Genomic DNA, 112,514 nt, shown 5'->3' on the forward strand with positions numbered 1-112,514 from the left:
ACGCGTCCGGCGCGACGGTCGACTGGTACTCGAGCGCCCGCCACGAGCGCCTCGCGGCGTGGCTCGCCGAGGACACGGCGGTCGACGTCGACGCGAGCCTGCGGTGGCAGACCGACGCGTTCGACACCCACGGCCGCGCGCTGCTCGATCGGCTGGCCGACGTGGAGATGACCGGGCCGTGGTGGGCGGAGCTCCAGGCCTGGGACGGCGTCGAGGACGCCGGCTCGCGGGCGGCACTGCTCTTTCAGGTCTGGGTGCGTCGGCACTGGCGGCCGTGGCTGGCCGCGCGCTGCGTGGAGCGCCTCGGGCACGACCCCGCCGCGGCCGGGCGCCTCGTCCGCGACGACGCGCTGTTCTCGGATCTCCGCCCGGACCTGCGGATGCTCGAGGTCGTCGATCCCGCGGCGCTCCCCGACGGCGTCGCCGGCACCCTGCGCGGCGCGCTGGCCGAGATCGAGGGCCTCCTCGGCCCCGACCCCGCGACCTGGTCCTGGGGCGCCCTGCACCGCACCGAGCTGCGCCACCCGGTGCTCCCGGACGCGTCGCTGCCGCCGGTCCCGCGCTCCGGCAGCGGCGACACCGTCGGGCTCGCCGGGCACGACGCCACGTTCAACGCGGTGATGGGCAGCAGCTTCCGGATGGCCCTCGACGTCGGCGACTGGGACCGCAGTCGCGTGCTGAACGCCCCGGGGCAGTCGGGCGACCCGCGCTCGCCCCACTACGCCGACCTGCTCGACCGGTGGGCCGCCGGCGAGGCGTTCCCTCTGGTCTACACCCGCGCGGCGGTCGAGGAGGCCGCCGGGCACCGGCTCACCCTGCGCCCGGCTCCTTCGTGACGTCGTCGATCGTCAGCGTCCCGAGGTCGGTGTTGGCGACATAGACCTCGCGGCGGTCCGGGGACACGGCGAGGACGACGGCGTCGGCGTAGGGCTCCACGAACCACCCGACCTCGCTCGCGAGGTTCTCCGGATCGACCGCGGCGAGGACCGGGGGGTCGCCGGCGAGGGCGAGGAACACGCGCCGGCCGTCCCGCGAGACCGTCAGCGCCGTCACCGGTCCGGGCAGCGGCACCGAGGCCACGACCTCGCCGCGCGCGGGGTCGAGCACGGAGAGGGCGTGGCGCGGCTCGGTGCTGCCGACGTAGAACGCGTCCCCGTCCGGTGCGGCGACGACCACGTGCGCGGGGGCGTCGAGGGGGATCGCCGTCAGCAGGCGGCGCGTGCCGACGTCGATGACGTCGGCGGTCGAGCGGCGCTCGTCCACGGCGAGCAGGCGGGTGCCGTCGGCGCTCACCGCGAGCCCGGTGGCCGTGCGCCCGAGGGCGCCGACGACGCGGCGGCCGCCCAGGTCCACGACGAGGGTGTCGCGGGCCGTCGGGACGAAGGCCGTGGTGTGGCGGGGATCGACGACCGGGGCGCCCGTCGGCGGCTCAGGGAGGGCGATCGCGGCGACCACCGACGCCGTCGTCATGTCGACCACGACCAGCCCCAGGCGGCCCGTGGTCGTCACGACCATCTGCCCGCCCGCGGCGTCGGCGGCCGCCCCGACGGTCCGGCCGCCGAGCGGGATCTGGGCGACCCCGGTGCGCGCGCCGGTGTCGAACACGGAGACGCCCTCGGACCCGGCGTTGGCGAGGTAGGCCTCCCGCCCGTCGGCGGTGAACGCCACGGCGACCGGACTGATCCCGATGGAGATGCCGTCGCCGACGTAGCGACGGGTGGCGACGACACCGCCGACGATCAGCGCGACGGCGAGCGCGGCCACGAGCGTGCGGCGGGCCCACCGGGTCCGGACGAGCGGCGGCGCCCACCGGTGCAGCGCCCGCCCCAGGCCGTCGGCCGGGATCGTGGTGAGGCGGGTGAGCCGGGCGGTCGGCCGGCGGCGCAGCGCCGCGGACGCGGCCGCCGCGAACGCGCCCGCGGACGGCGGCCGCGCCGCCGGGTCCTTCGCCATGCCCTGGGCGACGACCTCGCCGAGCGCGGCCGGGATCGCGTCGTCGACCAGGGTGGGCGGCGAGAGGTACAGGTGCGCGCCGACGAGGGCCGACGGGTCCTCGTCGCCGAACGGCGGCCGGCCCGTGAGGCACTCGTGGAGCAGGCAGGCGAGCGAGTACACGTCGGAGCGCGCGTCGGCGGGCTCGGCGCGCAGCCGTTCGGGCGCCATGTAGGGGAGCGTCCCGATCACCGTGCCGTCGTGGGCCGCCGTCACGGAGCCCGTGGGGCGGGCGATGCCGAAGTCGGCGAGGTAGGCGAAGTCGCCGCGGCCCACCAGGACGTTCGACGGCTTGACGTCGCGGTGCACCAGCCCCGCCGCGTGCGCCGCGTCGAGGGCAGCGGCGACCTGGGTGACCAGGCCGACCGCCCGCGCGGGCGCGAGAGGCCCGTCGCGGAGCAGGGTGTCGAGCCCGACCCCGTCGATGAGGCGCATGTCGAGGAACAGCCGGCCGTCGATCTCGCCGAAGTCGTGCACCGGGACGACGTGGGGCTCGCGCAGGTCGGCCGCCGCCTCGGCCTCGCGCCGGAACCGCTCGCGGTAGGCCGGGTCGTCGCCGAAGCGGGGGTGCAGCAGCTTCAGCGCGACCCAGCGGGAGCGCCGCGTGTCCCAGGCGCGGCGGACCTCGCCCATCCCGCCGCTGCCCAGCGACGGGCCCAGGCGGTAGGGACCCAGCTCCGCGGACACGGCCTCCAGCGTCCCCGAGGACCGGGGCCGGTGCCCAGCCTCAGCCGTGCGCGGCGATCTTCGCGAGCGTGACCACCGCGTCCGGGGTGACGGGGACGCCGGGAGCGGGAAGCCGGGCCGGTGCGGACCCTGCGGATCGTGCCGAACCTGCGCAGCTCGGTCGTGGAGGAGATGCCCGCGACGCAGGCGGCGCTCTTCACCTCGGCGCTCGGCGACGCCGACCCCGCCCTGCTCGCGGACCCGCGCGTGCGCCCCTTCACGTGGCGACGGCTGCTCGCGGCGCTGCGCGACCCCGAGCTCGCGCTGCTCGAGGTCGCCGAGCCGCTGTGGGCGGGGGAGTGGGTCCGGGCCCTGCGCGTCGTGGTGCTGGTCAAGGTGCTGCGCCGCGACGTGGCGGTCGCGACCTACGCGATCGAGAACCTCGACGCCCACGAACGCCTGGGATCCCGGCTGCGCGCGCTCGGTGTCGGGGCCTCCATGCTGACCCTGGACGCCGTGGCGTTCGGGACGTCCGGCGCGGCGGCGAACTACCGGCGGGCGTTCGGGTGGTCGCTGCGCCGTACCGAGCACGCCGTCCTGCCGCCGCGGCTCGGCGCCTGCACGGTGTGCGCGCCGGGCGACGCCGAGCGCGGCCGGACCGTGCTCTTCCTCGGCACGCCGAGCGACCGCAAGGGGTTCGGGGTCCTGACGGAGGCCTGGACGCGGTGCGGGGCGGCGGACCGCGGGTGGCGGCTCGTGGTCGCCGATCCCTCGGGCGCCGGTGACCGGGCGGTCCCGCCCGGGGTGTCGATCACGTCGCCGACCCGCGCCGCCGTGCACGACCTCCTGCGGCGCGCCGCGGTGGTCGCCCTGCCGTCGGTGCGGCGCCCGCGCTGGCGCGAGCAGATCGGGCTGCCGCTGGTGGAAGGGCTGGCGCACGGCTGCCGGGTCGTGACGACGACGGAAACGGGGCTCGCCGACGACCTGCGCGGCCACCCGCTGGTCACCCTCACGACGCCGGGCGACCCGGGGAGCCTCGCCGAAGGCCTGGTGCGGGCCATGGGCAGCGGGTCCCACGACGTCGCCGAGACCTACCCCTCGGGCAGCGCGGGGTACGCGAAGAGCGATGTGGTCGCCTGGTGGCTGCGCACCGCGCGAAGTGACTAGGTGAACGCACCACCCGTCCACTAGGGATGGTCGTGTCCCGACTCCGAGAGGATCGCTCATGACGTCCGTCCCACCGGTGGCCGCGCCGACCGCGCCGACCGTGCTCACCGCCGAGGAACAGCGAGCCGTCTGGTTCCTCGGCGCCCTGGTCCGCGTCCGCACCGGGGGCGAGGCGACCGGCGGCTCGCTGGCCGTCCTCGAGCACCGCGGCGAGCGCGGCTACTCGAGCCCGCTGCACCGCCACACGCGCGACGAGGAGACCTTCCTCGTGCTCGACGGCGAGCTGCGCGTCGAGGTCGACGGTGCCGCGAGCGCGGCCGGCCCCGGCACCGCGGCCGTGCTGCCGCGCAACCTCCCGCACGCCTTCGTCGTGGTCAGCCCCGAGGCCCGCTTCCTGACGATCCACACGCCGGCGGGCTTCGACGCGTTCACGCTCGCGGTCGGCCAGGAGGCCGTCTCCCTGGACGCGCCGCCGGCCGACGCGCCACCCCCGGACCCCGCGGAGCTCACGCGCGTGGCGGCGCGGTTCGGTCTGGAGATCCTGGGCCCGCCGCCGGCACCGTGAGTTCGGCCGTCAGGTCGGCCGCGATCGTGGCGGCGTCCGCGGTGTCGGGCCAGTGCCGGACGAAGCGGCCGTCGGGCCCGACGAGGTAGGTCACGGCGGTGTGCGGCACCGCGTACCCGTCGGGGTCCTCGGGGTCGGGGCGGCGCCGGGCGAACACGCGGAACGCCCGCTTGGCGGCCTCGACCTGCTCGGGGGTGCCGGTGAGTCCGGTGAAGCGCGGGGACGACGCGGCGAGGAACGCCCGCATCACCGCGGGGGTGTCGCGTTCCGGGTCGACGGTGACGTAGAGGGGGCGCAGTCGCGCGTGCTCCCCGAGCTCGTCGAGCGCCGCGCCGAGCTTCGCCAGCGCCCGGGGGCACACCACGCGGCACGAGGTGAACCCGAACTGCACCAGCAGCCAGTCGCCCCGGTAGGAGCCGGCGTCGACGGGCGTGCCGTGGTGGTCGACGAGGTCGAAGGCGGCCTCCGTCGGTGCGCTCACGGCACCAGCTCGAGGTCGTGGGCCGGGCCGGGCGGCACGTCGACCCGCAGCCCCTCGGGCACCGCGCGGACGCCGTCGCCGGACCGCACGACCTCGCCGTCGAGGCGCACCTGCGCGCCGTCGGGCACCCGGTCGAGGACGACGGTGCCGTCGTCGTCGCGGCCCCGGCGGCGCAGCCGGGCGTGCAGGACGCCGTCGACGACCTCGGCCCGGCTGACCTCGACGTCCTGCCCGACCTCGGTCAGGGCGGGCTCGGCGAAGTGCTCGGAGCCCCAGGGTCGCTGGTAGAGCTCGTGGAGCCCGTCGGCGACGTCGAGCCGGGCGTAGCCGAGCAGGACGTTGCCGGTCATGGGCTCGATCTCGGTGCGGTGGCCGTCGCCGTCGGTCTTCGTGTCGTTGCGGGGGTAGTAGAGACCGCCGTCCCGCCAGGTCGGCGCCATGAAGCGGTCGGCGTGGGCGAGGATGCCGTCGAGGGTGGCGCGGTCGCCCATCTCCGCGGCCCACGCGGCGACCCAGCCGAGGTCGCAGGTGTCGTTGACGACGGTCTGGCCCATGACCTCCATGGCCGGCGTCGAGCGGACCGCGACGGTGCCGTCGGGGCCGTGCTCGAGGAAGTCGGCGACCTGGCGCGGGTAGTTCTCGCGCACGAACTCGCGGTTCCAGGTGTTCATCAGCGCGCCGCACCAGGCGTCCACCCACGGCGCCTGCAGCGCGTTCGGCCGTACGACGTGGGAGTCCTCGAGGATCATCTGGTTGTAGTGGCCGGTGTCGTCGAGCCGGCCGAAGTCCGCCCACGCCTTCTCGTAGCCGGCGACCACCTCGGTGGCGCGGTCCCCGCCGGTGATCACGTCGTGGAGCCGGAAGCCGAGGATCGCGGGCTGGTTGCAGATCTGGAAGACGCAGTTGGGCTCGCAGGCGATGCCGAGGTAGCCGTTCTCGACCATCTGCCAGTAGAGGTGCTCGTTGAGCGAGTCGCGGTCGTAGGCGAACCGCTTCGGCTCGCCGCCCCAGAAGAACGACCAGTGCTCGAAGGTGAGCGCCCCGGGCTGGGCGTAGCGGTCGTCGGCGAAGAGGTGGTCGTGCAGCAGGGCGCACGACTGCACGTACGCCGAGTACATGATGTTGTCGCGCACCACCGGGTCCCACTCCTCGTGGTAGCCGTCCGAGAGGTGCGCGTTCATGACCATGCCGCCGCGGGAGACGTCGCGCCAGTAGAGCCAGACGTCGGGCATGAGCAGCTTCTCGATCAGCCGCTGGATCGTCGGCCGGAAGAGCCCGGGTGCCGCGGGGAGACGGTGCCGGTGGGCGAGGGCGAGCCCGTAGATCATGTAGGCGAGCTGGAAGCGGTAGCTGCCGAAGTCGTCCTCGCCGGCACCCTTGCCCTGCATCAGCGACCAGTCGTGGGGCAGCCGGCGGGACAGGTTGTCCCAGTGCCGCAGATGGCCGATCTGGTTCGCGTCCAGCACCGACGGCGTCGTCATGCACCCGGACGCTAGCCAGGTCCGACCCACCCCCGGTAGGCCTCGGCGTCGACGTTGCGCCCGCACACGACGGTGACGACGTGCCGGCCGGCGAAGCGGTCGGGGTCGGTGAGCACCGCCGCGACGCCGAGCGCGGCCGACGGTTCGACGACCAGCCCCGCGTGCTCGGCCAGCATCCGCATCCCGGTGACGATCGCGGTCTCGGGGACGAGGACCGCGTCGTCGGCGACCTGCCGCAGGTCGCCGAGCACAGCGGCGATCGGTCGGCGGCCGGCCACGCCGTCGGCGATCGTGTCGGTCGGGCCGGTGGTGACGACGCGCCCCGCGCGCCAGGAGTACGTCATCGCCGGCGCGCCCCACGGCTGCACGCCGATCACCTCGACCCCGGGCGCGAGCTCGGACAGCACGTGCCCGACGCCCGTGGCGAGCGCGCCGCCGCCGAGGGCGAGCAGGACGGCGTCGATCGTCGACGCCTTCGGGACCAGTTCGAGACCGATCGTCGCCGCGCCCTCGCAGGTCTCGACGTCGAGGCTGTCCTCGACCAGCCGGATGCCGTGGCGCCGGGCGATCGTGGCCGCCCGCTCGCGCGCCGCGTCGAAGTCGCCGTCCACCAGCTCCAGCCGCGCGCCCAGGGCCCGGATGCGGTCGAGCTTCGCGGCCGGCGCGGCGCGGGACGCGACGACGGTGACGTCGAGCCCCCGGCGCCGCCCGGACCAGGCGAGCGCCTGCCCGAGGTTGCCGGCGCTGGCGCAGACGGCGGGTCGGGAGCCGAGCCCGTGCGCGACCACCTCGGCGCCGCGTCCCTTGAAGCTGCCCACCGGGTTGGCCGTCTCGAGCTTGATACCCACCGCGCATCCCAGCGCGGCATCGAGCACGTCGGAGCGCTCGAGCGGGGTGTCGAGGAAGACCGGGTCGATCACCCGCCGGGCCGCGCGGATGCGGTCGGTGTCGAGCCGCGTCGCCGGCACGGGCGGCCCCGCTCAGCGGCCGGAGCGGGGTGTCTCCACCGACACCATCGTCGACTTGATCACCGCGATCGCCAGGTCGCCGACCTTGAGATCCAGCTCCTGCACGGCCTCGGTGCTCATCAGGGAGACGATGCGCGCCGGCCCGCACTGCATCTCGACCTGGGCCATGACCGTGTCGGCGACGACGTCGGTCACCAGCCCGACGAGCCGGTTGCGGGCCGAGCGGTTGACGCCCGACGGGTCCTCGACCTGGTGCGCCCGGCGCTGGGCGAGCTTCGCCAGGACCTCGCCGTCGACGACGCGGCGGCCCGAGGCGTCGAGCGTGGTCACGCCCTCGGCCTCGGCGAGACGCCGCATGGTGTCGTCGCTGATCCCGAGCAGGTTCGCGGCCTCGGCGATCCGGTACGTCGGCACCCTCGACAGGCTAGCGACCCGCCCCTGGTCTCCGGACCGGGCGGCCGCGATGCTGACCGGTGTGGTGCCGGGGGAGACGGTCGACGACCCGCTGCGCTGCGGGGTCCTGGGCGAGGTCGTCCTCGGGGCGGGGTCGCGGAGCGAGCCGGTCGCCGGGCGCCGGACCGCCGAGGTGCTCGCCGCGCTGCTGGTGGACGTCTCGTGCCCGCGGTCGGTCGAGGATCTCGTGGCCGCGGTGTGGGGCGATGACGCCCCACCGACCGCGGCGACGATGGTGCACGGCGCGGTCCGGCGGCTGCGCACCGCGGCCGGCGGAGACCGGGGCCGCTTCGTGGTCTCCCGCGGCGGCCGGTACGCGGTGGCCCCCGAGGTGGCGCTCGACGCCGCGGAGTTCGAGGCGCTGGTGGCCGGGGCCCGGCCCGAGGTGGCGTCGTCGCCCGCCCGGGCGGCCCGGCGGCTGTCCGCGGCGCTCGCGCTGTGGCGCGGTCCGGCCTACGCGGGCGTCGAGCAGCCCTTCGCCCGGGACGAGGCGGCGCGGCTCGACGCGCTGCGCGTCGAGTGCGCCGAGCTGCTGGCGCAGGCCGAGCTCGCCCTCGGCGAGCCCGCCCGCGCGGTGGCGGTGCTCGCCCCTCTCGTCGCCGCCGACCCGTCTCGCGAACGCGCGGCCGGCGTGCTGATGACCGCCCTGGCCGGCGCCGGCCGCACCGCCGAGGCGCTGCGCACCTTCGACCGCGTCCGCGCGGCGCTGGCCGAGGACCTGGGGCTGGAGCCGGGCCCGGCGCTGCGGGAGATCGCGGCCGGGCTCCGCCGCGGGGACGACGTCCCGGACCGGGGATCGGCCCGGGCGCTGCGGGGCCCGCCGCGCCCGCTGGGCTCCTTCGTCGGGCGGGAGGACGACCTCGCCCACCTCGCCGGCCTCCTCGCGGACCACCGGCTGGTCACCGTGACCGGGCCCGGAGGGGCCGGCAAGACCCGGCTCGCCCTCGAGGCCTGCGGTCGCGGGCCGGCGCGGGTGGTGTTCGTCGACCTCGCCCGCGCGGCGTCCGGCGACCGGTTCGAGGACGTGGTCGCCGACGCGACCGGGGTCCGGGCCGATCCCGGCGCGGTCGCGGCCGTCGTCGCCGTCGCCCTCGCCGACGCACCGACACTGCTCGTGCTCGACAACGCCGAGCACGTGCTGGACCGCTGCGCGGCGTTCGTGCGCGCGCTGCTCGAGAGCACCGGCGGCGTCGGTGTGCTGGTGACCAGCCGGGAACGCCTGGGACTGCCCGGCGAGCAGGTGTCGGCGCTCGACCCCCTCCCGCTGCCCCCGCCGCGGGCGGAGCCCGGCGAGATCGGGCGGTCCCCGGCCGTGCAGCTGTTCGTCCGGCGCGCCGCCGCGGCGCGGTCGGGCTTCGCGCTCGCCGCGGACAACGCCGAGGCGGTCGCCGAGATCTGCCGCCGGCTCGACGGTCTGCCGCTCGCGGTCGAGCTCGCGGCGGCGCGGACCGCGGCGCTACCGCTCGCCGAGCTCGAGGCCGGCCTCGGCGACCGGTTCCGGCTCCTGGCCCCGTCCGCCCGCCGCCACGACCCGTCGCGCCGTGCCGGCCTGGCCGCCACGATCGCCTGGAGCCGCGACCTGCTCGACGACGCCGAGCAGCGACTGTTCGCGCGCCTCGGTGTCTTCCCGGCGGGCTTCGACCTCGACGCGGTGCGGGCCGTCACCGGTGACGGGCACGCCGCGGCGACCCTGGGGCGCCTGGTCGACGCGAGCCTGGTGCGTCCCGAGGACACGGCCGGCGACCGCTGGCGCTACCGGATGCTCGAGTCGACCCGGGAGTTCGCCGTCTCGTGCCTCGCCCCCGGCGAGCTCGACGCGCTGCGCCGGCGCCACGCCCACCACTTCCTCGCGGTCGGCCGCGACGCCGCCCCACACCTGCACCGGGCCGGCGCGGGCCCCTGGCTGGACGCGCTGCACGCCGAGCGCGACAACCTGCGCGCCGCGCTCCGCTGGGCCGAGGGCACCGACGACTCCGACGGGGACCCCGAGGTACTGCTTTGGCTGTGCGACGTCCTCTGGCACTACTGGGACGTGCGCGGGTCCCGTGCCGAGGGGCTCGCCCGGCTCACCGCGGCCCTGGCGGTCGTCGGCCCCGACGACCCGCGACGCATGGCGCTGCTCTCCGCCTGCGCGCTGCTGCACCTCGGGCGGGGCGAGTTCGACGACACCGAGCGGGTGGCCGGCGAGCAGCTCCGTCTCGCCCTCGCCGCGGGGGACCGGCGGTGGGAGGGCGACGCGCAGGCCCTGCGCGCCACGGTCGACTGGGCGCGGGGCCGCTTCGACCGCGCCCAGCAGCGCTACGAGGACGGCATCGCCGCCTCGCTGGCCGGGGGCGACGTGTGGCGCGGGGCGATGGCTGAGGCGCAGCTGGCGCGCCTGCACCGCGACCGCGCCGAGCCCGACGCGGCGCGTGCCCTCGCCCGGCGCGCGACGGACCACGCCGACGAGGTGGGCGAGGACCTCGCCCGCGGGCTGGCCCTCGACGTCCTGGCGTCGATCGAGCAGCGGTGGGGCGACCCGGCCGACGCCCGCCGCCTCGTCGAGGCCGCCCTGGAGCACTACCGGCTCGTCGGCTACCGCGAGGGCGAGGCGTCGGCGCTCGCGCTGTCGGCCCGGATCGCGGCCGCGGACGCCGACCTCGCCGGGGCCCGGCGCGGCTTCGACCAGGCCGGGCGCATCTTCCGTCGCATCGGGCACCGGGCGGGCGCCGCGGCCACCGCGGAGGAGCTCGCCGCGCTCGGGTGATCGTGAACTCGGTGACGATCCCGCGCAGATGTGACCGCGTTCGTCACCGGGACGGCGATCGAGACCGCGCCGGGCTGGGTTAGCGGGGGATTAGCGGGCGCTCGAACCGTTGTCCGCCATGAGCACCCTCGACCACGACCCGGCCACCGTCCTGCGCCCCGCCGACGCCGGGTACGACGCCGCCCGGTCCGTCTTCAACGCGATGATCGAGCGGCGGCCCGCGGCGATCGTGCGCTGCCGCGACGCCGGGGACGTCGCCCGCGGCATCGCCCTGGCCCGGGCCCACGACCTCGCGCTGTCGGTGCGCGGCGGCGGGCACAACGTCGCGGGCACCGCCGTCTGCGACGGCGGGGTGATGCTCGACCTGTCCGCGATGCGTGACGTCCGCGTCGACCCGGTGGCCCGCACGGCGGTGGCCGGCCCCGGCTGCCTGCTCGGGGACCTCGACCGCGCCACCGCCGTGCACGGTCTCGCGACCCCGCTCGGCGTCATGTCGGGCACCGGCATCGCCGGGCTCACCCTGGGTGGCGGCCTGGGCTGGCTGAACGGACGCCACGGGCTGGCCTGCGACAACCTCGTCGCCGCCGAGGTCGTCACCGCCGACGGCGCCGTGCGCCATGTCGATGCCGACCACCACCCCGACCTGCTCTGGGGCCTGCGGGGCGGCGGCGGCAACCTCGGGGTCGTCACGGCCTTCACCCACCGGCTCCACCCGATCGACACCGTCCTCGCGGGCGGCCTGTCCTGGCCGTGGGCGGCGGCCCGCGACGTGCTGCGCCGCCACGACGACCTCCTCGCCACCGCCCCCGACGAGCTCGCGACCGCCGTCTCGTTCACCCGGGACCCGGAGGCCGGGCCGGTCGTCTCGATCGCCGTCTGCTGGAGCGGGGACCTCGCGGCCGGCGAGCAGGTGCTCGCGCCGCTGCGCTCGGTCGCCGCCCCGACCGTCGACACCGTCGCGCCGACGTCCTTCGTCGCCTGGCAGAGCGCTCCCGACGCGGGCTACCCCCTCGGGCGGCGCCACTACTGGAAGTCGGGCTACCTGCGCGAGCTCACCGAGGACGCGATCTCGGCGCTCCTCGACCTGGTGCCCGTCATCCCGTCGGCCGCGAGCGGCGTCGGGATGCAGGCCCTGCGGGGCGCGGCGGCCCGCGTGCCGGTCGACGCCACGGCCTTCCCCCACCGCGCCCGGCAGTACGACGTGCTCCTGCTCGGGCAGTGGGACGACCCCGCCGACGACGAGCGCAACGTCGCGTGGGGGCGCCGCTCCTTCGACGCGCTCGCGCCGCACCTCGCCGACGCGGTCTACGTCAACAACCTCGGCGCGGAGGGCCCGGACCGCGTGCGCGCCGCGTACGGCCCCAACCACGCCCGCCTCGCCGAGCTCAAGCGGACCTGGGACCCCGACAACGTCTTCCGGCTCAACCAGAACGTCGCACCGGCGCGGGGCTGAGTGGACCACGGTGCGTGGTCCCGACGGGTCCTGGCGCGCCACCGGGGAGGGCAGGAGTCTGAGAGGTATCTCAGTGGCTCTCGGCACAGGAGTGGATCCATGAAGAAGCTTCTCAACGACCCGGGCGACCTCGTCGCCGAGTCCCTGCGCGGGCTGGACCGCGCGCACCCCGAACTGCGCGTCGACCACGAGAACCGGATCCTCTACCGCGCCGACGCCCCGTTGGCCGGCAAGGTCGGGCTGCTCTCGGGCGGCGGCAGCGGCCACGAGCCCGCGCACGGGGGCTTCATCGGGCCCGGCATGCTCGACGCGGTCTGCGCCGGCGAGGTGTTCACCTCGCCCGTGCCCGACCAGATGGCCGAGGCCACCAAGAACATCGACGGCGGCGTCGGCGTCCTGCACCTCGTCTGGAACTACACCGGCGACGTCATGAACTTCGACATGGCCGCCGAGCTGGCCGCCGCGGAGACCGACACGCGCGTCGAGGCCGTGGTCATGAACGACGACGTGGCGGTCGAGGACAGCCTGTTCACCGCGGGCCGGCGTGGCACCGGCGCCGCCATCGCCGTCGAGAAGATCGTCGGGGCCGCCGCCGAGCAGGGGCGCAACCTCACCGAGCTGGCCGACCTCGCGCGGCGCGTGAACGAGAACAGCCGCAGCATGGGGATGGCGCTCACCTCGTGCACGGTCCCGGCGAAGGGGAGCCCGACGTTCGACCTCCCCGACGACGAGATCGAGATCGGCATCGGGATCCACGGCGAGCCGGGGCGCCGCCGGGTGCCGCTGGCGCCCGCTCACGACATCGCGCAGATGCTCGTCGACCCCGTGCTCGCCGACCGGGACTTCACCGGCGGCGACGGCGTGCTCGTGTTCGTCAACGGCATGGGCGCCACCCCGATGCTCGAGCTGTACCTGATGTACGGCGAGATCGCGGCGCTGCTCGACAAGGCCGGCGTCGTCCCGGTCCGCACCCTCGTGGGGCCGTACGTGACCAGCCTCGACATGGCCGGCTGCTCGGTGTCGATCACGAAGCTCGACGACGACATGATCCGTCTCTGGGACGCACCGGTGGCCACCGCGGGCCTACGGTGGGGCATGTGATGGCGGGAGCCGACGTCGAGACCCTGCAGCGCTGGCTGCGGGGCTTCGCCGCGTCCGTCGCCGAGCAGCGCGACGCCCTCACCGCCCTCGACGCCGCCATCGGCGACGCCGACCACGGCGCGAACATGCACCGCGGGATGACGGCGGTGATCGAGGCGGTGACCGCGGCACCGCCCGCGGACCCGGCGGCGCTGCTCAAGCAGACCGCGACGGTCCTCATCCGCTCGGTCGGCGGGGCGAGCGGCCCGCTGTACGGGACGCTGTTCCTGCGGATGGCCTCGGCCACCGGCGGCGAGGCGGTCCTGGAGCCCGCGACGTTCGCGAAGGCGCTGCGCACGGGGCTCGAGGGCGTGATCGCCCGCGGGAAGGCCGAGCTGGGCGACAAGACGATGGTGGACGCCCTCGCCCCGGCCCTCGACGCGCTCGACGCCTCGCTGGCCGAGGGCGGCTCCCTCGCGACGGCCCTGCACGCCGCGTCCGACGCCGCCGACGCCGGGCGCGACGCCACGACGCCGATGATCGCCAGGAAGGGGCGCGCGAGCTACCTGGGCGACCGGAGCGCGGGGCACCAGGACCCCGGGGCCACGTCCGCCGCCCTGCTGGTGGCCGCCGCGGCGGCCGCCGTGTCGGACGACGGGTGACCGTCGGGATCGTCGTCGTCTCCCACAGCCGGGCCCTCGCCGAGGCGGCGACCGCGCTGGCCGGGGAGATGGTGCACGGCGGCGACCTCACGATGGAGGTCGCCGCCGGGCTCGACGACGGCGGCTTCGGCACCGACGCGGTCGCCATCAGCGAGGCGATCACCGGCGCCGACCGGGGCGACGGGGTCGTCGTCCTCATGGACCTCGGCAGCGCCGTCCTCTCGGCCGAGCTGGCGCTCGAGATGGTCGACGACGACGTCCGCGACCGCGTCGTGCTCTGCCCGGCGCCGCTGGTCGAGGGGCTCGTCGTCGCCGCGGTGAGCGCAGCGGGCGGAGCCTCGGCGGCGGAGGTCGCCGCCGAGGCCGCCGACGCGCTGGAGGCGAAGGCCGGGCACCTCGGCGCAGCGGCGCCCGGGACCGCGGAACCCGTCGCGGCGAGCGGCGACGAGCGGCGGGCGACCTTCACGGTGTCGATGCCCCACGGCCTGCACGCCCGGCCCGCCGCCGCGCTCGTCGCGGCGATCCGCGGTCTCGACGCGGAGGTCCGGCTGCGCAACGTCACCCTCGACGGGCCCGAGGTCTCCGCGGCGAGCCTGTCGAAGGTCGCCACCCTCGGGGCGCTGCAGGGACACGAGGTCGCGGTCCGGGCGGTCGGCGGCGACGCCGCCGAGGCGGTCCGCCGGGTCGTCGGGCTCGCGGACGAACGGTTCGGGGAGGCCGCCGCGACACCGGCGACCCCGTCCCCGTCGGCGGCTGCCGCCGGCACCCACGGACCGGTCCCCGCCGCGCCGGGCATCGGGATCGGACCCGTCCGCGTCGCGGCGCCCGCGGCCGTCGCGGTCCCCGCCGCGCGTCCCGGTGACCCCGACGAGCAGCAGGCGCGCCTGGACGCGGCGCGCGCCGAGGCCCGCGCGCGCCTGACGGCCGTCCGCGACACCGCGGCCCGCGAGATCGGCGGGGCCGAGGCCGCGATCTTCGACGCCCAGCTGCTGCTGCTCGACGACCCCGACCTGCTCGCCGACGTCGTCGCGCGCGTCGACGCCCACGCCGATGCGGCGCGCGCCTGGGCGGACGCCCTCGACGCGGTCGAGCGCGACTTCGCCGACGCCGCGGACGAGTACCTGCGCGCCCGCGCCGCCGACGTCCGCGCCGTCCGGGACCTGGTGCTGCGCGCCCTGGGCGGTGTCGCCGAGGAGGCTGCGGCGGCGGACGGCATCCTCGTCGCCGACGACCTCACGCCCGCCGAGGCCGCCGCCCTCGACCCCGCCCGCACGCCGGCGGTGGTGCTGGCGGGCAGCAGCCCGACGTCGCACGCCGCGATCCTGCTGCGGGCCCGCGGCGTCCCGGCCGTGGTGGGGGCGGGTGCGGCCCTGGTCGCCCGGGCGGGGGAGGCCGCGCTGCTCGTGGTCGACGGCGCCACCGGCGAGGTCGTCGTCGACCCCGACCCCGCGACGCTGACGGCGTTCCGGGACCGCGCCGCGGCCCTCGACCGGCGTCGCGACGCCGCCGCCCGCCGGGCCCACGAGCCGGCGGTGACCCGGGACGGCACCACCGTGCTCGTCGGCGCCAACGTCGGCTCGGCCGCCGACGCCCGGGCCGCCGTCGGGGCCGACCTCGCCGGCCTGGTCCGCACCGAGTTCGGCTTCCTCGACCGCCGGCAGGCGCCCGACGTCGACGAGCAGGAGGCCGCCTACCGCGCGATCGCCGAGGCCATGGACGAGGACGGCATCGGCCGGCGCATCACGCTGCGCACCCTCGACGTCGGCGGCGACAAACCGCTGGACTACCTGCCGGTCGCGCCCGAGGCGAATCCGTTCCTCGGGGTGCGCGGCATCCGTCTCGCGCTGGCGCGGCCCGAACTGCTCGCCGACCAGCTGCAGGCCATCGTGCGGGTCGCCCACGACCACCCCGTCGACGTCATGTTCCCGATGGTCACCGGGGTGGACGAACTGGCCGCGGCCCGCGCGGCCCTCGACGTCGCGGTCGAGGCCGTCGGCCGCGGACGCCCGGACGGGCTGCGGGTCGGGATCATGGTCGAGGTCCCGGCCGCCGCGCTCAAGGCGGCCGCGTTCGCCCCGCACGTCGACTTCTTCTCGATCGGCACCAACGACCTCACCCAGTATGCGCTGGCCGCGGAGCGCGGGAACGACCGGCTGGCGGCGCTCGCCGACCCCCTCGACCCCGGCGTGCTGGCCCTGATCGCGGCCACGGTCCGCGGCGCGGGCGACGACGTGCTGGTGGCGGTCTGCGGGGAGCTCGCCGGCGACGAGCGGGCGGCCCCGCTGCTGGTCGGGCTGGGGGTGCGCGAGCTCAGCGTCGCCCCGGCGGGCGTCGCGACGATCAAGGAGGCCGTCCGTGCCGTCGACGTCGGCGAGGCCCGGGCCCTCGCCGCGGCGGCCCTGGCGTGCCCGGACGCGGCCGGCGTCCGGGCGCTTCTCGCGCCGCCGACCGGGACCTCACGACCGCCGACCTAGCCTCGCGGCGACCCCTCCAGGAGGACCCGCGCCCCGGTGAAGACCCGCGTCGTTCCCGTGCTCGTCGTCCTGCTCGTGCTCGTCCTCCTCGGCGGCGGCGTGGTGTGGTTCGCCCACAGCCGTGGGCTCACCGCCCAGGCCCTGTGGGAGGCCGTCGATCCGCCGCCCCCGGAGCCGTGCTCCGCGGACGACCCGACCTCGTCGGGGTGCGTGACGCCCTCGACCCTGCGCCTGCACGACGCCACCGTCGCCCGGTTCGGCGAGGCCGGGGCGGGCGGGCCGATCCGGTCGATGACCTGCTGGTCGGAGCACGCCTGGAACCCGTCGAGCGACCACCCGGCGGGGCGTGCCTGCGACGTGTTCCCGGGGCGCTCCGGTGCGTTCCCGGTGGGGGAGGACCTCGCCACCGGCTGGGCGGTGGCGGCCTGGTTCCGCGAGAACGCCGCCGACCTGCGCGTCCGCTACGTGATCTGGCAGGGCCGCATCTGGACCACGGGCGGCGCCGACAGCGACGGGTGGGGCCGCCCGTACACCGGCGGCGGTGTGTACGACCCGCAGGACCCGACCGGTGGGCACTTCGACCACGTCCACGTCAGCGTCCGGACCTGAGCGGGGCCTACGCCAGCCCCCGGACGACGCGGCGCGGGTGCAGCACGATGCGGCGCAGGTTCTCCTCCACCGAGTACAGCGCGAGCAGATCCCGGTGCTCGGGGGTGGTCGTGTCCCAGTAGCGGTCGGCGAGACGGCGGGCCAGGTCCGCGGCGCCGTCGTCGTGCACCGTCACGTCCGCCTCGATCGACACCCAGCCCTCCGGCTCGTCGGGGAGCGTCATCACGACGAACGAGGCCCGGGGGTCGGCCTTCAGGCGGCGCACCTTCAGCGCGTCCGCCATCGAGAACAGCTGCACCGCGCCGTCGGCCGTCGTCTCGAACCACACCGGACGCGGCGCGGGCAGCCGTCGCGGGCCCGGCGGGATCGTGAGCAGCCCGTGCAGGGGACGGTCGAGCAGGGCCCGGTCGGTGGCGGTGATCGTGTCGTCGGCCATGAACCCCAGGCTGCCGCGCGGTGATCGCCGCGCCCATGCGCGCGGCTCCAGCGCACCTGCGCGAGCGTCTACCGTGGCGGGCGTGGCGACGGTCGACGGGCTGCTCGGCGCGCTCCACGTCGGCGACCCGGAGCTCGGCGTCGCGCGGCTCGGGCCCGGCCGGGCGACGGTCCCGGCCGGCGACCGCTGGAGCCTCCTCGCGGTCGCGCGCGGCGAGGTCGACGTCGTCGGCACCACCCTCGGTCCGGGGGACGCCGTCCTGACCCGCGGCCGCGGCGCCCTCGCCGTCCGGGCGGGCGGCGAGGGCGCGACGGTGCTGGTGACCCGGTTCGCCCTGCACGGCGCGGCGCTCCCCCTGGCCCGGCTACCGGAGCCCGCCGTCGTGTACGCCGACTCGGAGTTCTGCCGGCTGCTGATCGAGCGGGTCACCGACGAGGTCTCCGAGGTCGCCGCGAGCGACGTGGTGTCCGCCCGCCTGCTCGACTGGCTGGTCGTGGACACCGTGCGGGACGTGCTCGCGGGGGAGGCGGCGGCGATCGCCGACGCGGACGTCGCGGCCGCGCTGGCCGCCGTCCACGCGGACCCGGCCGCCGCGTGGACCGTCGACGGGCTCGCCCGGTGTGCCGGCGTGGGCCGCGCCGCGTTCGCCCGCCGGTTCCGCGAGGCGGTCGGCACCGCACCGCTGTCCTACGTCCGCGAGCACCGCCTCGACCTCGCCGAGCGGGCGCTGCTGGCCGAGCCCGACGCGACCGTCGCCGCGGTCGCCCGCCGCGTCGGCTACGCCAGCCCGTTCAGCTTCAGCGCCGCCTTCCGCCGCCACCGCGGCGTCGCCCCCAGCGCCCTGCGCCGGCCTGCCGCCCAGCCTCTTCAGTAGCGCAGCCCGGCCTCGCAGGCGGGGTCGAGCTCACCGGCGGCACGCGTGACCCGTTCACGCTCGGTTGAGGCGAACCCGGGCACCCTGGCCGACGAACCCCGGTCACCGGCCCACCGACGGACCGGCGAGGAGGTCGATCGCCGTGACCAGCCCTGTGGTGTCGCCGACGCTGTTCGACGAGCCGTGGTCGGTGCTGCTCGTGGGCACGGGAGTGCTGGTCCTGCCGGCCGGGACCGGTCTGCAGGTCTTCTGGCTGATCGTGGTGGGGCTCGCCGCCGCACTGCTGCGGCTGCGCGGGCACGGCGACTGGGGTCGGGTCACGGGCCCGGCGTCCGACGGCGACGACCGCGACGGCCGCTGAGGAGCGTGGCGCCACGGGAGGAGGCTCGTGACACTCCCGGGAGATCGACGTGGAGAGCCCCTGTGGCGCCGGGTCAGCTCCCGGGTCCGAAGGACACCACCGGCCGGTAGAGCCCCGGGTGGTGGGTCGCGGCGCGCTGGGCCGGTTCGCCGCCGAGCCGGCGAACCGCCGCCTGCATCTCCGGGCGCGCGGCCGCGGCGCGCCAGGCGTCCTCGCTGTCCCAGTGCGCGACGTTCACCAGCTGGAAGCGCGTCTCGCCGGCGAGCGCCTCGTGGAGCTCGGCGTCGCGGAAGCCCGGTGCAGAGGCCATCACAGCAGCCATCTCCCGCCATCCCGCGGTGAAGGCCGCCACGTCCTCCCGCGCGATCTCGAAGACGTTGATGAAGGTGACCGGTGCCGTCATCAGCGCACCACCAGAACGAGACGACCCCGGACGTGGCCCTGCTCGCTGGCGCGGTGGGCGTCGGCGATCCGGTCGAGCGGGAAGGTGCGGTCCACCGGCAGCCAGAACCGTCCTGCCTCGATGAGCTCGCCCACCGTCGCGAGGGCGGCGAAGCCGTGGCCGTCGACGAACCCGTTGCTGAAGTGCACCCCGTGCTCCTCGGCGCCCGCGAAGTCCGCCAGCGTCACGACGTTCTCCGCGCCGCCCGCGAGATCGACGAGCTGGGCCAGGACGCCGCTGCCCGCGACGTCGAGGGCGACGTCGACGCCGTCCCGCGCCAGCGCCCGCACCCGGTCGACCATGCCCTCCCCGTACGTCACGGGTTCGGCGCCGAGCAGGCGCAGGTAGGTGGCGTTGGCGGCGCTCGCGGCGCCGATCACGCGCGCGCCCCGCGCCACCGCCAGCTGGACGGCCGTGCTGCCGATCCCGCCGGTGGCGCCGTTGACGAGCAGGACGGTGCCGTCGCCGACGCCGAGCTGGTCGAGGCCGCGGGACGCCGTCTCGAGCGCGCAGGGCAGTCCGGCGGCGTCGACGAAGCCGAGGGACGCCGGGATGGCGGCGCGGAACGTCAGGAGCGCGAGCTCCGCGGCGCCGGCGCCGTCGTCGGAGATGCCGAACACCCGGTCGCCGACGGCGACGTCGGTGACGCCGTCGCCGAGCTCGTCGACCACCCCGGCGACGTCGCGGCCGGTGGTCTGCGGGAGCTCCGCGCCGAAGCTCAGCTCGCCGCGGCGCAGCTTCGGTTCCGTCGCGTTGATCCCGGCGGCGTGGACGGCGATCCGGACCTGGCCGGGACCCGGGTGCGGATCGGGGAGGTCGACGATGTCCAGGACCTCGGGACCGCCGTACCGGCTGAACTGTGCTGCTCTCATACGAACAGTATTCGTTCAACGAACATTGTTCGCAAGGTCGGCGCGTCGCCGACCGTGGGTGGCCGGCGCGCTCTACCGTGTGACGACGGCGACACGAGTGACGGACGGTGCGGGGGTGACGTGCTGGCCGAGCGACGGCGGGTGATCCTCCGGCAGGTCATCCGTCCGCCGTACGTGTACCGGTGGGCCGGCCTCGCGGTGGCGGGCGCCCTGTTCGTGGGCACCTCGACCGCCGTCCTCGTCGACCCCCGCCCACCCCTCGTCCTCGCCGCGCCGACGTGGGCGTCCTGGAGCGCCCTCCTCCCGGGTGCGACCGAGGACGCCGGTCCGCCGCCCGACCGGCGGCACCGGTTCGGCGACGCGCGCCCGCACGTCGGCCCGGGGCTCCTGTCGACGGTCGAGAGCGCCCCGCCGGGCTCCCGGACCGTGGCGCTCACGTTCGACGACGGCCCGTGGCCCGAGAGCACCCCGGCCGTCCTGGACGTCCTCGACCGCGAACGGGTCCCTGCGGTCTTCTGCATGATCGGCCAGCAGGCGAGCGCGCACCCGGACCTCGTCCGGCGCGTGGTCGCCGAGGGCCACCGCCTGTGCGACCACACGCTCACCCACGACCCGACCGTCGCCACCCGGCCCGCGCCGGAGATGGACGCCCTGCTCGCCCACAGCCGCGACACCCTGCTCGCCGCCGCGGGACCCGGCGCGACCGTCGACTGGTTCCGCGCGCCGGAGGGCCGCTGGACGCCCGCCCTGCGCGACGCCGTCGCGCGGGCCGGGATGCGCCCCCTCGGCTGGTCGGTCGACCCGCTCGACTGGACCCGGCCCGGCACCCTGGCCATCGAGCGACGCGTGACGGCGGGCGCGCATCCGGGGGCGGTCGTCCTGATGCACGACGGCGGCGGGCCGCGCGAGCAGACGGAGTCCGCCCTCGCCGACGTGATCGCCGACCTCCGCGACGAGGGCTACACGTTCGTCCTCCCGACCTGAGCCAGGACGTCAGGAGGCGGCGACCGCCTTCGACTGCTCGACCGCGAGCCGGTCGACCAGGTCGTTCATCTCGTCGCCCGAGTGGCCCTTGGTCCAGCGGAAGGAGACGTCGCCGCGGTCGTTGACCATCGTGATCAGCGGTTCCCACAGGTCGCGGCTCACCACCGGCTTCTTGGCGCTGGTGACCCACCCGCGCGCGAGCCAGCCCCTCCACCACCCGTCGCGGAAGCAGTTCACGACGTAGGTCGAGTCGCTGACGACGACGAGCGGGCCGTCCAGGGCCCGCACCGCCTCGAGCGCCGCGCGGATCTCCATGCGCTGGTTCGTCGTGCCGGGCTCGCCGCCGCTGTCCTGCCGGCCGTCACGGGTGGCCCACGCCCAGCCGCCGGGACCGGGGTTGCCCGAGCACGCGCCGTCGGTCCACACCTCGAGGGCGCCCTCGGCGGCCGGCATGTCGGGCCGCGGGGCCTTCGCGGGCTTCGTCGCCGCCTTCGTCGCCGCCGTCGTCCCCGCCGTCGACGGGCGCTTCGCCGACGAGCCGCCGGCGGTGTCGGCGCACGCCGCGTGCGCCCAGCGCTCCCCGGCGCGCGCGATGCTCTCGCCCGGCGAGACGGCCGCGGCGCAGACCCCGCAGGTGGTGGCGTACTTCGCGGTCATCGGCACCGGGCCAGGCTAATCGGCGGTCGTCGGCGGTCGTCGCGCCGTCGCACACCTGGACCCTGTCCCCACCCGCTGGTGCGCCCCTACCGTGGGGGCTCCCTCACCGTCGAGGAGCCCCGGGAGGCGCCGTGGAGCGTCCGCTGCTGCGTCCGGCCGCGAGCTACGAGGAGCTCTGGCGCCAGGTCGACTTCGCGACCCTGGCGATCCCGGAGCGGTTCAACCTCGGGGTGGCGTGCGCCGACCGCCAGGACCCGGAGGCCCGGGCGATCACCGTCGTCGAGGTGGACCGCACCTCCCGCGACCACACCTTCGGCGAGCTGACCACGGCGTCGAACCGGCTGGCGAACGCGCTCACCGCGCTCGGGATCGGGCGCGGCGACGTGGTCGGGCTGGTGAGCCCGGCGTCGTTCGAGACCGGCGTCGGCTTCGTGGCGATGTTCCGGATGGGCGCGATCGCGCTGCCCCTGTCGTCGCTGTTCGGGCCGGACGCTTTGCGCTACCGGCTGCGCAACGCCGGCGCGAAGGCCGTGGTGACGGCCGCGGCCAACGCGGAGCGGGTGCGCGAGGCGCTCGACGACGGCGGCGCGCAGGTCCCGCTGCTCGTGATCGATGGGGTGGGCCCGGAGTCCTGGGACGACGCGCTGGCGGCGGCGTCGCCGGAGTTCACGCCGGTGGACACGGCGGCCGAGGACCCGGCGTTCCTGATCTACACCTCGGGCACCACCGGCGACCCGAAGGGCGCGCTGCACGCCCACCGGATCGTGTTCGGCCATCTGCCGGCGTTCGAGGCGATCTACGAGTTCTACCCGCAGGCCGGCGACGTGCTGTGGTCGCCGGCGGACTGGGCCTGGATCGCCGGGATCATGGACATCCTCGTGCCGGCCTGGTTCCACGGCCTGCCGGTGGTGGTCGACCGCCAGCCGGCGTTCACCGCCGAGCGCGCGGTGTGGCTGATGCGCGAGTACGGGGTGACGCTGACGCTGCTGCCCGCCACCGCGCTGCGGATGATCCGCGCGGCGGGGATGGAGGGCGGCGGGTTCGCGTTCCGATCGATCGGTTCCGGCGGCGAGGCGCTGGGCGCGGACCTGCTGAAGTGGAGCGAGGAGTTCTTCGGCGCCACGGTGAACGAGGGCTACGGACAGACCGAGCTCAACGCGTGCATCGGCAACTGCTCGTCGGTCTACCCGATCCGGCCCGGATCGCTCGGCAAGGGCCTGCCCGGGTTCACAGCGGTCGTGCTCGGCGAGGACGGCGAGCCGGTGCTGGACACCGTCGGGGAGCTCGCGCTCGACCGCCGGACGCCGTCCACGATGCTCGAGTACTGGCGCAACCCCGAGGCGACCGCGGAGAAGTTCCACGGGAACTGGCTGCTCACCGGCGACCTCGCCCGCCAGGACGTCGACGGCTACGTCTGGTTCGAGTCCCGCAAGGACGACGTCATCAACTCCGCCGGCTACCGGATCGGCCCCGGCGAGATCGAGCAGAGCCTCGGCGGGCACGACGCGGTCGCGATGGCGGCGGTGATCGGCGTCCCGGACGAACGGCGGGGACAGGTGCCCAAGGCGTTCGTCGTCCTGCGCCCCGGCGTCACCGCGTCCGACGACCTCGCCGACGAGCTGCGCGCCCACGTCCGGGCGCGGCTGGCCGCCCACGAGGTCCCGGCCGCGATCGCCTTCCTCGACGAGCTGCCCCGCACCACCACGGGCAAGATCCTGCGCCGGGCGCTCCGGGAGGACTGACGATCCCCGCCGGAGCGCCCGACCACGGCGCGATCAGCGCTCGGTCGCCCGGATCGCCTCACGGATGACGTCGGCGGACTCCTTGGGGTGCGACAGCATCACCACGTGCGAGGAGTCGATCTCGACGGTCGTTGCGCCGGCCCGCTGGTAGCCGAACCGCTCGACGTCGGGGTTGATCGAGTGGTCCGATGTGGACACGATCCCCCAGGACGGCTTCGTCTTCCACGCGGCGGCCGAGGCGGGCTCGCCGAACGCGACGGCCGCGAGCGGACGCTGCGAGACCGCCATGACCTTGGTGGTCTCCGTGTCGAGATCCTGGGCGAAGACGTCGTGGACCTTGGCGGGGTCGACCGAGAGCTCGACACCGGTCGTGCCGTCGGGCAGGGGGTAGTTGCCCTGCACGAGCGCGGTCGCGAGCGGGGAGTCGGGGAAGCCGCCCTGGAGCTCGCCGAGGCTCTCGCCCTCCTGCAGCGCGTAGCCGGCGAGGTAGACCAGGGCGCGGACGTTGTCCTCGACCCCGGCCACGGTGATCACGGCACCGCCGTAGGAGTGCCCGACGAGGATCACGTCGCCCTCGATCTGGCGGACCACCGACGCGATGTAGGCGGCGTCGCCGGAGAGCGAGCGGTTGGGGTTGGCCGGGGCGACGACGGGGATGCCGTCGGCGAGCAGCTCGGGGATCAGGGTGCGGAAGCTGGAGGCGTCGGCGAAGGCGCCGTGGACGAGGACGACGGTCGGGGTGGCCATGGTCAGTTCTCCTGGGTGCTCAGCGCGTCGGACAGGAACTCGCCGCCCATGCGGACGGCTCCGCGGGCGGCGTGGGTGTCGCGCATGGCGTCGACCATCACGAAGTCGTGGATGATCCCGCCGAAGCGCACGGCGGTGGTCGGGACGCCGGCGGCCCGCAGCTTGGCCGCGTAGGCCTCGCCCTCGTCACGGAGGACGTCGGCCTCGGCGACGATCACCAGGGCCGGCGGCAGGCCGGCGAGGTCGTCGAGGGTGGCGCGCAGGGGGGACGCGGTGATCTCGGCGCGCTGCGCGGGGTCGGTCGTGTACTGGTCCCAGAACCAGTGCATGCCCTCGCGGGACAGGAAGTAGCCGGTCGCGAACTGCTCGTAGGACGCCGTGTCGAAGCCCGCGTCGGTGACCGGGTAGTACAGCAGCTGTGCCGCGATCGACGGGCCGCCGCGCTGCTTGGCCATCAGGGTGATCGCCGCGGTCATGTTCCCGCCGACCGAGTCGCCCGCCACCGCGATGCGGGTGCCGTCGATGCCCTGCTCGGTGCCGTTCGCCGCGATCCACTGCAGGACGGTGTAGACCTGCTCGATCGCCGTGGGGTAGCGCGCCTCGGGGGAGAGGTCGTAGTTCGTGAAGACGACGGCGGCGCCCGCGCGGACGGCGAGCTCGCGGACCAGGCGGTCGTGGGTGTGGGCGTTGCCGAACACCCAGCCGGCCCCGTGCGTGTAGAGCAGGGCGGGCAGCGTGCCGGTGGACCCGGCCGGCTTGACGATGCGGATCGAGACCTCGCCGGTCGGGCCGCCGGGGACGGTGAGGTCGGTGATCTCGGCGTCGGGGCGTTCGACGCCCGCGCCGTTCTGGACGTCGTCGACGGCCTTGCGGCCCTCGACGGGTCCGAGGTCGTAGAGGAAGGGCGGCTTCGCGGTGGCGTCGGCGAAGTCCTGGGCTGCCTGCTCGAGCACAGGCGTCGGTCGATCGGGCATCGGGTCCCTCTCGCGCGGGGGTGACGGAACGCGACCAGCGTGCGGGCGTGTGTCCCCCGTTCGGTATCGGTCGATCGACCGGTCTTCGCGCTCTGTGTCACTTGATCCGGGATCCGTCGACCGACCGATGCGCCCGGGACGTCCGACGACCGAGGCTGGACGCATGACCGAGCTCTTCCCCACGCTCCCGTACGAGGAGTGGCTCCCGACCCGCGAGACGCTGCACCGCTTCGCTCAGATCGTCGGGAAGGTCCGGCTCGCGGCCAGCCCGCGCCGCAACCACTGGTGGAACGTCCCGCTGCACCTGTCGGGGCGGGGACTCACCACGCGGCCGATGACGGTCGACGGTGCACGGATCTTCTGCCTCGACCTCGACCTCGTCGACCATCGGCTCGACCTGACGACCGCCGACGGCGGACGCTGGTCGTTCTCCCTGCGTGACCGGTCCGTGGCGTCGTTCTCGACCGACCTCACCGCCGGGCTGGCGGCGCTGGACCTGCCCGTGGTGATCGCCGATCCCCGGCCGTTCGACCTCCCCGATCACGAGCGCCCGTTCGCCGCCGACACCGAGCACGCCACGTACGACCCCGGGGCGGTCACGCGCTACTGGCGGATCCTCGGGCAGGTCAACCTGCTCCTCGAGCAGTTCGCCGGTCGCTACAGCGGCAAGACCAGCCCGGTGCACCACTTCTGGCACACCTTCGACATCGCGCTGACCCGGTTCTCCGACCGGGTGATCGGCCACGGACCGGAGACCGATCCGGTCACCCGCGAGGCCTACTCGCGCGAGGTGATCAGCTCCGGGTTCTGGTTCGGCGACCCGACCTTCCCCGAGCCGGCGTTCTACTCCTACACCGCCCCGGAACCCGACGGTCTCGCGTCCGCCGCGCTCTCTCCGCCGTCCGCGAGGTGGCTCGAGAAAGGCGGCGCCCATCTGGCCGTGCTGACGTACGCGGACGCCCGGGCCACCGCCGACCCACGCGCCACGGTGCTCGACTTCTACGAGACCGCCTACGACGCCGGGGCCGTGCGCGCGGGCTGGCCGGCGTCCGACCTCGCGTGTGCCGGCGGTGTCACCGATCCGGTGCTCGCTAGGTCTCGGGCAGCTCGCCCAGGAACTCCCGCAGCTGGTGCCGTCCGCTGACCCCGAGCTTGGGGTAGGCGTTGTGCAGGTGCGAGCCGACCGTGCGGGGCGAGAGGTAGAGCTGCTCGGCGATCTCCCGGTTCCGCAGGCCGCGGGCCGCCAGGATGACGATCTCCCGTTGCTGCGAGGTGAGGGCGGCCAGCGGATCGGTCGGTGGCGACGACGCGCGATCGGCGCCGCCGCTGGCCCGCAGCTCCCCCCGGGCCAGACCGGCCAGGCCGGCGGCGCCGAGTCGGACGAAGGTGTCGTGCGCCGCACCCAGCAGCGGCCTGGCCTCGAGCGGACGACGGCGCCGCCGCAGCCACTGGGCGTACTGCAACCTCGCGAGCGCCCGCTCGAGGGGCCACTGCTCGCCGGCCGGATCGATGACCGCGAGGCGATGGCTGCGTTCGACGGCGGTGTCCGGCGTGTCCTCGTCAGCGAGCAGGGCCTCGGCGCGGTGGAGCAACAGCCGCAGCCGCGTGGTCGGGCGTTCGCCGACCCGGGCGCGCACCGCGGCGACGATCGGCGCGGCGACGTCCTGGGCTCCCACGGCGCGGGCCGCGTCGGCGAGGTCGGCGATCGACCGGGCGGACAGGAAGAAGTGGCGGGGCTCGTCCCGCGGGGCGAAGAGCGACTGCAGGTGACGGAAGGCGGCGTCGCGGTCGCCCGCGGCGGCCGCGGCCAGCCCGGCGGCACGCAGCAGACGCGCATGGGTGGCGCGGTTCTCGTCCAGGTCGACGGCCGTCCACGCGGCGGGATCGACCTCGGCGCCGGGCAGGCCGCGGCGGGCGGCGAGCTCGGTGCGCAACGCGGCGACGTCCGCTTCGGCGTACCGGTGGTGGTGCACCACCGCCAGCTCGCCGATCTCGTCGAGCAGCGTCGTGGCGTCACCCCACCGACCGGTGTCGATCATCGCCGAGGCCATGGCCGGCAGGCACATCACCACCATCCCGAGAGCGCCTTCCGCGCCCAGCGCGGAGCGCGCCCGACGGAAGGCGTCGAGGGCGAGGTCCGGCGCGTCGGCGAACCACGCGGTGCTGCCGAGGCACAGCAGCCGGGCCACGTCCGCGGGACCGTCGAGCGGTCGGTGGACCGCGGCCCCGGGGTCGTCGAGGATCCGGTGCGCGTCCGGGTCGGGATGGAGCTGTGCGCGGATGCTCTCCATCATCGCCGGGTGCGCGGCCGGGGGGAGGAGACCGGAGGCCTCGACCGCAGGGGCGGTCGGCGCGCGGGCGAGCAGGGCGGCGACGCGGCGGCCGTGCTCGGGGAGCCCGGACTGGACGTGGACGGCGGAGAGCACGCCGGTGAGCGTGACCGTGGTGCTCGCCTGCCGCGGCCGCCGTCGCGTGAGGGAGTCCTCGAGGAGCGAGAACGCCTCCCGTTGGAGCCCCGACAGGCTCAGACCGTGCCCGGCGGCGGCTGCTGCGGCCCCGAGCAGGTCGGGGTCGTCGGTGAGCCGCAGGAGCTCCTGGTGGAGCTCACGGATCCACGCCGGATCGCCGTAGTCGTCGGCGGCCGCGAGGGCCAGGGTGTAGCGGCGTGCCCGTTCGTGGGTGTCGGGCGTCCGCTCGGCCGCTCGCTGGAGCGCACGAGCGGTGGCGTGGACCCCGCCACGCTGCCGGGCGAGCGTCGCGGTCTCCTCCAGCGCCGCGGCCACGGCCTCGTCCGGCGCGATGGTGGCCTCGGCCAGGTGCCAGGCGCGCCGGGCGGGGTCGTGGACGAGGGCGGCGGCGAGGTCGCGGTGGGCGCGCGATCGCAGGCCGGCCGGTGCGCCCTCGTACGTGGCGGCCCGGACGAGCGGATGCCGGAAGGCCACCGAGTCGCGGCCGACCACCACCAGCCCCGCTTCCTCGGCGGGTGCCCACCCGGACAGGTCCTCGCCCGTCCCGGCGGCGGCCACCGTCGTGGCGAGGTCCTCCTGTGCCGCCGCCGCGGCGTAGACGAGCAGACGGCGGGTGGCTTCGGGGAGACGCGCCAGCCGGTCGGAGAACATGTCCTGGAGCCGGGCGGGGGCTGCGAGACCCGCCCGCGCCAGCCCGCCCTCACGGGCGACGACGCTCGCGAGCTCGACCAGGGCCAGCGGATTGCCGCCCGCCTCGGCCAGGACGTCGAGCCGGGCGCGTCCGGTCGGTGCGTCCGGGAGGCTGTCGAGCAGGCGCGCGGCGTCGACGTCGGGCAGGGGCCCCAGCGAGATCGCCGGGACGCCGGCCTCGATCCCGGCGGGTCGCACCGTCGACCGGGCGGCGATCACCACCGCGATCCGTTCGGTGGTGAGCCGTCGGAGCACGAAGGTGAGGACCTCGCAGGTGTCCCGGTCCACGAGCTGGACGTCGTCGACGACCAGCAGGAGCGGCCGCTGCGTCGCCACCGCCCCGAGGAGCCGCAGCACCCCGGTCCGTACCGCGGCGGCATCCACCGGCTGCTGGTCCGCGACGAGCCCGACGGCGGCCCGCACCGCGCGGGCCGTGCTCGCGGGCAGGACGGAGAGCTGCGGGAGCAGCGGCGCGAGGAGCTGGTCCAGCACCGCGAACGACTGCTCGGCCTCGGCGGCGCACCCCGCGCCCGCCACGACGGTCATGTCCCGCGTCCCCGCTCGCACCGCGGCGGCGTGCAGGAGGGTGGTCTTCCCCGACCCCGCCTCGCCGAGCAGCAGCAGCGTGCGGGGCCCGGACGACGCGCCGTCGACGACCTCGTGCACCGCCCGGGTCTCGTCCTCTCGCCCGACGAGGTCCACGGGTCCTCCTCCGGCGCCGCTCGGTTCGGCCTCCAGTGTCGCCCAGCCGAGGTGTTCCGCGACACCGTCCGACCATGGAAGCGCGTCACACGGGCGCCCTACGCTGATCGCGGAGAGGGGACGGGACGAATGGGATCCGAGGAGGCCGGTCGGAGGCCGGAGCTCGACCCGGTCGTGGCGCGGCTCGTGCGCTCCTCGGCCGGTCCGCCGCACCTGCACGACCTGGGCCCGGACGACGGTCGGCTCGCCCTGTCGGAGTCCCAGGGTTACGCGATGGACGACGCGGCCCGCTTCGCCGTCGCGCCGGTGGGTCCGTCGGGGCTGGTCGGCTTCTGGACGGTCCGCGCCCCGGCCGGGCCGGCGGCTCCCCCGGTCGTCGTCTACCTGCACGGCGGGCGGTGGATGCTCGGTGATGCCCACACCCACGCGCGGTTGATCCGGGACCTCGCGGCCGCCTCCGGTGCCGCTCTCGTCGTCCCCGAGTACACCCGCACCCCCGAGGCGCGCTACCCGGTCGCGGTGGAGGAGACGTCCGCGCTCCTCGCGTGGGTGGTGGAGCACGCCGAGGAGCTGGGCGTCGACGGGCGGCGGGTCGCCGTCGCGGGCGACTGCGCGGGCGCGACGATCGCCACGGCCCTCGCCGTCGTGACCGCGCGTCGCGGGGGCCCGCGCCTGCGTGCCCAGCTGCTCTACTACCCGTTCGTCGACGACAGGTGCGACGCGGCGTCCCACCGCGAGCTGGGCGACGACTATCTGCTCACCCGTCGGGAGGCGCTCTGGTACTGGAGCCAGTACGTCCCGGACCCGACGGATCGCGCCGCCCCCTCGGCCGTCCCCGCCCGCGCCACCACGACCGACCTGGCCTCGATGCCGCCGTCACTCGTGATCACCGCCGAGGCGGACGTGCTGCGCGACGAGGGGGAGCGGTACGCGGACCGTCTGCGTGCCGCCGGCGTCGCGGCCTCCGCGTCGCGCTATGCGGGCACGGTCCACGACTTCGCGTCGCTGCGCCCGCTGGAGGGCATCCCGGCCACCCGTGCGGCGGTCGCCGAGGGCGGCGCCTTCCTGCGTGCGGCCCTCGCCGTCCACGACTGAGCCACCACCGACTCACGCCCGACGAAGGACCGACTCACGCGGCGACGGCCTCGGGCTCGCGCGTCGTGGCCTTGTACGGGTCCGGCGAGAACAGCGCGGTGACGATCGTGATCAGCACCATCGCCGACATGTAGGCCGCGATCCAGCCCCAGCCGCCGATCGCGTCGAGCAGTGCGGTGGCGATGACGGGGGCCAGCCCGCCGGCGAACACGCTCGCCCCCTGCGCGCCGATCGACGCGCCGCTGTAGCGGACCTCCGGCTCGAACAGCTCGGAGAACCACGCGGGCTGCGGCGCGTAGACCGCCGAGTTGCCCACGTTCACGGCGATCACGGTGGCCAGCACGATCCACGGCACCGATCGCGTGTCCAGGGCCCAGAAGTACGGCCAGCTCATGGCCAGCAGCACCAGCGAGCCCCAGAGCACCACCGGCCGGCGCCCGAAGCGGTCGGCGGCCCAGCCGTAGAGCGGGATGCTCGCGAGCCCGATCGCCGACGACACGATCACCGCGAGCAGGAGGTCGCCGCGCGCCATCCCGAGGACGACCGTGCCGTAGGTCAGGACGAACGTGGTGTGGATGTAGAAGGTGCTGTTCTCGGCGAACCGCAGGCCCGCGGCGCGCAGGACGTTCAGCGGCTGGCGGCGCAGCACCGCGAGCACGGGCTGCCGCTCGATCTTCCCGGCGTTCCGCGCCTGCTCGAAGACCGGCGACTCGGCCACCCGCAGGCGGATCACGATGCCGACGACGACGAGCACGATCGAGGCCAGGAACGGTATCCGCCAGCCCCAGGCGAGGAACGCCTCGTTCGAGACGACCGCGGAGATCACGAGCAGCGAGAGGTTCGCGACGAGCATCCCGGCCGGCACACCGGTCTGCGGGAAGCTCCCGAAGAAGCCGCGACGCTGCGGTGGCGCGTACTCGACCGCCATGGTCGCGGCGGCGCCCCACTCGCCGCCGAGACCGATGCCCTGCACGATCCGCAGCAGCACGAGCAGGATCGGCGCGAGGATCCCGATCGTCTGGTACGTCGGCAGCAGCCCGACGAGGAACGTGCCGCCGCCCATCATCACGACCGAGAGCACCAGCATCGACTTGCGGCCGATCCGGTCACCGAAGTGCGCGAAGATCACGCCGCCGAACGGGCGGGCGACGAACCCGACGCCGAAGGTCGCCAGTGCGAGCAGCGTGCCGGTCAGCGGGTTGGAGGAGGGGAAGAACAGCTTCCCGAACACGAGCGCGGCGGCGGCGCCGTAGACGAAGAAGTCGAACCACTCGATCGACGTGCCGATCAGCGTCGCGGCGGCGACCCGGCGGGTCTCCTTCGCGGTCGGTGCTGGGCGTGTGCTGGGCGCACCATCCATCTGGAACCTCCGGCCCCCCGCGAGGCGGACATCGGACACTCGATGTGACGGAGACCATACGGAGCGAAGTACGCAGGACGCCAGAGGTGGCGGACGAGCGACGACCCCGCGGCCCAGAGCCCCCGGGTCGCGGGGTCGTCCTGTCTCGACCCCGGAGAAGGGTCGTCCTGCAGCAGCACGAGGAGTGAACTGCCAGCCTTCGCGACCGAGGGGCGGACGCGAGGCGCGCTATTTGTACACCAAACGCACGAAGGCGCGGTGCGTGGGGTCTACGTGTGGTCGCGCAGGTGTCGACCGAAGGAACCGCGGGTCAGGCGCGCGTCCCGCGCGACGTCCGCGAGGTCGATGACGTTCTGGGTGCGCAGCCAGGCCGACAGGCTCGGGACGCCGACCGGCGGCGTCTCGATGTCGTCTGCGTAGATCGGGCGCGTGGGCTCGGGCACGGGGGGCTCCTCGCGGATCGCGGCCGGGCCCTGCCTCGCACTCGACCATTCGGTGGACTGTTGTGCGCGGAACGTACTCCTCGTTCGTGTGGCGCAACCCACGGGGCTCTCAGGCGGACAAAGCGTCCGTCAGCAGCGCGACGAGCGCGGCGTGCTGCATGTCGGCCGACGACCCGATCTCCTGGTCGGACCCGTCGAGGGCCACCGCGGCCAGGCCCGCCTTGTCGTCGATCAGCGTCGCGATCCGCGCGTCGATCGTCTGGGCGGCGATCATGCGCCACGCGGTGACCGGCTCCGACTGCCCGATGCGGTGGCTGCGGTCGATCGCCTGCGTCTGTTCCGCGGCGGTCCACGGCAGCTCCGCCAGCACGATGTTCGAGGCGACCTGGAGGTTGATGCCGACGCCGGCCGCGGTCAGCGAGCAGACCGCGATCGCGACGTCGGGGTCCTCCACGAACGCGTCGATGTTGCGCTGCCGCACCCCCGGCGTCTGGTCGCCGCGGATCGACGAGAACCGCACGCCCTGCTGGGCGAACGTCTCCTCGGCGGCGTCCATGACGTCGACGTGCTTGGCGAAGAACACCACCTTGCCCGCGCTGCGGGCGAGCTGGGCGGCGTAGTCGGCGGCGAGGGAAGCCTTCGCCTGCCCGATGCGGCGCATCATGCTGAAGACGTTGTCGCCGCTCGACGAGCCGGCCGCGTCCTTCTGCTCCCACGTCGCGACCTTGGCGACGAGCTCGTGGTCGATCCCCTCGACGGGACCCGTGCCGCGGGCGGCCACGGCGTCCTCGTAGCGGCTCACCATCCGGCGGGCGAGGTCGCGCTCGGCCGCCCGGATGGAGCGTCCGGTCGGGCCGTCCAGCTCGACGGGCAGGTCGGCGACGCGGCGCTCGGGGATGTCGGCGGCGACGTCGACCTTGCGGCGCCGCACGATGCCGCGGTCGATGACGGCCTGGCGGGCGGCCGTGGCGAAGCCCCGGTCGGCCGGTGTCAGGCCCGTGTCCGACAGGGCGTCCATGAGGTCGGGGAGCGGCTTCTTCTCGTCGATCCAGCCGAGGAACTCCCAGATCGCGAGGAAGTCCTCGATGTCGTTGATCAGCGGGGTGCCAGTGAGCGCCATGAGCAGCGGCGTCTTCGCGAACGAGCGGATGCGCTCGGCCAGCGACAGGACGTGCTGCGAGCGCTGCGAGCTCTTGTTCTTGATGAAGTGCGCCTCGTCGACGACCATCCCGCGGAACCCGAAGTCGCCGAGCCACCCCGCGTGCCGGTCGAGCACCTCGTAGTTGACCACGACGATGTCGGCGAACCCGTTGACCGAGTCGCCGTTGCCCTGGATCGCGGTGGCCTCGCGCCGCGGCGACCACAGGCCGGCCTCGCGGACCCAGTTCGTCTTGACGACGTTCGGCACGACGACGAGCAGCGGGTACGCCTTCGCCGCCTCGGCGGCCAGCAGCGCCTGGGCGGTCTTGCCCAGCCCCGGCTCGTCGGCGAGCAGGAGCGTGCGGTGCCCCTCGGCGACGGCCGCGACGACGCGGGCCTGGTGCGGCATGAGCTCGCGTCCGCCGGGGGCCTGGCGCGACCCGGGGGCGGGCAGGTCCATGCAGGCCGAGGCGCCGTCGCCGGCGCGCTCGAAGGAGCGCAGCAGCGGGTCGAGCAGCTCCCAGCCGCTCAGCGGCGTGGGGCGCGCGGCGCTCGGGCGCGCGGCCGAGAAGTCGGGGGCGAGGAACGGGTTGGCCATCTGGCGGGAGACGACCGACTGCGGCACGACGCCGGGCTTGGCCGGGGCGGTGGTCGGCTCCTCGTCGGGCGGCTCCTCGTCGGGCACGGTCTCGATGCCCGCCCGGCGCAGCATCTCGCGCTCGAGGGAGCGGGCCTGGTCGGAGACGACGGCGTCCTCGCCGAGCAGCGCGAGCAGCGCCTGATCGCGGACGGCGATCTTCGCGAGCGACGTCGCGAGCTCGTCGAGGCGCTCCAGACGCTCGCCCCGACGGTTGTCACCCAGGTCGGTGCGGGCGCGGACGCGGGCGCGCTCGTCGCGCAGCATCAGCGCGACGGCCTGGAACTTCGTGCGCGTCGACGGGCTCACCCGTCCGCGCTCCAGGGCGGTGCGCAGCTCCCGCACGGCCTGCGAGAGCACGGACATGACGTCCTCGCGCCGGCGGTTGCGCCCGCCCTTGGGATTGCTGCCGTGGCGGTCCCTGTTCTGGGGCCTGCCTCGTCGAGCCATGGACTTCCTTTCCGGGGTGCCCTCCGCCGCGCGGCCGGTGTGTCCGGCGCGGCGGGAACGTGTCGATCGACCTCGCCTGCGGTGCGATCTCGGCGAGATCGCGGGCCACGCTCCGAGCGGTCTCCGCTGGGACGGCGCCATCGACGGGGGATGACGCGGTGCGCGGCGCACCCGACGTGCTCCTCGACGGGAACACGGCGATCCGGGTTCAGATTCCATCATACGCGTCGGCGGGGAACGGGCGACGCGACGCGCCCGGCGTGGGGACGTGGCGCGCCGCCCGAGTGAGCACGAGACGGAGCGAGGGGCGCCCCCGCTGCGTCGGACGCAGCGAAGGCGCCCCTCGCTCCGGGGAAGGATCCGGACGAACGGCACCACGGAGGGTCGGAACGGGCCAGGATGTCGCCCGTGGATCTCATCTGGTGGGTCGTGATCGTCCTGGTCGCCCTCGGCGGCGCCGCCGGTGTGCTGTTCGCGCTGCGGAGCGGCGAGCGCCGCCGCACGGAGGACGACTGAGCGGGGCGACTACGCGGGGACGACGGGCACCAGCAGGTGCGAGGCGTGCTCCCCGCCGACGTGGATCGTGGCCCCGGTCGCGGGCCGGCGGAGGGTCGGGTGGTCGTGGGCCATCATCCCGAGGTCGCCGTCGTCGGCCACCAGCTCGAGGCGGAGCCGCTCGCCCGGGGCGAGCGTGATGCTGGTCGGCCAGATCTCCACCTCGAGCAGCGTGGGTTCGCCCGGGGACAGCGGGACCTCGCGGTCGTGCGGGTGCCACGGGCGGAACGGCTCGGAGCGTTCCGGGTCGGTCTCCCGGTGCGAGGCGCGGAGCCAGCCCATCGCCATCGGCACCGGTCCCCCCTGCGGCCCGACGCCCGGGATCGGGTTCCCGTCGACGTCGAGGTGCTGCACGCGGGCGAGGACGTCGAGGTCGTCCCGGTCGGCCGAGACCCAGAGCCGCAGGGCGACCGGACCGGTCAGCTCGAGGGGCTCCTCGACCGGTGCCGTGTCGAAGGTGGCGGGGTAGCCGACCTCGGCGGCGGCGTCCGGCGCGGTCCAGTCGAGGTCCTTCTCGCCCAGGTGGAGCTCGCGCCACGCGGTGCCGGGCAGCGGGAAGTCCGTGGCCTCGCGCCACACCACGTCACGCCCGTGGCGCACGGCCATCTGCACCGGCGCGACGCCGTCCATGCGGCCGGGCTGGTCCTTGAGGTAGCGGTCGAGGAAGCGGAGCTGCAGCTCCAGCGCCCAGTCCGCGTAGTAGGGGTCGATGTGGGTCCCGGTGTGCACGACGAGCCACTTGTCGCGGGACGCCGCCCGCCGCCAGCCCTCGATGTTGCCGCGCAGGTGCAGGTGCAGGGCGCCCCAGTTCGCGGCGGAGAGCACGGGCACGGTGACGCGGTCGAGGTCGGTGGTGCGCGCGCGGTGGTAGTCGTCGAGCAGCGGGTGCTGCGGCAGCACCTCACGCCAGTCGTCACCCTCCGGGCCGGTGCGCTGCGGCTCGATCTGGCGTGCCCACCAGAACTCCATGAACCCGTGCGTGTAGAGCCCGCCCTGGTAGGCGCACTCGCGGTAGAAATCGGTGGAGCCCTCCCACGCGATCACCGCGGCGAGGTGGGGCGGCTGGAGCGCCGCCACCCGCCAGCCCATCATCGCGAGCCAGGAGATGCCGCTGGAGGCGATCTTGCCGGTGCTCCACGGCTGCTCGGCGGCCCACTCGACGACGTCGTGGAAGTCCTCGGCGTCCTGCGGCCCGTAGAGGTCCAGCCGGCCGGGCGACGCCCCGGTGCCGCGGGTGTCGGCGCGCAGCAGGGCGTAGCCGCGCGCCGTCCACCACGCGGGGTCCGGCGTCTCCCAGACCATGTGCTCGTTCTGGGGCACCACCTCGTAGAGCGGATAGCGCTCCGGCCAGTGCACGTCCTTGCCGTAGGGGCTGATCGACGCGATGACCGGTGCGGGTTCGTCGCCGTCGGGGCGGAAGACGTCGACGGCGATGGTGGAGCCGTCGCGGGTGGGGACCGCGACGTCGCGATCGATCTGCATCGGGTGCTCCCTCTCAAAGTCCAGTCGACTGGCGACAGCAGTGTGCGACGTAGCGAAGCCGAAAAGCAAGTGAGCTTGCGTTAGGGTCGAGGGCGATGAGCGAGACGGAGGTACGGCGACGTCCCGGCGGACGGTCGGCACGCGTCCGCGCGGCGGTCCTCGACGCCGCGCTCGAGCTGCTGCGCTCCCACGGGCTCGAGGGCCTCAAGGTGTCCGAGGTCGCGGAGCGGGCCGGGGTGCACGAGACGTCGATCTACCGGCGCTGGGGCAACCGGGAGAACCTGCTGATCGACGCGCTGCTGGACGCGACCGAGCAGCTGCGCGTCCCCGACACCGGCCGCGTGCGGGACGACCTGATCGCCTACGTGGGCGACCTCGCCGCGTTCCTGGCCTCGCCCACGGGCCACGCGCTGGAGCACACGCTCTCGGCCGCCGGCGACGACCCCGCCATGCGGGAGGCTCGTGATCGCTACTGGGCCGCGCGTTCGGCGGGGTCCCAACAGATGATCACGCGCGCCGTCGGCCGGGGCGAGCTCCCGGACACCGTCGACCCCCGCCTGGCCATCGAGATGCTCGTGAGCCCCGTGCACTTCCGGGTGCTGCTCACCCGCGAGCCGATCGAGCCCGGACTGCCGGCGCGTCTCGTCGACGCCCTGCTGGCGGGGATCGGCCAGGCGGGCTGACGATCCACCGGGACGTCCACACCAGATTCACAACCGTTTGCCCGCACCCCCTTCCCGCCATTGTCGTAATGGATCTGTGATATCAGGAAAATAGTGGCGACATTCGTCGCCGGGCCTTTCCCGAGAGAGCGGTCGACGGGAAGGTGGCCCCCACCGTGCGGGTGGGGGGAGGTCGACGGGATGACGGTTCACGAAGGCCGGCACGTGATGCCGGGCTGGCGCGGCTACCTGCCCGAGAGCGTCGACCGGGCCTCCCGGGGCCGGACCGGACGCCGGCGTTCCCGGCGCGTCGCCGCGGTCGGGGCGCTCGCGGTCTGCGTCGTGGCCGGCGGCGCCGTGATCACGCAGACGCGATCGGTCCCGGATCCCTCGTCCGGTCCGGACGGCGAATCGGACCAGGCGGCCACCGTGACGGCCCGGAGCGCGGCGTGGACCCGGGAGGCGACCCCCGTCCTGAGCGCCGTCGACCACGAGCTCGGCCGCGTCGACACGGTCCGGAAGCGGTGGGAGGCGTCGCCGGCCGCGCAGCGGCTCGGACCGTCGCCGGGCGCGGTCGTGGCCCTGCTCGCGCGGCAGGCGGCGCTGGCCGGGCACCGCACGGCGCTGCGCGACGCGATGGCCGACGTCAGCGCGCACCCGGACTCCGAGTCCGCGCTGGACGGCGCCCGCGGTCAGCTCTGGTCGGCGCAGCAGATGCTCCGGGCCATCGACGCCGGACGCGGTGCGCTCGGGGACCCGATGGAGGCGGCGGTGCTGCGGCTCGCCGACGGCGGCGCGGCCCCGCCCGAGGACCCGCGCGCGGGTCCGGCGACGCCGGGTGCTCCGGTGCAGGCCGCCCGGGTCGAGCTGGCCGCGGCGACGGTCGGCGTCGGCCGTCGGGCCGTGGCACGACCGGCGGACGCGGTGGAGGCCCCGACGGTGCGCGCGGCGGACACGACCGGCACGGCGGGTCCGGTGAGCACGACGGAGGCACCGACCGCCACGCCGACCGCCACGCCGGCCGCGGCGGTGGCGCCCGCGAGCTCGCCGTCGGACGGTGTCGCGGAGCGCTCCGCGCCGGTGGCCGGGACGCCCGCGGTGGCGGAGACGCCCGCGGTGGCGGAGGCGCCCGAGGTCGCGGGGGCCGCGGACGGGGGAGTCAGCGGCGGGTCCGGCCCGACGGAGGAGTCGGAGCCCGCGGCGGCCCCGGCGTCGGCGGGGTCGACCGACGACTCCGGGGAGACACCGGCCGCCGTCGACGCCGACCCCGTGGGGTCGATCCTGACCTTCGAGCGCTCCGGTGCGGTCGACACCACCGGCGCGACGGCCAGCCCTCAGGCGCCGGCGTCCTCGGCGTCCGCCGCGTCCGCCGCGTCCCCCGCGTCCGCCGACGCCGACGTCCCGGACGACGCCGGCGGCACGGGCGCGGTCACCACCTCGTTGCGGGCACCCCGCAGCGGCTGACGCCGACCGGCCTCGTCCCGGGCACGCACCACGACGACGCCCGCCGCCGGCCCCGTCGGGAGTTCCGCGACGAAGCGCCGCCACCCGAAGGGGCCGCCGACGGGCGGGGACAGCTCCGCCGCGATCCACCCGTCGACGTCGTCGGGCGCCGCTGCGACCCCGACCTCCACGCCGACCACCGGCGTCGACCCCCACGCCCACCCGGTCACGCGCAGGACGGAGCCGTCGCGGCGGACCCCGGTGACGAGGCTGTTGACGTCGAGATCGCGGACGGGCTCGAGATCCGCCGTGCCCGGTCGCGGGCGCTGGTAGAGCGTGGTGGTGAACAGGTGCTCCGGGCGGCGGTCGGACACCGTGAGCGACCGCAGCCACTTCACGTTGTTGGTCCCGAAGTAGCCCGGCACGAACAGCCGCACCGGGTGGCCGTGCTCCGCGGTCAGCGGCTCGCCGTTCATCTCGTAGGCGAGGATCCCGCGCTCCCGGACGACGTCCAGCGGGAGATCCTTGAGGTACTCGGTGCAGGGCGTGTCGTCGAAGATCCCGCGGTCGTGCCCCTGCGCGACCAGGACGGACCCGTCGGACGCGCCGGCGAGGTCGAGCACGGCGGCGACCGGCGCGCCGCGCCACACCACGTTCCCGGCCCGGCGGGTCGGCTCGTCGGGCCGCAGCGGGTTGCCGAAGCACTCCAGCACGGCGTGCACGGTGCGGCTCGGCAGCGCCCGCAGGTCGTCGACGCCGAGCTCCAGCGGCCGGTCCACCCGACCGTCCACGCGGAGCCGCCAGCCCTCGGCGGAGACGTGGGCGATGCCGAAGTGCCCGATGACGTAGAGCGCGTCGACGGGGGTGGTCGGCGCGGCCAGCCGCGCGGGCGGGGGCTGCCACTTCGTCGTCGCGGCCGGCGCCATCCGCGGGAGGCCGGTCGGGTCCTGGCGCGGCTCGGCGGTCACGACGGTGCCTCCTCGGAGTCGGCGCCAGGTCTCCTCGAGCAGTATGCGGCGCCCGTCGGTCGCGCAGGAACGCCCGTGACGGCGCCGTCGGTCCTCGCCGGGCACGGACCTACCTGGACGACCGGGTGCGCCTCGGGCACTGTGCGGTCCATGACCGAGCCGGAGGGTTCCCGCGCCGCGGCCGCCAGCGTCGGGACCGACGGCAGCGTCGCCGTCGCGGGCAGCGTGGACACCACCGGGAGCGTGGGCGTCGCGGGCAGCGTGGCGACCGTCAACAGCATCGGCGTGATCCGGAGCGCGGGGACGGCCGGCAGCATCGCGGTGGCGGGGAGCGCGGCGACGGCGGGCAGCGTCGCGGTCGCCGGGAGCGTCGCCACGGCCGGCAGCGTCGCGGTCGCGGGCAGCGCCGGGACAGCCGGCAGCGCCGGGATCGTCGCGAGCGTGCTCACGGTGGTCGGGGTCGGCCTGCGCCGGTGCGTGGCGACGCTGGCCTGCGTCGACTGCACCCGGTGCGTGGCGTGCGTCGGGTGCGTGGACTGCGTCGACTGCATCGGGTGCGTCGGCTGTGTCGGGCTGCGGGGCGCGGTCGGGCAGCGTGGCGTCCACGCCGGATCCGTCACCGCCTGATCCGTCACCGCCTGATCCGTCACCGCCTGATCCGTCACGGCCGGTCCGTCACCGCCGGGGGCAGGCGGGCCACCAGCGGTGCAGCCACCACGGCGCCGGCCACGCGGTCGGGGGCGGCGAGCAGGTCGGCAGGCCGGCGGGCTGCAGCGCGAGCCGCGTGCGCATGAGGTCGACCCCGTAGTCCTGGTACCGGGAGAGCGTGTAGACGACGTCCGGGCCGTCGTTCCACACCGGCGTGATCGCGGGGGCGTAGGCCTCGGGGAAGTCCCGGGTGGTGGCGACGACCTGCGGCGGGCTCCACGGTCCCTTGGGCGACAGCGCGCTGCGCAGCACGATCTCGTGCGTCGGGTCGACGAGGTACATCATCAGCCAGCGTCCGTGGTAGCTGTTGTAGCCGACCGAGAGCTCCCCGACCGGACCCGGCACGACGTCGACGGCGTCCCGTTCGTCCGCCGACCAGCCGTGGGCGCTGCGGTAGCGGTACGCGGAGCGGTCGCCCAGGCGGTCCGCGGGCACCCGGGCCAGCGAGGCCGGCCCGGAGCGGCCGGCCGGGATGCCGTAGACGAGGACCGTGTCGCTGTCCGCGGGTTGCGCGTAGGCGACCTGGGCGAACCGGCTCGAGCCCGACCACACCGCGCCGGGGTCGCGGACCCAGGTCTGCCCGTCGTCGTCGGAGTGCGCCATCCCCGAGTCGTTGGTCGTCCAGTGACCGGCTTCCTCGAACTGCCGCACCGACATGTAGTGCAGCCACATCCGCGAGCCGGTGGAGATCCCGGCCGTGGGGATGACGGTCTCCTCGTCACCGACGACGTGCTTCGAGTACAGGAGCTCCTTGGCGTGGTCGGGACGGTCGGTGACCATGTCGGCCAGCCGCCGGGTGGCGGACGGGGCGGCGGGGGAGTCGAGCCACCCCAGCGTGCTGCCGCGGCGGTCCGGGTGCGGCACGGAGAAGAACGGGTCGGCCGGCGGGTCGCCGTAGGTGTCGCCGAACAGCATCGCCAGGCGCCCGCGGTGCAGGAACACGTGACCCAGGTCCGCGCCCTGCGCCCCGAACCGCCGGGCGGTGTCGGCGGCGATACCGCGACCCATGAGCGTCACGACCGGCGTGGTCGAGGCGGGGTCGACCACCGGTGCCCACGGCCCACCCGGCGACGGGGGGAGTGGTGGGGCCGGCGGCGCGGCGACCGTCGGTCCGGAGCACCCCGCGAGGACCGCGGCGCCCACCGCGACAGCCGCCGCGCCGGACATCAGCGCGCGCCGTCCCTTCGCCACCACGGCGCGGCACCGTAGGCGTCGCCGGCCGCCCCGGCGATCAGGCCCCGGGTGCCCCGCGCCACACGTCCCGGCGGGGCCCGCGGCCGCTATCGCGCATACCGGTCCGGGAGGCCGAGGAGCACGAACCGCTCGACGAGCTCGTCGGTCCAGGGGGTGCGTCCGCCGCGCGCGAGGGCGGCGTAGACGTCGGGCGCGAACCGCTCGCCGGGCGAGGTGTAGCTCAGCAGCGTGGCGTTCTCGAACGCGTACCAGGTGGACGGGAAGGCGTAGGACAGCACGACGTCCCCGTCCTCGTGGCGGACACGGTGGGCGGGGTTCGGACGCAGCAGGCCGAGGGCGTGGGGGCGCCCCGTCGTGGGTCCGTGGTCGGTCAGCAGCGCCGGGTCCGTGCTCGAGACGAGCGTCAGCCACCGGACCCGGGCGAAGGCGCCGGGCGGGCGCGGCGTGGCGAGCTGGGGCCCGAACCCGGCGCGGTCGGTGTCCACCAGGTCGTCCTCGTCGAGCAGCCGCCACGGTGCCCCGCGCAGCAGCGCCACGTAGCCGGCGGGGTCGCGCTCGGCGTCGCCGTCGCGGGGCTCGCAGTTCCGGTTGCCGATGCGGTCGACGACGACGGTGTCGTGGCGCGCGACCCGCCGGAGCTCGTCGAGGGCGCGCTGCTGGTCGCCGAAGTAGTGGAAGGCGTCGGTGCACGTCGAGGCCGAGAACCCGTCGTCGTCGAAGGGCAGCGCGTCGACGCGGTCGGTGCAGACGTAGCTCTGGGTCGGCGCGACGTAGCGCCGCGCCACCCAGAGCTGGAAGAAGTTCCTGTCGACGCCGACCGCCGTCACGGGGCGCTCGCGCGCCGCCAGGTGGTGCAGGGAATGGCCGAACCCGCAGGCCAGGTCGAGGACCGGCGCGCCGGCACCGGGGAGCGCCTGCAGCAGGCACAGCGACGCGAGGTGGCGCGGCTGGCCGAAGCGCAGGAAGAAGTAGGCGTACATCTCGTCGTTGACCCGGCCGGACGAGCGCAGGTAGGCGAGCTCCATCCAGTCCTGGGCGGTGAGCCCGTCCAGGTCGGTGAGTGGTCCTGGACGTCGATGCGGCCCCGACGCGCACGGGTGCGGGCACGGGACGAGCGCACCTTGACCCCGGGTCTCCCTCGGGTCGGGACCACTCGCTGCCCTCCCCGCCGACTGTCGGCCGATGAGATTCACCCGTTCGGCTGCTGTAGCGCTGCGGGCGTTTCGTCGACGGAAGGGCAGGAGACGGCCCGCGCCGTCCCCACGCCCACCGACGAGGAGGACGCCCGATGAGCCCGGACCCGACGCAGCGCGGTCGCCACCGCCGGCCCGGCGGCCGGGGCGCCCGCCGGCGCCACCCGGGGCGCGTCGCCGCCGTCCTGGCCCTGACGGTGACCGCCGGCGGCACGGCCGTGGCCGTCCCGGCCCTGGCCGCGCCGGCGAGCCAGAGTCCGGAGGCGAGCCCGGCCGCGCAGGCCGCGCACGCCGAGGCGCTGGTGCCCGGCACACCCTGCTCGGTCTCCGCGCGGGCGTGCGTCGACCTGGAGTCGCAGCGGGCCTGGCTGATCCGCGACGGCAGGGTCACCCGCGGCCCGATGACGATCGCGTCCGGCGGCGAGGGCCGGGCGACCCCGGTGGGCCACTCGCTGCGGGTCTACCGGAAGGACCGCGACCACACCTCGGGCGAGTCGCGGACCCGGGACGGACGCCCGGCGCCGATGCCCTACTCCGTGTTCTTCGCCGACGGGGGCATCGCCTTCCACGGCGGGGACCCCTCGCGCTCGTCGGCCGGCTGCATCCGGATGGAGATGCCCGACGCGAAGGCCGTCTTCGCCGACCTGCAGGAGGGCGACAAGGTGCAGGTCGTCAACGCCTCCGAGGAGAACGCCGCGCGGGGCGCCGCCGCCTGACCGCCGGCCGCCGGGATCAGGCCAGGCGTCCGGCGAGGACGTCGCGGCCCGGGCCGGCGACCTCGTCGAGGGCGTCGCCGCGGCCCGCCATCACCATCAGCAGCGGTTCGGCGGGCCCCTCGACCACCGGGCCCCGGCCCGACGACCAGCCGACGTCGGTGGCGACGAGGCGCAGGCCCCGGGCCCGGGAGAACGCCCGGATCGGTGGGGCGACCCTGGCGAACGGCAGCGCCGCCGCCAGCCGCTCGGCGGGGACCTCGCGGGTCGCCCCGAGCGCGCGGCGGATGTCCTGGTGGTGGATGAGCCCGTCGACCAGCCCGATCCGGCCGCCGAACCGCGCGGTCAGGCCGGCCGGTCGCAGGTGGTCGGTCAGCTCGGCGAGCAGCTCGTCCGGCGCGAGGTGCGCGTACTCGTCGACGCCGACCTGGTTGGCCTCGTCGGGGTCGAACCGGCCGCGGGCGAGGCGCCCGACGAAGCCGGTGGGGCCGAGATGGTCGTAGCTGATGACGTGGGCGACGACGTCGCGCACGCTCCAGCGGTGGCACAGGGTCGGGGCGTCCCACTGCGCGGGCGTGAGCCCGGCCAGGAAGTCGGCCAGCTCGGCGCGCTCGTCGTGGGCGAGCCGGATCGGGTGCGGGTCGGTCACTGGTTCTCGACCATCTGCGCGTAGGCGGCGAGAAGCGCGACCCAGCCGCCACCACCGTGCTCGATGGCGCCGTGGACGCCGTCGCCGCCGACGAGGCGCTCGAAGTGGCGGTGCTCGACCTCGACGGTGGTCTGCTCGGGCCCGTCGGCGTGGAAGCGGACCTCGATCTCGCTGGCGTGCGCGGGATCGGGGTCGAACTGCCAGTCGCCGCCGATCTGCCAGGTGAACACCACGCGCTCGGGGGGCTCCCAGGCCAGCACCCGGCCCCAGTCGCACTCGCTGCCGTCGATGCCGCGCTCGAACCACCGCCCGCCTTCCCGCGGCTCGAGGACCACGTCGGCGACCTCGGCCGCGCCGATGTGGTACTGCCGGGGCCACCAGGCCCCGAAGTGGCCGGTGAACAGCTCGAACGCGCGGTCGCGCCCGACGTTCACGGTGGTCTTGCCCTCGATCGCCGGGATCGGTGTGGTCACGGCTGCTCCTCGGTCACGTGGTGGGTCGTCTCGTCGGCGACGGTCTGTGCGGCGAACTTGTGGAAGTCGGCCAGGGCGTGCTCCCAGACGCCGTCGAGCCAGCTCCGCAGCGCGGCCACGCCCTGCGGGTCGAGCCGGTAGATGCGACGGGTGCCCTCGGCGTGCGAGACGACCAGCCCGCCGTCTTTCAGGGCCTTGAGGTGCTGGGACACGGCCGGGCGGCTGATCGGGAGCTGCTCGGCGAGCTCGCCGACCGAGCTGGGCCGTCGCGCCAGCGTCTCGAAGATCGCGCGGCGCATGGGGTCGCCGAGCAACCCCAGGCCGGCATCTCGGTAAGCTGACACGAACGGTAAGTCTAGAGCGACCGAGCAGCTCCGCAAGGGTCTCGCCGGAGGGGCGCCAGGCGTCAGGATGGGCCGATGACCGGCACGACACGCGTGATCACCGGCGCGGTGCTGCTCGACCTCGCGGTCAGCCCGCTGTTCGCCTGGGACGTGTTCACCGGTGCCCTGGGCCGCGAGCTCGGGGCGGACGGGACGGCCCTGGCGGCCGTCTTCTCCGTCGGCCTGGCCGCCTTCATGACCGCCGTGGTGGTCGGCGGGCGGCTCGCCGACCGGGTCGCCCCGCGGCGCCTGGCCGTCGTGGCCGCGGTGGGCATGGTCGCCGGCCTGCTCGGCAGCGGCGCCGCGGGCTCGGTCGCGACGATCCTCCTCGCCTTCGGCGTGGTGGTCGGCGGGTCGAGCGGGCTCGGCTACGCGACCGCCGTCCGGGTCGCCGGCACCCTCGCCTCGGGTCGCGGGCTCGCCCTCGGGCTGGTGGTCAGCGCCTACGCCATCGGCACCGCCGCCCTGGCCCCGGTCGCCGCGACCCTCCTGGCCGCCGTGGGTCGACCGGCCACGTTCGCCGTGCTGGCCGGCGCCCTCGGCATCCTGCTGGTCGTCGCCGCGATCCTCGTCCCCGGCAGCCACCCGCACCGGGTCACGACGGCCCCCGCCGACCGGCCCGGACGCCGGCGCGCGCCCGTCGTGGCCCTGTGGTTGGCCTTCGGGCTCGGCAGCGCGCCCGCGCTGGCCGCGTTCGCCCAGGCCGGCAGGCTCGCGGGCCCGACCGCGGCCGTCGCGCTCGCGGTGGCCCTGCTCAACCTCGGCAACTTCGCCGGGCGCCTCGTCGCGGGCCCGCTCTCCGACCGCGTGGGACGCCGCGCGGCGCTGCACGGCGACGCCGCCCTGCTCGTCGTGGCGTGCCTGCCGCTCGCGCTCGGGGCGACGGGCCCCCTGGCCCTCGCCGCCCTGTTCGTCCTCGGGGCGCAGTACGGTGCGCTCTCCGCGCTCACCCCGGCGGCCACCTCCGACGTGGTCGCGCCCGAGCGCTTCGGCACCACCTTCGGGCTCGTCTTCACCGGCTGGGGCCTCGCCGGGCTGACCGCGCCGGTCGCCGCGGCGTCGCTCGCCCCGGGGATCGGCGACGCGGGTGTCTACCTCGCGTTCCTCGGGGTCGCCGCCGTGGCCTGGGGGTGCGTCGGCGTCTTCGGCACTATGACCCGCGCCTGAACCGCGCGCACCCGCGTCCTTGTCGCCGACCGGCCCGCGGACGATGCTGGACAGCGTGGCCCAGGCGAGCACCCAGGACTGGACCGTCGTCGACGAGGGCTGGGGCCGCCGGGCGGCCGACTTCGCGACCCTCTCCGAACCCGCCAACTGCCGCGAGTACGTCGCGATGCACCACCACCTCGGCATCGACGCCGGCGACCGGGTGCTCGACGTCGCGTGCGGCTCCGGGCTCGCGCTCGAGCTCGCCGCCCTGCGCGGCGCGACCTGCGCCGGCATCGACGCCTCGGCGCGGCTCGTCGCCGTCGCCCGCGACCGCAACCCGGACGCCGACGTGCGGGTGGGGGACATGCACGCGCTGCCCTGGGCCGACGGCAGCGCCGACGTCGTCACCAGCTTCCGCGGCATCTGGGGCACGACGCCGGACGCGCTCGCCGAGGTCCACCGGGTGCTCGCGCCGGGCGGCCGGCTCGGGCTGACCGTGTGGGGGCACATCAAGGTCTCGCCGGGGGCGTGGGCGCTCGCGCCGTTCCGGCTGGCCGCCGCGCCGGCCGTCGCCCACCAGGCGGCGATGGTGGCGCTGGGGCGTCCGGGTGCGGGGGAGGAGCTGCTCGCGTCGCACGGGTTCACCGACGTCCGCCGCGTGACGGTGCCCTTCTGGTGGGAGTTCGCCGACCCGGAGGCGTTCGCGCGCGCCCTCGCCGCCACCGGCCCCGCCTACGAGGCGGTCCGGACCGTGGGCGAGGAGGCGTTCCACGACGCCGCCGTCGCGAGCGCGGCGCAGCACGTCCGGGCCGGGCTGCCGTTGCGCGCGGAGATCGACGTGGCCGGCTACCTGGCCCGTCGCGCGGGCTGAGCGGGCCGGTTCAGCCCGGGTCGGGCAGCTCGCTGGCCGCGCCGACCCACTCGACGATCTCCCCCCGGTCGTCGAGGAGGGGGACGGCACGGGACAGCGTCCAGCCGACCGAGCCGTCCCGCCGGAACACCCGATGTCGCAGCTCGAACATCGACTTCGCGGCGACGGCCCGGCGGATCGCGTCCTCCACCACGGAACGGTCCTCGGGCGGGATGTAGTGGTCGACCCAGGTGCTGGTGGGGTCGGCGGTGTCGGCGATGAAGCCGCGGCCGTCGAGGGCGCGCATCTCGGTCCAGTCCGGGCCCATCCTGTAGGCGACGTCCCAACTGGCGTTGACCAGTGCCCGGAAGCGGTCCTCGGCGTGGCGGCGGACCGCGGCGAGCTCGATGTGTGCCCCCAGCCGGGCGATCAGCTCACGACCCGTGAAGGGCTTGACCAGGTAGTCGTCGGCTCCGGCGAGCAGGCCCTCGATCGCGGCGTCCTCGCCCGCCCGCGCCGTGAGCAGGACGACGGGCGTCGTGTCCAGCCCCGGGTCGGCGCGGAGCTGCCGCACCAGGCCCAGGCCGTCGACCTTCGGCATCATCACGTCGGCCAGCACGATGTCGGGACGGTGCTCGCGCGCGGCGCTGAGGGCTTCCGCGCCGTCCGCCACGGTCCGGACGTCCCAGGTCGCGCCGAGCAGCCGCCGCAGATAGCGCCGCAGGTCCGGGTTGTCGTCGGCCACGAGCACGCGCGCGCCCGGCACCCGCGCGTCGAGGGCGGGATCGCCGGGGACACGGGCCTCCTCGGGGAGGAGGATCGTGTCGAGTCGCCGGTCGTCCTGTTCCGGCACCCACGCCGCGGCCTCCTCCGCGAGCGACGCGGCGACGTCGAGGGCGTGGCCCGACGGCTCCGGGGTCGTGTGTTCCATGTCGGGGCGGGACCCCATGGGCAGCCACACGGTGAAGGTGGTGCCGACCTTCTCCTCGCTGCGCACCCGGACGCGTCCACGGTGGCGGCGGACGAGCTCGTGGGTCAGCGACAGGCCGATCCCGGCCCCGTCGTGGGTGCGTCCGGCGGTCGACCGGCCGCGGTGGAACCGCTCGAACACGTGGGGCAGCTCGTCGGCCGGGATCCCCACGCCGGTGTCGCTGACCTGGATCTCCGCGTGGTGGGGCAGCGCACGGACGCGGACGTCGATCGCGCCGTCGAAGGTGAACTTCAGCGCGTTGGAGAGCAGGTTCGACAGGATCTTCTCCCACATCTCCGCGTCGAGCCACACCGGCTCGGGCAGGGGCGCGGCATCGAGGCGCAACGCGATCCCGCAGTGCTCCACGGCGCTGCGGAGGACCGCCACGATGTCCCCGGTGAGCGCCGAGAGGTCCGCCGGCTCGAACCGGGCGCGCAGACGCCCGGCCTGGGCCTGGGAGAAGTCCAGGAGCGTGCCGACCAGCCGGAGCAGGCGACGGGCGTTGCGGCGGACGAGCTCGACGTCCGTGCGCAGGTCCTCGGGGAGGTCGCGCCGCGCGAGGATGTCCTCGATCGGGGCGACCATGAGGGTCAGGGGCGTCCGGAACTCGTGGGACACGTTGGAGAAGAAGGCCGTCTTCGCCCGGTCGAGCGCGTTGAGGCGCTCGATGCGCTCCCGGTCCTTCTCCCGGGTGCGCGCCTCGCCGACCCGCACCGCCACCTCGCCGCTCACCAGGCGCAGGAACTCCTCGTACCGCGCGTCCCACCGCAGCCGGGGCGACAACCCGAGCACGAGGACGCAGCTCTCCGTACCGGGGTGGGTCAGCGGCAGGATCAGTGCCTGATCGCACGGCGGCTCCTCGGCGCGGTCGGACACCCCGAAGCGCGCGCCGACGTCGCCGACCAGGATCTGTTCCCCCGTCGCGACGGCGTGCGCGAGCGGCCAGCCCCAGCGCTCGCCCAGCGGCAGCTGTGGGGGCGCGAAGGTGCTCTCGGGCTCGAGGCCGACCGCCCGGACGAGGCGGGCCACGGCGTGGAGGTGGTCGACCCGGTAACCGAGGGCGAACGGGACGTCCTCGTCGTGCCGGGCGAGGACCTCGAGCGCCCGCTCGAAGGCGGAGAGCCAGGTGGGCGCGCCGGTCGTGCGGTCGGAGAGCTCGTTCAGGGTCCGGAGCCTGCGCGCCGCGAGCACCTCCGCGGTGCGCTCCACGACAGTGCAGAGGATGCCGGGGATCGTTCCGGCCTCGTCCTCGACCGGGATGAAGAAGAGATCGAACCAGGCGTCCTCGAGGGCGCCGTGCCTGCTGGTCGGGTAGAGCGCTTCGCGGACCTCGACGGGCTCCCCGGCCCGGACGCGGCGGTAGATCCCTTCGTTGAGGTGCCACACCTCCGGCCAGCACTCGCGGTTGGGCCGGCCGAGCCCCGCCGGGTGCTTGTTGCCCATGATCACGCGGTAGGCGTCGTTGTAGAGCTGGACGTGGTCGGGTCCCCACAGCAGGCACATGGCGAGCGGCGCCTCGAGCGCCAGACGCAGGGTGGTCCGCAGGACCGGCTCCCACCCGGCCACCGCCCCGAGCGCGGTGGATCCCCAGTCCATGCCGCGGGCGAGACGGGCGACGTCACCGGGGCCGGCGAACACCGACCGCACGGCCTCGAGGTCCGGCAGGGAGGGCGGCAGCCCGAACCCCCGGACGATGTTGCCGATGACGGCGCCGATCTCGTCCACCGGCAGGACCCGGTCCGCGGCGCCGGCGCTCGCGACCGAGCCGGGCATGGCCGGTTGTCCGGCGCTGTCGGCGTCCTGGACCAGCACGGTGCCCCCGGCCGCGCGGACCGCGGTCGCGCCGGCGGTGCCGTCGTTCCCGAGACCGGACAGGACGGCGGCGACGGTGCCGGAGCCGAACGACTCCGCGGCGGAGGTGAGCAGGACGTCGAACCGGTCGTGCCCGACGTGCCCGGCGAGCGGGTGCACGGCGCAGGTCCGGTCCGGGAGCAGCTCCAGCGAACTGCCGGGGGGACAGACCGCGACCCGGTCGTCGCGCAGCGGCTCGCCGTCCTCCGCCCACGCGACGATGCGCCCGACCTGCCGCGAGAGCACGGCGACGAACTTCTCGTGCGGCGCGGAGAGGTGCTGCGCCACCACCACCGGGGTCCGCATCGCGGCGGGGAGGCCGAGCAGGACGCGGATGATCGCGTCGAGGCCGCCCGCCGACGCCACGAGGACAACGACCCGCGCGCGGGACCGATCCGACTCCGTGCCGTCCACCGCACCAGAGTGAGGGTTCCCGACCAGGGGCGCGAGCACCGCGGGCGGGCTCAGGCCGACGGGGTCGTCCCGCTCGAGTCCTCGGCCTGCTCGCGGACACGGCGCGCGTGCTCGCGCTCACGCTCGGCGAAGTCGCGAGCCTCCTGCGCGGCGCCCTGCAGCCGCTCGGCGGCGTGGGGCCGCACCCGCGCGGCCTCCTCGTAGGCCAGTGCCACCTTCTCCTCGGAGTCGGCCACGTCGTCGGCGAGCCGGGCCAGCCGGTCGCTGAGCTCCGCGGCCTGCCGCCACGCGCGCGTCGTCGACGACTCGACCTCGGAGCGGTGGTCCACCTCGGGCGCGGATCCGCCCTCGGGCTCCTGGTTCACGGCGACCTCCCGGCACCCGCGGGGTGAGGACGCGGCGGGCGTCTCGCTACCCTTCCACACACGGCAGACGTCCAGGGGGCGCGACATGAGCGACCGGAGGATCGTCGGCATCGGCGCGTCGGCGGGCGGGGTCGAGGCGCTGTTCGAGGTGGTCGCCGGGCTCGGCGCCGACCTCGAAGCCACGGTCCTGGTCGTGCTGCACCAGGCGGCCGCCGCCCCTTCGGTGCTGGCCGGGCTGCTCGACGGGCGGTGCGCCCTCCCCGTCGCCGCCGCGCGTCACGGGGCACCGCTCGCGCCGGGGCAGGTGCTCGTGGCGCCCCCGAACACGCACCTGCACGTCGCCGACGGCCGGGTCGACCTCACCCGCGGGCCGAAGGAGAACGGCCACCGCCCCGGCATCGACCCGCTGTTCCGGTCGATCGCGCTCGAGGCCGGACCAGGGGCCGTCGGGGTGGTGCTCAGCGGTCTGCTCGACGACGGCGCGGCCGGCCTGCTCGACATCGTGCGTCACGGCGGGACGGCCGTGGTGCAGGACGCGGAGGACGCGCTGTACGAGGCAATGCCCACCGCTGCGCTGGAGCAGGTCCCCGGTGCCCTCGTGCGTCGCGCACGCGACGTCGGGCCGACACTCGACGAGATCCTCGCGAGGCCCCCGCTCGACGTCGCCCGCCCGTCCGCCCAGCTCGTCTACGAGGTGCGGGTCAGCCGGGGCGAGGGGTACGAGATGACCGAGCGGGATCCACCGGGGCGGCCGGTGGGCATGAGCTGCCCCGACTGCTCGGGCCCGATGTTCGACGTGGGCAGCGAGGAGCGTCCGCGGTACCGGTGCCGGACCGGGCACGCGTGGTCGGCGGCGAGTCTCGGGGCGGAGCAGGACGATGCGGTCGAGCGCGCCCTCTATGCTGCGATGCGCGCGCTCGAGGACAAGGTGGCGCTGTCCCGCCGGTTGGCGGCCTCCGCCGAGGCCCGCGGCGCGGCGAGCGTGGCGGAGCGGTCGCAGCGGTCGGCAGAGGAGGCCCTCGGGTCGGCGACCGTGCTGCGCCGGCTGCTCACCGGCAGGGGCGGGACCGAGGGTGACGACGGGAGCGAGCGGTGACCGAGGGAGTCGACGCCGACTTCGAGAGCCTGCTGGAGTTCATCAAGGAGAGCCGTGGATTCGACTTCACCGGCTACAAGCGCTCCAGCGTGCAGCGGCGTGTCGAGCGGCGGATGCAGCAGGTCGAGGTCGAGACCGTCGCCGAGTACCTCGACCGGCTCCAGGTGGACCAGAACGAGTTCACGCAGCTGTTCAACACCATCCTGATCAACGTCACGGGCTTCTTCCGCGATCCCGAGGCGTGGCGCGAGCTGCAGCAGGAGGTGGTGCCCGGCCTGCTCGCCCCCAAGACCCGGGGCGAGAGCATCCGGATCTGGTCGGCGGGCTGCGCCAGCGGCGAGGAGGCCTACGCGCTGGCGATCCTGTTGGCCGAACAGGTCGGGCCCGAGGAGTTCCGGCGCCGGGTGAAGGTCTACGCCACCGACGTGGACGAGGACGCCCTCGCCACCGCCCGGCAGGCGACCTACGGCGAGAAGGACCTCCAGGCCCTGCCCGAGGACCTGCGCGGCAAGTACTTCGAGCGCAACGGCTCCCGCTTCACCTTCCGCGGCGACCTCCGGCACAGCGTGATCTTCGGTCGGAACGACCTCGTCCAGGACGCCCCCATCGGACGCCTCGACCTGCTCGTCTGCCGCAACACCCTGATGTACCTGAACGCCGAGACCCAGGCGCAGGTGCTCCGCCGGTTCCACTTCGCCCTCAACTCGTCCGGCGTGCTGTTCCTCGGCAAGGCCGAGATGCTGCTGAGCCACGCCCGGCTGTTCCTCCCGATCGACCTCAAGCGCCGGTTCTTCCGCAAGGCCGAGCAGGTCGACCCGGGCCAGCGGTTCGCCGTCTCGCACGCGCGTCTCGACGACGGCCGCAACGGGGGCGAGGCGCGGCTCGAGGACGAGACGCTGCTGCACAGCCCGTTGGCGACGATCGTCGTCAACACCGACGGGGTCGTCGCCACGACCAACCAGCGTGCCGAGGCGCAGCTCGGGATGAGCAACCGGGAGATCGGCCGCAACTTCGCCGACCTCGACCTGTGCCAGCGCATCGGGGGGCTGCGCAGCGCCTACGACGACGTCCGCCGCAGCCGCAGCACGATGTGGCTGCACGAGGTGCAGTTCTCGCGCTCGGCCACCGAGACCCTCTACTTCGACGTCCAGCTCGTGCCGCTCGAGGGCGAGGCGAACGGCGGCCCCGCGGTGGCGGCGTTCTTCTCCGACGTCACGCGCTACCAGCGCCTCAACGGCGAGCTGCAGGCCGCGCACCGGCAGGTGGAGACCGCCTACGAGGAGCTGCAGTCGACGGTGGAGGAGCTGGAGACCACCAACGAGGAGCTGCAGTCGACGGTGGAGGAGCTGGAGACCACCAACGAGGAGCTGCAGTCGACGGTGGAGGAGCTCGAGACCACCAACGAGGAGCTGCAGTCGACCAACGACGAGCTCCAGTCCATGAACGACGAGCTGCGGGAGCGCACCGGCCAGCTCGACGAGGCCAACGACTTCCTCGAGTCGGTCCTCGGCAGCCTGCGGACCGCCGTGGTGGTCGTCGACACGGAGCTGATCGTGCGGGCCTGGAACGGGCAGGCGGACGACCTCTGGGGCCTGCGCGCCGACGAGACGATCGGCCAGCACCTGCTCAACCTCGACATCGGGCTGCCCACCGAGCGCCTGCGCCCGCTCGTGCGCGGGGCGCTGAACGGGGACGGTGACGAGTCGCTGCGGGTCGAGGCGATCAACCGCCGGGGTCGGACGGTGCAGCTGGCGCTCACCGCGTCCCCGCTGCGGCTGCGCAACAGCGGCCCGACGGGAGCGATCGTGCTGATGGACCAGTCGGACTCGAGCGACGGGACGGAACCCTCCGAACCCACAGCGACATCGTGAGTCGGTGACATCGGGCTGTCCGGGCCCGTAGAGTCATGCCATGGGCGACACCACTCCGGCGGTGCCCGGGCACGGTTTCAGCGGGTCACAGGCGCGGAGACAGCAGCAGCTCGACGAGCGGGAGGCCCGCGCCGACGAGCGTGACAGGGCCGCCGACGCGCGGGAGATCGACGCCGACCGACGTGAGGCGGACGCCGACCGGCGCGAGCAGACGGCGGACGCGCGGGAGACCCGCGCCGACGAGCGCGAGGCGCAGCTGTGCGAGATGTCGCGGCACGTGGGCATCGTCGGGCCGGGCGCGGCCGAGCGGGCTGAGCGGGCCCTGGACCGCGATCAGCAGGCCATCGAGCGGTCGACCGAACGCCTCGCCCGGTCGCGCGCCGCCCTCCGGCGTTTCCTGGCTCTGGGGGACCGCGAGCAGCTCGAGGTGGATCGTGAGTCCGGCGCGAGCGCCCTCGCGAGCGCGGAGGGCGAGCCCTCGACGGGCTAGCCGGCGCCGTCGGTCGCCGAGGGTCGCCCCAGGAGGAGGGTCAGACGGGCCTCGACCGTGGGCGGGAGGGGGATGCTCTCGGCCCGCGCGTGGTGCAGCAGTGCCTCGATCGACGCATCGGTGGTCGGATCGGCGAGCAGCTGGGCGCGGCGTCTCGCCTCCCGGGCACGGGCGAGCAGGGCGGGAGGGTCCGCCGCCGTTTCCTCGCCGCGCAGGACGTCGCCCGGTGAGCAACCGAAGGCGTTCCGGTACTCGATGGCGAACCGGCCCGGGCTCTTGAACCCCCACCGCTCGGCGATGCCTCCGACGGTGTCCCCTCGGGTCCGGTCGCCGCGCACGAGGTCGCGGTGGGCGCTGTCCATCCGGAACTTCCGCAGGTGGCCCATCGGCGTCTCGTCCCGGTGCCGGCGGAAGGCGTGCTGCAGTCCGCGCACACCGATCCGGGCGGCGCGGGCGATGTCGTCGATGCCGATGGGGCGGTGGGCGTTGGCCTGGATGAACGCGACGGCGCGCCGCACCACGGCGGGACCCGCGTCGAGGTCGGCATCGGCGGCGTCCTCGGAGGTCCTCAGCAGCCCGGCGGCGAACTCGCCGACGCCGCGTCCGCTCTTCGCCGCGAGCTCCCGCAACATCGCCGAGGCGTCGTCGAGATCCTGCTGATAGCGCTCCATCAGCACGCCCGTGGCGACGGCGACGGGGTCCCGCGCGCCGGTCATCCTGGTCTCCTCCCGTCGGGTTGCCTCGATGCGACCCTGGCACAAGGCCGCCCGGCGCGGAACCGGGACGACGGGTCAGGGGATCAGGGCGGGGAGGCCGCCGCCGAGCACGCCGGCCCGGTCGATGGCGACGCGGCCCTCCTTGACCACGGCGAGCACGTGGGCCGGGTCCGCCAGGGCGGCGATGTCGGACAGGGGGTCCGCGTCGGTGACGACGAGGTCGGCGGCCTTCCCGGCCACCAGCGTCCCGGTGACGTCGTCGACCCCGCACAGCTCGGCGGCGTCGCGCGTCCCGGCCGAGATCGCCTCCAGGGGCGTCATCCCGCCGAGGCGGACGAGCAGGTCCAGCTCACCGAGGTTCGTGCCGTGGTCGGGGGTGATCCCGGCGTCGGTGCCGAGGGCGATGCGCACGCCGGCGGCGACCGAGCGCGCCGCCGACTCGTGGGCGACGCGGTGCCAGCGCACGGCCTTCTCGTAGGTGCCCGGCGCACTGCGCGCGGGGTCGGGCTCGGTCATCGTCTCGATCAGGGTGGGCACGAGGAACTGACCGCGCTCGACCATCTCCGCGCGCAGCTCGTCGTCGAGGGCGTAGCCGTGCTCGATGCTGGTCACCCCCGCCCGCACGGCCGCCTCGATGCCCGGGCGTCCCATGGCGTGCACGGCCACGGGCAGCCCGCCGTAGGCGCCGGCCTCCTCGACGGCGGCGTGGATCATCTCCGGGCGCAGGCCCAGCCACTCGGGCTGGTCGTGGGGAGACGTGACGCCGCCGCTCGAGGCCAGCTTGATGCAGTCGGCTCCCGCGGCGACGAGCTCGCGCACCCGCAGGCGCATCGCGTCGACCGAGTCCACGAGGTTCGGCGGGCTGCCGGGGAACGCGACCGCGGCGGCGAGCCCGTCGATGCCCGACGGGGTGGTGAAGTCCCCGTGGCCGCCGCGCTGGCTGAGCATCGCGATCGAGACGAGCAGGCGCGGGCCCGGGACACGGCGCTCGGCGACGGCGCGCCGGAAGCCCGCGTCGAGGCCCAGGAGGTCCCGGGCCGTCGTCACGCCGTTCTCCAGGGTCGTGCGCAGCCGCTGCAGGACCTTGAGCACGCGGTAGGTCGGCGGCTCCTGGAGCCCCTCCAGCGGGCTGCCGTGCGCGCCCGGCAGGGCGAAGTGCACGTGGGCGTCGATGAAGCCCGGGCACACGGTGCGACCCCGCAGGTCGACCCGGCGGACGCCGTCGTGACCGGCCGGGAGCTCGCCGGCGGGGCCGACCCACGACACCTGCGTCCCGTCCACCAGCAGGGCGGCGTCCTCGACCGGGTCGCCGCCACGGCCGTCGATCAGCCGCACGTGCTCGAGCAGCACCTGTTCGTCGGGCACGCGGGACTCCCTCGCTCGTCGCCCTCGTCTTCCGGGTCGACCTTGGTCGAATCCCGCGGCGGGCGACAGGGGACGAAGGTCCCGACGGATCTACGGGGCGTCGGTGACGCCGCAGTGCTCGGCGACCCACGGTGCGGTCCCGGTGGGCCGACCGGCCTGCTCGGCGGCCATGAGCAGCATCCCGGCCGACACGGCGAACAGTCCGCCGGCCCGGCGCGCCTGGACGCCGAACATGTGCGGACCCCGGCCGTAGAGGTTCAGCGCGGCGCGGGGCACGCCATCGACCTCGAGCAGGATCGACAGCATCGAGCGGCAGCCGGCGTCGAGCGCGCGCGCCGAGAACGCCGGCCACCGGTGCCGGTCGCCGCCGGCGAAGTCGTGGACCGCGACGACGCCGTCCGTGGGAGCCCTCGACAGCACGGTCATCGCCGGGCCCTCGCCCAGCTCGGCCTGGAGGGCATCCAGCGGGCCGACGACGGACGGGCAGGCGGAGCGGTAGCGCCCGTCGGCGGGGCTCAGCCCCGCGAAGGCCGCGACCGGCACCGCGACGAGGGCCGCGGCGACGATGCGCACCAGGGCGGGTTCGTGATCACGCACCAGCGTGACGTCGTTGAGGCCGGTGCCGCTGCGGCGCAGGTGGGCGACGAGGTTGTCAACGGTCACGGCGACCGTCTCCGTCCACTGGGAGCGGTGATGGGACGTGCGGGTCCATGGAGTCAGGACGGATACCGAGGAAACTGTCCGAACAGCGACTACGCACTGTCCTCCGTCGATGACGCCCGGGTCAAGGAGCCGGGCCGGGCGCCGCCCCCGGTCAGCGCCGCAGGGCGTCGCTGGGGGAGTACCCGTGGACGCGGCGGTAGTCGACCGCGAACCGGCCCGGGTTGGTGAACCCCCACTTCGCGACGATCGCCCCGACGGTGTCGCCGCGGGTCGGGTCGCCGGCCTGGAGCTCGCGGTGCACGGCGTCCATCCGCACGGTCCGCAGGTACTCGAGCGGCGTCTGGCCGCGGTGGCGGCGGAACGCGTGCTGCAGTCCGCGGGTGCCGATGCGAGCGGCCCCGGCGATCTGGGTGATGTCGATGTCGCGGTGGGCGTTGGCGTCCATGAACTCCACCGCCCGGCGGATCGTCGCCGGTTCAGCGCCGCCCGCCAGGGGACCGCACGGGTCCCCCAGCGTCTCGAGGGCGCTGTTCGGGAAGACCGCCAGCGCTGCGGTGGCGAGCTGGCGGAAGGCCTCGGCGCGGACCAACGGCGCGGCGAGCACCTCGTCGTCGACGAGGACGTGGCGGCGGACGTGCTCGACGGTGCGGGCCCAGTACGACCCGAGCGCCTCGCTGAGGGGGACGCCCAGCTCGACGCGCACCCGCTCCGGCGGCAGTCCGCTCAGCTCCGCGCCCACCGTCTGGAGCGCCCGCAGGTCGAGGACGACCGACTCGATGTCGAGGGGTTCCCACACCGTCGTCCCCGGCCGCCACGGGTCCATCACCGCGAGCTCCCCGGCCTCGCGGGTGACCGAGTGCGGGCCCATGGTCGTCCGGAAGCCGCCTGACCGCACGCGCTGGACGACCAGGCCGCCGTACGGCGCGGTCCCGGCCTCGCCGTGCATCGTGTGCACCAGGTCGTCGATCCGGAACCGGTCGGTGACCAGGGAGGTCACGCGCATCCGGAAGTCCGTGACGTCGCCCGACAGCCTCGGTGTGACCTCGGTGTAGGCATCCGCGATCCACTCGCGGGCCACCTCGGGATCGGTGGTCTCGACCTCGGTCCGGATCATGGACGACACGTCCAGCACGGCAGCCACCCCCTCCGGCACCCCGTGATCCCACCCAGGACGACCAGCCTAGCCACCCACCACGGTCGGCCCAACCCGATCACCGACCGCGGTTGAGCGGACGTCCCGCCCGACTCCACGCGCTCACCTCGCCGATCACGCCGGTGGCCTCGACGGCGACCTCGGCGAGGATGGCCCGCGCGGCGGACAGCCACCCCTCGTCGCCGGCCACGAGCGCGACGCGCAGCCCAACGGCCCGCAGGCGGTGGTGGAGCGGGTCGTCGACGTCGCGCAGGCGCAGCGGGAGGACGGCCAACGCGACCGGCCACGAGCCGGGGATGTGTCCGGCGGCGACGTCCTCGACCGGGCGGACGTCGAGCAGCAGGATCGTGCGGGACTCGAGCCCGATTGCCAGATCGGCGACGGACAGATCGTGCTCTACGCGCATCTCGTCTCGGGAGGTCGACAGCCAGTGCTGGTGGCATGCCCACGGCACGGCGCGCCGAACACTCGGACGGCCGAACCCGTCGTCGCTCGTGCGGTCGTCTCGCCGGGCGTACGGCACGCGCGCGGTCACGTCTCATCCCCGCCGGGTGATGCGGCCGACGCGCGTCGCGGCTTGCCTCGTCGGCGACGAGAGGGAGTGGCCATGTCCGCGGTCGAGGATCTGAGCGAGCTGGTCGAACGCGCGAGCGCGGCGGAGCGGGCCGCGCTCGCGTCGAAGTGGAAGGAGCGCGACGACGTCGACGCGCTGCGTCGTCACGTCCAGCGCCTGATCGACGACCAGCGGGAGGCCGACCGGCTGGCCCCCGCGACGGAGGGGCCCACCGACCCGCCCGCCGAGGGGTACGCCGCGGCGGCACGCGCCGAGGCGGCGGCCGCCGCCTCCGTGACCGCGGCGCGGCGGGCCCTCCTCGACGCGCACCTCGCCGTCCTCGACGCCCGGCTGGCGCTCATCGACGCCGGCGAGACCGACCCCGGGGCGACGGCCGTCGACGGGCGCACGCCGCTGGCCGGGCGCAACGCGGTCACGCGCCACGGGCCCGCGCTGGCCCACGGGCTGAGCGGCGAGATCCGCTACATGCTCTCGCGCAAGCCGCGCTCGATCGTCAAGAGCCTGGCGGTCAGCCTGGCGCTCGGTCTGCTCTACCTCGGCGTCATCCGGCTCTTCCAGTGGGACCGCATGCAGCACTGGCTGCCCTACCTCGGGCTGTGGGCGATCTCGGTCGTCATGGGCGGCGCGGTCGTGCTCAACGCGATGAGCTTCGACGCCATGCGGGTGCGCGCCGCCCTCGACAGCGGCGCGCGGCTGTGGCACCTGCTGGTGACCAAGAACCTGGCGATCGCGTGCATCGTCGCCCCGATCGGCTTCCTGCTCAGCGGGCTGCTGGCCTGGCGGGCCGGCAACCTCGACGCGTTCTTCAAGGCCTGCGCGCTGATGATCTCCTTCATCCTGCTGTGGCTGGGCGTCGGCAACGTGCTGTCGATCCTGTTCCCGATCCGCGACGAACCGATCTGGCACCGGCGCAAGGACGGCACGCTCAAGCAGTTCGCCGTGGTGTTCGCCGTGTCCTACGTGATCGGTTATCTCGTCAACATCATGCTGGTCTGGCGCGTGTTCGCGGCCCAGGAGTGGGCCGAGCGCCTCGGCAGCTCGGTGCTCCCGGCGATCTTCGTGATCATCAGCAGCATCGGGATGTGGATTCTCCTAACCGTCCTCGCGGTCGCGCTGTCCCAGCAGCCCAAGGTCCGCCTGGCCCTCATGCGCGAGCTCGCCGATCACCGCCCGGACGAGGCGCGCGCCGTCGCCGTGTGAGCGATCATCACGCCATGAAATACGGCGTCGTGCTCTTCGTCACCGACGAGACCATCGCCCCGGCGGTGCTCGGACCCGCGCTCGAGGAGCGGGGGTTCGACGCCCTGTTCGTGCCGGAGCACTCGCACATCCCCGCGAGCCGGGAGAGCCCCGCCCCGGGCGGCGGGGATCTGCCGCGGCACTTCTACCGCACCGTCGACGTGTTCGTGACGCTGGCGGTGGTCGCCGCGACCACCTCGCGGCTCGCCCTCGGGACGGGCGTCGCCCTGCCCGCCGAGCGCGACGTGTTCCACACCGCCAAGCAGGTCGCCAGCCTCGACCTGGTCTCGGGCGGGCGCGCACTGTTCGGCGTGGGCGTCGGGTGGAACCGCGAGGAGGCGCGGAACCACGGCATCGACCCCCGGCGGCGCGGCAAGGTGCTCGACGAGAAGCTCGCCGCACTGACGCGCCTCTGGGCCGAGGAGCGCGCCGAGTTCCACGGCGAGCACGTCGACTTCGACCCGGTGTACTCCTGGCCGAAGCCGGTGCAGACGCCGCACCCGCCGATCTACGTCGGCGGTGGCAGCGACGCCGCGCTGGCGCGGCTGCGCGACCACGGCGACGCGTGGCTCCCCGACACCGTCGACGTCGAGGACTACCGGCGGGTGCGGTCCTGGCTGGCCGACCACGGCCGTCCCGACGTCCCGTTCACCGTGTTCGGCGCCGACCCCGACGCCGTCGACGTCACCGGCTTCGACGAGGTCGGTGTCGAGCGGATCGCGTTCTGGGTGGACCCGGCCGGCGAGCGCGACGTGCTGCGGAGCCTCGACACGATCGCGGAACGCTGGCTGCGCTGACGGCGCCCGGGCGCGACCGACTCACCCCGCGAAGTCGGCGGCGCTCATCCCGGCGGCGTGCCCGGCCGGCCACTGGACCAGCTCGATGCGGTGCCCGTCCGGGTCGGTGATCCAGGTCGTGCGGAAGTCCGCCGAGCCGTCCGGCGACGTGGGAGCCTCGGACTCGATGCCGTGGGCGGCCAGCCCGGCGAGAGCGGCGTCCATGGACTCGACGTGGACCACGAAGTGGCTCAGAGCGTCCCCGCGGACCGGGGCGCTCCCGGGCGCGTGGACGAGCTCGACGGCGACGAACTCGTCGCCCGGGAGCGCCAGCATGGTCAGGTCCCCCAGCCCCGTCCCGGGGACGCTGCCGACGACCTCGTAGCCGAGCGCGGTGTAGAACGCGAGCGAGCGGTCGAGATCGGCGACCCGCAGACCGAAGTGCAGGGTCCTCATCGCGCGACCTCCTCAACTCATCGGTTGAGCCCACTTCGTAGCGTTCTAGGACCGATGAGTCAAGAACGAGGACCCCGGCGACGGGATGCCGCGGAGCGCGGGGGCGCCGCGCGCATGTGATCGCGCACGGGTGTCAGGAGGCCGCTGAGGGTCCGGGCGTCGTCGCGCGAGAGCGGCTCGAAGAGCAGGCCGCTCACGACCTCCTCGTGCCCGGGGAGCACTCTCGCGATCAGCGCGCGGCCGGCGTCGGTGATGGTGACGACGACGCTGCGCTCGTCGTCCGGGGAGGGTCCGCGGGTGACGAGACCGGCCTTCTCCAGCAGGCCCACCTGGTAGGTCAGGCCGCTGCGGCTGTAGACGATCGCGTCGGCCAGATCGGTCATGCGGTGGCGGCCCGTCGGGGCCTGGTCGAGCCGCATGAGGACCTGGAAGCGCACGAAAGTGAGATCGCCGTCCTCGCGGAGCTGCTGCTCGATCCCGTGCTGGAGCAGGGCGGACACCTCGACCAGCGCGAAGTACGCGCCCAGCTGGACGGGGTCGACGGCGTGCGGCGGGTCCGGCATCGCCCGAGTCTACTTGCTTCGAATTCGAAGCGAGGTTAGCGTCGTCCGCGAGGTGCTTCGACTTCGAAGCACACGCTGCGACGAAGCGAGGCTCCCCCGATGAAGGCAGTGCGGTTCCACTCCTACGGCGGTCCCGAGGTCCTGCGGTACGAGGACGTGGACAAGCCGGTCCCCGGCGCAGGCCAGGTCCGGCTCCGCGTCGCCGCCTCGGCGTTCAACCTGGTGGACGACGGCATCCGCGGCGGCTACCTGCAGGAACCGTTCCCGGTGGGCCTGCCGCACATCCCGGGGATCGAGGTCAGCGGGACGGTCGACGCCGTCGGCGACGGCGTGACCGGCCTCCGGGTCGGCGACGAGGTGATCGGCTTCCTGCCGATGGTGGCCGACGGCGCGGCCGCGGAGTACGTCGTCGCGCCGGCCGAGGTCCTGGCCGCGGCGCCGCGCACCGTCCCGCTGGCCGACGCCGCCGCGCTCCCGATGGTGGGGCTCACCGCGTGGCAGGCGCTGGTCGACGACGCGAAGGTGGTGGCCGGCCGGCGAGTCCTGATCAACGGCGCGAGCGGTGCCGTCGGCGGCTACGCGGTGCAGCTCGCGAAGCACCTCGGCGCGCACGTCATCGCCACCGGTAGCCCGCGCAGCAGCGAACGCCTCCGGGAACAGGGCGCCGACGAGATCGTCGACCACACCCGCACCGACGTCGCGGCGGCGGTGGTGGAGCCGGTCGACGTCCTGCTCAACCTCGCCCCGATCACGCCCGAGCAGCTCGCCGCGCTCGTCGCTCGGGTCCGTGACGGCGGCGTCGTCGTGAACACCGTGCCGCGGACGCCGGCGCCCGCCGACGAGGCACGTGGTGTGCGCGCCGTCGACGTCTTCGTCCGCTCCGACGCCGACCTGCTGGCGCGGCTGGTGGACATGGTCGACCGCGGCGAGCTGCGCGTCGACGTCGACCGGCGGGTGCCGCTGGCCGACCTGGCATCGGTCCACGCCGAGGCGACGGCCGGCACGCTGCGCGGCAAGGTCGTCGTGCTCGCCCCGGCGGCCTGACCTGTCCGTCCGGCCGCCGAGCGTCCTGGCCCGGGGAGAGGGGCGCGGCTAGCGTCGGTGTGCACGCGACGTCACCACCACGACGTCCTCGGTGGGCGGGGGATGCCATGACCGGCGTGCACGACGACACCGATCTCGCGCGTGAGCTGATCGACGCGGTGTCGATCGTGATGGGGTCCGTGCCGGGCCACCGGGTGACCCACACCAAGGGCGTCGTGCTGCGCGGCACGTTCACGGCGACCCCCCGCGCCCGGGAGCTGACGCGCGCCGCGCACATGCAGGGCGACCCGGTGCCCGTGACGGTCCGGTTCTCCAACGGCGCGGGCGATCCGCGATGCCCCGACGCGGCGCAGAACGACCCGCGGGGGATGGCCGTCAAGTTCTACCTGCCCGACGGGTCACGGACCGACCTGGTCTGCCAGTCGTGGCCGGTCTTCCCGGCCGGCACCCCGGAGGGCTTCCTCGGCCTGATGCGGGCCCAGGGCGCGGGGCCGGTGGCCATCGAGCGGTTCCTGGCGTCGAACCCGGACATCGCCGCCGCACTGGAGAAGATCGCCGCGCTGGGGGACCCGCCGCTCGCCTGGGGCACGATGGCGTTCAACTCGCTGGTCGCCTACCGCCTGGTGGCCGCCGACGGGTCCGGCCGCCACGTCCGCTTCCGGTGCGAGCCCGAGGCCGGCGTCGCCGCCCTGCCGGCCGAGCAGCAGGGCGGCGCCGACAACGACTACCTGATGACCGGCGTGCTCGAGCAGGTGCCGGTGCGCCACCGTGTCCTCGCGCAGCTCGCCGCGGGGGGCGACCAGACCACCGACTCCAGCCAGGAGTGGCCGGCCGACCGCGAATGGGTCGACCTGGGCGTCGTCGAGGTCACCGGGCCCGACACCGAGCGGGAGCGCGACGGCGACGTCCTGGTCTACGACCCGATGCGGGTGACCGACGGGATCGAACCCTCCGACGACCCGATCCTGCACCTGCGTCCGTTGCTCTACGCCGAGTCGGTCCGCCGGCGCACCGCGGCGCGCTGACCGGGACCGGCGTCCGGGACCGCGCAGCACGCCCGCGCGGCCCGCGCACGGGCACAGAGCTGGTGCGCCCGCGCCGTGCTGGCCTCGCACATCGCCCTCAACCTGCGCAGACGGTCCTCGGTGGCGGTCAGGTCGAGGTGGATCACGTCCACGTCGGGCCCCCTCCGGCTACTCGGGAGACGAGGTTCGGCGCCTGCGGTGGACCGTGCGGTCCATGGTGCCTCGCCGCCCCTCCGCGCGAAACCGCGCTCACCGTGGCGCGAGCGCGGTCGCCGCGACCCAGGCGATGGCCCCGTCGACGACGGCGCGGGCCTCGGCGTCGTAGGGGTGGACCTCGAAGCCGTGGACCGCGTGCTCGATGGTGACGACCTCGAGCGCGGCGCCGGCGGCGTCCGCCGCGTCGACGAAGGCGTCCTGGGTCCCGGCGATGAACGGGATCTCGTGCCCGACCCGGACGAGGAGCTTCGGCAGCGCCGGGTGCTCGCCGACGGCCTCGACGGCGTTGAACCGGGGCGCGTCGCCCGGCCAGTCGGGGGGCGGCGCGAGCACGGGGTAGGTCCAGGCGATCCCGCGCAGCCAGGACGGCGGCTCCCGCAGCCAGGCGGCCGCGAGCGGGCTGCCGCCGCAGAAGAACCACAGCACGATCCGGTCCGGGTCGACCTGGCCCAGCGTGCGGGTCCGTGCCACGACGGCGTCGAGCGCCGCGGCCGACCGGGGGTAGTGCTCGTCGGTGTGGAGGGGGTGGTCGAACGTGACGCCGACCAGCCCGGCGTGGGCGGCGAGCGCCCCGTAGCCGCGGAAGAGGGCGGAGTCGCGGGGGCGGGGCGTGTGCGTCTCGGGCACGGGGCCGCCGTGGATGAAGATCACCGCGGGACGACGGCCGGCGTGGTCGGCGCGCACGTGGACGTCGAGCAGGTCCTCGCGCAGCCGCGTCACGGGCTCGACGTCGTGGAAGAACGGCGCGGTCTCCTCGGGCTCTGCGGGCTGGGCCACACCGCCATCGCAGCAGAACCGGGGCGTCAGAACCAGCGGTCGGACGCGAGGCGGGCGCCCTCGGCGAGCGCGGCGAACTTGGCCCACACGACCTGGGGATCGACGGCGGCCTGACCGACCCACGTGCCGTACCCGCAGTCGGTGCCGGCGACGACGTTCTCCGCGCCCACGCGCTCGGCGTAGCGGGCGATGCGCTGCGCCACGAGCTCGGGGTGCTCGATGACGTTGGTCTTGGACTCCAGCACGCCCGGGACCAGGACCGTGCCGTCGGGCACCGCGACGTCGTCGAACACGGTGAACTCGTGGGCGTGGCGCGGGTTGGCGGCCTCGAAGGCGATCGCGGCGGGGCGGGCGCGCAGGACGTCGCGGACGATGGTGGCGAACGGGATGTCGCGGTGGTGGGGGCCGTCGTAGTTGCCCCAGCACACGTGCAGGCGCAGCAGCTCGGGGTCGATGCCGGCGGTGGCGTGGTCGATGGCCTCGAGGTTCTGGCGCAGCCGGGCGAGGAACTCCTCGTCGGTGAGGTCGGCGTAGCGCACGTGGCGCCCCATCGCGAGGTCCGGGCAGTCGAGCTGCACGACGATCCCGGCGGCGGCGATCGCCTCGTACTCCGGGCGCATCGCGTCGGCGATCGCGCGCAGGTAGTCCTCGTAGGAGCCGTGGTGCCGGTCGTCGAAGAACAGCGCGATCAACCCGGGCGACGCGGCGGTGAGGAACCGCCCGGTCGGATCGCCGCCCGCGGCGAGCAGGTTTGCGACGTCGCGGTGCACGGCGTCGTCGCCGGTGGGCGCGATCGGCCCGGTGCAGGCCGGCGTCTTCCGGCGCGACCGTCCCGGGTCGGACATGACCCGCTGCGCCATGGCCGGGAAGTCGTCGAGGTCGCGGTAGGAGAAGGTGACCGATTCGCCGTCGAAGCCGGTGAGCCGGTACTTCGGGTAGGAGGCGTAGCTGGGCTTGCTCATCTCCCCGTCACCGACCAGGTCGATGCCCGCGTCGAGCTGGTGACCGACCACCTCCGCCACCGCGGCGCGGACCCGCTCGGCCAGCGCGGCGCGGTCCACGGGCACGCCCTCCTCCTGGGCGAACATGGTGCGGACGAGGTCGTCGGGCCGGGGGAGGCTCCCGACGTGGGTGGTCAGGAACCGCTCGGTGCTGCGCTGCACGAGGTCAGCCTGTCACCGCCGCCGTCACCACCGCAGGGCGTGCCAGGATCCCGGGTGCCACACCCACGACCGGCGCGGGCGCGACGCGTGGCGGCCGGGGTGCCCCCGCTCGCGGACGCAGACCACCTCCGTGGGGTAGTGGGCGACCCCGCCGAAGGTGTTCCAGCGGCGCCAGAACCAGGCGCGGTCGCCGCAGCGCCGGTCCTCGGGCGCCACCTCGGCGGGCTCGCGGGTCCACTCCTCGACCGCGGCGGCGGGCTCGGGCCGGCGTCGGGGCACGCCGCTACCGCAGGCTGCGGTGGGCGTCGCGGAAGGCCGGCACGGCGTCCGCCCCGCTCACGGCGTCGGCGCTGATCACCTCGTCGACCGGGCGTCCGCGCAGCACCTGCTTGATCGGGCGCTCGAGCTTCTTGCCCGTGAGCGTGCGCGGCACCGCCGGGACCGCGGCGATGAGGTCGGGCACGTGCCGCGGGGACAGGTTGCGGCGCAGGCCGTCGGCGATCCGCTTCCGCAGGTCGTCGTCCAGCTCGGCCCCGGCGGCGAGGGCGACGAACAGCAGCAGCTCGCCCGAGCTGCCCTCGTCGTCCTCGAGGTGCACGACCAGCGAGTCGGCCACCTCCGGCATGTCCTCGACGACGTCGTAGAACTCGGCGGTGCCCAGCCGCACCCCGCCGCGGTTCAGCGTGGCGTCGGAGCGCCCGGTGATCACGCAGCTGCCGCGGTCGGTGAACCGCACCCAGTCGCCGTGGCGCCACACGCCCGGGAAGACGTCGAAGTAGGCCTCGCGATAGCGCTCGCCGTCGGGGTCGTTCCAGAACCCGACCGGCATCGAGGGCATCGGTGCGCGCACGACGAGCTCCCCGAGCTGCTCGATCACGGGGTCGCCGGCCTCGTCGAAGGCGGCGACGTCGTGCCCGAGCCCGGGCCCGGCCATCTCGCCCCGGTACACCGGCAGCCACGGCCCGCCGCCCACGAAGCCGCTGCAGACGTCGGTGCCGCCGCTGAACGGGTTGAGGACGACGTCCGGCCCGAGGTGGGCGTAGACGTAGTCGAACGCCTCCGGCGGCAGCGGCGCCCCGGTCGTGCCCAGCTGGCGCAGCTCCGGCCACCGCGGCGGGACGACGCCCTCCTTGCGGCACGCCGTCAGGTAGCCGGGGCTGGCGCCGAGCAGTGCGACGCCGGTCTCGGCCGCGAGCTGCCACTGCGCCTCGAGGTCGGGCCACAGCGGGTTCCCGTCGAGCAGCACGAGGACGCCACGGTGCAGCAGCACCGAGATCGTGATGTTCCACATCGCCCAGCCGGTGGTGGTGAACCACAGCGTCCGGTCGCCGGGGCGGATGTCGAAGTGCAGGGCGAACAGCCGCAGGTGCTCGAGCAGGATGCCGCCGTGGCCGTGCACGATCGCCTTCGGCAGGCCCGTGGTGCCCGAGGAGAACAGCACGTAGAGCGGGTGGTCGAACGGGAGGTCGGCGAACTCCAGCGGTCCGGGCTCGGCCAGCAGCGCGTCCCACGTCATCGCGTCGGGCACCGGGTGCGGGCCGTAGTCCAGCCCGACGACGTGCTCGACGGTCGGGAGGCCGGCGCGGATGCGCGCCAGCTCCTCGCGCTGGTCGATCTCCTTGGTCCCGTACCGGTACGACGCGACGGCCAGCAGCACCGTCGGCTCGAGCTGGCCGAGCCGGTCGACGACGCTGCGGGCGCCGAACTCCGGTGCGCACGACGCCCAGATCGCGCCCAGGCTCGCCGCGGCCAGGAACACCACGAGCGTCTCCGGCACGTGGGGCAGGTAGCCGACGACGCGGTCGCCCTCGGTCACCCCGAGGCGCTGCAGCCCCGCGCGGGCCCGGGCGACCTGGTCACGCAGCTCGCCGTACGTGAGCTCCCGCGGCCCGCGCGTCTGCGAGCGGGCGATGAGCGCCGTGCGGTCGGTGTCCTCGTCGGTGCCCATCATGTGGGCGGCGTAGTTCACGCGGGCGCCGGGGAACCATCGCGCGCCCGGCATCGCCGACGACCCGAGCACCCGCTCGTAGGTCCCCGGCACCCCGAAGTGGTCCCAGATCGATCCCCAGAACGCCTCGGGCTCGGCCACCGACCAGCCGAAGAGGCCCCAGTAGTCGTCGAACGTCAGCCCGCGGGTCGACGACAGGTGGGCGAGGTAGGCCTCGAGGCCGGTGCCCTCGATCGGACCCGCCGGGCGCATCAGGGCCGGTGCCTCGGGAGCGTCCATGCCCCCGATCGTGCCGTGACCGGCGTCTCCCCGCGAGACCGGTCCGATCAGCCCGAGTCGGGGTGCGCGACCACCGAGAGGAAGCGGATCGGGAGCTCGACCAGCTCGGTCGGCCCGTGGACGCCCTCGCCGTCGAGCTGGAGCGCGTCGCCCGGCCGCATGTCGTAGCTCGCGCCGCCGTGGCCGTAGACCATGTGCCCCTCGAGCATGTAGAGCAGCTCGGTGCCGGGGTGCTGGAAGAGGGGGAACACCTCGCTGCGCTCGGTGAGCGTCACGAGGTGCGCCTCCATGCGGTTGTGCTGGCCGCGCAGCCCGCCGAGCAGGGTGTAGTCGTGCCCGACGCGGGTGCCCCGGGCGACGATGCGCGCCCCGGCCCCGGACCCGGTGTAGACCGCCTCGCGCTCGACGTCGGCGCCCCGGAAGAAGGCGGTCACCGGGATGTCGAGGGCGTCCGCGAGACGCGCCAGCGTCGTGAGGCTGCAGGAGATCTGCGCGTGCTCGATCTTCGAGAGCATCGGCTTGGAGATCCCGGTGCGCACCGCCATCTCGGCCAGCGTGGCGCCCGAGGCTCGGCGCCGCCGGTGGACCTCCGCGCCGATCGCCCGCTCGAGCCTGCCCTCCTGCGAGGCCGGGCGCTCGACCTCCCGCGCCGCGGGGCCGCGGTCGGCGACGTCGGCGACGTCGGTGCCCGGTGGGTCCTCCTGGCTCATCGGGACTCCTCGCGTCGACACCCGTGCCCGCAGGAGTATGCCGTCACCGCATCTGGCCGGCCCCGACGTAGGGGTGCGGGCTGCGCAGCAGCTCGCCCTCGGCGAAGCGCGAGAGCCGGAAGTCCGACTCGGGGATGTCGTCGTCGCTGCTCTTGCCGTCCACGACGAGGTCGGCGACGAGCCGCCCGACCGACGGGGCGATCTTGAACCCGTGCCCGGAGAACCCGGCCGCGACGACGAGGCCCTCGACGTCGGTCTCCGAGACCGCGGGGTTGAAGTCGGGCGTCACGTCGTAGCACCCGGCGTAGGTCGACGCGATCGCGGCGTTCTCCAGCCCCGGGAAACGCGTGCCCACCTTCTCCACCGCGACGTCGAGGAACGTGTGGGTGGCCTGGTTCGAGTAGCGGTCCGGGTCGGCGGGCTCGAGCTCGGCGAGGTCCGAGTTGCCGAAGAGGATCTCCTTGCCGCTCTCCGGGCGGACGTACTGCAGGGACACCAGGTCGGAGAACACCGGGACCGGGCCGAGGTCCTCCCCGGGGTCGATGAGCACGATCTGCTCGCGGTGCACGGTGATCGGCAGGTGGATCCCGTGCGCGGCGAGCAGTGGCACCGACCAGGGGCCCGCGGCGAGCACGACGCGGTCGGTGTGGATCTCCGAGCCGTCGGCCAGCCGCACCCCGGTCACGGCGTCGCCGGCGCTGAGGATGTCGGTGACGGTGGTGCCCTGGCGCAGGCGCACCCCGGCCCGGCGTGCGGCGGCGGCGAAGGCCTGCGCGGTCTGGTACGCGTCGCCGTAGCCGCCCCGGGCCTCCCACGCGAAGGCGGCGAACGGGCTCAGGTCGGCCGCCGGCCAGAGCTTCGCGACCTCGCTCGCGTCGATGTCCTCGGTGCGCACCCCGACCGCGCGCTGGTCGGCCATCGAGGCGTGCAGCGCGCCCACGTTCTGCTCGCCGACGCCGACGACGTAGCCGGTCTGGTGGAAGCCGACGTCGTCGCCGAGGACCTCGCACGCGTTCTCGAAGACGTCGAGGGCCCGGGTCGCCATCGCGGCGAGCGACGAGACGCCGTAGTGGCACCGGACCACGCCGGACGACTTGCCGGTGCCCCCGGAGCCGACGGTGGACCGCTCGACGATGACGACGTCGGTGACGCCGCGCTCGGCGAGCGCCCAGGCGGTGGCGCAGCCCTCGAGGCCGCCGCCGACGATCACTGCTGCGGGCAACCTGGCCTCCCGGAACGGTATCTCCAAGAGAGACTAAGGCATACCGAGGAGAAACTCAGGACGTGTCGACGACCTGGAAGGCCTCGACGTACTGCGCCCCGGCCGGGACGACGTCGGGGTACCGCGCGGCGTTGCGGGCGAGCAGGCCGCTGACCAGGGATTCGAGGTCGTCGCGGTGGGCGGTCTGCGAGCGGTGCGCGCGCAGGGCCGCGAGCTTCGCGGCCAGCGTCGGGCCGACGTCGACGGCGTGGTTCACCCGCTCGGGCGGGCAGCCGGCCACCCACGTCTCGGGCACGGTCCAGGCCTCGAGGCCCTCGTCGGCGAGCAGCTCGGGGTGCGCGAACGGGTTGCGGGCGTCCGGGTAGACCGCGGCGAGGGTGGCCTCGCCCGTGGCCCGGTGGTCGGGGTGGGAGACGCCGAGGCGCTCCCAGAAGTACTCCGGGGACTGCGTGAGCACCCGCTGCGGGCGGACCCGCCGCACGACGCGGCTGATGTCGCGGCGCAGCGCCAGGCTCGGGGTCACCTCGCCGTCGGCGTAGCGGAGGAAGGTCAGGTCCGTGACGCCGAGCTCCGCGGCCGCGGCGCGCTGCTCCTCCTCGCGCAGAGCGGCCATCCGGTCGCGGGGCGTGTCGTCGAACCCGCCGGCGTCGCCCGAGGTCACCAGGCAGTACGACACCGCGGTGCCCGCGGCGGTCCAGGAGGCGACGGTGCCGGCGGCGCCGAAGTCGACGTCGTCGGGGTGCGCGACCACGACCAGGGCGCGGGTGACGTCGGAGCGGACGTCGACGGGGCCGGGCACGGGGCCGGAGCCTAGATCAGCCCCGGCCCGCCGCGCCCTCCGGTGACCCCGTCCCGGATCACGCCTCGGCGACCGCGAGCTGCTCGGCCTGCGTGGCCGCGTCCCAGTCGCCGCTGCAGTAGATCGTCAGGGCGCGGATGCGTCCGGCCGTCAGCTCGAGCCACACGAGGTTCCGCGAGTAGGTGCTCTCGGGCCGGTCGGGACCGGTGACGGTGCGCGCCGCGAACTCGACGACGACGCCGGTCTCGGTGGGGACGGCCCGCTCGGCGACCACCTCGCCGCCGTACGGGAAGGCGTCGCGCAGCAGCCGGGCGAGCTCGTCCGTGCCGTGGCTGCGGACCAGGCCGAACGGCACGTTGAGCTCCACCGCGACGTCGTCGGCGTACCAGGAGCGGTCGAGCCGGCCGGTCCGGACCGCCGCGAGGAAGCCCTGCGCGACGTCGCCGCGGTGGTCGAGCGGCACGTCGAGCAGGTCCAGGTCGGTGAACCCGACACCTCCGGTCGCGAGGGCCGCGATCTCGGCGGCGACCGCGTCGGTCTCGGGGAGCGCCGAGTTCGCCATGGCGCTGTCGTGGTCGTCGAACTCGCAGATCGCGAGGTAGCGGTTCGGCGTGTGGTGGTCGGCGTAGATCGCCTCGCGGCGCAGGGTGTTCCGTCCCCGCGTCGCGGTGAGCCAGCGGGCGTCGGCGGCCCGCAGGGCCTCCGGGTCGTCGGTGGTGACGTCGATGATCTGGACGAAGGTCATGGCTGCTCTCCCTCGGGACGGTCGAGGCCCTCGTGGCCTCGTCCCACCCCTGGAGGCGTGAGGGAGCCCCGCACGATGTGCGGTGGCGGCCTCACAGCAGCCAGCGGCGGGGCTGCTCGGGGGCGTAGACGCAGTAGGTGCCGGTGCGCACCGAGCTGCGCAGGTGCTTGCCGAGCCCCGGGGCGACGGCCTCGATCCGCGTGATCGCGTCGCGGATCCGCCAGGTCACCGCGGTGCGGGCCCGCTCGGCCGAGCGGCCGGCGGGTCGCGCGCGGCCCCCGAGCCCGTAGGCGCGCGAGAGCTCGGCGACGAGGTGGTCGCGCTCGCGCTCGGCGGCGGGGTCGCCGTCCTCGATGCGCTCGTCCAGAGCGGCGATGCGGCGGCGGTAGGCCTGCCGTGCGGTCTCGTCGAGGGTGTCGCCGGTGCCGGGGAGCTCGGCCGCGGGCGGCCGCTCGCCCCCGACGAGGTCGAGCGCGTGGAACTCGCGGTCCGGTGCGGCCACCAGCCGCGCGAGGTCCGTCAGGCCCTTCACGTGGCGCAGCGTCACCCGCTCGCCGGCCTCGCCCACGGTCCACGTCTGGCCGTCGCGACGCAGGACGCCGTCGGCGCCGGCGTCCCGGCCGCCGTCGCCGATCGCCGCGCAGTGGGCGGCGAGGAGCGGGAGGTCCAGGCGCCCGTAGAGCTCCCGTGCCGTGGCGGCGGAGGCAGCGGCGCCCGGCAGACCCGCGCGGGCGCGCACCTCGGCCAGGACCCGGTGGGTGTGCGCCACCGGGAGGGCGGCCCCGGCGCGGGTGTTGCGCTCGAGGGCCTCCGCCAGGTGGGCCTCGGCGTCGGCGCCGCGACCGAGCACGGCCGCCACCATGCCGAGGTGGCGCCGGACCGAGCCCAGCCAGGCGGCGTTGATCCCCTCCACGCCGCACCGGTCGCGGTACGGCGCGAGGAGCTCGTGGACGCGCGCCGCGACGTCCGGGTCCGGCGCGTCGTGGAGCACCTCGGCGGCCGTGCACAGCAGGGGGAGCCACTCGGAGTCCCGCGGCAGGGTCTCGAGTGCGCGCGGCAGGTCGGCCAGGGCCGCCGGGCCGGCGCCCTCCGGGTCGACGCGAGCGAGGTACACCTTCGTCACGGGGCTCCCGTCGCCCCACCCCGCCTCCGGGAGGTCCGCGAGCATCGTGCGGTAGCGGGCCGCCAGGTCGTCGAGCCGCCCGGAGTCGGTCAGCGCGTTGAGCCGCAGGACCTCCGCGAGCATGCGGGCGTTGCGGCTCCCGACACGGTCGCCCTCGGCGGCGGCCTCGTCGGCGTGGTCGAGGGCCTCGGCGAGGCGGCCCTCGCGCAACGCCCGCGATCCCGCCCAGAGGGCCGGGTACCAGGTGTAGATCGGTTGGCGGGTGGGCTCGGCGAGCCGGGAGTACGCGGCGACCTCGGCGTCGAGCGCGCCGGTGTCCCCGAGCTCGGCGACCGCGACCACCCGCAGGCGGCGCCCCAGCAGCTCGCCGGCGACGTCGCCGGACGCGGCCGCGAGGTCGACGATCTCCGACGCCGCGGCGAGCCGCGACTCCGTGTGGTCGGGGCCTGCGTGGGCGTCGGCCCAGGCCACCAGCCCTTGCACAAGCGCCGCGTCGTCCCCGAGTCGCCGGGCCATCGCCAGCGACTCCTCGGCCAGGGCGGCCTGCCGGCCCGGCGCGGCGGTGTAGGTGACCGCCACCGAGAGACGGGCGAGCAGCGCCACCCGCAGGGTCGAGTCGCCGGCCGGCAGCGCGGCGAGTGCCTCGTCGAGGAGGTCGAGCTGTGCGGGGTCGAGCAGGCGGACCTCGAAGCCGCCGAGGCCGGCGGCGTCGCCGAGGGCGGCCCGGGCGAGGAGGTCGCCGCGGCGCAGGCCGCGGGCGCCCTGCGCCGCGGCGGAGAACGCGGTCCGGGCGTCGTCGGCGCCACGCAGCGCCGCGCGCGCCGCACCGAGCGCCAGCAGGGTCTCGACGTGTTCCGCCGACCCCGCCGGCCGCAGACCGGCGGCGCGCGCGAACGCGGCCGCCGCGTCCTCGAACGCCAGGGCCGACGCGGCCCGGCGTCCGGCCGCCTCGACCGCGGCGGCCGCGACCTCCGGCTCGACCACCGGCACGGCGAGGGCCAGGTGGTCGGCGACGACGGCGACGTCGGCGTCGGGGCGGAGGGCACCGGCGACCGCACGATGGGTCTCGGCCCGGATCCCTGCCGAGAGCCCGGCGTCGAGCGTGTCGCGGACCAGGGCGTGCACGAAGGCCCAGGTCGACGGCGGCGTCACCGGTGCGGCGAGTCCGGCCGCCGCCGCTTCCTCGAGCAGGGCGGCGGCACCCGCCCACGACGTCCCGCCGGCGGTGGCGACCACATCGAGGTCGAACTCGACGCCCACGACGGCGGCGACGCCCAGCAGCTCGCGGCACGGGGCGCTGAGCCGGCTCAGCCGCCGGGTCAGGACGGCCCGGATGCCGCCGGGAACGGTGACGCCCAGGCTGGTCCCCGACGACGACAGGGCCGCGAGCTCGCGGACGAAGAGCGGGTTCCCTCCGGTCCGCCGCGTGACGGTGCGGGCGGTCCGCTCGTTGGGGGCCGTGCCGGTCGTCGACGCCATCAGCGCGGCGACCTCGCCGGAGCCCAGGCCGCGCAGCGCGATCAGCTCACCGCGGTCGAGGAGCGGCACGGCCTCGGGGTCCAGCTCGGCGTCGCGGTACGCGGCCACCAGCAGCACGGGATCGGCGGCCACGTGCGCGGCCACGAAAGCCAGGGCACGGACCGAGCCGAGGTCGGCCCAGTGCAGGTCGTCGACGGCGATCAGGAGCGGTCGGTGGCGGGCCTCGGCCGAGATCGCCGCCGCGAGGGCCTCGAACAGCGCGAACCGCGCGTGATCGTTTCCGGGAACGGCGCCGCCGCGCAGGTCGGCGAGCTCACGGCCGCAGGCGCGCACGACCTGGGTCCAGGGCCAGAACGCCGGGACACCGTCGCCGCTCCAGCAGGTCGCGTGGACGGTGGCCATCCCCCGGTCCCGGCAGCGGGCGGCCACCTCGCGGAGCAGGCGCGTCTTGCCCATCCCGGGCTCGCCGGTCACCAGCAGCAGCCGCGACGTCCCCGCGCCGGCGTCACGGGCGGCGGCGAGGACGACACCGAGCACGTCGTCTCGGCCGATCATCGTCGACCCCGAGGGCGCGTCGATCATGACGCCTCCCGTGCTCCGCCGGTCCCGGCGTCAAGCGTGGTGCGCCGTCGGGGTCCTGTCGACCTCGGCGTCGCGGTCGATGTCGATGCCGCGGCGCAGGAGCTTCAGCGTGTAGATGGTGCGGGGCGAGACGAGGTGGCTCAGGCCGGTCGCGAGCACGACGGCGATCATGAGCGGCAGGATCACCGAGTAGTCGCCGGTCAGCTCGAACACGATGAGCACAGCGGTGATCGGCGCGTGCGCCGCGCCGGCGAACACGGCGGCCATGCCGACGAGGCCGAAGGCGCCGGGGGCGAGGTGCAGGCCCGGGAACACCGCGGCGGCCAGCGACCCGAACGCGGTGCCGGCGAGCCCGCCGATGAACAGCGACGGGGCGAACACCCCGCCGGAGCCGCCGATGCCGATCGTCAGGCTGGTCGCGAGCATCTTGCCGACGACGAGCAGCAGCAGGAACCCGACCGCGTACTGGCCGGCCAGGCCGTCCTCGAGCACGGGGTAGCCGACGCCGTAGAGCTGGGGCAGCGCCAGCAGCACCCCGCCGAGCACGACGCCGCCGACGGCCGGGCGCAGCCACTCGGGCCCGCGCCAGACGGCGTCGCAGGCGTCCTCGATCGCGTACAGCACCCGGGCGAAGCCCCAGCCGAGCAGCCCGGCGAGCAGGCCCAGCACGGCGTAGAGCGGCAGCTCCGCGCTGGACCCCAGGGTGTAGTGGGGGAGGTGCAGGATCGTGTCGTCGCCGACCAGCAGCCGGGCGACGACGTTCGCGGTGACCGACGAGATCACCAGCACGCCGAAGCTCTGGGCGGCGAAGGCCCGCAGGATGATCTCCAGACCGAACACGACGCCGGCCATCGGCGCGTTGAAGGTCGCCGAGATCCCGCCGGCCGCGCCGCACGCGACCATGAGCGTGAGCCGGCCCGCGGGGACGCGCAGCGCCTGGCCGATCGACGAGCCGAGCGCCGAGCCGATCTGGACGATCGGTCCCTCGCGCCCCACCGATCCGCCGGTGCCGATGCAGATCCCCGAGGCGAGCGCCTTCACGCCGGCCACCTTCGCGGGGATGCGGCCGCCGCGTTCGGCGACGGCGAGCATCACCTCGGGCACGCCGTGCCCGCGGGCCTCGGGGGCGAAGCGGGAGACCAGCGGGCCGTAGACCAGACCGCCGACGACGGGGGCGAGCAGGAGGAACCACGGCCCGAGGGCCGGGAGGTGGGTGCTGGCGACGCGGCCGGCGTCGGAGTAGTCCTCACGCCCGGTCACCAGCCAGGTGATCCCGATGATCAGGTAGCGGAACACCACGGCGCCGAGGCCGGCGCCCAACCCGATGATCAGGGCCAGCCCGACCAGGCCGGGCCTGCTGTCGGTCAGCCACCGGTGCAGGTGGCGCCCGGCGGGCGCCACCCGGCGCCACGGGCGGATCACGGCGTCACCCGGCCGAGGGCCCACTCCGGTTCGGGCACCTCGCCGGCGGCGTCGGCGAGGGAGCGCAGGCCCTCGACCACCGCGGACCGGCGCGCGGGCGGCACGTCCGCCAGCAGGGTCCGCAGCTCGTCGCGGCGCCGGCGGCTGACGTCGTCGACGAGGTCGCGGCCGGCCGGCGAGAGCGACACGTCGACGGCCCGGCGGTCGTCGGCCGGGCGCTCGCGGACCACCAGACCCTTGGTCTCGAGCCGCCCGCACATCCGCGTGCCCGTCGGTGGCGTGACCGCCAGCGCGGCGGCGAGCTCGGCCGGGCGCATCCGGCCCCGCTGGGCCAGCACCACCAGCGCCCGGTACTGCGGCAGCGTCACGTCCTCGTCGACGGCCGCCAGCGAGCGGACGACCACGGCGAGCAGCGCCCGGCTCGCCGTCATCACCGCGTCGACGAGCTCGTCGCCCGGCTCCTCCGTGGATTGCACAGGGCAATGATTGCTCTGGGCAACGATCGTCGCAACGGGGGATGCGTCACGTCCGCGAGGTGATCGTCAGGCAGTCGTCAGGCGGCGACCGGCATCTCCCCGGGGCGCCGACGGGTTGGTCCTGGTGGAGCTGTGGTCGACGATCGGAGGACGTTCACCATGCAGGACCACGACGGGCCGTCGGGGAGCGAGACCGAGGCGGCGGCGGACCCGGCCTTCGAGCCGCCGGTGCCGTTCGGCACGGCGAGCGGGGTGCCCGCGGGCTATCGGCCCGGCTCGGTGGCGTTCGGGTCCGACGAGCAGGCGGGTCGGACGTGGGGCCGCCGTCGAGGTCCCCGACGCGGGTGCGGGCGGTGACGGATCACCGTCGTGCGTGGGGGGACCGGCGCCGGTGGCCGTGGGCGGTGGCGGCCGTCGTGGTCGGCTTCGCGATCGGCGGCGGGCTCGCGCTCGCTGGGTCCGGCGCGCCGGCGGCGACGACCGTGACGCGGTCCGCGCCCTCGGGATCGCCCTCGGGGGTCGTCTACGAGCTGAGCGGGGACGCGGCGCGGGTGCTGGTCACCTCCGGGCCGGTCGGCGGCGTCGCGCGCGAGAACGGCGTGGGCCTGCCGTGGCGCCGGACGGCGACGCCGGCCCGCGGCCCGGCGACCTACACGCTCACCGCGCAGTCGTCGTCCGAGGGCGCCGGGCAGATCACGTGCCGGATCACGGTCGACGGGCGCGTGGTCGCCGAGCAGACCTCGTCGCTCCCGTACACCGTGGCCTCGTGCGTCGGCCGTGTCCCCGGGGAGTGAGAGCTCGCGATCGGCTGACCTACCCGGAGCCCCGCTCGGCGGCGGCGTCCAGCCCGACCAGGGTGAGCGCCGCGCAGAGCGCGAACGAGTCCGAGCGCATCGTCGCCTCGTGGACGAGACGCGCCTGACGCGCCGGGTCGAACCCGCTGTCCGTGCTGCCGCCGTCCCCGAGCTCCAGCGCGAGCACACCGGTGAGGACGCGCACGTCCTCGATCATCGCGAGCCGCCGGGCGGTGGTGTCCGCGGAGGCCGTGGTGCTCGCCTCCGCCCCGAGGTGGTCCCGGGCGATGATCGCGCTGACGGCGGCCTCGCGCGCCGTCACACCGGTGTCCGGGCAGACCACACCGGAGAGATCGACGAAATCGGGTTCGTCCACCGAGGCGTCCCTCCCGTCGTCGCGGTCGCCGTCCCCCACACAACGCCCGATCGGCGCCTGTCGAAAGGCATCGCGGCTTGCGGTCACCTGACGGTCGGCGGCGGTGCCGGCTCCTGGGTCACCGAGGGCGTCAGGACCACCGGCGTGGTCGGCGGCAACGGCTCCGGATCGCTCTCGGCGTCGACGCCGCAGCCGGCCAGGGTGGCGAGCAGGACCACCAGCACGCCGACAGCGGCCCGCGTCACGGGGTCACCTCGCGCAGCGCGACGACGAAACGGGCGCCGCCGCCCGGCCGGTCCTCGACCCAGACGCGCCCGCCGAGGCCGTGGATGTGCTGGGCGACGAGCGCGAGCCCCAGTCCGGTGCCGCCGGAGTCCGCCCCGTCCCGCCCCGTCCTGGGGCCGCGGGTGAAGCGCTCGAAGACGCGGTCGCGCAGCTCCTCCGGGACCCCGGGCCCTTCGTCGTCGACCTCGATCGCGGCCCACCCGTCACGGCGCCGGACCCCCAGGCGCACGACCCCGCCGCCGTGGTGTCCGGCGTTCTCGCACAGGTTCGCCAGGACCCGGTCCAGTCGCCGCCGGTCGGCCGACACCAGCGGGGCGGGGCGCTCGATCTCGAGGACGCCGCCCGACGTGAGGGTGGCAGGCACGTTCTCGGCGACGACCGCGAGGTCCACGGGCTCCAGATCGTGCCGGTCCGGGGCCTGGATACCGCGGGAGATCTCCAGGAGGTCCTCCACCATGCGATGGAACCGGCGGACATCGGCGACGAGCAGATCCACCGCACGCCGCGCCGCCTCGGGCAGCTCGTCGCGCCGGCGCCGGAGCACCTCGCCCGCATTGATCATGGTGGTCAGCGGCGTCCGGAGCTCGTGGCTCACGTCGCCGGCGAAGCGGGCGTCGCGCTGGACGCGCTCGGCGAGGGCGTCCGCGGTGTCGTTGAACCGCGCGGCGAGCGGGGCGAGGTCCGCCTCGTGGCGCGTCGGGAGCCGGGCGCGCAGGTCGCCCTCGGCCATCCGTGCCGCCGCGTCGGTGAGGTCGGTGAGAGGACGCAGCGCCCGCCGTGCCGTCCCCCAGCCCAGCAGCACCCCGAGCAGCCCGGCGAGCACGGTGCCGGCGACGAGCACGGCGGAGACGTAGCGCAGGGTCCGGTCCAGCTCGGTGAGCGGTGCGAGCCGCACGAAGAGGTCGCCGGTCGGGGTCACCGCGATCGCCACGGCCAGGACCGGTGCCCCCGCGATCCGCAGGCGTTGCCGGGCCGGGGTCCCGGCGGCGGCCGAGCCGAGCAACGCGGCCGGTACCTGGTCGGCGTCCACCGGTTGCCCGGCCATGGTCCACGCGCCGCCGCGTTCGAGGAGCACCGACGTCCCGGGCTCGCCGGTCAGGCCGACGAGCAGGGTGGGGAGGTCGTCGGACCCCCGCTGCAGGCTGTCCGCGACGAGCCGGGCGTCGACGACCGCCTGGCTGGTCGCCCCGCGTTCCCGCTGCTCGAGCATGTAGCTCGACGCGAGCTGCCAGGTCGCGACGGACAGGAGGCCCGCCAGCGCGGTGGTGACGAGCCCGAACGCGAGCGCCACCCGCCAGCGCAGCGACACCGCGCGCCAGCGGCGGATCAGCGCCGTCCTCACCGGGCGGCGCGGTAGCCCGAGCCGCGGACGGTCAGGACCAGCGTCGGCGCGTCGGGGTCGGGTTCGATCTTGCGGCGGAGCCGGCGCACGTGGACGTCGAGCAGGCGGGTGTCGCCGAAGTAGTCGTAGCCCCACACGCGCTGGAGGAGCTGCTCGCGGGTCACGACATCCCCGTCGGCGGACACCAGCTCGGAGAGCAGGCGGAACTCGGTGTGCGTGAGGTGTACCGGGACGCCGTGGCGCTCCACCGCCTGCCGGCCGGGGTGGATCGTCAGCTCGCCGAGGCGTACCTCCGGGGGGCCGGGGGCTCCGTCGTCGGCGTCGGGCGACGCGGTCGGCCGGCGCCGTCGCAGCAGCGCCCGGATGCGCGCGGAGAGCTCACCGGCCACCAGCGGCTTGGTCACGTAGTCGTCGGCACCCGCCTCGAGCCCGGCGATGACGTCGGCGGTGTCGGTGCGGGCGGTCGCGATGATGATCGGCAGGTCGCCCCGCGAGCGCAGCGTCGAGCAGACCTCGATGCCGTCGACGCCGGGCAGCACGAGGTCGAGGAGCACGACGTCGAGGTCGGGGTCGACCACGTCGAGCGCCTCCTCGCCGGTGGCCGTCTCGACGACGTCGTAGCCCTCGTCGGCCAGCGCGAGACCGAGCGCCTGGCGGATGCGCTCGTCGTCCTCGACGAGCAGCACGCGCGTCGCCATCGCAGGTCCTCCCGCCGGTCGGGCGGCGGTCGACGCTACCCGGCCCGGCGGTCCCCGGCTCCGCTCGCCGGCATGCCCCCGGGTGGTCGTCAGCGGATCGTCAGGTCGCCGTCGCGCGCAGGGCGGGGTAGTCGCGCAGCACGACCGACTCGTGCAGCCCGAGGTCGCCGCTGCCCAGGCTGACGAGCCGGCGACCCAGGGCGGTGGGGAGCCGGGCGACGGTGGCGGCGCCGGTGGCCAGGGCCCACCCACCGAGGCGCGAGCCCGGGACGAGTCGGGTCGCCATCGCCTGCGCGAAGGTGCGGCTGCGGACCACGTACTCGCGCATCGCGTCCTCGTAGGCGGGGAAGGCGACGGCCGTGTCGCCCGCGGCCTGCGCGAGCTCGCCGGCGAGGGTGTGGGCGCCGACCACGGCGAGGCTGGTGCTCCCGCCGACGGCGGGGCCGGGGCAGTAGGCGGCGTCGCCGACCAGCGCCACCCGGCCGCGGGTCCAGCGGTCCAGGACCAGCTGGGTGATCGCGTCGAAGTAGAAGGTCGGGCTGCGGTCGACCTCGTCGAGCAGCCCGGGGACCTCGCCGCCGACGTCGCCGAACGCGTCGCGCAGCAGCTGCTTCTGCCGTGGGACGTCGTGGTGGTCGTAGCGCAGCTCGGCGTCGGGACGGAACAGGAAGAACGCGCGGGCGTCGTCGGTGTGCCGCGCGCCGTAGACCCCGACCATCCGCCGGACCCCGAGCACCGTGGTCATGTGGCCCGGGACCCGGCGGTCGGCGGGGATCACGGCGACCGCGATGTGGCCGCCGAGCCAGCGCGTGTACCCGGACTCGGGGCCGAACACGAGCCGGCGGACCCCGGAGTGCAGGCCGTCCGCGCCGACGACGACGTCGAAGCGTCGCGGCGCGGAGCGTTCGAACGTGACGCGGCCGTCGTCGGCGACGGCGGTGACGCTGTCGTCGAAGATCCATTCGACGTCGTCGCAGGCCGCGCACAGGATGCGGCTGAGGTCGTCGCGCATGATCTCGACGTGCCGGCGGGCGACCGCGCCCATGAGGCGGCGCATGTCGACGGTGACCTCCCGGCGCGCCGACTCCCGCCGGATCGTCATCCGCTCGGTCCCGGTGGCGTGGTCGCGGACCGCGTCGAGCACGCCCATCCGCTCGACCACGTCGATGGCGGGGCTGAAGAGGTCGACCGCGTGTCCGCCGCTGGTCCGGGACCGGGGTGAGCGCTCCACGAGCGTGACCCGGTGCCCGGCGCGCCGCAGCCAGTACGCCGTGACGGGCCCGGCCACGCTGGCCCCGGAGACCAGGACGTCGAGCGCGGACGGCGCCATGACCAGGGACTGTAGCGCCGTGTCGCGAGGAACCGGGGGAGATGATGCCCGGGCGGGCGGCATGATCGCCGACCCGGTGACGAACCCACTCGGATGTGAGCGGGGTCGTCACCGGGACGGTGATCGCACGGCGAGGGTGCGGCGCAGGGTCGCCAGGAACGTGTCGGGCTCGCAGGTCAGCTGGTGCCAGTGGGTGCGCAGCACGGCCCAGCCCGCCGCGGCGAGCGCGGACTGCCGCGGCCCGTCGAGCAGGAACGCCCGCTGGCCCCGGTGGTAGGCCCACCCGTCGACCTCCACGACCACCTTCTGCGCGTCGAACACCACGTCGCCCACGGCGCGGCCATAGCCGGGCAGCAGGATCTCGGTGTTCGCGCTCCAGCCCTGGATGCCGCCGGCGCGCATCAGACGGTGCGAGAGCCGCTCCGCCTCCGACCGCGCCCCACCCGCGGCCAGGGCGAGCAGCTTCGCCGCCAGCGGCGCCCCGACCCGCCCGATGGTGCGGTAGTGGACCGCCTGGAGATCGCGGAGGCGCACCCGGCGGCGCAGCAGCGCCCGGTCCATCAGCTGCGCGCCGTCGGCGAGCCCCAGGGACTTCGCCGCGTCGAGCACCGAGCACGCCCGCGTGGTGACCGCCAGGCGGCGGTGCCGGCACCGGTCGACCGCGGCGACGTCGCGGCGGTGCAGGTCGACGCCCTCGCGCGGGCGGACCTGACGATCCCGCCCCAGCGCGATCTCCACCAGTGCCGGGGGCCGTTCGTGCAGGTCCCACCACCAGACCGCCGAGCGTCCGACCAGCACCGCGCCGTCGCCGACCGACAGCATCGCCGCGACCGTCCTCGACTCCGCGGTCTGCTCGTGCTCGGCGACCTGGACGACGCGCACGCCGGCCGGCAGCCATGCGCGGGTGGCCAGGCGGCGGCGGACGGTGGCCTCGCTCAACCCGGCCTCCCGGGCCTGGGCGAGGCTCAGGACACCGTGCTGGGCACGGGCGAGACGGCGGACGGCGGCGTCGGACGATGTGCTCACACCGGGTTCGACGCAGCCGTGGGCTCCGCGGATCCATCGGGCTCCGCGACATGATCGGGGTCTCGGTGACGAACGCCGTCACATCTGACCGGGATCGTCACCAGGACCGTGATCTCGGGCGTTCGCCGGTCGTGAAACCCGGATGCCCTCCCGGGGCCGCGCGCGCCATGGTGTCGGGGCCACGGCGAGCCGGGAGGGAGGGATCGGGATGCTCTGGCTCCGAGGGCGCCGGCACAGCACGCGCCCGCACGTCGACGACCACGTGCGCGCCCTGCGGTCCCGCCTGCACACCACGCCGAGGGACCGGCTGGCGAGCTTCGAGCTCGAACGGCTGCTCGACGCGCTCGACCGCCGGGTGGCGGCCGACGACCGCCCGGACCCGCGGGTCGCCGAGGTGCTGGCCCGCGCCCTGAGCGGTGCCGGGGCGCCGACGGCCGAGCTGGTGCGCGAGCACGTCGCCCGGTTCGGGGAGGTCCTGCCCACCGTGCTGCTGGCCGACGCCGCGCGCTGGTACGTCGCGGCGACCACGGGGCCGGTGGTGGGCTCGCGCGCCGTCGCCGACCGGGTCGTCGTGGCGCTGGCGGAGGCGTTCCGTCAGGGCGACGCGACCATGCGGGCGGTGATCGCGACGGGCTTCCTGGACACGTTGCCGCGGCCGGGCGAGTTGGGCCACGACGTCGTGGGCCGGCTGCCCCGCCGCCTGGCCCGCGAGCTGGCGGTCATGCAGCACGCGTGACGGCGCGACTCACCGGCGGAAGCCGCCCGCGACGTGGGTCTCGGAGTTCCGGGCTGTCCGTCCGGACGTGCGCAACAGCGCCATCGGGAGCCGCCCACAACTCTCAGCCACGACAGCTCTCGTGTCGGTCAGCACCGGGGTCAGACGTCCCCCGATGACCCCGACCAGGCCTCGGTGCCGTGCTCATCGGTACTCGGGCGCGACGTTGATGCTGATCCGCGGCCCGGCCGGCGTGGACTGCTTGGGCACCGCGTGGCGCCAGTCGCGCTGGGCGCGTCCGCCCATGACGACCAGGTCGCCCGAGACGACCGTCAGCGACGTGCTCCGGCCGCCCGCCGCGGGCCTGATCAGGAAGCGGCGGGTGGCGCCCAGGCTCAGGACGGGCACGACGCTGGTCTCCTGGACCTTGCCGATCGGGTCGCCGTGCCAGCTCGTCGAGTCGCGGTGGTCGCGGTAGAGGTTGATCCACAGCGACCGGTAGGGTACCCCGTAGTGATCGCGCAGCGCGTCGACGATCGTGTGCAGCATCGGGAGCGGAGCATGGGCGATGTCCGGGTACTCCGCGGTGAGCCGAGGCTCGACGACCTTCTGGTCGTACATCCACCGCGACCGCTGCTCGAACCCGGCGGCGTCCAGGACGTCGTCGAAGAGACGCGAACCGCCCCGCAGCCAGCCGTGGACGTGCTCCACCCAGGACGTCTCGTCCAGTTCGAGGCGCTCGGCGGTGCCGAAATCGTGGTCGACAGTCGGCTCGACGTCGTCGAAGAGGTCGCCCTGACGCGCGAGGCCGGTCACCGCGCGAACGTCCCGTCGACCGCGCCGAAGTCGTCGGCGCCGGCGAGCGTCTCGTAGGTGCCGCGGGTCAGGACCTCGACCGCCGCGCGGCGGGCCAGGGAGTACGCGGCCTGGGAGACGGCCTGGCCCAGGCTGATCCGCCGGACCCCGGTGGCCCGCAGCGTCGCGACGTCGGGCGCGCCGGGTCCCACCATGACGTTGATCGGCAGCGGGGCCTTGCCCGTCAGCGTGGTCAGGACGTCCAGGTCCAGCAGACCGGGGACGAAGAGGCAGTCCGCGCCCGCGTCGGTGTAGGCGGCCGCCCGGGCGAGCACGTCGTCGAGACGCCCGCCGGGCTCGCCGATCCTGAACAGGAACACGTCGGTCCGCGCGTTGACGACCAGGTCCGGCAGGCCCGCCTCGATGGCCGCCTGCCGGGCGGCGCGGATCCGGGCGGCCTGGCTCGCCGGGTCGACGAGGGGGCCGCCCGGGGCCTGCGAGTCCTCGAGGTTGATCCCGACCGCGCCGGCCCCGATCACGGCGCGGACCGTCGTCGCGACCGCCTCCGGATCCGCGCCGTAGCCGCCCTCGATGTCGGCGCTGACGGGCAGGTCGACGGAGGCCGCGATCCGGGCGACGGCGGCGACCATCTCGTCGCGGCCCAGCTGCTGGCCGTCCGAGCGGCCCAGGGACCACGAGACCCCGGCGCTCGTCGTGGCGACCGCCGGGGCGCCGGCGGCGGCGATCATCCCCGCGCTCCCGGCGTCCCAGGCGTTGGGCAGCACGAACGTCCCGTCGTCGTGCAGTGCGCGGAAGGCGGCGGCCCTGGCCGTCCGGTCGACCATCGTCTCGCGTTCCTCTCGGTCCGGGATGGAGTGCCGGTCCCGAGTGTCGTCCCGTGTCGGGGTCGGCGACGAGGTGGCGAACCGCCGATCCTGCGCGTTTTCCCGCCACGGCCTCGGCGACGGGCGGGCGGCAGGTCTAGGAAGACGTCACGATGCCCGAACTGCCCGAGGTCGAGTCGGCCCGCCGCGTCCTCGAGCGCGCGGCCCTGGGCCGGCGCGTCGACGCCGTCGACGACGCCGACGGGTACGTCTGCCGCCCGCACGCTCCGGGCGAGATCGGCCGCGCGCTCGTCGGGACCGAGCTCACGACGGCGCACCGGCGCGGGAAGGCGCTCTGGTGCGACACCGCGGGCGGGCCGGTCCTCGGTGTCCACCTCGGGATGTCGGGCAAGCTCGTGATCGCGGCGCCCGACGGGCGGGAGATCGACGGGGGTGACCACTGGGAGTTCGGGCGGCAGCCCGGCGACTTCCGGTTCTCGCGGTTCTCCGTGACCTTCGCCGACGGCGGAGTCCTGCACCTCATCGATCCCCGTCGGCTCGGCCGGGTCCGTCTCGACCCGCCGGTGGACGACCTGGGCCCGGATGCCGCCACGGTCGGTGCGGCGGCGTTCGAGGTCGCGCTGGGCCGGGGCCGTGCACCGGTCAAGGCGCGCCTGCTCGACCAGCACGCCGTGGCCGGCGTCGGCAACCTGCTCGCCGACGAGATCCTCTGGCGGGCCGCGCTGGACCCGGCCCGGGCCGTCGACACGGTCGCGGCCGACGAGCGCGCCGGGCTGCACGACCAGGTGCTCGCGACGATCGCCGAGGCGCTGCGCGACGGCGGTGTCCACACCCTGACGCTCGTGCCCCACCGGCACCCCGGAGGCCGCTGCCCCGGCGACGGCAGCGAGCTGCGGCGGGCCACGGTCGGGGGCCGGACCACGTTCTGGTGCCCCTTCCACCAGGGGTGAGGCAGGCTCGACGCGTGTCGCACCGCGTCGTCGCCCTGGCCCTGCCCGGGGTGTTCACCTTCGACCTGAGCAGCCTCGTGCAGCTGTTCGGCCACGCGCCCTCCCTCGAGGACGCCGGAGCCACGCCCTACACGTTCTCGGTCTGCGGTCCCGGCGCGGGCCGCGTCGCGACCGGCGACGGCTTCGACCTCTGGGTGCACGAGGGACTCGAGGCGCTCGAGGTCGCCGACACCGTCGCCGTGCCCGGCTACGCGCACGCATGGGACACGCAGCCCGCCGAGGAGGTCCTCGCGGCGCTGCGCCAGGCCGCCGAGCGCGGGGCCCGGGTGCTGTCGATCTGCGTCGGCGCGTTCGCGCTCGCCCACGCCGGGCTGCTCGACGGCCGTCGGGCGACGACCCACTGGTCCGTCGTCGACCGGCTCGCCGCGCAGTTCCCGGAGGTCTGCGTGGTCTCCGACCAGCTCTACGTCGACACCGGGGACGTCCTGACCTCGGCCGGCCTGGCCAGCGGGATCGACCTCGGGCTGCACGTGGTCCGCGCCGACCACGGCGCCGCGGTGGCGGCCGAGCTGGCGCGCTGGAACGTGGTGGCCCCGCACCGCGACGGCGCCCAGGCCCAGTTCATCGACACCGCGCTGCCCGACACGTCGGCCACGAGCATCGCCGCCACGTGCGCCTGGGCGCTGCGCCACCTCGACCGTCCGCTCGACCTGGCCGACCTCGCCGCGCACGCCGCGATCTCCGAGCGCAGCCTGCTGCGCCGCTTCCACGACGAGGTGGGGACCAGCCCCAAGCAGTGGCTGCTGCGCGCCCGGCTGGACCGGGCCCGGCGCCTGCTCGAGACCACGGACATGACGGTGCAGGAGGTCGTCCGGGCCGCGGGCTTCCCGTCGGCCTCCGCGCTGCGGAAGCGGTTCACGGACGGGCTGGGCACCACGCCGTCGGCCTACCGGGAGACGTTCCGCGCCCGCGCCGACACGATGGGGTGAAGTCCGGATCTTCGGCTGACAGGGTGATGCGCTGGGCCGATGAGGGGAACGTCCGTTCGCTGCCCTCCTCGTCCAGGAGCACTCTCGTGGGATTCTTCGCCTTCCAGTGGGCCGTCGTGATCGTCGGCTTCGGCCTGCACGCCGTCCTCGACCGCTCCGCCCACCGCCGCACCGGCGGTCGGGTCGCCGAGCTCGCCGCACTCTGGCTCATCGTCGTCATGGGCGCCTTCAACATCTTCGGCGGCGTCTTCCACGCCGGCCCGACCTCGTCGGACATCGCCGCCCAGATCGGCTACGCGCCCTCGATGTTCCAGTGGGAGGTGGGCTGGGCCGACATCGCGGTCGGGGTGGCCATGGTCGCCGTGGCGATGCGGCGCTTCCGCGGCAGCTGGGCCACCGCGACGCTGACCATCCTGTTCGTCTACTTCGTCGGTGACGGCATCGGTCACATCATGTCGCTGGTGGCCCACGGCAACACCGCGCCCGACAACATCGCGGCGCTGCCGGCCGACTTCCTGCTGCCCGTCCTGGCCTTCGTGCTGGTCGGCCTCGCCCGCCGCGCCGGCTTCTTCACCGACCGCGCCCTCACCGCCGCCGACGTCGCCGTGCCCGCCGCGGTCCGGGTCTGAGGCGTCGTCGTCCCGTCGGGCTCGACCGTCACGGCCGCAGCGCCAGCAGCTGCCGGGTGTGTCCGGGGAGCTCGACGGCGACGAGCCCCTCGAGGATGTCCGCGAGCGTCATCGTCCGGTCCACGAGGAGCTCCCCGTGCGACAGCAGGCGCGTCGGGACACCGGTGGCGAGCTCCGCGTCGGTCAGGGTGCCCGCACCGAGCAGGCACAGCGCGTCCCCCTGGCGCCGGATGCGCTCCCGCAGCCCCGGGCCGCTGCCGCAGAGCGCGACGAGGTGCCCGATGGTCCACGGGTCGAGGGCCAGCCGGTTGTCGTAGGTGGTGTGGCTGCCCGCGGTCACCGCCGCGACGGTGCCGAGGGTCGCTCCCGTCACGAGCGCGACGTGGGCGAGGATCTCGTCGGCGTTCCACTCGCCGTCCGGCGGGGGAGCGGACGTGCCGTCCACCGTGGCGGCGGCGTCGAGCAGGGCGTCGAACGCCTGCCGGAGCGGGTCGTCGGACATGGGGTCGTCCTCTCGGATCGGGCGGTCCTGGCGGTCAGGGGGCGGTGAGGTCGTCGGAGCGCCCGGTCGCGAGGCGGGGCCAGTGGGGGATGGGGCGTCCCTCGGGCCAGACGGGGACCGGCGGCCAGGCCGGCGCGCCGGCGTCGGTGCGCGTGTTCGTGCACCGGTCGGGCCAGCCCGGCGGCGAGTCCTCCCAGGGCTCCTGCCGGCCGTAGACGGTGAGGTCCATCAGGGCGAGGCTCGTGTCCGCCGCCTCGACGCCGCGGAAGGTCGTCCACCAGGTCTCGAACACGCGGTCGCCCGCCCGCAGGTAGCACACGAGGTGCATCAGCCCGGGCTGTTTCGGCGGGGGCAGGAGGCGCGGGAGCGACTCCTGGACGGAGTACCAGGGCATGTCCCAGCCCATGAAGTCGCGGTAGCGGGCGCTCTCGGCGTACGGACCCTGGCAGAAGGTCGCGTAGGTGATGTCGCGGGAGTGCAGGTAGGACGGCTCGGCGAACTGCGTGGTGACCCAGGTGCAGCCCTCGCACTGCTGCCGCGCCGGGGCGCCGTCGTGCCACATGAAGTAGTAGGCGATCAGTTGCCGACGGCCCTCGAAGGCGTCGAGCAGGGTGAGGCCGCCCCGGGGCCCGGTCAGGGGCGTGGCGGCGTCCACCTCGATCATCGGCAGCCGGCGGCGGGCCGCGGCGATCGCGTCGCCCTCGCGGGTGTGCGCCTTCTCGCGGACCCGCAGCCGGGCGATCTCGTCGTCGTAGGTGGCCCGGTCCGTGGTGGTGGGCAGGGGTGCGTCGTCGAGCACGGTGGTCTCCAGGTGGCGTGACGTGGGCAGGGGGCATCGCCGCGAGAGGTCGCGGGATGGAGGGGATCTACGGAGTGCCGGTCTCGGAGATCTCGGCGGCCTCGGCGAAGCGCCGGATCCGGGCCAGGCGCCGGTCCCAGTCGGCGGCGAGGGCGGTCATCCAGCGCGCCGTGGCGTCGAGGGAGTCGGGCCGCACGGTGTAGCGGACCTCGCGCCCGACCTTGGTGGCCTCGACGAGCCCGGCGTCGTCGAGGACGACCAGGTGCTTGACGACGGCCTGGCGGGACACGGGCACGTGCTGGGCGAGAGTGCTGGCGGTGGCCTGGCCGTGGCCGGAGAGCAGGTCGAGCAACCGGCGCCGGGTCGGGTCGGCCAGCGCGGCCAGGACGCCGTCGACCACCGCGGCGTCGGCCTCCGGCAGGGTCACGAGCTCAGGCCGCGTCGGCGCGGCGGGCGAGCGTGGCGACGCACTGCTCCCATCCGCCGGTGTGGTCGGAGATCACGTTCTCGCGGTTGTCCTCGGAGGTCGCGAGCGAGGCGAAGCCGCTCTCGACGACCCGCAGCCGGGTGCCCGCACCCTCCGGGGACAGGAAGAACTCCACCAGGGTCGAGTTCTCGTCCCGCAGGTCCTCGCCGGGGAACGCGCTCACCCACCGGTAGGCCAGGTAGGTCGGCGGGTCGATCTTCTCGACCCGCATCGGGAACGCGCCGTGCTCGGAGTGGCGGACGACCAGCGGCCCGGTCTCGGTGACCTGGGTGCCGCGCACGCCCTCGTCGTCGGTGGCCCAGAAGCCGGGCTCGGCGACGAGCGGCCACACCCGCTCGGGCGGCGCGGCGACGACGATCTCCCGCTCGATCCGGTCGATGCTCATGCTGGCTCCTCGGCTGCGGTTGGTTGCAACTTCAGAGTTGCACATCTGGCCGAGTCGTTGCAACTCTCGGGTTGCGGGTTGTTTCAGCGCTCCCGTTCCAGGTGCGCCTGGACGGCGTCCCCGGCCTCGTTGAGCCACCCCCGCTCCCGGGCCTTCGTGAGCATGCCGTCGAAGTCGGCGTCCCATCCCTCGGACACCCGCCCGGCCGCGAGCCGCCGCAGGGCGGCGACCGGGATCATCACGTGCTGCCGGTCCTCGGAGAGCTCGCCCGCGTCGTTCTCGGCCAGGACCCGGGTGATCGTGTCCGGCCCGAGGCGCTCCCAGTAGGACGCGTAGAGGTCGGTCACGACCTCGGGCTGCTTCAGCTCGACGCCGTCACTGGCGATCTCGAGGTACACGGTGCTCCTCCGGGTGTCGACGGGGTGTCGGGTCGCAGGGATACCCGTCCGGCCGCCGTCGCGCGACACCGGGTGCGCTCAGGTGCGGCCGCCGCCGCTGGTGCACGGCGCGACGGCCACCACGACGTCCGGGAGGTCGGCACCGTCCAGGTCACGCCGGCGACGGCACGCCTCGGCGTGCGCGCGCGAGACGTCGTCGTAGGGCCCGTAGCAGTCGGTCTCCCCTGTCTGCGGATCCCCGACGAGCACGACGTAGCCGTCGGGAGGTTCACCGGTCATCGCCGAACAGCGCTCCCCGGAGCCGTCACGGCTCCGTTCCGCGGGGTGCTCGACCCGCACCCGCCGGGGGTCCCCGACCCGTCGCGAGCGTGCTGCGCAGGTGTGTACACATCACGCCGCCAGACGTTCCGTACCCCGCCTCCGGGCCCGGTACACCGCGTCCCGGCCGCCGCTCCCGGATCCCTACGCTGCCGGCGGTGACCGTCGACCCGTTGTCCACCCCTCCGGCCGTCGAGCTGCACGTCCACGTCGAGGGCACGCTCGAGCCGGAACTGATCATGGACCTGGCCGGGCGGAACCACGTGGAGCTGCCCTACCGCGACCTCGACGACCTGCGCGCGCGGTACGCCTTCGACGACCTCCCGCACTTCCTCGCGCTCTACTACGCGAACATGGCCGTGCTGCGCACCGCGGACGACTTCGCGGCCATGACCCGGGCGTACCTGGAGCGCGCCGCCGCCGGCGGGGTCCGCCACGTCGAGCTGTTCGTCGACCCTCAGGCCCACCTCGCCCGCGGTGTCGCGCTCGAGGCCGTCGTCGAGGGGGTGGCGGGGGCCCTGGCCGACGCGGCGCCGGCACTCGGCATGACGACCGGGCTGATCGCCTGCTTCCTGCGCGACCGCCCCGCCGGCGAGGCCCTCGACGTGCTGCGGGCCCTGCTCGCCGCCGAGGCACCGCTTCTCGGGGTGGGGCTCGACAGCGCCGAGGTCGGCCACCCGCCCGGCGCCTTCGCCGCGGTGTTCGCGCTCGCGGCCGAGGCCGGGCTGCGCCGCGTCGCGCACGCCGGGGAGGAGGGGCCCCCGGCGTACGTGTGGGAGGCGCTGGACGTGCTGGGCGCGGAGCGCATCGACCACGGCATCCGCAGCCTCGAGGACCCGGCGCTCGTCGAGCGGCTCGTCACCGACGCCGTGCCGCTGACGGTGTGCCCGCTGTCCAACGTGCGGCTGCGCTGCGTCGACGACCTGGCCGGGCACCCGCTCGCCGACATGCTGCGCCGGGGTCTGCGGGTGAGCGTGCACTCCGACGACCCCGCCTACTTCGGCGGCTACCTCGACGACAACTACCGCGCGGTCACCGCGGCGCTCGGCCTCTCCCGTGACGATCTGGCGCGGCTCGCCCGGCACGGCGTCGACGCGGCGTTCGTGTCCCCTGCGCGGGCCGCCGAGCTCCACGCGGAGATCGACGCCTGGCGTCGGGCGGGCTGAGCGGTCCCGCGCCGCGGACGGGGGCGCCGCCTCACCCGCGACGGATGAGGGTCCGCCTCGCGCCCGTCCCGACGCTGGTCACGGACGGCGTCCCGCGGGAGGGAGGTGCCGCCGATGGCCACCCCGACGGGCACGACCGGGCGCGGAACCCGGTGGGCGCCGTTGCTCGCGCTCGGCGCCGCCCAGTTCCTGGTGGTGCTCGACACCTCGGTGATGAACGTGTCGATCAGTCAGCTGGTGGCCGACTTCGCGACCGACGTGACGACCATCCAGCGCGTCATCACCGTCTACACGATGGTCATGGCCGCGTTCCTGCTCACCGGCGGGACGATCGGCGACGCGCTGGGCCGGCGGCGGACGTTCGCCGCGGGTCTCGTCGTCTACGGCGTCGGCTCGGCGCTCACCGCCCTCGCGCCGACCGTCGGCGTCCTGACCCTCGGCTGGTCGATCATCGAGGGCCTCGGGGGCGCGCTCGTCCTGCCCGCGCTCGCCGCGCTCGTCGGCGGGAACTACGCCGCGGGCCGCGAGCGCACGCTCGCCTACGGCGTCGTCGGCGCGCTGGCCGGGGCGGGCATCGCGGTCGGGCCCCTGCTGGGCGGCTGGTGTTCGCCGGCGAGGTGGTCCTCGTGCTCCTCATCCTGCTCGGGCTGCGCCGGGTGGACGACGCTCCTCTCGACGGGCCCCGGCCCCGCGTCGACGTGGTCGGCGCCGGGCTGTCGGTGCTCGGTGTCGCGCTCGTCGTCCTCGGCGTCCTGCAGAGCACCGCCTGGGGCTGGCTGCGGCCGCGTGACCCGGAGGTCACCGTGCTCGGGTTCGCGCCCACGCCGTTCGTCGTCGCCGCCGGTCTCGTCGTGCTCGCGCTCCTGCGCACGTGGGTGCGGCGACGGGAGGCGAGCGGGCGGGACCCGCTCGTGCGCTGGGGGCTGACCGCGGTGCCGCCGCTGCGCGCCGCGCTGTGGTGCCTGCTCGCCCAGAACCTCGTCCTGCTCGGGCTCTTCTTCGCGATCCCGCTCTACCTCCAGGTCGTGCTCGGGCTCGACGCCTTCCAGACGGGCCTGCGGCTCCTGCCGATCTCGGCGACGATGCTGGTCACCGCCCTGGCCGCCCCGCGGCTCGCGACCGTCCTCTCGCCGCGGCAGGCGGTGCGCCTGGGCTTCGGCATCCTCGTCGCGGCCGTGCTGTGGCTGCTCGCGACCGTCGAACCCGAGCTCGACGACGCCGCCTTCGCCGGCGCGACCGCGCTGCTCGGGGTGGGGATGGGCCTGCTCGCCGCGCAGCTGGGCAACGTCGCCCAGTCCAGCGTCGGCGAGGACGACCGCGGCGCGGCCGGCGGGCTGCAGTACACCGCGCAGAACCTCGGCTCCTCGCTCGGCACCGCGTTCGTCGGCTCGGTGCTCATCGCGGCCCTCGGCGCGGCGGCGGCGCGCGGGGTGGGCGGCGACCCGCGCATCGAGGCGGACCTCGCCGGGCAGGTCGGGGTCGCGATCTCCCAGGGCCTCGACTTCGTCCCGATCGGTCAGGCCGGTGCGGCGCTCGCGGCCGCCGGTGTGCCGCCGGACCAGGCCGCCGCGGTGCTCGAGGCCTACGCCGAGGCCCAGCGGCAGGCCCTGCGCGCCGGCCTGCTCGCCGCCGCGGCGATCGCGCTCGCGAGCCTGTTCGTGACCGGGGCGCTGCCGAGCGCACGGGCCAGGCGTCGCGCGGGGGCGTCGTGAACGGCTACCGGGCCCGCACCCCCGCGAGGACCGTGTCGACGATCGTCACGACGTAGTCGTGCACGTGCTCGGACGACCGGTCGAGCAGGTGCTCCGGCGTCGCCGCGACGTGGTTGCGGACGGCGCCGGCGACCAGGTCGGCCACCAGCGCGACCGACGTCGCCGGGGGGAGCTCGCCCCGCGCGATCCCGCGACGGATCATCGCGCGCGTGGCGCGCACGTGGTCCGGGTAGGCGTCGTCCGCGAGCGCCGCGCGGATCTCCGGCACCCGGTGCGCGTCGGCGATCATCTGCTCGGTGAGCCGGCCCTCGGTCGTGGTCGCGAAGCGCATCCAGCTCTCGCCGAAGGTGATCAGGTCGGAGCGCAGCGCGCCGGTGTCGATGTCGGCGACGAAGCGGGCACGGTCGCGCACGGCGGCGACGAGGAGCGCGGCCTTCGTCGGCCAGCGCAGGTAGAGCGAGCCCTTCCCGATCGACGAGCGCCGCGCGACCTCCTGCAGCGAGAGCCCCGACCAGCCGCGCTCGGCGTAGACCTCGCGGGCGGCCGCGAGCGCCCGGCGATCGACCGCGGGGTCCCGGGGACGCCCCGATCGGCGTGCTGCGGCCCGGGTCACCCCACGCATCCTGCCAGCGGGATTACGGACGGCGACAGTCCGGAATAGGGTGCCGGCATGACGCGGCTCGACGTGGCCATCGCCGGCCTGGGCATGACCGAGACGGGGAAGGTCTACGGGCGCAGCGCCGCCGACTTCGCGGCCGAGGCCGTCACCGCCGCGGTCGCCGACGCGGGCCTCGGGCTCGCCGACGTCGACGGCCTCCTGGTCAACCCGGGCATCGGGGGCGGGCTCGACGTGCGGCTCGCGAAGGCCCTCGGGCTGGGCGACCTCGCGCTCGCGGCGCAGATCCAGTCCTTCGGGGCGAGCGCGGCGGTGATGGTGCAGACCGCGGCGCTGGCGATCGAGGCCGGCGCCGCCGAGGTCGTCGCCTGCGTGTTCGCCGACGCGCCGCTGCGCGAGGACCGCGGCGCGGGCGCCGCGTACGCCGACCCGACCGTCCGGCGGCGACCGGGCCTCGAGGGCCTCCCGGCGGCCGCGGGGCTCGTCGGCCCGACACCGCACTACGCGCTCGCGGCCCGCCGGCACATGAACCACTACGGGACCACCTCCGAGCAGTTCGGCGCGGTCGCGGTGAGCACCCGGGCGTGGGCGGCGCGCAACCCCCGCGCCCAGATGCGCGAGGAGATCACCGTCGCCGACCACCAGGCCTCGCGCTGGATCGTCGAGCCCCTGCACCTGCTCGATTGCTGCCTGGTGTCCAACGGGGCGGCCGCCGTGGTCGTCACCGGCGGGGCCCGCGCGCGCGGCGGACCACGGCCCGCCGTGCACGTCCACGGGTTCGGTCAGTGCCACCCCGGCTACACCGAGCACGCCGGCTCGGAGTTCGGGCTGGTCACCGGGGCGGCGGCCTCGGGGCGGCGCGCGTTCACCATGGCCGGCGCCGGACCGTCCGACATCGACGTGCGGGAGATCTACGACTGCTACACCTACACGACGCTGGTCTCGCTCGAGGACTACGGCTTCTGCGCCAAGGGGGAGGGCGGCGCGCTCGCCGAGACGGGCGCGCTCGGCCCGGGCGGCGACCTGCCGACCAACACCGGCGGCGGCCAGCTGTCGGGCTACTACCTGTGGGGCATGACGCCCCTGACCGAGGCCGTGCTGCAGGCCCGCGGCGAGGCCGACGAGCGCCAGGTCGACCGGCACGACCTCCTCCTCGTCTCCGGCAACGGCGGCGTCCTCGACCACCACGCCACGCTCGTGCTGAGCCCGCACCCGAGGAGCTGACCGATGAGCTTCCCGTTCGCCCTGACCCGCGACGACCGCTCCGCGGCCTTCTTCGACGCGCTGGCCGACGGCCGCCTGCTGCTGCGCCGCGACCCGGCGTCGGGGGCCCTCCACGGCCCCGCCGCGAGCGATCCCGCCCTCGCGTGGGTCGAAGCGGGCGGCGAGGGGACGGTGGCGTCCTGGGCGGTCGTGCACGCCCGCGACGCCGACCCGGTGCTGGTCGGCATCGTCGAGCTCGACGAGGGCCCGTGGCTGCGCACGCGGCTCGTCGGCGTCGACCCGGGCGACGTCCGCGACGGCCTGCGCGTGCGCGTCACCCCCGTCGTCCCCGGGCAGGACTCGGAGCCGATCCCGGCGTTCACGCCGGTCTGAGAACGCCTCCCACTTCCGGACGCCCGCCGTCCGGAATACGCTCACAGGCGGCAGGAGACCTCCACGACCAGGGGCGTGCTGTGATCCAGACCAAGCTGACGGACCTGCTCGGCGTCGAGCACCCGATCGTCGGGTTCAACCGCTCGCCGGCGGTGGTCACCGAGGTCAGCCGCGCCGGGGGCTACGGCGTGCTCGGTGCCGTCGCCTACACCGCCGAGCAGCTCGACGCGCAGCTCACGTGGATCGAGGAGCAGCTCGACGGCCGCCCGTACGGCGTGGACCTGCTGGTGCCCGAGAAGACCGCAGCCGCCGACGCCGCGGATGTGGTGGCGTCGTTGCGCGCCCAGATCCCCGCGGAGCACCTGGCCTTCGTCGACGAGCTCCTCGCCCGCTACGGCATCCCGGTCGCGGCGGACGCGGGCCGCGGCGACGAGGTCGTCGCCGGCATGAGCCGCGCCGGCGCGGAGGCCCAGCTCGACGTCGTGTTCGCCCACCGTCCGACGCTGGTCGCGAACGCCCTCGGCGCCCCGCCGCCGCACCTGGTGGAGCGGGCGCACGGTGCCGGGATGGCGGTGGCCTCCCTGGTGGGGGCGCGCCGGCACGCCGAGCGCCAGCTCGCCGCGGGGGTCGACGTGCTGGTCGCGCAGGGCACCGAGGCGGGCGGGCACACCGGGACGGTCGCGACGACGGTGCTGACGCCCGAGATCGTGGACGTGGCGCGCGGGAAGCCGGTGCTCGCGGCCGGCGGCATCGCCTCCGGCGACCAGATGGCCGCCGCGCTGGCGCTGGGCGCGTCCGGGGTGTGGTGCGGGTCGGTGTGGCTGGCGAGCCACGAGGACGTCGCCCCGGAGTCGGTGAAGCGCAAGTTCCTCGCCGCCGGCAGCTCCGACACCGTCCGGTCCCGCGCCCGCACCGGCAAGCCGGCCCGGCAGTTGCGCACCGCGTGGCACGACGCGTGGGAGGCCGACGGTGCGCCGGCTCCGCTGCCGATGCCGCTGCAGCCCCTGCTGACCCAGCGGGCCTTCACGAGCATCGACGCCGCCGCCGAACGGGGTCACGAGGGCGCCGGGGCGCTGCAGTCGTTCTTCGTCGGCCAGGTCGTCGGCGCGTTCGCCGAGCTGCGCGGCGCCGGCGAGATCACCCGGGACATGGCCCGCGGCTGCGAGGAGCGGATCGCCGCCCTCGCGACCCTCGTGCGGGCGGGGGCACCGTCGTCGTGACCGCGCAGGGCCCGCTGGCGGACGTGCTGGTCGTCGAGCTCGGCCAGGCGATCTCCGCGCCGCTGGCGACGCGCCACCTCGCCGACCTCGGAGCACGCGTGGTCAAGGTCGAGAACCCGGCGATCGGCGACACGTCCCGGCACTACGACGAGGCGGTGCACGGGATGGCCGCGCACTTCGTCTGGCTCAACCACGGCAAGGAGTCCGCCGCGCTCGACCTGACCGACCCGGCCGACCGCGCCGTGTTCGACGCCCTGCTCGAGCGTGCCGACGTGCTGGTGAGCAACCTCGCCCCGGGCGCCCTGGCGCGTCTCGGGCTGGCCCCGGACACCCTGGCCGAGCGGCTGCCGCGCCTGGTGATCGTGGACATCTCGGGCTACGGGGTCGGCGGCCCGATCGACCACAAGCGCGCCTACGACCTGCTCGTCCAGGCCGAGGGAGGGTCGTGCGCGCTGACCGGGGTCCCCGGGGCACCGGCGAAGTCCGGCATCCCGGTCGCGGACATCGCGACCGCGCTGTACGCGTACTCGGCGGTCCTCGCGGCGCTCTACGACCGCGGGCGGACCGGGCGGGGGACCGTCGTACCCATCGCGATGCTCGACGTCGTCGCCGAGACCATGGGGTTCGCCCTGAACCAGGTCCTCTACGGCGGCGCGGAGCCCCGGCCCGTCGGGATGGGGTCGCCGATGGTCGCGCCGTACGACGCCTACGCCACCGCCGACGGGCACACCGTGGTGCTCGGCACGTCGAGCGACCGCGAGTGGCAGCGTCTCGCGCACGACATGCTCGAGCGTCCCGACCTCGCCGCCGACCCCCGCTTCGCCCGCAACGCCGACCGGGTCGCGCGACGTGCCGAGCTCGACGCCGTCCTGTCCGCGTGGTGCGGGCGCCTCGACCTGGCCGAGATCCAGCGGCGGGCGGACGCCGCGGGGATCGGCAACGCCCGGCTCAACGGTGTGCGGGACCTCGCCGGGCACCGGCAGCTGGGCGAGCGCGGCCGGTGGCGGGAGGTCGGGTCACCGGTCGGACCCGTGCACGCGCTGGTCCCGCCGGCGCTGGGCCGGGGATGGCCGGTCGCGGACGGGCCCGTCCCGGCGCTCGGCGAGCACACCGACGCCGTCCGGGACGAGTTCGGGCGCGGCGACGGGTGAGCCGGGGCGCGGTGCCGGCGACACCGACACCGACACCGGGCCGGCGGCGAGGGCCGAGGCCACCGCCCACGCCGCGAACGGCACCGCCGCGGCGCCGAGGGTGAGGTCGAGGTCGGTCGTGGGCCCCTCGACGACGCGCCGGGCGAGCGAGAGCACCGTCGGCGCGACGAGCACCGCGGCGCAGGCCCACCCGACCTCCTCGACCGACGAGGGCCGGACGACGTGCAGGGCGACCAGCAGCAGCGCCGTGACGCCCAGCGCGATGACGACGAAGCCGAGCGTGATCGCCCGGTCGCCGGTGACCTTCGCGACGGTGTGCAGCGGCGAGAAGCGGGCGACACCGCCGAGCAGGAACGGGACCACCAGGGCGACCCACACCAGCAGCGCGCACCCGCCGGCCACCGCCGCCCGCCGCGCGCCCGCGGACACCGCGACGGCCGCGACCACGATCACCACGACGAGGATCATGTGCGGCCGCGTGCACGTCGCCACCCCGAGCAGGAGCGCGGCGCCGGCGAGGGGCCACGGCGACCGGCGCGGAGCGGCCGCCAGGGTGACCGCGGCCGCCGCGGCCGCCGGGACCGCGCCGGAGACCAGGTCGTCGCCGATCGCGAACTCGCGGATCACCTCGAGCCCGCCGAGGACGGTGAGCACCCACAGCACCGTCGGCCCGGGACGCAGCCGCCGGCCCCCGCTCAGGACCGGGAGCAGCAGCAGCGCCCACGCGAGGTTCTGCCACCCGGCGTCACCGGTGAGCCACCAGAACGGGGCGGCGAGCAGGAGCGCGCCGGGCAGCGGTGTGATCGGGTTCCCGAGGTAGGTCGTCGCCGTGTAGGGGTAGTGGCCGCCCGCGAGCTGCGCGAGCGCGACATCGAGCGCATCGGCCCGGTCGCTGCCCACGCCCAGGGCATCGCGGTACGCCGGGGGCACGCCGACCACCAGGACGAGGACCAGCGCGACCGCACCCGCGGCGGCGAGCAGCGTCAGCACCCGGGGCGGGAGGTGCGCGACCAGATCGGTGATCAGCGGCAGCGCGACGAGCACGGTGAACGCGGCGGCCAGCGTGTAGCCCACGGCCCCGGGCGCCCCGCCGAGGTTCCACGCGGTGTGCCAGGAGACCACCGCGAGCAGCGCGGCGAGGGCCGCGGACGGCGGCCACCACGCCCTCACCGCGCGGCCCGCCCCGCCGCCACGAGATGGCGGACGCCGGCGCCGAGCGCGCCGAGCAGGCAGAGGCCCGCCACGACGAGGAGGTACGCGGCGAGCCACACGTGCTTGAAGATCTCGAAGTAGCCGTCACCCAGCACCGCCGCCGCGACGAGCCCGAGCGCGGTGACCGCGGCGAGGCCGGCGGCCACGCACCAGCGGGCCGCCGCGGGGACGCGGCGCCGCCACGCCACCGTGCTCGCCGCCGCACCGAGCGCGAGCGCCGTGAGCGCGGACGGGAACCACGACGGACCCGGGGTGGCGTCGAGGACGGCCCGCAGATCCGGCTGCCGGGCGCCGGACCACCCGGGGTCGCCGCCGCCGGGCGGGGTGAGCCGCGCCGGGTCGCCCGGTCCGGCGGCGAGGTAGGGCAGCTCGGCACCGGCCGTGGCCTGGAGCCCGACGCCGACGGCCCGCAGCAGTGCCGCGGGATGGCGGACCAGCGCGGCGTAGGCGGCGTCGCGGGTGGCGTCGGGCTCGTCGCGGACGGCGCGGTACCACCAGTCCGCGGTCGGTCGCGGGGGTCCGTTGAAGAACCCGTTGCCGGTGACGGCCGCGGCCTCCGGCGGGAGCCCGAGCTCGGTGGTGGCGGCGGGTCCGAGCTCGGTCAGCGCCAGGGTGGCGACGATGTCGTGGACGTTCGCGCCCTCGTACACCTTCTCCTGGAAGTGCACCGCGCCGGCCACCGGAACGGCGGCCGCGAGGACGGCCAGGGTCGCGGCCACCGGCCCCACCACGTGCCACGGGCGGCGCCGGCCGACGGCCGTCACCGCGCACACCGCCACGGCGACGACGAGCACCGGGAGGTAGGCGACCTTGGCCGTCCCGGCGACGGCACCCCCGACCGCGACCAAGGACAGCGCCGCGATGCGGGGGCGGCGGTCGGCGCGGTCGGTCACCAGCAGCGCCGCGACGCCGCACGCCACCGCGAGGCCGCCGAGCAACCCGGCAGGCTCGGCGTAGGTGGAGAGGAAGAACCGCGTGAACGGCGCGAGGGCGAGCGGCGCGACCGGGACCAGCACCACCGCCGCGCGCCACGGCCCGCCGGCCGCGGCCGCCCACGCGGCCACGGCCACGACGGCGCCGACCAGCACGGCGTAGCACCAGGCCACGGCCGCCAGCGACATCGCACCGCCGGGGCCCAGCGCCGCGGCGGTGCGCAGCACGAGCGCCGCCGACGACGGCGTCGACATGCCGCAGATCGGGTCGCCCACCGCGAAGTCGGTGACGACGCCGCCCTTCCAGGCCGCGAGCCGGTCGAGGGTGCGCGGGATCATCCCGGCGCCGCAGTAGAGCCGGAAGCCGTCGCCGTTGTCCTCCACCCCGAACGCGCGGCCCGCCGGCAGGCCGAGCGTCAGGACGACGATCGACGTCGCGACGACCCCGGAACCCAGGGTCACGAGGCGACGCAGACGGTGCTCCCGCATGCCCGCACCCGTCGCCACCGGGCCCATCGTGCCGGGTGGTGTCGCGGCGCCTCACCCGACCCGGCTCACCGCGCGGACAGGCGCACCACCGGCAGCGCGGGGAACTCGTCGGGCCGGTGGGTCACGACGATCGCGGTACGGCCCCGGCTGAGGTCGTCGATCTCCCGGGCGAGCGCGCCGGACGTGGCCGCGTCGAGGTGCGCGGTCGGCTCGTCGAGCGCGAGCACGGGGCGGTCCGCGAGCAGCACCCGCGCCACGGCCAGCCGCTGGCGTTCGCCGCCGGACACCGGCCCGCCGTGCTCGCCCAGCGGGGTGTCGAGGCCGTCGGGCAGCGCGGCGAACCACGCGCCGAGGCGGGCCCGGCGCACCGCGTCGACGAGGTCGTCGTCCGTGGCCTCCGGCCGCGCGAGCCGCAGGTTCTCCCGCAGGGTGCTGTCGAACAGGTGCGCGCCCGGTCCGGACCACCCGAAGCGCTCGCGGACGTCGTCACCGGCCATGCCCGCGGTGTCCTCGCCGTCGAGGCGGACGGCGCCGTGGGTGGGGGCGAGGGTGCGCAGCACGGCGGCGAGCACCGTGCTCTTGCCCGCGCCCGAGGGTCCCGCGAGCACCATCCGGTCCGCGCTGCCGAGGGTGAAGGACACCCCGTCGACGGCGTCGCGGTCGGCGCCGGGCCAACGGACGCCGAGGTCCGAGACGGCGACGCCCGGGTCGGCCGGCGCCGGGACCGGTGCCGAGGGGTCGGTCACCGGCGCCGGGCGGCGCTCGAGCTCGGCGAGACGCCGCGCGGCGGGGTGGGCCTCGGCCAGGTGGGCGGCGGCGTCGGGCAGGCCCGCGACGAGCTCGGCGGCGGCGAGCGGGGTCAGGGCGAGCACCGCCAGCGAGGTCGGGGCGATCGCGCCCGCGCCGAGCGCCACGACGCCGAGCGCCGCGCACGTCGCCGCGGTGAGCCCGATCCCCAGCACCGTCACCGCGGCGCCGAGTCCCGCGGCCCCGGCCTGACGGCACGCCAGGCGGGCCAGCCCGGTGTCGAGCCGGCGCAGCCGGGCGCGCCGGTCGTCGGCCGCGCCGAGCACGAGCAGGTCCGCGGCGGCCTCGAGCAGCTCGAGCGTGCCGACCGCGACGGCGGACCGGGCACCGGCGGTCGACCGGGCGGCGCGGCGGCCCGCGAGCATCCCGAGGGCGGGGGCCAGGACGCCCGCCACCAGCAGGCCGACCGCGAGGACGACCGCGGCCGCGGGCAGGATCGCGGCGAAGAGCGCGACCAGCCCGAGCCCCACCAGCAGCGCGCTCGCTGCTGGCACCACGGCCCGGACCACCACGTCCTGCTGGGCCTCGACGTCGGCGGTGAGCCGGGCGAGGAGATCCCCGCGGCGCTGCCGGGCGCTCGCGGCGGGCCCCAGTCGCACGAGGGCGGCCCACACCCGCACCCGGAGATCGGCGGCGAGGCGCAGCGCGACGTCGTGGGTGGCGAGGCGTTCCAGGTAGCGCAGCACGCCCTTGCCCAGCCCGAAGGCGCGGACGCCGGCGATCGCGACCATGAGCGTGAGCACCGGCGGGTGCAGCGCGGCGGCGGAGATCAGCCAGGCCGAGGCCGCGGTCAGCGCGACCGCGCAGGCCAGCGCCCCGGCCCCGAGGGCGACGGCGAGCGCGAGCCGGCCCAGGCGGGGGCGGACGGCGGCGGCGAGCCAGGACCGTCGCGGTGGACGTGCCCGCGCGGCGTGCTCGGCCTGCTCGGCGTGCTCGACGGGGACGGGTGCGGCCGCGGGGGTGGTGCGTGGCGTGGCGGCCGGGAGGTCGAGGGCCGGTCCGGCCGCCGGCGCGGGCGCCGCGAGCTCCACCACCCGGTCGCACACCGCGAGCACGGCCGGGCGGTGGCTGACGACGATCGCGCTGCGCCCGTGCAGCGCGGCGGGCAGGGCGCGCAGCACGGCGGCCTCGGTGGCGGCGTCGACCCCTTCGGTCGGCTCGTCGAGCACGAGCAGCGGGCGGTCCAGCAGCAGGGCCCGCGCCAGCGCCACACGGCGCCGCTGGCCCGTCGACAGCCCCGCGCCGCCCTCGCCGACCGCGGTGTCGAGCGCGACGTCGACCCGGGCGGCCCCGGCCGCCCGGCGCATCGCGGCGTCCCCGGCCGCGGGGGATCCGAGGCGGATGTTCTCGGCGACGGTCCCCGCGAGCAGCACCGGACGCTGGGGCACCCACGCCACCCGCGCCCGCCACGCGTCGGGGTCGACGCCGGCGAGGTCCGCCCCGCCGACCGTGACGCGCCCGCGGTCGGGGCGGCGCAGGCCGAGCACGAGGTCGAGCACCGTGGACTTGCCGACGCCGCTGGGTCCGGTCAGGCCCAGCGTCTCGCCGGGGCGGACGACGAGGTCACGCCCCGTCAGCACCGGGCCCGCGCGTCCGGCCACGTCGACGTCCTCGAGCCGCACCGGGACGCGGGCGGGGTTCGGCGCCGGGTACCGCCCGGTCGCCGGCGGCCCGGCCGGTGCCGTCGCGAGCACGCCGAACACCTCGTCGGCCGCGGCGAGACCCTCGACGGCCTCGTGGAACCGGGCGCCGACCGCCCGCAGCGGGAGGTACACCTCGGGCGCCAGGATGATCACGAGCAGGCCGGTCGCGAGGTCCAGCCGCCCCTCGACCAGGCGCAGGCCCACCGCCACCGCGACGAGCGCGACCGAGAGGGACGCCAGCACCTCGAGCACGAGCGCCGAGAGGAACGCGACCCGCAGCGTGCGCATCGTCGTGCGCCGGTACTCGTCGGCGACGCGGCGCAGGCGGGCGGTCTGGGCGCCCGCCCGCCCGAAGGCGACCAGGACGTCGAGGCCCGCGACCAGGTCGAGGAAGTGGTGGCCCAGCACGGCCAGGGCCCGCCAGCGCCGCCGGGTGTCGGCGCGCGTGCGCAGGCCGACCAGCACCATGAACAGGGGGATCAGCGGCACCGTCACCGCGATGATCGCGGCCGCGACCCAGTCGGCGACGAGGATCCGGACACCGACGAGCAGCGGCACCGTGGTCGCGAGCAGCAGGGTGGGCAGGTAGCGGCGCAGGTAGCCGTCGAGGGCGTCGACCCCGCGCGTGGCGAGCGTGCCGAGCTCCCCGGTGGACGGCAGCCGCGGGTCCCGCGGGCCGAGGCGCAGGACGTGGTCGACGAGGTCGGCGCGCAGCTGGGTGGTCACCCGGGCGCTCGCCCGCACCCCGGCCGCCTCGACGGCCCAGGCCAGCAGGGCACGGCCCGCCACGACGGCCGCGAGCCCGACGACGAGCGGCGCCAGCACGGCGAGCCCCGCGCCGCCGAGGAACGCCGCGGCGACCACGCGGGAGATCAGGTCGGCCTGGGCGACGAGGAGCCCGGCCGCGGCCACCCCCGCCGCGGCGGTGAGCACCACGAAGGTGCGGGCGGGGCGGACCCGGCGCAGCAGTCGGGGGTCCAGCGGCCGCATGCCCGGTCAGCCCTCGGCGTGGTGATCGGCCCCGGTCATCCCGGCAGCGTGGGACGTGACCCGTCCCGCGCGGATCACCCGCGCGTGGTGAGGCTCCCGGCCTCCGGGTCCTCGACGCGCCGTGCGACACCCCGGTGTCGGACGCCCGCGGGGACGCCACGAGCGCCGGCGCGGCGCAGCTCGCCCGCCACGGGTGAGGCCGCGGGCGCGGGAGTGGCGCACGGTGCCGCCGTGTCCTCCGTCGACCTCGCCCGCCTGCAGTTCGCGAGCACGTCGATCTACCACTTCCTGTTCGTGCCGCTCACCATCGGCCTGGCGCTGATCACGGCGGTCTTCCAGACGCGCTGGCACCGGGGCGACCGCGACGACGACCTCCGGCTCACGCGGTTCTTCGGCACCCTGCTCGTCATCAACATCGCCGTCGGCGTCGTGACCGGGCTCGTCCAGGAGTTCCAGTTCGGGATGACGTGGTCGGGCTACGCGCGGTTCGTCGGCGACGTGTTCGGTGCCCCGCTCGCGATGGAGGGGCTGGCCGCGTTCTTCCTCGAGTCGACGTTCCTCGGCCTGTGGTGGTTCGGCTGGGACCGGCTCTCGCGGCGGGTGCACCTCGCGACCATCTGGGCCGTCGCTGTGGGGAGCACGCTCTCGGCCGCGTTCATCATGGCCGCGAACTCCTGGATGCAGTACCCCGTCGGCTACGTGATCGACGCCGGGACCGGGCGGGCGCGGCTCACGGACATCGGCGCCGTGCTGACCTCGCCCGTGTTCCTGCGCAGCTTCGTGCACGTCCTGCTGGCCGCCCTGGTGACCGCCGCCGTGGTCGTGCTCGCCGTGTCGGCGTGGCACCTGCGCCGCGCGTCGAGCCCCGAGGTCTTCGCGCGTTCGGCCCGGGTCGCGCTGGTCGTGCTCGCGCCCGCGGTGGTGCTCAACCTGCTCGTCGGCAGCGAGCTCGGGGTGACCGAGGGCGAGTTCCAGCCGGTGAAGATCGCCGCGGCCGAGGCCCAGTGGACCACCTGTCAGCCGTGCTCGTTCTCGCTGTTCCAGGTCGGGGGCGGGACCGCCGACAAGGACCCCACCAAGCTCATCCAGGTGCCGCACCTGCTCTCGGTGCTCGCCACCAACTCCTGGGACGGGAAGGTGGTCGGGCTGAACGACCTCCAGGCGCAGTACCAGGCGCGGTACGGCCCCGGCGACTACATCCCGAACGTCTTCGTCCAGTACTGGTCGATGCGGGTCATGGCCTACCTCGCCGGTCTCGTCGCCGTGCTCGCCGTGTGGGGGCTGTGGCGGCGCCGGCGCCTCGAGAGCTCGCCGTGGTTCCTGCGCGCCGCGATCTGGGCGCTGCCGCTGCCGTTCGTCATCAACACGGCCGGCTGGATGCTCACCGAGAACGGGCGCCAGCCCTGGATCGTCCAGGGCCTGCAGCTCACCCGGGACGCCGCGTCGCCCTCGGTGGGTGCCGGGGCCGTCATCACCAGCCTGGCGGTCTTCGTCCTGCTCTACGGCCTGCTCGCCGTGGTCGCCTGGACCCTGATGTTCCGCCACGCGCGCCGCCCCCCGCCGGCGGTCGACGTCCCCGACGACGCCGCGGACGCCCCGGTGCCCGCGCCGAGCTACTGAGAGGCCGACGTGATCCTCGCCGACGTCTGGTTCGTCGCCCTCGCCGTCGTGTGGGTGGGCTTCCTGGTGCTCGAGGGGTTCGACTTCGGCGTCGGGATGCTCCACGGGTTCGTCGGGCGCGACGAGGCGGGGCGGCAGGAGGCGATCGGGACCATCGCGCCGGTGTGGGACGGCAACGAGGTGTGGCTGGTCCTCGCGGTCGGCGGGACGTTCGCGGCCTTCCCCGCCTGGTACGCGACGATGTTCTCCGGCTTCTACCCGCTGGTCCTCCTGGCCCTGGTCGGGCTGATCGTGCGCGGGGTGTCGTTCGAGTTCCGGGCCCACGCGGAGAGCGACCGCGGCCGCCGGGTCTGGAGCGCGGCGCTGACGACCGGCAGCCTCGTCACGCCGCTGGTGCTCGGGATCGCGCTGGCCGACCTCCTGCACGGCGTGCCGATCGACCCGGCGCAGGAGTTCGTCGGCGGGCCGGGCGACCTCGTGGCCCCGTACCCCGTGGTCACCGGGCTGACGATCACGCTGCTCTGCCTCGTGCACGGCGCGGTCTTCCTCGCCCTGAGGGCCGGCGGCGACGTGCGGCGCCGAGCGACCAGGACCGCGGCGCTCCTGGCGCCGGTCGGCGCCCTCGCGGTGATCGTCTTCGCGGTGTGGACGCGCGTCGGCTACGGCCACGGCGTGCCGGCCGCGGTGGTCGAGCTGGTCGCGGTGCTCGCCGCGCTCGCCGCGGCCGGGCTGGCCTGGGCGGGCCGGTGGGGCGGGGCGTTCGCCGCCACGACGCTCACGATCGCGGCCGTCGCCGGGTCGCTGTTCGCCGAGCTCGCGCCGCGGGTGATGGTCTCCAGCCTGGGCCCCGCCGGGGACCTGACGATCGCGAACAGCTCGTCGTCGCCGTATGCGCTGACGGTGATGACCGTCGTGCTCGCCGTCCTGCTGCCGGTGGTCCTGCTCTACCAGGGCTGGACCTACGTCGTGTTCCGGCGCCGACTCGGACGCCCCGCACCGGCCGCTCACCCGCCGCGGGCGATGCCGCCCGGCGACCAGGACGGGAGCGTCGGGGACGACACCGTGCACCGATGAGGGAGGCAGCACCGTGCCCGACACCACCTCGACGTCCCGTCGATCCGGCCCGACCGGGCTGCTCGTCGGCGGCGCCGTCCTCACCGCCGCCGGCGGGATGCTCGCCGCCGTCGGGACGGGTCTCGTCGCCGCCGCGGCCCTGAGCGCCGCGCGGCGCTGGCAGCGCGCCACCGAGATGACACCCGTCCAGCTCGCCCGCCACGCGGCGTCGGCGACCCTGGCCGGGGCGGGGGCGGGCGCGCAGGCCTGGCGCCGGCCCGCCGACGACGTCAGCCTCACCGCGCTGCTCGCCTCGGCCGCCGACGGCGCGCGCCGGGTGCCGGCGCAGCGGCCGGGCGGGGCCCGCAACGCGCCGGTCTCCGGCTGACCCGGTGACGTCCCGGTCGGTGCTCTCGACGTCGGTCACGGAGGACGACGTCGACCGCATGACCGGCAAGCTCTTCCTCACCGACCGGGCGGGGCGTTCCGCGTTCTGGGTGCTGCTCGCGCTCGCGGCGGTCATCGCGAGCACCGGGGTGGTGGCCGACTCCACCGCCACCGTCATCGGCGCGATGATCGTGGCGCCGCTGATGACCCCGATCCTCGGCACGGCGCTCGCGCTGGTGCTCGCCGACCGGCGGGCGCTGCTCTCCAGCGTCGCGTACGTCGTCGGCGGCGCGCTCCTCGTGGTCGTCATCGGCTACCTGTCGGGCCTGCTGAGCCCGGTCTTGGAGGTCGCCGCGACGAACTCCCAGGTCGCGTCGCGCGTCGCGCCGGAGCTCGTCGACCTGGTCTCGGCGCTGGCGACCGGCGCGGTCGGGGCCTTCGCCCTCGTGCGCTCGGACGTCTCCGACACCCTCCCCGGCGTCGCCATCGCGATCTCGCTGGTCCCGCCGCTGGCCGTGGTGGGGCTGACCCTCGAGGCCGGGGCGACCGACCAGGCCCGCGGGGCGCTGCTGCTGTTCGGCACCAACGTCACCGCGATCATCGCCACGGGCACGGCGGTGCTGCTGGCCTACCGCGTGCGGGCGGCCGCGGTCACCGCCGGGCGGGAGGTCGGCCACCTGCGGCCGCGCACGATCGCCGTGGTGGGGGTGCTCCTCGTCGCGGTCGCCGTCCCGCTCGGCGTCGCGAGCTACCAGACCTTCTACGGGCAGCGGGTGCTGACCGCCGCCGAGCCGGTGGTGGCGCAGTGGGCGCAGGCGCAGGCCTGGGAGGTCGTCGACGTCACCTGGGGGCAAGGGCTGCTGCAGGTCGTCGCGGCCGGTCCGCCGCCGTCCGCCGACCCCGCCGCCCTGCGCCGGGCCCTCGACGCGGCCGGGCTCGCCGGCGTCCCCGTGCGGCTCTCCGAGGTCCTCGGAGGCACGCAGGACCTGCCGGCGAGCACCCCCTGACGGGTCGGACCGCGCCACGGGGCGGCGGTGCCCCGGTGCCGTCGGCGGGCTCACCCGGCCGACGTGATCGCCGTCGGGCGGAAGCCCTTGACCGTCAGCCACACCCCGAGCGAGAGCTCCCAGAGGGCGATCGGCAGCGCGCACAGGCTGCCGGCCACGGACACCTGCTCCGGGCCGCCGAGCATGGTCACGGTCGCCGACAGGAGGATCAGCGGAGCGCCGACGAGTCCGACGATCGGGATGATGCGGGGGACGAGGCGTGACCGGTACATCACGTAGCCGAGGAACAGCGCGTTGATGCCGGGGACGAGGCCGGGGCCCACGAGGAACGACCACTGACGGACCTCGACCAGCGCCTGGCCCACGACGCCGAGGGCGTCCGCCCGGGCGCCGACGACCCCGGCGAGGTCGCTGCGCAGCGCGACGACGCTCAGCACGCAGAGGACGCCGACGAGGATCATCGCGGCCTCGACGACGCGGGAGGTGACGAAGCCGAGCGCGGCGATCCTGCTGACCCGCCGTGTCACCGGATACAGCGCGAGCGCCGTGCCGACCCCGGAGAGCGCGGTGATCACCTCCAACCACGAGCCCCACAGCACGGCCGTGTTGCTCCCGGGGGTCAGGACGAATCCCGCGGGGTCGGCGACCAGGTCGGCGAAGAGCGCGAGCTGCGGGATCGACGCGGCGAACGTGACGAGGTAGAGCAGGCCGGCGGCGAGGGCGATCCGTCGCGTCGTGTCGCGGCGGGGCGTGGTCGCCGGGGCCGTGTGGACGTCGGTGGTCATGGCGTTCTCCTCCAGGGACGGGTGGGCTCGTCGGTCGCGGTGAGCGAGACGAGGGGCAGGCCGAGGTCGCTGATCGTGCGGAGCAGGCCGTGCAGCGCCGGCTGGTCGGCGACGGGACCGTCGATGACCGTGGTGCCGTCGTCCTGGGGGACGAGGGCCATGCCGTCGAACCACGAGGCCCAGCGCGGAGCGAGGCGTCCGCGCACCCGGATCACGTAGCGCTGGTGCTCGCTGCTGCTCATGGCCGGGAACGATGGCCGCGGACGTGGTGAGCGGTCCTCACCACGTGTGGTGAGTGACGGTCAGCGACGGAGCGGCAGCACGCCGAGGTCGTGGGCGCGGCGCACGGCGGTGCGGCGGCTGGTGACGCCGAGCTTCGCGTAGATGCTCTTGGTGTGGGTCCGCAGGGTGTTCAGCGAGACCGACAGCTCGCGAGCGATGTCCGGTCCGTCGAGGTCCGAGGCGAGCAGGCGCAGGACGTCGAGCTCCCGCTCGCTCAGCGGGTCGACCAGGGCCGACGGGGTGGGCACGTCACCGGTGCCCGCGGCGAGCAGGCGGCGCGCGTACGGGTACGCGGGGTCCTGCTTCGTGAGCGCCCGCAGCAGCGTCGCGATCGGCGTCCCCTCGTCGGTGACGACGCGCACGAGGCCCTCGGGCCCGGCGAGCGCGAGGGCGTGGCGCAGGGCGTCGAGCGCGGCCGGCACGTCGCCGCGGGCCTGGGCGGCGAGCGCCTGCAGCACGAGGATCTCGAGGACGGTGCCCTGGCGCGCGCCCTGCTCGGCCGCGGCCCGCAGCCGCTCGAGCAGCGCGGTGGCGGTGTCGTCGCGGCGCGCGAGGAGCAGGCGGGCGAGGGTGAGGTGCTCGTACTCGCGGAGGTAGGACGGCGCGTCGTCGGGGGAGAGCCCCCGCCGGCGCGCCCAGGCCTCGGCCTCGCGCAGCTCGCCGCGCCGGATCCGCAGGCGGGCGCGGACCGCCGGCACGGGCTCGACCTCGGGGGAGTAGTCGCCGTCGTAGGTCCGCTCGGCCTCGTCGAGCAGGGTGAGCGCGGTGTCGTGGTCGCCGCGCGCCGCGCTCAGCCGTGCCGCCGCCACCCGCGCGCGGTACGGGTGCTGCGGCAGCCCCCGGTGCTCGCCGAGCCGCCGGGCCGCGTCCAGGTGCTCGTCGGCCGCGGTGAGCTCGTCCCGCGCGATCAGCGTGCCGGCCAGGGCGACGTGCATGTCCGCCGTGCCGCGCACCGGGGCGGCCGGGTCGGTGAGGGCGAGGGCCCACCGGTACAGCCGTTCCTCGTCGCGGTGGCGGCCGAGCGTGCGGCGGATGTCGCCGAGGGCGATGCAGCAGCCGAGCACGTCGGCGACGAAGCCGGCCCGCTGCAGCCCGGCGATCGCCGCGACGTAGGCGCTCTCCGCTCCGACCAGGTCGCCGCGCGCCCACGAGGCGAGCCCGCCGAGGGCGCCGGCCGCCGCGCGGGTCAGGTCGTCGGAGTCCGGGACCAGGGCGAGGCCGTCCCGCGCGTGCGCGGCGGCGGCGTCGAGGTCCCCGCGGCGCAGGGCGAGCGCCGCCCGGTAGACCTCGAGCCCCGCGGGCACCGACCGGTACCCGTCCTCGTCGACGACGACGAGACCGGCCGGGGCGTGGGCGGGCCAGGGGTCGCCGTCCGGCCGCACGGCGTGCTCGACGTCGGCGAGGCGCTGCTCGACGGTGTCGAACGCCGAGGCCTGGGCGAGCGCGCCCACGAAGGCCAGGCCGAGGACCGGTCGTCTCCGCACGACGTCGTCGGGCACCGAGCGCACCCAGCGCAGGAGCTCGGCCTCCCGCCGTTCCCGGCGCATCGCCGGCATCGCCCGCTCCATCAGCTCCGCGGCGAGGTCGACGTGGCCGCCGGCGAGGGCGTGGTCGACGGCGGCGGGCACGTCGTCGACCCCGGCGAACCAGCGGCTCGCGCGGCGGTGGAGCTCCGGGACGACCTCCGGGCGCTCGTCGGCGAGGTGCGTGCGCAGGACGTCGGCGAACAGGTGGTGGTAGCGGTACCACTGCCGGCGGTCGTCGAGCGGCACCAGGAACAGGTTGGCGCGTTCGAGCGCGGCGAGCGTCGCGCGGCTCCCGTCGCGCCCGGTCACGGCGTCGCACAGCGGGCCGGTCAGCCGTTCCAGGACCGACGTCTCCAGCAGGAAGTCGCGGACGTCGTCCGGCTGGCGGCCGAGGACCTCCTCGGCCAGGTAGTCGACGACGTGGCGGTCGTCGCCGGCGAACCCGGCGATGAACGCGCCGACGTCGTCGCGCCCGCGCATCGACAGCGCCGCGAGCTGCAGCGCGGCGATCCAGCCCTCGGTGCGCGTGTCGAGGGCGGCGACGTCGTCCCCGGAGAGCGCGAGGTCCATCGGGCCGTTCAGGTAGGCCGCGGACTCCGGCGCCGTGAACCGGAGGTCGGCGGCCCGGAGCTCGACGAGCTCGCCCGTCGCGCGCCGCCGGGCCAGGGGGAGCGGCGGGTCGACCCGGGTGGCGAGCACCAGGTGGAGCTGCGGCGGACGGTGCTCGAGGAGGAGCGCGATCCCGTCGTGCACCTCCGGCGCGGTCACGAGGTGGAGATCGTCCAGGGCGAGCACCAGGTCCCGGTCCATCCCGGCGACGTCGTTGAGCGCGGCGACGAGGGCGCTCTCGGTGGACGACGGCGCCGACGGCGACGACGCCAGCAGCTCCAGCGCCTCGGCACCGACCCCGGCCGCGTCCCGCATCGCCGTCAGGACGTAGGTCCAGAAGCGGGCGGGGTCGTCGTCGCGCTCGTCCAGCGAGACCCACGCGACCGCGGCCGCGTCGGCGGGCAGCGCGTCGAGCCACGCGGCGAGCAGCGTCGACTTGCCGAACCCGGCCGGAGCCGACACGACCGTGACGGCGGCGTGCCGGGCAGCCTCGAGGGCCGCGGTCAGGCGCGGACGGTCGACCGTCCCGGGCCGGCGACCGGGACGGCGGTACTTGCTCGCCAGCAGCGGTCCCACCACGCCGGACCCCCCACCTCGGCGCGGCCGTCAGCGGGCGTAGCGCTCGCGGGCCCGCTCCCGCGCCTTGTGCGCCTCGACCTCGCGGTCCTTCGGCGCGGCGGTGGTCACCAGCTCGTCGAGGAGCGTCCGGGTGCTCGCCGTGATCTCGGCGACGGCCCGGGCGAAGGCGTCCTCGTTGGCCTTCGACGGGCGCGCTGCGCCGCTGATCTTGCGGACGTACTGCAGCGCGGCCTCGTGCACCTCGGTGTCGGTGGCGGGGGGCTCGAAGTTGTGCAGGACCCGGATGTTGCGGCACATGCCGCGATCGTGCCGCACGATGTCGAATCGCAGGGAGCCTCGTTCGTCGTCGTGGTGGAGGACCCACACCCCCAGCGAGAGGCTCCCGCCATGACCGACACCGCCCGCCGCATGTTCGAGCTCCTCGAGCCGATCTGCCTGGTCACCTTCTTCGCCGACGAGTGCAACGAGGAGCTGGCCGCGCTGGGCCACCCCACCTACTGGGACGGCTACTTCGCGAGCCGCGCCGCGTCGCTGGGGCGGGTCCCGGCCGAGGTCGTCGACGCGACGTTCTACAGCTTCGCGCCCGGGGAGACCGCGCGGCACATCCCGAGCGCGTGGGCGACGATCCCGCCCGAGGCGTCGTTCGCCGCGCGGGAGCGGGGGAGCGCGGCGTCGGTGCGGCGGATCCTCGGCGCGGAGCTGGCCGGCTCGCCGGGCCTGGTGCGCGCCGCCGACCTGGCCACGAAGGCCGCCCAGGGCGCCCCGGTGAACGGCCGGGTGATGTTCGCCGGGATGCGCAGCATGCCGGTGCCGGGCGATCCGGTCGCCCGGCTGTGGCACTCCGCGACGATGCTGCGCGAGCACCGCGGCGACGGCCACATCGCGGCCCTCGTCGGCGAGCGGATCGGCAGCACCGAGTCCCACGTGCTGTCCGCGCTCGACATGGACATCCATCCGGCGGAGTCGTTCGGGCGCATCCACCACCTGCCGACGAAGCGGCTCGCCGCGGTCATGGACGGCCTGCGCGGGCGCGGGCTCCTCGACGCCGACGGCCGCTTCACCGACGCCGGCCGCGCGACGAAGCAGCGCATCGAGGCGCGCACCGACGAGCTCGCCGCCCCGCCGTACGACGCCCTCTCCCCGGCCGAGCTCGACGAGCTGATCACCGCCCTCGAGCCCCTCACCGCGACCCTGGTGGCCGCCGGCTCGCAGTGACCGGGGTTGTCAGCGAAGTGCCGTCACGGACGCTGGGCGTCCGTATCGGTACTTCGATCACTCGGCCCCGGCCCCGGCCTCGCGCCCGGGAGAGCCACCGTGTGGAGTGCACCCCATGACGACCACCGTGCGCCCCCCGTCCGGCCCGCTCGCCAGGTGCGCCTGGTGAGGGGCGCCGACGCGCTGGTCGGCTCGCTGGTCGGGGCGGGCGTCGACGTGTGCTTCATGAACCCCGGCACCTCCGAGATGCACTTCGTGCAGGCCCTGGACGCCGTCCCGGAGATGCGCGGTGTGCTGGCCCTCTTCGAGGGCGTCGCGACCGGCGCCGCGGACGCCTACGCCCGCCTCGCCGGCCGTCCCGCCGCGGTGCTGCTGCACCTCGGGCCCGG

At 75.5% G+C, this 112,514-nt stretch carries 108 protein-coding genes and 1 pseudogene (2 of these 109 only partly in view); 46 read left to right on the plus strand and 63 right to left on the minus strand.

Annotated elements, in window-relative coordinates; translation table 11 throughout:
• Nucleotides 1–836, plus strand: the 3' portion of a protein-coding gene (locus ACR9E3_RS08435) for a penicillin acylase family protein (RefSeq protein ID WP_460379781.1). Its footprint begins 1,366 nt before the window's first position; 836 of the gene's 2,202 nt are visible here — the last part of the coding sequence; the start codon falls outside the window, past its left edge; it ends in the stop codon at nt 834–836.
• Here the strand turns inward: ACR9E3_RS08435 and ACR9E3_RS08440 are convergent.
• Nucleotides 811–2,679, minus strand: a complete 1,869-nt coding sequence (locus tag ACR9E3_RS08440; protein ID WP_460379782.1) for a serine/threonine-protein kinase — start codon at nt 2,677–2,679, stop codon at nt 811–813. The two genes, ACR9E3_RS08435 and ACR9E3_RS08440, sit on opposite strands and share 26 nt — an antisense overlap.
• A gap of 138 nt (nt 2,680–2,817) precedes the next feature.
• On the opposite strand from ACR9E3_RS08440, the gene ACR9E3_RS08445 reads away from it, so the two are divergent.
• On the plus strand, nt 2,818–3,825 hold the full coding sequence (locus ACR9E3_RS08445; protein ID WP_460379783.1) for a glycosyltransferase: 1,008 nt from the start codon (nt 2,818–2,820) through the stop codon (nt 3,823–3,825).
• A 58-nt stretch (nt 3,826–3,883) separates the two neighbouring features.
• A complete protein-coding gene (locus tag ACR9E3_RS08450) occupies nt 3,884–4,390 on the plus strand; it encodes a cupin domain-containing protein (RefSeq protein WP_460379784.1) in 507 nt (168 codons plus the stop codon).
• Here the strand turns inward: ACR9E3_RS08450 and ACR9E3_RS08455 are convergent.
• Genes ACR9E3_RS08455 through ACR9E3_RS08470 form a run of 4 tightly spaced genes read right to left on the minus strand, consistent with a single transcriptional unit; the run spans nt 4,332 to nt 7,734 of the window.
• Entirely contained in the window at nt 4,332–4,871 is a 540-nt protein-coding gene (locus ACR9E3_RS08455; protein ID WP_460379785.1) for an SCO family protein, read from the minus strand. The genes ACR9E3_RS08450 and ACR9E3_RS08455 overlap by 59 nt on opposite strands.
• The gene (locus tag ACR9E3_RS08460) at nt 4,868–6,352 is read right to left on the minus strand and encodes a linalool dehydratase/isomerase domain-containing protein (RefSeq protein WP_460379786.1); all 1,485 of its coding nucleotides are present in this window, start codon (nt 6,350–6,352) and stop codon (nt 4,868–4,870) included. The genes ACR9E3_RS08455 and ACR9E3_RS08460 overlap by 4 nt, the downstream gene beginning before the upstream one ends.
• A gap of 11 nt (nt 6,353–6,363) precedes the next feature.
• On the minus strand, nt 6,364–7,320 hold the full coding sequence (locus tag ACR9E3_RS08465; RefSeq protein ID WP_460379787.1) for a threonine ammonia-lyase: 957 nt from the start codon (nt 7,318–7,320) through the stop codon (nt 6,364–6,366).
• A gap of 12 nt (nt 7,321–7,332) precedes the next feature.
• A complete protein-coding gene (locus ACR9E3_RS08470; protein ID WP_460379788.1) occupies nt 7,333–7,734 on the minus strand; it encodes a TOBE domain-containing protein in 402 nt (133 codons plus the stop codon).
• A gap of 61 nt (nt 7,735–7,795) precedes the next feature.
• On the opposite strand from ACR9E3_RS08470, the gene ACR9E3_RS08475 reads away from it, so the two are divergent.
• The 6 genes from ACR9E3_RS08475 to ACR9E3_RS08500 all read left to right on the plus strand — a co-directional run bounded on the left by ACR9E3_RS08475 (nt 7,796) and on the right by ACR9E3_RS08500 (nt 16,797).
• Complete coding sequence (locus ACR9E3_RS08475; protein ID WP_460379789.1) at nt 7,796–10,519, plus strand: ATP-binding protein; 2,724 nt, start codon at nt 7,796–7,798, stop codon at nt 10,517–10,519.
• A gap of 118 nt (nt 10,520–10,637) precedes the next feature.
• Nucleotides 10,638–11,972, plus strand: coding sequence for an FAD-binding oxidoreductase (locus tag ACR9E3_RS08480; protein ID WP_460379790.1), 1,335 nt, complete (start codon nt 10,638–10,640; stop codon nt 11,970–11,972).
• A gap of 99 nt (nt 11,973–12,071) precedes the next feature.
• Nucleotides 12,072–13,073, plus strand: a complete 1,002-nt coding sequence (gene dhaK, locus ACR9E3_RS08485) for a dihydroxyacetone kinase subunit DhaK (protein ID WP_460379791.1) — start codon at nt 12,072–12,074, stop codon at nt 13,071–13,073.
• Complete coding sequence (dhaL, locus tag ACR9E3_RS08490; protein ID WP_460379792.1) at nt 13,073–13,714, plus strand: dihydroxyacetone kinase subunit DhaL; 642 nt, start codon at nt 13,073–13,075, stop codon at nt 13,712–13,714. The genes dhaK and dhaL overlap by 1 nt, the downstream gene beginning before the upstream one ends.
• Nucleotides 13,711–16,188, plus strand: coding sequence for a phosphoenolpyruvate--protein phosphotransferase (gene ptsP, locus ACR9E3_RS08495; RefSeq protein ID WP_460379793.1), 2,478 nt, complete (start codon nt 13,711–13,713; stop codon nt 16,186–16,188). The genes dhaL and ptsP overlap by 4 nt, the downstream gene beginning before the upstream one ends.
• Nucleotides 16,189–16,224: 36 nt before the next feature.
• The gene (locus ACR9E3_RS08500) at nt 16,225–16,797 is read left to right on the plus strand and encodes a hypothetical protein (protein ID WP_460379794.1); all 573 of its coding nucleotides are present in this window, start codon (nt 16,225–16,227) and stop codon (nt 16,795–16,797) included.
• A gap of 7 nt (nt 16,798–16,804) precedes the next feature.
• On the opposite strand, the gene ACR9E3_RS08505 is transcribed toward ACR9E3_RS08500, so the two are convergent.
• Nucleotides 16,805–17,233, minus strand: a complete 429-nt coding sequence (locus ACR9E3_RS08505) for a pyridoxamine 5'-phosphate oxidase family protein (RefSeq protein WP_460379795.1) — start codon at nt 17,231–17,233, stop codon at nt 16,805–16,807.
• A gap of 82 nt (nt 17,234–17,315) precedes the next feature.
• Between ACR9E3_RS08505 and ACR9E3_RS08510 the strand changes: the two genes are divergently transcribed.
• Both ACR9E3_RS08510 and ACR9E3_RS08515 read left to right on the plus strand, forming a co-directional pair.
• A complete protein-coding gene (locus ACR9E3_RS08510) occupies nt 17,316–18,107 on the plus strand; it encodes an AraC family transcriptional regulator (RefSeq protein WP_460379796.1) in 792 nt (263 codons plus the stop codon).
• 142 nt (nt 18,108–18,249) lie between these two features.
• Entirely contained in the window at nt 18,250–18,468 is a 219-nt protein-coding gene (locus tag ACR9E3_RS08515) for a hypothetical protein (RefSeq protein WP_460379797.1), read from the plus strand.
• Nucleotides 18,469–18,541: 73 nt separating this feature from the next.
• Here ACR9E3_RS08515 and ACR9E3_RS08520 read toward each other — a convergent pair whose 3' ends face one another.
• Nucleotides 18,542–18,871: an antibiotic biosynthesis monooxygenase family protein gene (locus ACR9E3_RS08520; protein ID WP_460379798.1), complete on the minus strand. Its 330-nt coding sequence runs from the start codon at nt 18,869–18,871 to the stop codon at nt 18,542–18,544.
• The gene (locus tag ACR9E3_RS08525; RefSeq protein ID WP_460379799.1) at nt 18,871–19,782 is read right to left on the minus strand and encodes an NADP-dependent oxidoreductase; all 912 of its coding nucleotides are present in this window, start codon (nt 19,780–19,782) and stop codon (nt 18,871–18,873) included. The genes ACR9E3_RS08520 and ACR9E3_RS08525 overlap by 1 nt, the downstream gene beginning before the upstream one ends.
• Nucleotides 19,783–19,902: 120 nt before the next feature.
• On the opposite strand from ACR9E3_RS08525, the gene ACR9E3_RS08530 reads away from it, so the two are divergent.
• Nucleotides 19,903–20,766, plus strand: a complete 864-nt coding sequence (locus ACR9E3_RS08530; RefSeq protein ID WP_460379800.1) for a polysaccharide deacetylase family protein — start codon at nt 19,903–19,905, stop codon at nt 20,764–20,766.
• A 9-nt stretch (nt 20,767–20,775) separates the two neighbouring features.
• Here ACR9E3_RS08530 and ACR9E3_RS08535 read toward each other — a convergent pair whose 3' ends face one another.
• On the minus strand, nt 20,776–21,423 hold the full coding sequence (locus ACR9E3_RS08535; RefSeq protein ID WP_460380066.1) for a ribonuclease H family protein: 648 nt from the start codon (nt 21,421–21,423) through the stop codon (nt 20,776–20,778).
• A gap of 131 nt (nt 21,424–21,554) precedes the next feature.
• On the opposite strand from ACR9E3_RS08535, the gene ACR9E3_RS08540 reads away from it, so the two are divergent.
• The gene (locus ACR9E3_RS08540; protein WP_460379801.1) at nt 21,555–23,165 is read left to right on the plus strand and encodes an acyl-CoA synthetase; all 1,611 of its coding nucleotides are present in this window, start codon (nt 21,555–21,557) and stop codon (nt 23,163–23,165) included.
• 33 nt (nt 23,166–23,198) lie between these two features.
• Here the strand turns inward: ACR9E3_RS08540 and ACR9E3_RS08545 are convergent, their stop codons facing one another.
• Together ACR9E3_RS08545 and ACR9E3_RS08550 are read right to left on the minus strand one after the other, a co-directional pair.
• Nucleotides 23,199–23,912, minus strand: coding sequence for an alpha/beta fold hydrolase (locus ACR9E3_RS08545; RefSeq protein ID WP_460379802.1), 714 nt, complete (start codon nt 23,910–23,912; stop codon nt 23,199–23,201).
• A gap of 2 nt (nt 23,913–23,914) precedes the next feature.
• Nucleotides 23,915–24,886 carry an alpha/beta hydrolase gene (locus ACR9E3_RS08550; RefSeq protein WP_460379803.1) on the minus strand — a complete coding sequence of 324 codons (972 nt, stop codon included), beginning with the start codon at nt 24,884–24,886 and terminating at the stop codon, nt 23,915–23,917.
• Between the two features lie 163 nt (nt 24,887–25,049).
• On the opposite strand from ACR9E3_RS08550, the gene ACR9E3_RS08555 reads away from it, so the two are divergent.
• Nucleotides 25,050–26,030, plus strand: a complete 981-nt coding sequence (locus ACR9E3_RS08555) for a DUF5996 family protein (RefSeq protein WP_460379804.1) — start codon at nt 25,050–25,052, stop codon at nt 26,028–26,030.
• Here the strand turns inward: ACR9E3_RS08555 and ACR9E3_RS08560 are convergent.
• Complete coding sequence (locus tag ACR9E3_RS08560) at nt 25,978–28,746, minus strand: AAA family ATPase (RefSeq protein WP_460379805.1); 2,769 nt, start codon at nt 28,744–28,746, stop codon at nt 25,978–25,980. The two genes, ACR9E3_RS08555 and ACR9E3_RS08560, sit on opposite strands and share 53 nt — an antisense overlap.
• 129 nt (nt 28,747–28,875) lie before the next feature.
• On the opposite strand from ACR9E3_RS08560, the gene ACR9E3_RS08565 reads away from it, so the two are divergent.
• Complete coding sequence (locus tag ACR9E3_RS08565; protein WP_460379806.1) at nt 28,876–29,841, plus strand: alpha/beta hydrolase; 966 nt, start codon at nt 28,876–28,878, stop codon at nt 29,839–29,841.
• A gap of 34 nt (nt 29,842–29,875) precedes the next feature.
• Here ACR9E3_RS08565 and ACR9E3_RS08570 read toward each other — a convergent pair whose 3' ends face one another.
• The 4 genes from ACR9E3_RS08570 to ACR9E3_RS08585 all read right to left on the minus strand — a co-directional run bounded on the left by ACR9E3_RS08570 (nt 29,876) and on the right by ACR9E3_RS08585 (nt 35,908).
• A complete protein-coding gene (locus ACR9E3_RS08570) occupies nt 29,876–31,201 on the minus strand; it encodes an MFS transporter (RefSeq protein ID WP_460379807.1) in 1,326 nt (441 codons plus the stop codon).
• 269 nt (nt 31,202–31,470) lie between these two features.
• Entirely contained in the window at nt 31,471–31,644 is a 174-nt protein-coding gene (locus ACR9E3_RS08575) for a hypothetical protein (RefSeq protein ID WP_460379808.1), read from the minus strand.
• A gap of 109 nt (nt 31,645–31,753) precedes the next feature.
• Nucleotides 31,754–33,871 (minus strand): DEAD/DEAH box helicase, encoded by a 2,118-nt coding sequence (locus ACR9E3_RS08580; RefSeq protein WP_460379809.1) that lies wholly within the window; start codon nt 33,869–33,871, stop codon nt 31,754–31,756.
• A 525-nt stretch (nt 33,872–34,396) separates the two neighbouring features.
• A complete protein-coding gene (locus tag ACR9E3_RS08585) occupies nt 34,397–35,908 on the minus strand; it encodes a CocE/NonD family hydrolase (RefSeq protein WP_460379810.1) in 1,512 nt (503 codons plus the stop codon).
• A gap of 95 nt (nt 35,909–36,003) precedes the next feature.
• Here ACR9E3_RS08585 and ACR9E3_RS08590 point away from each other — a divergent pair, with 95 nt between their 5' ends.
• The gene (locus ACR9E3_RS08590; protein ID WP_460379811.1) at nt 36,004–36,591 is read left to right on the plus strand and encodes a TetR/AcrR family transcriptional regulator; all 588 of its coding nucleotides are present in this window, start codon (nt 36,004–36,006) and stop codon (nt 36,589–36,591) included.
• A 1,313-nt stretch (nt 36,592–37,904) separates the two neighbouring features.
• On the opposite strand, the gene ACR9E3_RS08595 is transcribed toward ACR9E3_RS08590, so the two are convergent.
• On the minus strand, nt 37,905–38,981 hold the full coding sequence (locus tag ACR9E3_RS08595; RefSeq protein WP_460379812.1) for a molybdopterin-dependent oxidoreductase: 1,077 nt from the start codon (nt 38,979–38,981) through the stop codon (nt 37,905–37,907).
• Nucleotides 38,982–39,131: 150 nt separating this feature from the next.
• Here ACR9E3_RS08595 and ACR9E3_RS08600 point away from each other — a divergent pair, with 150 nt between their 5' ends.
• Entirely contained in the window at nt 39,132–39,608 is a 477-nt protein-coding gene (locus ACR9E3_RS08600; protein WP_460379813.1) for a hypothetical protein, read from the plus strand.
• Nucleotides 39,609–39,656: 48 nt separating this feature from the next.
• Here ACR9E3_RS08600 and ACR9E3_RS08605 read toward each other — a convergent pair whose 3' ends face one another.
• Together ACR9E3_RS08605 and ACR9E3_RS08610 are read right to left on the minus strand one after the other, a co-directional pair.
• On the minus strand, nt 39,657–40,883 hold the full coding sequence (locus ACR9E3_RS08605; RefSeq protein ID WP_460379814.1) for a DUF4185 domain-containing protein: 1,227 nt from the start codon (nt 40,881–40,883) through the stop codon (nt 39,657–39,659).
• Nucleotides 40,884–40,969: 86 nt separating this feature from the next.
• Nucleotides 40,970–41,908: a class I SAM-dependent methyltransferase gene (locus ACR9E3_RS08610; protein ID WP_460379815.1), complete on the minus strand. Its 939-nt coding sequence runs from the start codon at nt 41,906–41,908 to the stop codon at nt 40,970–40,972.
• 263 nt (nt 41,909–42,171) lie between these two features.
• Here ACR9E3_RS08610 and ACR9E3_RS08615 point away from each other — a divergent pair, with 263 nt between their 5' ends.
• Nucleotides 42,172–42,792, plus strand: a complete 621-nt coding sequence (locus tag ACR9E3_RS08615) for a L,D-transpeptidase (protein ID WP_460379816.1) — start codon at nt 42,172–42,174, stop codon at nt 42,790–42,792.
• Nucleotides 42,793–42,808: 16 nt separating this feature from the next.
• On the opposite strand, the gene ACR9E3_RS08620 is transcribed toward ACR9E3_RS08615, so the two are convergent.
• From ACR9E3_RS08620 to ACR9E3_RS08630, 3 genes are read right to left on the minus strand one after another with little or no spacing between them, the layout of a single operon-like run.
• The gene (locus tag ACR9E3_RS08620; protein WP_460379817.1) at nt 42,809–43,438 is read right to left on the minus strand and encodes a maleylpyruvate isomerase family mycothiol-dependent enzyme; all 630 of its coding nucleotides are present in this window, start codon (nt 43,436–43,438) and stop codon (nt 42,809–42,811) included.
• Nucleotides 43,435–43,911, minus strand: a complete 477-nt coding sequence (locus tag ACR9E3_RS08625; protein WP_460379818.1) for an SRPBCC family protein — start codon at nt 43,909–43,911, stop codon at nt 43,435–43,437. The genes ACR9E3_RS08620 and ACR9E3_RS08625 overlap by 4 nt, the downstream gene beginning before the upstream one ends.
• Nucleotides 43,908–44,255, minus strand: a complete 348-nt coding sequence (locus ACR9E3_RS08630) for an ArsR/SmtB family transcription factor (protein ID WP_460379819.1) — start codon at nt 44,253–44,255, stop codon at nt 43,908–43,910. Before ACR9E3_RS08630 ends, ACR9E3_RS08625 begins: the two co-directional genes overlap by 4 nt.
• Before the next feature lie 75 nt (nt 44,256–44,330).
• On the opposite strand from ACR9E3_RS08630, the gene ACR9E3_RS08635 reads away from it, so the two are divergent.
• Together ACR9E3_RS08635 and ACR9E3_RS08640 are read left to right on the plus strand one after the other, a co-directional pair.
• Complete coding sequence (locus ACR9E3_RS08635) at nt 44,331–45,461, plus strand: MFS transporter (protein WP_460379820.1); 1,131 nt, start codon at nt 44,331–44,333, stop codon at nt 45,459–45,461.
• Between the two features lie 55 nt (nt 45,462–45,516).
• Nucleotides 45,517–46,314: a class I SAM-dependent methyltransferase gene (locus ACR9E3_RS08640; RefSeq protein ID WP_460379821.1), complete on the plus strand. Its 798-nt coding sequence runs from the start codon at nt 45,517–45,519 to the stop codon at nt 46,312–46,314.
• Nucleotides 46,315–46,324: 10 nt separating this feature from the next.
• Here ACR9E3_RS08640 and ACR9E3_RS08645 read toward each other — a convergent pair whose 3' ends face one another.
• Both ACR9E3_RS08645 and ACR9E3_RS08650 read right to left on the minus strand, forming a co-directional pair.
• Entirely contained in the window at nt 46,325–49,528 is a 3,204-nt protein-coding gene (locus ACR9E3_RS08645) for a chemotaxis protein CheB (RefSeq protein WP_460379822.1), read from the minus strand.
• Between the two features lie 50 nt (nt 49,529–49,578).
• A complete protein-coding gene (locus tag ACR9E3_RS08650; protein ID WP_460379823.1) occupies nt 49,579–49,893 on the minus strand; it encodes a hypothetical protein in 315 nt (104 codons plus the stop codon).
• Nucleotides 49,894–49,978: 85 nt separating this feature from the next.
• On the opposite strand from ACR9E3_RS08650, the gene ACR9E3_RS08655 reads away from it, so the two are divergent.
• From ACR9E3_RS08655 to ACR9E3_RS08665, 3 genes are read left to right on the plus strand one after another with little or no spacing between them, the layout of a single operon-like run.
• Nucleotides 49,979–50,989: a chemotaxis protein CheB gene (locus ACR9E3_RS08655; protein WP_460379824.1), complete on the plus strand. Its 1,011-nt coding sequence runs from the start codon at nt 49,979–49,981 to the stop codon at nt 50,987–50,989.
• Entirely contained in the window at nt 50,986–52,860 is a 1,875-nt protein-coding gene (locus tag ACR9E3_RS08660) for a CheR family methyltransferase (RefSeq protein WP_460379825.1), read from the plus strand. The genes ACR9E3_RS08655 and ACR9E3_RS08660 overlap by 4 nt, the downstream gene beginning before the upstream one ends.
• Before the next feature lie 40 nt (nt 52,861–52,900).
• Entirely contained in the window at nt 52,901–53,350 is a 450-nt protein-coding gene (locus ACR9E3_RS08665) for a hypothetical protein (RefSeq protein WP_460379826.1), read from the plus strand.
• Here ACR9E3_RS08665 and ACR9E3_RS08670 read toward each other — a convergent pair.
• The 5 genes from ACR9E3_RS08670 to ACR9E3_RS08690 all read right to left on the minus strand — a co-directional run bounded on the left by ACR9E3_RS08670 (nt 53,347) and on the right by ACR9E3_RS08690 (nt 57,653).
• Nucleotides 53,347–54,066 carry a helix-turn-helix domain-containing protein gene (locus ACR9E3_RS08670; protein WP_460379827.1) on the minus strand — a complete coding sequence of 240 codons (720 nt, stop codon included), beginning with the start codon at nt 54,064–54,066 and terminating at the stop codon, nt 53,347–53,349. The two genes, ACR9E3_RS08665 and ACR9E3_RS08670, sit on opposite strands and share 4 nt — an antisense overlap.
• 75 nt (nt 54,067–54,141) lie before the next feature.
• Nucleotides 54,142–55,431 carry a metal-dependent hydrolase family protein gene (locus ACR9E3_RS08675; protein ID WP_460379828.1) on the minus strand — a complete coding sequence of 430 codons (1,290 nt, stop codon included), beginning with the start codon at nt 55,429–55,431 and terminating at the stop codon, nt 54,142–54,144.
• A 90-nt stretch (nt 55,432–55,521) separates the two neighbouring features.
• A complete protein-coding gene (locus ACR9E3_RS08680) occupies nt 55,522–56,094 on the minus strand; it encodes a GAF domain-containing protein (protein WP_460379829.1) in 573 nt (190 codons plus the stop codon).
• Nucleotides 56,095–56,245: 151 nt separating this feature from the next.
• Complete coding sequence (locus ACR9E3_RS08685) at nt 56,246–57,208, minus strand: helix-turn-helix transcriptional regulator (protein ID WP_460379830.1); 963 nt, start codon at nt 57,206–57,208, stop codon at nt 56,246–56,248.
• Between the two features lie 97 nt (nt 57,209–57,305).
• Nucleotides 57,306–57,653 (minus strand): rhodanese-like domain-containing protein, encoded by a 348-nt coding sequence (locus tag ACR9E3_RS08690; protein WP_460379831.1) that lies wholly within the window; start codon nt 57,651–57,653, stop codon nt 57,306–57,308.
• A gap of 201 nt (nt 57,654–57,854) precedes the next feature.
• Between ACR9E3_RS08690 and ACR9E3_RS08695 the strand changes: the two genes are divergently transcribed.
• Together ACR9E3_RS08695 and ACR9E3_RS08700 are read left to right on the plus strand one after the other, a co-directional pair.
• On the plus strand, nt 57,855–59,021 hold the full coding sequence (locus tag ACR9E3_RS08695; protein WP_460379832.1) for a hypothetical protein: 1,167 nt from the start codon (nt 57,855–57,857) through the stop codon (nt 59,019–59,021).
• A 14-nt stretch (nt 59,022–59,035) separates the two neighbouring features.
• Complete coding sequence (locus ACR9E3_RS08700; RefSeq protein WP_460379833.1) at nt 59,036–59,857, plus strand: LLM class F420-dependent oxidoreductase; 822 nt, start codon at nt 59,036–59,038, stop codon at nt 59,855–59,857.
• A 21-nt stretch (nt 59,858–59,878) separates the two neighbouring features.
• On the opposite strand, the gene ACR9E3_RS08705 is transcribed toward ACR9E3_RS08700, so the two are convergent.
• Nucleotides 59,879–60,292, minus strand: coding sequence for a VOC family protein (locus ACR9E3_RS08705; protein WP_460379834.1), 414 nt, complete (start codon nt 60,290–60,292; stop codon nt 59,879–59,881).
• Between the two features lie 59 nt (nt 60,293–60,351).
• Nucleotides 60,352–60,855 (minus strand): MarR family winged helix-turn-helix transcriptional regulator, encoded by a 504-nt coding sequence (locus ACR9E3_RS08710; protein WP_460379835.1) that lies wholly within the window; start codon nt 60,853–60,855, stop codon nt 60,352–60,354.
• Between the two features lie 99 nt (nt 60,856–60,954).
• On the opposite strand from ACR9E3_RS08710, the gene ACR9E3_RS08715 reads away from it, so the two are divergent.
• Nucleotides 60,955–61,899 carry an NADP-dependent oxidoreductase gene (locus tag ACR9E3_RS08715; RefSeq protein WP_460379836.1) on the plus strand — a complete coding sequence of 315 codons (945 nt, stop codon included), beginning with the start codon at nt 60,955–60,957 and terminating at the stop codon, nt 61,897–61,899.
• A gap of 107 nt (nt 61,900–62,006) precedes the next feature.
• Nucleotides 62,007–62,924 carry a catalase family peroxidase gene (locus ACR9E3_RS08720; RefSeq protein WP_460379837.1) on the plus strand — a complete coding sequence of 306 codons (918 nt, stop codon included), beginning with the start codon at nt 62,007–62,009 and terminating at the stop codon, nt 62,922–62,924.
• 249 nt (nt 62,925–63,173) lie between these two features.
• Here the strand turns inward: ACR9E3_RS08720 and ACR9E3_RS08725 are convergent, their stop codons facing one another.
• From ACR9E3_RS08725 to ACR9E3_RS08775, 11 genes are all read right to left on the minus strand, one after another.
• On the minus strand, nt 63,174–63,917 hold the full coding sequence (locus ACR9E3_RS08725) for an alpha/beta hydrolase family protein (protein ID WP_460379838.1): 744 nt from the start codon (nt 63,915–63,917) through the stop codon (nt 63,174–63,176).
• Nucleotides 63,918–63,943: 26 nt separating this feature from the next.
• The gene (locus tag ACR9E3_RS08730) at nt 63,944–65,080 is read right to left on the minus strand and encodes a cobalamin-independent methionine synthase II family protein (RefSeq protein ID WP_460379839.1); all 1,137 of its coding nucleotides are present in this window, start codon (nt 65,078–65,080) and stop codon (nt 63,944–63,946) included.
• A gap of 24 nt (nt 65,081–65,104) precedes the next feature.
• Nucleotides 65,105–65,359 carry a hypothetical protein gene (locus ACR9E3_RS08735; RefSeq protein WP_460379840.1) on the minus strand — a complete coding sequence of 85 codons (255 nt, stop codon included), beginning with the start codon at nt 65,357–65,359 and terminating at the stop codon, nt 65,105–65,107.
• A 4-nt stretch (nt 65,360–65,363) separates the two neighbouring features.
• Entirely contained in the window at nt 65,364–67,307 is a 1,944-nt protein-coding gene (locus tag ACR9E3_RS08740; protein WP_460379841.1) for an acetoacetate--CoA ligase, read from the minus strand.
• A gap of 47 nt (nt 67,308–67,354) precedes the next feature.
• Nucleotides 67,355–68,017 carry a helix-turn-helix domain-containing protein gene (locus tag ACR9E3_RS08745; protein ID WP_460379842.1) on the minus strand — a complete coding sequence of 221 codons (663 nt, stop codon included), beginning with the start codon at nt 68,015–68,017 and terminating at the stop codon, nt 67,355–67,357.
• 43 nt (nt 68,018–68,060) lie between these two features.
• On the minus strand, nt 68,061–69,239 hold the full coding sequence (locus ACR9E3_RS08750; protein WP_460379843.1) for an NAD(P)/FAD-dependent oxidoreductase: 1,179 nt from the start codon (nt 69,237–69,239) through the stop codon (nt 68,061–68,063).
• A 55-nt stretch (nt 69,240–69,294) separates the two neighbouring features.
• Nucleotides 69,295–70,038 carry a PIG-L deacetylase family protein gene (locus ACR9E3_RS08755; RefSeq protein WP_460379844.1) on the minus strand — a complete coding sequence of 248 codons (744 nt, stop codon included), beginning with the start codon at nt 70,036–70,038 and terminating at the stop codon, nt 69,295–69,297.
• Between the two features lie 58 nt (nt 70,039–70,096).
• The gene (locus ACR9E3_RS08760) at nt 70,097–70,783 is read right to left on the minus strand and encodes a nuclear transport factor 2-like protein (protein WP_460379845.1); all 687 of its coding nucleotides are present in this window, start codon (nt 70,781–70,783) and stop codon (nt 70,097–70,099) included.
• A 91-nt stretch (nt 70,784–70,874) separates the two neighbouring features.
• Nucleotides 70,875–73,967 (minus strand): AAA family ATPase, encoded by a 3,093-nt coding sequence (locus ACR9E3_RS08765; protein ID WP_460379846.1) that lies wholly within the window; start codon nt 73,965–73,967, stop codon nt 70,875–70,877.
• A gap of 30 nt (nt 73,968–73,997) precedes the next feature.
• The gene (locus ACR9E3_RS08770) at nt 73,998–75,389 is read right to left on the minus strand and encodes a chloride channel protein (protein WP_460379847.1); all 1,392 of its coding nucleotides are present in this window, start codon (nt 75,387–75,389) and stop codon (nt 73,998–74,000) included.
• Complete coding sequence (locus ACR9E3_RS08775) at nt 75,386–75,865, minus strand: MarR family winged helix-turn-helix transcriptional regulator (protein WP_460379848.1); 480 nt, start codon at nt 75,863–75,865, stop codon at nt 75,386–75,388. Before ACR9E3_RS08775 ends, ACR9E3_RS08770 begins: the two co-directional genes overlap by 4 nt.
• Nucleotides 75,866–76,024: 159 nt before the next feature.
• On the opposite strand from ACR9E3_RS08775, the gene ACR9E3_RS08780 reads away from it, so the two are divergent.
• Both ACR9E3_RS08780 and ACR9E3_RS08785 read left to right on the plus strand, forming a co-directional pair.
• Nucleotides 76,025–76,222 carry a hypothetical protein gene (locus tag ACR9E3_RS08780; protein WP_460379849.1) on the plus strand — a complete coding sequence of 66 codons (198 nt, stop codon included), beginning with the start codon at nt 76,025–76,027 and terminating at the stop codon, nt 76,220–76,222.
• Nucleotides 76,219–76,659: an MmpS family transport accessory protein gene (locus ACR9E3_RS08785; RefSeq protein WP_460379850.1), complete on the plus strand. Its 441-nt coding sequence runs from the start codon at nt 76,219–76,221 to the stop codon at nt 76,657–76,659. Before ACR9E3_RS08780 ends, ACR9E3_RS08785 begins: the two co-directional genes overlap by 4 nt.
• A gap of 19 nt (nt 76,660–76,678) precedes the next feature.
• Here ACR9E3_RS08785 and ACR9E3_RS08790 read toward each other — a convergent pair whose 3' ends face one another.
• The 6 genes from ACR9E3_RS08790 to ACR9E3_RS08815 all read right to left on the minus strand — a co-directional run bounded on the left by ACR9E3_RS08790 (nt 76,679) and on the right by ACR9E3_RS08815 (nt 81,716).
• Nucleotides 76,679–77,035 (minus strand): hypothetical protein, encoded by a 357-nt coding sequence (locus ACR9E3_RS08790; RefSeq protein ID WP_460379851.1) that lies wholly within the window; start codon nt 77,033–77,035, stop codon nt 76,679–76,681.
• Nucleotides 77,036–77,118: 83 nt separating this feature from the next.
• Nucleotides 77,119–77,280: a hypothetical protein gene (locus ACR9E3_RS08795; protein WP_460379852.1), complete on the minus strand. Its 162-nt coding sequence runs from the start codon at nt 77,278–77,280 to the stop codon at nt 77,119–77,121.
• A complete protein-coding gene (locus tag ACR9E3_RS08800; protein ID WP_460379853.1) occupies nt 77,277–78,662 on the minus strand; it encodes a HAMP domain-containing sensor histidine kinase in 1,386 nt (461 codons plus the stop codon). The genes ACR9E3_RS08795 and ACR9E3_RS08800 overlap by 4 nt, the downstream gene beginning before the upstream one ends.
• Entirely contained in the window at nt 78,659–79,360 is a 702-nt protein-coding gene (locus tag ACR9E3_RS08805; protein ID WP_460379854.1) for a winged helix-turn-helix domain-containing protein, read from the minus strand. Before ACR9E3_RS08805 ends, ACR9E3_RS08800 begins: the two co-directional genes overlap by 4 nt.
• A 100-nt stretch (nt 79,361–79,460) precedes the next feature.
• Nucleotides 79,461–80,690, minus strand: coding sequence for an FAD-dependent monooxygenase (locus ACR9E3_RS08810; RefSeq protein WP_460379855.1), 1,230 nt, complete (start codon nt 80,688–80,690; stop codon nt 79,461–79,463).
• Between the two features lie 108 nt (nt 80,691–80,798).
• Complete coding sequence (locus tag ACR9E3_RS08815; protein ID WP_460379856.1) at nt 80,799–81,716, minus strand: DUF559 domain-containing protein; 918 nt, start codon at nt 81,714–81,716, stop codon at nt 80,799–80,801.
• A 208-nt stretch (nt 81,717–81,924) separates the two neighbouring features.
• On the opposite strand from ACR9E3_RS08815, the gene ACR9E3_RS08820 reads away from it, so the two are divergent.
• The gene (locus tag ACR9E3_RS08820; protein WP_460379857.1) at nt 81,925–82,452 is read left to right on the plus strand and encodes a hypothetical protein; all 528 of its coding nucleotides are present in this window, start codon (nt 81,925–81,927) and stop codon (nt 82,450–82,452) included.
• Between the two features lie 183 nt (nt 82,453–82,635).
• Here ACR9E3_RS08820 and ACR9E3_RS08825 read toward each other — a convergent pair whose 3' ends face one another.
• Nucleotides 82,636–83,247, minus strand: coding sequence for an alpha-ketoglutarate-dependent dioxygenase AlkB (locus ACR9E3_RS08825; RefSeq protein ID WP_460379858.1), 612 nt, complete (start codon nt 83,245–83,247; stop codon nt 82,636–82,638).
• Nucleotides 83,244–84,071 (minus strand): isocitrate lyase/PEP mutase family protein, encoded by an 828-nt coding sequence (locus ACR9E3_RS08830; RefSeq protein ID WP_460379859.1) that lies wholly within the window; start codon nt 84,069–84,071, stop codon nt 83,244–83,246. Before ACR9E3_RS08830 ends, ACR9E3_RS08825 begins: the two co-directional genes overlap by 4 nt.
• Before the next feature lie 152 nt (nt 84,072–84,223).
• Here ACR9E3_RS08830 and ACR9E3_RS08835 point away from each other — a divergent pair, with 152 nt between their 5' ends.
• The 3 genes from ACR9E3_RS08835 to ACR9E3_RS08845 all read left to right on the plus strand — a co-directional run bounded on the left by ACR9E3_RS08835 (nt 84,224) and on the right by ACR9E3_RS08845 (nt 86,639).
• Nucleotides 84,224–85,021: an Fpg/Nei family DNA glycosylase gene (locus tag ACR9E3_RS08835; protein ID WP_460379860.1), complete on the plus strand. Its 798-nt coding sequence runs from the start codon at nt 84,224–84,226 to the stop codon at nt 85,019–85,021.
• 14 nt (nt 85,022–85,035) lie between these two features.
• Nucleotides 85,036–86,010, plus strand: a complete 975-nt coding sequence (locus ACR9E3_RS08840) for a GlxA family transcriptional regulator (RefSeq protein WP_460379861.1) — start codon at nt 85,036–85,038, stop codon at nt 86,008–86,010.
• Between the two features lie 86 nt (nt 86,011–86,096).
• Nucleotides 86,097–86,639 carry a DUF6790 family protein gene (locus ACR9E3_RS08845; protein ID WP_460379862.1) on the plus strand — a complete coding sequence of 181 codons (543 nt, stop codon included), beginning with the start codon at nt 86,097–86,099 and terminating at the stop codon, nt 86,637–86,639.
• A 28-nt stretch (nt 86,640–86,667) separates the two neighbouring features.
• On the opposite strand, the gene ACR9E3_RS08850 is transcribed toward ACR9E3_RS08845, so the two are convergent.
• The 6 genes from ACR9E3_RS08850 to ACR9E3_RS08875 all read right to left on the minus strand — a co-directional run bounded on the left by ACR9E3_RS08850 (nt 86,668) and on the right by ACR9E3_RS08875 (nt 89,489).
• Nucleotides 86,668–87,141, minus strand: a complete 474-nt coding sequence (locus ACR9E3_RS08850) for a hypothetical protein (RefSeq protein WP_460379863.1) — start codon at nt 87,139–87,141, stop codon at nt 86,668–86,670.
• 34 nt (nt 87,142–87,175) lie between these two features.
• A complete protein-coding gene (locus tag ACR9E3_RS08855) occupies nt 87,176–87,940 on the minus strand; it encodes a DUF899 family protein (protein ID WP_460379864.1) in 765 nt (254 codons plus the stop codon).
• 67 nt (nt 87,941–88,007) lie between these two features.
• The gene (locus tag ACR9E3_RS08860) at nt 88,008–88,367 is read right to left on the minus strand and encodes an ArsR/SmtB family transcription factor (RefSeq protein WP_460379865.1); all 360 of its coding nucleotides are present in this window, start codon (nt 88,365–88,367) and stop codon (nt 88,008–88,010) included.
• Nucleotides 88,368–88,371: 4 nt separating this feature from the next.
• A complete protein-coding gene (locus ACR9E3_RS08865; RefSeq protein WP_460379866.1) occupies nt 88,372–88,812 on the minus strand; it encodes an SRPBCC domain-containing protein in 441 nt (146 codons plus the stop codon).
• An 83-nt stretch (nt 88,813–88,895) separates the two neighbouring features.
• Complete coding sequence (locus tag ACR9E3_RS08870) at nt 88,896–89,210, minus strand: hypothetical protein (RefSeq protein ID WP_460379867.1); 315 nt, start codon at nt 89,208–89,210, stop codon at nt 88,896–88,898.
• A gap of 78 nt (nt 89,211–89,288) precedes the next feature.
• Nucleotides 89,289–89,489: a hypothetical protein gene (locus ACR9E3_RS08875; protein ID WP_460379868.1), complete on the minus strand. Its 201-nt coding sequence runs from the start codon at nt 89,487–89,489 to the stop codon at nt 89,289–89,291.
• A 197-nt stretch (nt 89,490–89,686) separates the two neighbouring features.
• On the opposite strand from ACR9E3_RS08875, the gene ACR9E3_RS08880 reads away from it, so the two are divergent.
• The 3 genes and pseudogenes from ACR9E3_RS08880 (at nt 89,687) to ACR9E3_RS08890 (ending at nt 92,406) form a co-directional block, all read left to right on the plus strand.
• Nucleotides 89,687–90,694, plus strand: coding sequence for an adenosine deaminase (locus ACR9E3_RS08880; RefSeq protein ID WP_460379869.1), 1,008 nt, complete (start codon nt 89,687–89,689; stop codon nt 90,692–90,694).
• 114 nt (nt 90,695–90,808) lie between these two features.
• Nucleotides 90,809–91,237, plus strand: a pseudogene (locus ACR9E3_RS08885) (MFS transporter); the annotation flags it as partial.
• Between the two features lie 176 nt (nt 91,238–91,413).
• Nucleotides 91,414–92,406 carry an MFS transporter gene (locus ACR9E3_RS08890; RefSeq protein WP_460380067.1) on the plus strand — a complete coding sequence of 331 codons (993 nt, stop codon included), beginning with the start codon at nt 91,414–91,416 and terminating at the stop codon, nt 92,404–92,406.
• 4 nt (nt 92,407–92,410) lie between these two features.
• Here ACR9E3_RS08890 and ACR9E3_RS08895 read toward each other — a convergent pair whose 3' ends face one another.
• Nucleotides 92,411–93,019 carry a TetR/AcrR family transcriptional regulator gene (locus ACR9E3_RS08895; protein WP_460379870.1) on the minus strand — a complete coding sequence of 203 codons (609 nt, stop codon included), beginning with the start codon at nt 93,017–93,019 and terminating at the stop codon, nt 92,411–92,413.
• Nucleotides 93,020–93,076: 57 nt separating this feature from the next.
• On the opposite strand from ACR9E3_RS08895, the gene ACR9E3_RS08900 reads away from it, so the two are divergent.
• The 4 genes from ACR9E3_RS08900 to ACR9E3_RS08915 all read left to right on the plus strand — a co-directional run bounded on the left by ACR9E3_RS08900 (nt 93,077) and on the right by ACR9E3_RS08915 (nt 96,989).
• Nucleotides 93,077–94,246 (plus strand): thiolase family protein, encoded by a 1,170-nt coding sequence (locus ACR9E3_RS08900; protein WP_460379871.1) that lies wholly within the window; start codon nt 93,077–93,079, stop codon nt 94,244–94,246.
• A 3-nt stretch (nt 94,247–94,249) separates the two neighbouring features.
• Entirely contained in the window at nt 94,250–94,618 is a 369-nt protein-coding gene (locus tag ACR9E3_RS08905) for a Zn-ribbon domain-containing OB-fold protein (RefSeq protein WP_460379872.1), read from the plus strand.
• An 80-nt stretch (nt 94,619–94,698) separates the two neighbouring features.
• A complete protein-coding gene (locus ACR9E3_RS08910; RefSeq protein ID WP_460379873.1) occupies nt 94,699–95,838 on the plus strand; it encodes an NAD(P)H-dependent flavin oxidoreductase in 1,140 nt (379 codons plus the stop codon).
• Nucleotides 95,835–96,989, plus strand: coding sequence for a CaiB/BaiF CoA transferase family protein (locus tag ACR9E3_RS08915; protein ID WP_460379874.1), 1,155 nt, complete (start codon nt 95,835–95,837; stop codon nt 96,987–96,989). The genes ACR9E3_RS08910 and ACR9E3_RS08915 overlap by 4 nt, the downstream gene beginning before the upstream one ends.
• Before the next feature lie 1,166 nt (nt 96,990–98,155).
• Here ACR9E3_RS08915 and wsfD read toward each other — a convergent pair.
• Both wsfD and cydD read right to left on the minus strand, forming a co-directional pair.
• Nucleotides 98,156–99,640, minus strand: coding sequence for a glycan biosynthesis hexose transferase WsfD (gene wsfD, locus ACR9E3_RS08920; protein WP_460379875.1), 1,485 nt, complete (start codon nt 99,638–99,640; stop codon nt 98,156–98,158).
• Between the two features lie 47 nt (nt 99,641–99,687).
• Nucleotides 99,688–103,062, minus strand: coding sequence for a thiol reductant ABC exporter subunit CydD (gene cydD / locus ACR9E3_RS08925; protein WP_460379876.1), 3,375 nt, complete (start codon nt 103,060–103,062; stop codon nt 99,688–99,690).
• 231 nt (nt 103,063–103,293) lie between these two features.
• Here cydD and ACR9E3_RS08930 point away from each other — a divergent pair, with 231 nt between their 5' ends.
• The 4 genes from ACR9E3_RS08930 to ACR9E3_RS08945 are packed head-to-tail and all read left to right on the plus strand — an operon-like array spanning nt 103,294 to nt 107,129.
• Complete coding sequence (locus ACR9E3_RS08930) at nt 103,294–104,682, plus strand: cytochrome ubiquinol oxidase subunit I (RefSeq protein ID WP_460379877.1); 1,389 nt, start codon at nt 103,294–103,296, stop codon at nt 104,680–104,682.
• Nucleotides 104,683–104,691: 9 nt separating this feature from the next.
• On the plus strand, nt 104,692–105,756 hold the full coding sequence (cydB, locus tag ACR9E3_RS08935) for a cytochrome d ubiquinol oxidase subunit II (RefSeq protein ID WP_460379878.1): 1,065 nt from the start codon (nt 104,692–104,694) through the stop codon (nt 105,754–105,756).
• A gap of 13 nt (nt 105,757–105,769) precedes the next feature.
• The gene (locus ACR9E3_RS08940) at nt 105,770–106,123 is read left to right on the plus strand and encodes a hypothetical protein (protein ID WP_460379879.1); all 354 of its coding nucleotides are present in this window, start codon (nt 105,770–105,772) and stop codon (nt 106,121–106,123) included.
• Nucleotides 106,124–106,127: 4 nt separating this feature from the next.
• Entirely contained in the window at nt 106,128–107,129 is a 1,002-nt protein-coding gene (locus tag ACR9E3_RS08945; protein ID WP_460379880.1) for a DUF389 domain-containing protein, read from the plus strand.
• Between the two features lie 50 nt (nt 107,130–107,179).
• Here ACR9E3_RS08945 and ACR9E3_RS08950 read toward each other — a convergent pair whose 3' ends face one another.
• From ACR9E3_RS08950 to ACR9E3_RS08965, 4 genes are read right to left on the minus strand one after another with little or no spacing between them, the layout of a single operon-like run.
• Nucleotides 107,180–107,914 carry a DUF4386 domain-containing protein gene (locus ACR9E3_RS08950; RefSeq protein ID WP_460379881.1) on the minus strand — a complete coding sequence of 245 codons (735 nt, stop codon included), beginning with the start codon at nt 107,912–107,914 and terminating at the stop codon, nt 107,180–107,182.
• Nucleotides 107,911–108,156, minus strand: a complete 246-nt coding sequence (locus tag ACR9E3_RS08955; RefSeq protein WP_460379882.1) for a hypothetical protein — start codon at nt 108,154–108,156, stop codon at nt 107,911–107,913. Before ACR9E3_RS08955 ends, ACR9E3_RS08950 begins: the two co-directional genes overlap by 4 nt.
• Nucleotides 108,157–108,216: 60 nt before the next feature.
• Nucleotides 108,217–110,910, minus strand: a complete 2,694-nt coding sequence (locus tag ACR9E3_RS08960) for a LuxR C-terminal-related transcriptional regulator (protein WP_460379883.1) — start codon at nt 110,908–110,910, stop codon at nt 108,217–108,219.
• Nucleotides 110,911–110,937: 27 nt separating this feature from the next.
• A complete protein-coding gene (locus ACR9E3_RS08965) occupies nt 110,938–111,207 on the minus strand; it encodes a DUF2277 domain-containing protein (protein WP_285656900.1) in 270 nt (89 codons plus the stop codon).
• A gap of 90 nt (nt 111,208–111,297) precedes the next feature.
• Here ACR9E3_RS08965 and ACR9E3_RS08970 point away from each other — a divergent pair, with 90 nt between their 5' ends.
• Nucleotides 111,298–112,125 carry an SCO6745 family protein gene (locus ACR9E3_RS08970; protein WP_460379884.1) on the plus strand — a complete coding sequence of 276 codons (828 nt, stop codon included), beginning with the start codon at nt 111,298–111,300 and terminating at the stop codon, nt 112,123–112,125.
• Nucleotides 112,126–112,290: 165 nt separating this feature from the next.
• Nucleotides 112,291–112,514, plus strand: partial view of an acetolactate synthase large subunit gene (locus ACR9E3_RS08975; protein WP_460379885.1) — the 5' end (the start) only. Its footprint extends 1,333 nt past the window's final position; 224 of the gene's 1,557 nt are visible here — the first part of the coding sequence; the start codon lies at nt 112,291–112,293; its stop codon lies off the right edge, out of view.

The sequence above is a fragment of the Actinomycetospora sp. C-140 genome, assembly GCF_054796175.1.

Bases quoted from the DNA above. Each gene is read 5' to 3' on its own strand.
- ACR9E3_RS08820 (WP_460379857.1), top strand. From the start codon at position 81,925: ATGCTCTGGCTCCGAGGGCGCCGGCACAGCACGCGCCCGCACGTCGAC.
- ACR9E3_RS08635 (WP_460379820.1), top strand. From the start codon at position 44,331: ATGACCGGCACGACACGCGTGATCACCGGCGCGGTGCTGCTCGACCTC.
- ACR9E3_RS08690 (WP_460379831.1), bottom strand. From the start codon at position 57,653: ATGCGCGTAGAGCACGATCTGTCCGTCGCCGATCTGGCAATCGGGCTC.
- cydD (WP_460379876.1), bottom strand. From the start codon at position 103,062: ATGCGGCCGCTGGACCCCCGACTGCTGCGCCGGGTCCGCCCCGCCCGC.
- ACR9E3_RS08550 (WP_460379803.1), bottom strand. From the start codon at position 24,886: ATGCCCGATCGACCGACGCCTGTGCTCGAGCAGGCAGCCCAGGACTTC.
- ACR9E3_RS08850 (WP_460379863.1), bottom strand. From the start codon at position 87,141: ATGTCCGACGACCCGCTCCGGCAGGCGTTCGACGCCCTGCTCGACGCC.
- ACR9E3_RS08900 (WP_460379871.1), top strand. From the start codon at position 93,077: ATGACGCGGCTCGACGTGGCCATCGCCGGCCTGGGCATGACCGAGACG.
- ACR9E3_RS08760 (WP_460379845.1), bottom strand. From the start codon at position 70,783: ATGACCTTCGTCCAGATCATCGACGTCACCACCGACGACCCGGAGGCC.
- ACR9E3_RS08865 (WP_460379866.1), bottom strand. From the start codon at position 88,812: ATGAGCATCGACCGGATCGAGCGGGAGATCGTCGTCGCCGCGCCGCCC.
- ACR9E3_RS08745 (WP_460379842.1), bottom strand. From the start codon at position 68,017: ATGAGCCAGGAGGACCCACCGGGCACCGACGTCGCCGACGTCGCCGAC.
- ACR9E3_RS08545 (WP_460379802.1), bottom strand. From the start codon at position 23,912: ATGGCCACCCCGACCGTCGTCCTCGTCCACGGCGCCTTCGCCGACGCC.
- ACR9E3_RS08460 (WP_460379786.1), bottom strand. From the start codon at position 6,352: ATGACGACGCCGTCGGTGCTGGACGCGAACCAGATCGGCCATCTGCGG.
- ACR9E3_RS08965 (WP_285656900.1), bottom strand. From the start codon at position 111,207: ATGTGCCGCAACATCCGGGTCCTGCACAACTTCGAGCCCCCCGCCACC.
- ACR9E3_RS08590 (WP_460379811.1), top strand. From the start codon at position 36,004: ATGAGCGAGACGGAGGTACGGCGACGTCCCGGCGGACGGTCGGCACGC.
- ACR9E3_RS08480 (WP_460379790.1), top strand. From the start codon at position 10,638: ATGAGCACCCTCGACCACGACCCGGCCACCGTCCTGCGCCCCGCCGAC.
- ACR9E3_RS08905 (WP_460379872.1), top strand. From the start codon at position 94,250: ATGAGCTTCCCGTTCGCCCTGACCCGCGACGACCGCTCCGCGGCCTTC.
- ACR9E3_RS08805 (WP_460379854.1), bottom strand. From the start codon at position 79,360: ATGGCGACGCGCGTGCTGCTCGTCGAGGACGACGAGCGCATCCGCCAG.
- ACR9E3_RS08835 (WP_460379860.1), top strand. From the start codon at position 84,224: ATGCCCGAACTGCCCGAGGTCGAGTCGGCCCGCCGCGTCCTCGAGCGC.
- ACR9E3_RS08780 (WP_460379849.1), top strand. From the start codon at position 76,025: ATGCAGGACCACGACGGGCCGTCGGGGAGCGAGACCGAGGCGGCGGCG.
- ACR9E3_RS08655 (WP_460379824.1), top strand. From the start codon at position 49,979: ATGAGCGACCGGAGGATCGTCGGCATCGGCGCGTCGGCGGGCGGGGTC.
- ACR9E3_RS08615 (WP_460379816.1), top strand. From the start codon at position 42,172: ATGAGCCCGGACCCGACGCAGCGCGGTCGCCACCGCCGGCCCGGCGGC.
- ACR9E3_RS08810 (WP_460379855.1), bottom strand. From the start codon at position 80,690: ATGGCGCCGTCCGCGCTCGACGTCCTGGTCTCCGGGGCCAGCGTGGCC.
- ACR9E3_RS08565 (WP_460379806.1), top strand. From the start codon at position 28,876: ATGGGATCCGAGGAGGCCGGTCGGAGGCCGGAGCTCGACCCGGTCGTG.
- ACR9E3_RS08715 (WP_460379836.1), top strand. From the start codon at position 60,955: ATGAAGGCAGTGCGGTTCCACTCCTACGGCGGTCCCGAGGTCCTGCGG.
- ACR9E3_RS08670 (WP_460379827.1), bottom strand. From the start codon at position 54,066: ATGACCGGCGCGCGGGACCCCGTCGCCGTCGCCACGGGCGTGCTGATG.
- ACR9E3_RS08570 (WP_460379807.1), bottom strand. From the start codon at position 31,201: ATGGATGGTGCGCCCAGCACACGCCCAGCACCGACCGCGAAGGAGACC.
- ACR9E3_RS08695 (WP_460379832.1), top strand. From the start codon at position 57,855: ATGTCCGCGGTCGAGGATCTGAGCGAGCTGGTCGAACGCGCGAGCGCG.
- ACR9E3_RS08765 (WP_460379846.1), bottom strand. From the start codon at position 73,967: ATGATCGACGCGCCCTCGGGGTCGACGATGATCGGCCGAGACGACGTG.
- dhaK (WP_460379791.1), top strand. From the start codon at position 12,072: ATGAAGAAGCTTCTCAACGACCCGGGCGACCTCGTCGCCGAGTCCCTG.
- ACR9E3_RS08950 (WP_460379881.1), bottom strand. From the start codon at position 107,914: ATGACCACCGACGTCCACACGGCCCCGGCGACCACGCCCCGCCGCGAC.
- ACR9E3_RS08555 (WP_460379804.1), top strand. From the start codon at position 25,050: ATGACCGAGCTCTTCCCCACGCTCCCGTACGAGGAGTGGCTCCCGACC.
- ACR9E3_RS08970 (WP_460379884.1), top strand. From the start codon at position 111,298: ATGACCGACACCGCCCGCCGCATGTTCGAGCTCCTCGAGCCGATCTGC.
- ACR9E3_RS08705 (WP_460379834.1), bottom strand. From the start codon at position 60,292: ATGAGGACCCTGCACTTCGGTCTGCGGGTCGCCGATCTCGACCGCTCG.
- dhaL (WP_460379792.1), top strand. From the start codon at position 13,073: ATGGCGGGAGCCGACGTCGAGACCCTGCAGCGCTGGCTGCGGGGCTTC.
- ACR9E3_RS08875 (WP_460379868.1), bottom strand. From the start codon at position 89,489: ATGACCGGTGAACCTCCCGACGGCTACGTCGTGCTCGTCGGGGATCCG.
- ACR9E3_RS08610 (WP_460379815.1), bottom strand. From the start codon at position 41,908: ATGGAGCTCGCCTACCTGCGCTCGTCCGGCCGGGTCAACGACGAGATG.
- ACR9E3_RS08685 (WP_460379830.1), bottom strand. From the start codon at position 57,208: ATGATCCGGACCGAGGTCGAGACCACCGATCCCGAGGTGGCCCGCGAG.
- ACR9E3_RS08505 (WP_460379795.1), bottom strand. From the start codon at position 17,233: ATGGCCGACGACACGATCACCGCCACCGACCGGGCCCTGCTCGACCGT.
- ACR9E3_RS08700 (WP_460379833.1), top strand. From the start codon at position 59,036: ATGAAATACGGCGTCGTGCTCTTCGTCACCGACGAGACCATCGCCCCG.
- ACR9E3_RS08580 (WP_460379809.1), bottom strand. From the start codon at position 33,871: ATGGCTCGACGAGGCAGGCCCCAGAACAGGGACCGCCACGGCAGCAAT.
- ACR9E3_RS08830 (WP_460379859.1), bottom strand. From the start codon at position 84,071: ATGGTCGACCGGACGGCCAGGGCCGCCGCCTTCCGCGCACTGCACGAC.
- ACR9E3_RS08665 (WP_460379826.1), top strand. From the start codon at position 52,901: ATGGGCGACACCACTCCGGCGGTGCCCGGGCACGGTTTCAGCGGGTCA.
- ACR9E3_RS08710 (WP_460379835.1), bottom strand. From the start codon at position 60,855: ATGCCGGACCCGCCGCACGCCGTCGACCCCGTCCAGCTGGGCGCGTAC.
- ACR9E3_RS08535 (WP_460380066.1), bottom strand. From the start codon at position 21,423: ATGACCGCGAAGTACGCCACCACCTGCGGGGTCTGCGCCGCGGCCGTC.
- ACR9E3_RS08450 (WP_460379784.1), top strand. From the start codon at position 3,884: ATGACGTCCGTCCCACCGGTGGCCGCGCCGACCGCGCCGACCGTGCTC.
- ACR9E3_RS08720 (WP_460379837.1), top strand. From the start codon at position 62,007: ATGACCGGCGTGCACGACGACACCGATCTCGCGCGTGAGCTGATCGAC.
- ACR9E3_RS08600 (WP_460379813.1), top strand. From the start codon at position 39,132: ATGACCGAGCCGGAGGGTTCCCGCGCCGCGGCCGCCAGCGTCGGGACC.
- ACR9E3_RS08955 (WP_460379882.1), bottom strand. From the start codon at position 108,156: ATGAGCAGCAGCGAGCACCAGCGCTACGTGATCCGGGTGCGCGGACGC.
- ACR9E3_RS08740 (WP_460379841.1), bottom strand. From the start codon at position 67,307: ATGGACGCTCCCGAGGCACCGGCCCTGATGCGCCCGGCGGGTCCGATC.
- ACR9E3_RS08585 (WP_460379810.1), bottom strand. From the start codon at position 35,908: ATGCAGATCGATCGCGACGTCGCGGTCCCCACCCGCGACGGCTCCACC.
- ACR9E3_RS08525 (WP_460379799.1), bottom strand. From the start codon at position 19,782: ATGAGAGCAGCACAGTTCAGCCGGTACGGCGGTCCCGAGGTCCTGGAC.
- ACR9E3_RS08520 (WP_460379798.1), bottom strand. From the start codon at position 18,871: ATGACGGCACCGGTCACCTTCATCAACGTCTTCGAGATCGCGCGGGAG.